General features: G+C 71.0%; 77 protein-coding genes and 1 riboswitch. Of the genes, 47 read left to right on the top strand and 30 right to left on the bottom strand.

Going from position 1 to position 109,602, the window contains the following annotated elements:
• The first annotated feature begins 156 nt into the window (after positions 1-156).
• Positions 157-1,014, top strand: coding sequence for a potassium-transporting ATPase subunit C (locus AB0J58_RS16260; protein ID WP_364215907.1), 858 nt, complete (start codon positions 157-159; stop codon positions 1,012-1,014).
• Positions 1,015-1,063: 49 nt separating this feature from the next.
• Positions 1,064-3,628 carry a sensor histidine kinase KdpD gene (locus tag AB0J58_RS16265; RefSeq protein ID WP_364215910.1) on the top strand — a complete coding sequence of 855 codons (2,565 nt, stop codon included), beginning with the start codon at positions 1,064-1,066 and terminating at the stop codon, positions 3,626-3,628.
• A 75-nt stretch (positions 3,629-3,703) separates the two neighbouring features.
• Here AB0J58_RS16265 and AB0J58_RS16270 read toward each other — a convergent pair whose 3' ends face one another.
• Together AB0J58_RS16270 and AB0J58_RS16275 are read right to left on the bottom strand one after the other, a co-directional pair.
• Positions 3,704-5,050, bottom strand: a complete 1,347-nt coding sequence (locus tag AB0J58_RS16270) for a cation:proton antiporter (RefSeq protein ID WP_364215913.1) — start codon at positions 5,048-5,050, stop codon at positions 3,704-3,706.
• 251 nt (positions 5,051-5,301) lie between these two features.
• Positions 5,302-5,748: a YkvA family protein gene (locus tag AB0J58_RS16275; RefSeq protein WP_364215916.1), complete on the bottom strand. Its 447-nt coding sequence runs from the start codon at positions 5,746-5,748 to the stop codon at positions 5,302-5,304.
• 176 nt (positions 5,749-5,924) lie between these two features.
• Between AB0J58_RS16275 and AB0J58_RS16280 the strand changes: the two genes are divergently transcribed.
• The 3 genes from AB0J58_RS16280 to AB0J58_RS16290 all read left to right on the top strand — a co-directional run bounded on the left by AB0J58_RS16280 (position 5,925) and on the right by AB0J58_RS16290 (position 8,622).
• Positions 5,925-6,353 carry an Rrf2 family transcriptional regulator gene (locus AB0J58_RS16280; protein WP_364215918.1) on the top strand — a complete coding sequence of 143 codons (429 nt, stop codon included), beginning with the start codon at positions 5,925-5,927 and terminating at the stop codon, positions 6,351-6,353.
• A 148-nt stretch (positions 6,354-6,501) separates the two neighbouring features.
• Positions 6,502-7,434, top strand: a complete 933-nt coding sequence (locus AB0J58_RS16285) for a sulfite exporter TauE/SafE family protein (RefSeq protein WP_364215921.1) — start codon at positions 6,502-6,504, stop codon at positions 7,432-7,434.
• Between the two features lie 225 nt (positions 7,435-7,659).
• Positions 7,660-8,622, top strand: a complete 963-nt coding sequence (locus AB0J58_RS16290; protein WP_364215924.1) for an NADPH:quinone oxidoreductase family protein — start codon at positions 7,660-7,662, stop codon at positions 8,620-8,622.
• Positions 8,623-8,953: 331 nt separating this feature from the next.
• Here the strand turns inward: AB0J58_RS16290 and AB0J58_RS16295 are convergent, their stop codons facing one another.
• Positions 8,954-9,928, bottom strand: a complete 975-nt coding sequence (locus AB0J58_RS16295) for a zinc-binding dehydrogenase (protein ID WP_364215927.1) — start codon at positions 9,926-9,928, stop codon at positions 8,954-8,956.
• A gap of 97 nt (positions 9,929-10,025) precedes the next feature.
• Here AB0J58_RS16295 and AB0J58_RS16300 point away from each other — a divergent pair, with 97 nt between their 5' ends.
• Complete coding sequence (locus tag AB0J58_RS16300) at positions 10,026-10,643, top strand: helix-turn-helix domain-containing protein (protein ID WP_364215930.1); 618 nt, start codon at positions 10,026-10,028, stop codon at positions 10,641-10,643.
• A 77-nt stretch (positions 10,644-10,720) separates the two neighbouring features.
• Here the strand turns inward: AB0J58_RS16300 and AB0J58_RS16305 are convergent, their stop codons facing one another.
• Positions 10,721-11,764, bottom strand: coding sequence for a hypothetical protein (locus AB0J58_RS16305; RefSeq protein ID WP_364215933.1), 1,044 nt, complete (start codon positions 11,762-11,764; stop codon positions 10,721-10,723).
• A gap of 425 nt (positions 11,765-12,189) precedes the next feature.
• Positions 12,190-13,476 carry a M23 family metallopeptidase gene (locus tag AB0J58_RS16310; RefSeq protein ID WP_364215936.1) on the bottom strand — a complete coding sequence of 429 codons (1,287 nt, stop codon included), beginning with the start codon at positions 13,474-13,476 and terminating at the stop codon, positions 12,190-12,192.
• Between the two features lie 358 nt (positions 13,477-13,834).
• On the opposite strand from AB0J58_RS16310, the gene AB0J58_RS16315 reads away from it, so the two are divergent.
• Positions 13,835-14,731, top strand: a complete 897-nt coding sequence (locus AB0J58_RS16315; RefSeq protein WP_364215938.1) for a helix-turn-helix transcriptional regulator — start codon at positions 13,835-13,837, stop codon at positions 14,729-14,731.
• Between the two features lie 47 nt (positions 14,732-14,778).
• On the opposite strand, the gene AB0J58_RS16320 is transcribed toward AB0J58_RS16315, so the two are convergent.
• Entirely contained in the window at positions 14,779-16,674 is a 1,896-nt protein-coding gene (locus AB0J58_RS16320; protein ID WP_364215940.1) for an ABC transporter ATP-binding protein, read from the bottom strand.
• Positions 16,671-18,383 (bottom strand): ABC transporter ATP-binding protein, encoded by a 1,713-nt coding sequence (locus tag AB0J58_RS16325; RefSeq protein WP_364215943.1) that lies wholly within the window; start codon positions 18,381-18,383, stop codon positions 16,671-16,673. Before AB0J58_RS16325 ends, AB0J58_RS16320 begins: the two co-directional genes overlap by 4 nt.
• A gap of 626 nt (positions 18,384-19,009) precedes the next feature.
• On the opposite strand from AB0J58_RS16325, the gene AB0J58_RS16330 reads away from it, so the two are divergent.
• The 5 genes from AB0J58_RS16330 to AB0J58_RS16350 all read left to right on the top strand — a co-directional run bounded on the left by AB0J58_RS16330 (position 19,010) and on the right by AB0J58_RS16350 (position 24,438).
• Complete coding sequence (locus AB0J58_RS16330; protein ID WP_364215946.1) at positions 19,010-19,579, top strand: DUF5987 family protein; 570 nt, start codon at positions 19,010-19,012, stop codon at positions 19,577-19,579.
• The gene (locus AB0J58_RS16335) at positions 19,576-21,231 is read left to right on the top strand and encodes a GMC family oxidoreductase (RefSeq protein WP_364215949.1); all 1,656 of its coding nucleotides are present in this window, start codon (positions 19,576-19,578) and stop codon (positions 21,229-21,231) included. Before AB0J58_RS16330 ends, AB0J58_RS16335 begins: the two co-directional genes overlap by 4 nt.
• 255 nt (positions 21,232-21,486) lie before the next feature.
• Positions 21,487-22,299, top strand: coding sequence for a TIGR03084 family metal-binding protein (locus AB0J58_RS16340; protein WP_364215952.1), 813 nt, complete (start codon positions 21,487-21,489; stop codon positions 22,297-22,299).
• A 344-nt stretch (positions 22,300-22,643) separates the two neighbouring features.
• Positions 22,644-23,066, top strand: a complete 423-nt coding sequence (locus AB0J58_RS16345) for an SgcJ/EcaC family oxidoreductase (protein WP_364215955.1) — start codon at positions 22,644-22,646, stop codon at positions 23,064-23,066.
• 247 nt (positions 23,067-23,313) lie between these two features.
• Positions 23,314-24,438, top strand: coding sequence for an acyl-CoA dehydrogenase family protein (locus AB0J58_RS16350; RefSeq protein WP_364215958.1), 1,125 nt, complete (start codon positions 23,314-23,316; stop codon positions 24,436-24,438).
• A gap of 696 nt (positions 24,439-25,134) precedes the next feature.
• Here AB0J58_RS16350 and AB0J58_RS16355 read toward each other — a convergent pair.
• Entirely contained in the window at positions 25,135-25,899 is a 765-nt protein-coding gene (locus AB0J58_RS16355; protein ID WP_364215961.1) for a 4'-phosphopantetheinyl transferase superfamily protein, read from the bottom strand.
• Between the two features lie 969 nt (positions 25,900-26,868).
• On the opposite strand from AB0J58_RS16355, the gene AB0J58_RS16360 reads away from it, so the two are divergent.
• Entirely contained in the window at positions 26,869-27,624 is a 756-nt protein-coding gene (locus tag AB0J58_RS16360; protein WP_364215964.1) for an AraC family transcriptional regulator, read from the top strand.
• A 37-nt stretch (positions 27,625-27,661) separates the two neighbouring features.
• Here AB0J58_RS16360 and AB0J58_RS16365 read toward each other — a convergent pair whose 3' ends face one another.
• The 7 genes from AB0J58_RS16365 to AB0J58_RS16395 form a co-directional block, all read right to left on the bottom strand.
• A complete protein-coding gene (locus AB0J58_RS16365; RefSeq protein ID WP_364215967.1) occupies positions 27,662-29,026 on the bottom strand; it encodes a cytochrome P450 in 1,365 nt (454 codons plus the stop codon).
• A 225-nt stretch (positions 29,027-29,251) separates the two neighbouring features.
• On the bottom strand, positions 29,252-29,680 hold the full coding sequence (locus tag AB0J58_RS16370; RefSeq protein WP_364215969.1) for an acyl-CoA thioesterase: 429 nt from the start codon (positions 29,678-29,680) through the stop codon (positions 29,252-29,254).
• Between the two features lie 6 nt (positions 29,681-29,686).
• Entirely contained in the window at positions 29,687-35,464 is a 5,778-nt protein-coding gene (locus AB0J58_RS16375; protein ID WP_364215972.1) for a type I polyketide synthase, read from the bottom strand.
• Positions 35,461-36,432 carry an enediyne biosynthesis protein gene (locus tag AB0J58_RS16380; protein ID WP_364215974.1) on the bottom strand — a complete coding sequence of 324 codons (972 nt, stop codon included), beginning with the start codon at positions 36,430-36,432 and terminating at the stop codon, positions 35,461-35,463. Before AB0J58_RS16380 ends, AB0J58_RS16375 begins: the two co-directional genes overlap by 4 nt.
• A gap of 1 nt (position 36,433) precedes the next feature.
• Complete coding sequence (locus tag AB0J58_RS16385; protein WP_364215977.1) at positions 36,434-38,407, bottom strand: CRTAC1 family protein; 1,974 nt, start codon at positions 38,405-38,407, stop codon at positions 36,434-36,436.
• Positions 38,404-39,384: a DUF1702 family protein gene (locus tag AB0J58_RS16390; protein ID WP_364215980.1), complete on the bottom strand. Its 981-nt coding sequence runs from the start codon at positions 39,382-39,384 to the stop codon at positions 38,404-38,406. Before AB0J58_RS16390 ends, AB0J58_RS16385 begins: the two co-directional genes overlap by 4 nt.
• A 115-nt stretch (positions 39,385-39,499) precedes the next feature.
• Positions 39,500-40,498 carry a DUF1702 family protein gene (locus AB0J58_RS16395; RefSeq protein WP_364215983.1) on the bottom strand — a complete coding sequence of 333 codons (999 nt, stop codon included), beginning with the start codon at positions 40,496-40,498 and terminating at the stop codon, positions 39,500-39,502.
• Positions 40,499-41,177: 679 nt separating this feature from the next.
• Here AB0J58_RS16395 and AB0J58_RS16400 point away from each other — a divergent pair.
• Positions 41,178-41,711, top strand: a complete 534-nt coding sequence (locus AB0J58_RS16400) for a hypothetical protein (protein WP_364215986.1) — start codon at positions 41,178-41,180, stop codon at positions 41,709-41,711.
• Positions 41,712-41,800: 89 nt separating this feature from the next.
• Complete coding sequence (locus tag AB0J58_RS16405) at positions 41,801-42,181, top strand: hypothetical protein (protein WP_364215989.1); 381 nt, start codon at positions 41,801-41,803, stop codon at positions 42,179-42,181.
• Positions 42,182-42,385: 204 nt separating this feature from the next.
• Here AB0J58_RS16405 and AB0J58_RS16410 read toward each other — a convergent pair whose 3' ends face one another.
• Both AB0J58_RS16410 and AB0J58_RS16415 read right to left on the bottom strand, forming a co-directional pair.
• Positions 42,386-43,096 (bottom strand): alpha/beta hydrolase, encoded by a 711-nt coding sequence (locus AB0J58_RS16410; protein WP_364215992.1) that lies wholly within the window; start codon positions 43,094-43,096, stop codon positions 42,386-42,388.
• Positions 43,097-43,256: 160 nt separating this feature from the next.
• Positions 43,257-43,532 (bottom strand): hypothetical protein, encoded by a 276-nt coding sequence (locus tag AB0J58_RS16415; protein WP_364215995.1) that lies wholly within the window; start codon positions 43,530-43,532, stop codon positions 43,257-43,259.
• 34 nt (positions 43,533-43,566) lie between these two features.
• On the opposite strand from AB0J58_RS16415, the gene AB0J58_RS16420 reads away from it, so the two are divergent.
• A complete protein-coding gene (locus tag AB0J58_RS16420) occupies positions 43,567-44,781 on the top strand; it encodes an MFS transporter (protein ID WP_364215998.1) in 1,215 nt (404 codons plus the stop codon).
• 27 nt (positions 44,782-44,808) lie between these two features.
• Here AB0J58_RS16420 and AB0J58_RS16425 read toward each other — a convergent pair whose 3' ends face one another.
• Positions 44,809-45,768 (bottom strand): endonuclease/exonuclease/phosphatase family protein, encoded by a 960-nt coding sequence (locus AB0J58_RS16425; RefSeq protein WP_364216001.1) that lies wholly within the window; start codon positions 45,766-45,768, stop codon positions 44,809-44,811.
• Between the two features lie 158 nt (positions 45,769-45,926).
• Between AB0J58_RS16425 and AB0J58_RS16430 the strand changes: the two genes are divergently transcribed.
• The 11 genes from AB0J58_RS16430 (at position 45,927) to AB0J58_RS16480 (ending at position 57,165) form a co-directional block, all read left to right on the top strand.
• Entirely contained in the window at positions 45,927-47,177 is a 1,251-nt protein-coding gene (locus tag AB0J58_RS16430) for an ATP-grasp domain-containing protein (protein ID WP_364216004.1), read from the top strand.
• Positions 47,174-47,989, top strand: coding sequence for a DUF364 domain-containing protein (locus AB0J58_RS16435; protein WP_364216007.1), 816 nt, complete (start codon positions 47,174-47,176; stop codon positions 47,987-47,989). Before AB0J58_RS16430 ends, AB0J58_RS16435 begins: the two co-directional genes overlap by 4 nt.
• Positions 47,986-49,041, top strand: a complete 1,056-nt coding sequence (locus tag AB0J58_RS16440) for a PLP-dependent cysteine synthase family protein (protein WP_364216010.1) — start codon at positions 47,986-47,988, stop codon at positions 49,039-49,041. The genes AB0J58_RS16435 and AB0J58_RS16440 overlap by 4 nt, the downstream gene beginning before the upstream one ends.
• Positions 49,038-50,045, top strand: coding sequence for an enolase C-terminal domain-like protein (locus AB0J58_RS16445; protein ID WP_364216013.1), 1,008 nt, complete (start codon positions 49,038-49,040; stop codon positions 50,043-50,045). Before AB0J58_RS16440 ends, AB0J58_RS16445 begins: the two co-directional genes overlap by 4 nt.
• Positions 50,042-51,208 (top strand): MFS transporter, encoded by a 1,167-nt coding sequence (locus AB0J58_RS16450; protein ID WP_364216016.1) that lies wholly within the window; start codon positions 50,042-50,044, stop codon positions 51,206-51,208. The genes AB0J58_RS16445 and AB0J58_RS16450 overlap by 4 nt, the downstream gene beginning before the upstream one ends.
• A gap of 25 nt (positions 51,209-51,233) precedes the next feature.
• Positions 51,234-52,097 (top strand): class I SAM-dependent methyltransferase, encoded by an 864-nt coding sequence (locus AB0J58_RS16455; protein WP_364216019.1) that lies wholly within the window; start codon positions 51,234-51,236, stop codon positions 52,095-52,097.
• Complete coding sequence (locus AB0J58_RS16460) at positions 52,085-53,626, top strand: ABC transporter substrate-binding protein (RefSeq protein ID WP_364216022.1); 1,542 nt, start codon at positions 52,085-52,087, stop codon at positions 53,624-53,626. Before AB0J58_RS16455 ends, AB0J58_RS16460 begins: the two co-directional genes overlap by 13 nt.
• A complete protein-coding gene (locus tag AB0J58_RS16465; RefSeq protein WP_364216025.1) occupies positions 53,623-54,648 on the top strand; it encodes an ABC transporter permease in 1,026 nt (341 codons plus the stop codon). The genes AB0J58_RS16460 and AB0J58_RS16465 overlap by 4 nt, the downstream gene beginning before the upstream one ends.
• Positions 54,645-55,517 (top strand): ABC transporter permease subunit, encoded by an 873-nt coding sequence (locus AB0J58_RS16470; RefSeq protein WP_364216028.1) that lies wholly within the window; start codon positions 54,645-54,647, stop codon positions 55,515-55,517. The genes AB0J58_RS16465 and AB0J58_RS16470 overlap by 4 nt, the downstream gene beginning before the upstream one ends.
• Positions 55,514-56,293 (top strand): ATP-binding cassette domain-containing protein, encoded by a 780-nt coding sequence (locus AB0J58_RS16475; RefSeq protein ID WP_364216031.1) that lies wholly within the window; start codon positions 55,514-55,516, stop codon positions 56,291-56,293. Before AB0J58_RS16470 ends, AB0J58_RS16475 begins: the two co-directional genes overlap by 4 nt.
• A 155-nt stretch (positions 56,294-56,448) precedes the next feature.
• Entirely contained in the window at positions 56,449-57,165 is a 717-nt protein-coding gene (locus tag AB0J58_RS16480) for an ATP-binding cassette domain-containing protein (protein ID WP_364216033.1), read from the top strand.
• A gap of 57 nt (positions 57,166-57,222) precedes the next feature.
• On the opposite strand, the gene AB0J58_RS16485 is transcribed toward AB0J58_RS16480, so the two are convergent.
• Positions 57,223-57,873, bottom strand: coding sequence for a methyltransferase domain-containing protein (locus AB0J58_RS16485; protein ID WP_364216036.1), 651 nt, complete (start codon positions 57,871-57,873; stop codon positions 57,223-57,225).
• 191 nt (positions 57,874-58,064) lie between these two features.
• Between AB0J58_RS16485 and AB0J58_RS16490 the strand changes: the two genes are divergently transcribed.
• From AB0J58_RS16490 to AB0J58_RS16505, 4 genes are all read left to right on the top strand, one after another.
• On the top strand, positions 58,065-58,457 hold the full coding sequence (locus tag AB0J58_RS16490) for a hypothetical protein (RefSeq protein ID WP_364216038.1): 393 nt from the start codon (positions 58,065-58,067) through the stop codon (positions 58,455-58,457).
• Positions 58,458-58,680: 223 nt separating this feature from the next.
• Positions 58,681-61,206, top strand: coding sequence for a carboxylate--amine ligase/circularly permuted type 2 ATP-grasp protein (locus tag AB0J58_RS16495; protein WP_364216041.1), 2,526 nt, complete (start codon positions 58,681-58,683; stop codon positions 61,204-61,206).
• Positions 61,207-61,260: 54 nt separating this feature from the next.
• Positions 61,261-63,048 carry an N-acetylglutaminylglutamine amidotransferase gene (locus AB0J58_RS16500; RefSeq protein ID WP_364216044.1) on the top strand — a complete coding sequence of 596 codons (1,788 nt, stop codon included), beginning with the start codon at positions 61,261-61,263 and terminating at the stop codon, positions 63,046-63,048.
• The gene (locus AB0J58_RS16505) at positions 63,048-65,234 is read left to right on the top strand and encodes a prolyl oligopeptidase family serine peptidase (RefSeq protein ID WP_364216047.1); all 2,187 of its coding nucleotides are present in this window, start codon (positions 63,048-63,050) and stop codon (positions 65,232-65,234) included. Before AB0J58_RS16500 ends, AB0J58_RS16505 begins: the two co-directional genes overlap by 1 nt.
• Positions 65,235-65,299: 65 nt before the next feature.
• On the opposite strand, the gene AB0J58_RS16510 is transcribed toward AB0J58_RS16505, so the two are convergent.
• Together AB0J58_RS16510 and AB0J58_RS16515 are read right to left on the bottom strand one after the other, a co-directional pair.
• Positions 65,300-65,728, bottom strand: coding sequence for a hypothetical protein (locus AB0J58_RS16510; RefSeq protein ID WP_364216050.1), 429 nt, complete (start codon positions 65,726-65,728; stop codon positions 65,300-65,302).
• A 15-nt stretch (positions 65,729-65,743) separates the two neighbouring features.
• Complete coding sequence (locus tag AB0J58_RS16515) at positions 65,744-66,067, bottom strand: hypothetical protein (protein WP_364216053.1); 324 nt, start codon at positions 66,065-66,067, stop codon at positions 65,744-65,746.
• Between the two features lie 149 nt (positions 66,068-66,216).
• Between AB0J58_RS16515 and AB0J58_RS16520 the strand changes: the two genes are divergently transcribed.
• Positions 66,217-66,447, top strand: a complete 231-nt coding sequence (locus AB0J58_RS16520) for a hypothetical protein (protein ID WP_364216056.1) — start codon at positions 66,217-66,219, stop codon at positions 66,445-66,447.
• A gap of 151 nt (positions 66,448-66,598) precedes the next feature.
• On the opposite strand, the gene AB0J58_RS16525 is transcribed toward AB0J58_RS16520, so the two are convergent.
• On the bottom strand, positions 66,599-67,861 hold the full coding sequence (locus AB0J58_RS16525) for an amidohydrolase family protein (protein WP_364216059.1): 1,263 nt from the start codon (positions 67,859-67,861) through the stop codon (positions 66,599-66,601).
• Positions 67,862-67,998: 137 nt separating this feature from the next.
• Between AB0J58_RS16525 and AB0J58_RS16530 the strand changes: the two genes are divergently transcribed.
• The 4 genes from AB0J58_RS16530 (at position 67,999) to AB0J58_RS16545 (ending at position 74,344) form a co-directional block, all read left to right on the top strand.
• A complete protein-coding gene (locus AB0J58_RS16530) occupies positions 67,999-68,592 on the top strand; it encodes a TetR family transcriptional regulator (protein ID WP_364216062.1) in 594 nt (197 codons plus the stop codon).
• Positions 68,593-69,035: 443 nt separating this feature from the next.
• Positions 69,036-70,022: a hypothetical protein gene (locus tag AB0J58_RS16535; RefSeq protein WP_364216065.1), complete on the top strand. Its 987-nt coding sequence runs from the start codon at positions 69,036-69,038 to the stop codon at positions 70,020-70,022.
• Positions 70,023-70,229: 207 nt separating this feature from the next.
• Positions 70,230-70,673, top strand: a complete 444-nt coding sequence (locus AB0J58_RS16540) for a hypothetical protein (protein WP_364216068.1) — start codon at positions 70,230-70,232, stop codon at positions 70,671-70,673.
• Positions 70,674-71,170: 497 nt separating this feature from the next.
• Positions 71,171-74,344 carry a BTAD domain-containing putative transcriptional regulator gene (locus tag AB0J58_RS16545; RefSeq protein ID WP_364216070.1) on the top strand — a complete coding sequence of 1,058 codons (3,174 nt, stop codon included), beginning with the start codon at positions 71,171-71,173 and terminating at the stop codon, positions 74,342-74,344.
• Positions 74,345-74,534: 190 nt separating this feature from the next.
• Here AB0J58_RS16545 and AB0J58_RS16550 read toward each other — a convergent pair whose 3' ends face one another.
• The 6 genes from AB0J58_RS16550 to AB0J58_RS16575 all read right to left on the bottom strand — a co-directional run bounded on the left by AB0J58_RS16550 (position 74,535) and on the right by AB0J58_RS16575 (position 82,598).
• Positions 74,535-75,806, bottom strand: coding sequence for a Zn-dependent hydrolase (locus AB0J58_RS16550; RefSeq protein WP_364216072.1), 1,272 nt, complete (start codon positions 75,804-75,806; stop codon positions 74,535-74,537).
• Positions 75,803-75,979 (bottom strand): MbtH family NRPS accessory protein, encoded by a 177-nt coding sequence (locus tag AB0J58_RS16555; RefSeq protein ID WP_343974500.1) that lies wholly within the window; start codon positions 75,977-75,979, stop codon positions 75,803-75,805. The genes AB0J58_RS16550 and AB0J58_RS16555 overlap by 4 nt, the downstream gene beginning before the upstream one ends.
• 88 nt (positions 75,980-76,067) lie before the next feature.
• Entirely contained in the window at positions 76,068-79,127 is a 3,060-nt protein-coding gene (locus tag AB0J58_RS16560; RefSeq protein WP_364216075.1) for a condensation domain-containing protein, read from the bottom strand.
• A gap of 19 nt (positions 79,128-79,146) precedes the next feature.
• A complete protein-coding gene (locus tag AB0J58_RS16565) occupies positions 79,147-79,755 on the bottom strand; it encodes a TIGR00730 family Rossman fold protein (RefSeq protein WP_364216078.1) in 609 nt (202 codons plus the stop codon).
• 9 nt (positions 79,756-79,764) lie between these two features.
• Positions 79,765-81,105 carry a crotonyl-CoA carboxylase/reductase gene (gene ccrA, locus AB0J58_RS16570; protein WP_364216081.1) on the bottom strand — a complete coding sequence of 447 codons (1,341 nt, stop codon included), beginning with the start codon at positions 81,103-81,105 and terminating at the stop codon, positions 79,765-79,767.
• Positions 81,102-82,598, bottom strand: coding sequence for an amino acid adenylation domain-containing protein (locus AB0J58_RS16575; protein WP_364216084.1), 1,497 nt, complete (start codon positions 82,596-82,598; stop codon positions 81,102-81,104). Before AB0J58_RS16575 ends, ccrA begins: the two co-directional genes overlap by 4 nt.
• A 143-nt stretch (positions 82,599-82,741) precedes the next feature.
• Here AB0J58_RS16575 and AB0J58_RS16580 point away from each other — a divergent pair, with 143 nt between their 5' ends.
• The 9 genes from AB0J58_RS16580 (at position 82,742) to metH (ending at position 105,089) form a co-directional block, all read left to right on the top strand.
• Positions 82,742-87,037, top strand: coding sequence for an SDR family NAD(P)-dependent oxidoreductase (locus AB0J58_RS16580; protein WP_364216087.1), 4,296 nt, complete (start codon positions 82,742-82,744; stop codon positions 87,035-87,037).
• Entirely contained in the window at positions 87,034-88,731 is a 1,698-nt protein-coding gene (locus AB0J58_RS16585) for a fatty acyl-AMP ligase (RefSeq protein WP_364216090.1), read from the top strand. Before AB0J58_RS16580 ends, AB0J58_RS16585 begins: the two co-directional genes overlap by 4 nt.
• Positions 88,728-91,586, top strand: a complete 2,859-nt coding sequence (locus AB0J58_RS16590) for a beta-ketoacyl synthase N-terminal-like domain-containing protein (RefSeq protein WP_364216093.1) — start codon at positions 88,728-88,730, stop codon at positions 91,584-91,586. The genes AB0J58_RS16585 and AB0J58_RS16590 overlap by 4 nt, the downstream gene beginning before the upstream one ends.
• Entirely contained in the window at positions 91,583-92,995 is a 1,413-nt protein-coding gene (locus AB0J58_RS16595) for an amino acid adenylation domain-containing protein (protein WP_364216096.1), read from the top strand. Before AB0J58_RS16590 ends, AB0J58_RS16595 begins: the two co-directional genes overlap by 4 nt.
• Positions 92,996-93,003: 8 nt before the next feature.
• The gene (locus tag AB0J58_RS16600) at positions 93,004-96,129 is read left to right on the top strand and encodes an amino acid adenylation domain-containing protein (RefSeq protein ID WP_364216099.1); all 3,126 of its coding nucleotides are present in this window, start codon (positions 93,004-93,006) and stop codon (positions 96,127-96,129) included.
• 111 nt (positions 96,130-96,240) lie between these two features.
• Complete coding sequence (gene panD, locus AB0J58_RS16605) at positions 96,241-96,669, top strand: aspartate 1-decarboxylase (protein WP_343973513.1); 429 nt, start codon at positions 96,241-96,243, stop codon at positions 96,667-96,669.
• Positions 96,666-96,965, top strand: a complete 300-nt coding sequence (locus AB0J58_RS16610) for a phosphopantetheine-binding protein (RefSeq protein WP_364216103.1) — start codon at positions 96,666-96,668, stop codon at positions 96,963-96,965. Before panD ends, AB0J58_RS16610 begins: the two co-directional genes overlap by 4 nt.
• Entirely contained in the window at positions 96,946-101,250 is a 4,305-nt protein-coding gene (locus AB0J58_RS16615; RefSeq protein ID WP_364216106.1) for an amino acid adenylation domain-containing protein, read from the top strand. Before AB0J58_RS16610 ends, AB0J58_RS16615 begins: the two co-directional genes overlap by 20 nt.
• 59 nt (positions 101,251-101,309) lie before the next feature.
• A riboswitch (S-adenosyl-L-homocysteine riboswitch) is annotated at positions 101,310-101,385 on the top strand.
• 14 nt (positions 101,386-101,399) lie between these two features.
• Positions 101,400-105,089 carry a methionine synthase gene (gene metH / locus AB0J58_RS16620; protein WP_364216109.1) on the top strand — a complete coding sequence of 1,230 codons (3,690 nt, stop codon included), beginning with the start codon at positions 101,400-101,402 and terminating at the stop codon, positions 105,087-105,089.
• 411 nt (positions 105,090-105,500) lie between these two features.
• On the opposite strand, the gene AB0J58_RS16625 is transcribed toward metH, so the two are convergent.
• Positions 105,501-106,241 carry a hypothetical protein gene (locus AB0J58_RS16625; RefSeq protein WP_364216112.1) on the bottom strand — a complete coding sequence of 247 codons (741 nt, stop codon included), beginning with the start codon at positions 106,239-106,241 and terminating at the stop codon, positions 105,501-105,503.
• Between the two features lie 441 nt (positions 106,242-106,682).
• Between AB0J58_RS16625 and fxlM the strand changes: the two genes are divergently transcribed.
• A complete protein-coding gene (gene fxlM, locus AB0J58_RS16630; protein ID WP_364216115.1) occupies positions 106,683-107,915 on the top strand; it encodes a methyltransferase, FxLD system in 1,233 nt (410 codons plus the stop codon).
• Positions 107,916-108,117: 202 nt separating this feature from the next.
• Here fxlM and AB0J58_RS16635 read toward each other — a convergent pair whose 3' ends face one another.
• Positions 108,118-108,549, bottom strand: a complete 432-nt coding sequence (locus tag AB0J58_RS16635; RefSeq protein WP_364216117.1) for a hypothetical protein — start codon at positions 108,547-108,549, stop codon at positions 108,118-108,120.
• Between the two features lie 112 nt (positions 108,550-108,661).
• Here AB0J58_RS16635 and AB0J58_RS16640 point away from each other — a divergent pair.
• Positions 108,662-109,602, top strand: a 941-nt coding sequence (locus AB0J58_RS16640) for an ISL3 family transposase (RefSeq protein WP_364216119.1), incomplete at its 3' end; no start/stop codon positions are given.

Raw genomic sequence — 109,602 nt, forward strand, 5'->3', positions numbered from 1 at the left:
CCGCTCGCCCTGCGGGGGGTGCGCTACCGCCCCTCCAGCGCGTCGAAGCTGCTCAGCCGCAACCTCTACGTCTACGGACTGGGCGGCATCGTCGCGCCCTTCATCGGCATCAAGCTGATAGACCTTCTCATCCACCTCCTTCCGGGAATGTCGTAAATGAAACACATGCCCATCTGGATGCACAGGTATCTCGCCGCGCTCCGCGCGCTGCTCGTCCTGACCCTGCTCACCGGTGCCCTCTACCCGCTGGTGGTCACCGGCATCGCTCGGCTCGCCTTCCATGACGGGGCCAACGGTTCCCTCGTGGAGAAGGACGGACGGGAGGTGGGCAGCGCGCTCGTCGGCCAGAACTTCACGGACGCCGCGGGCAGGCCCGTCGGGAGGTACTTCCAGAGCCGGCCGTCCATGGCCGGCGACGGCTACGACATGCTCTCCACCGCCGCGAGCAACCTGGGACCCGAGGACGTCGTGGACGTCCTGCCCGTTCCGGGTGCCGGGGGCGAGGGCAGGCGGAGCCTGCTCACCCAGGTCTGCGCCCGCTCCAGGGCCGTCGGGGAACTGGAGGGCGTCAGCGGTGCCCGGCCGTACTGCACGCCCGACGGCGTCGGTGCCGTGCTGAAGGTCTTCCCGGCGGCAGGCACCCCGACCAGGGCCGTCAGCGTCAACCAGGCCTGCCCCGCGCCCCCGTTCGTCGCCGAGTACCGTGGTGTCAGGGTCGAGTGCGGTAGACCCGGCGAGAGCTACGCGGCCGGCCGCACCGTTCCGGTCCGCGGTACGACGGTCCGGGCGGTCGTGCCCGCCGACGCGGTCACCGCCAGCGGCTCCGGCCTTGACCCGGACATCTCGGTCCCCTACGCCGAACTCCAGGCGGCCCGCGTGGCCAGGGAGCGCGGAGTACCCGTGGAGAGGGTCAGGCGGCTGATCGCGGAGAACACCACGGGCCGCTTCCTCGGCTTCATGGGCGAACCGGCGGTGAACGTCCTCGCGCTCAATCTGGCGCTCGACGGAGGCTGACCTCCGCCCCGGGGCCAGGGACCGGGGTCTCCACACTCAAGGAGATGTGATGAACGTAAGACGGGGGCGGCTGCGGGTCTACCTCGGAGCCGCCCCGGGGGTCGGCAAGACCTACATGATGCTCTCCGAGGGCCACCGCCGCCTCACCAGAGGCACCGACGTGGTCGTGGGCCTCGTCGAGACCTACGACCGTCCCCGTACCGCGGAACTGCTCGAGGGCCTGGAGGTCGTCCCGCGCAGGAGCATGGACCACCGCGGGTGCACGTTCACCGAACTCGACGTGGACGCCGTCATCGCCAGGAGGCCCAAGGTCGCGCTGATCGACGAGCTGGCCCACACCAACGTCCCAGGCTCGCGCAACACCAAGCGCTGGCAGGACGTCGAGGAGATCCTCGACGCGGGCATCGACGTCATCTCCACGGTCAACATCCAGCACCTGGAGTCGCTCAACGACGTGGTCGAGGAGATCACCGGGGTGGTCCAGCGCGAGACGATGCCCGACGAGGTGGTGCGCCGAGCCGACCAGGTGGAGTTGGTGGACATGGCCCCGGAGGCGCTGCGCCGCCGGATGGCGCACGGCAACGTCTACGCGCCGGAGAAGGTCGACGCGGCGCTGTCGAACTACTTCAGGGTCGGCAACCTGACCGCGCTGCGTGAGCTGGCCCTGCTGTGGGTCGCGGGCAAGGTCGACGAGCAGCTCGACCGCTACCGCGCCGAGCACGGCATCTCCGGCACCTGGGAGGCACGGGAGCGCGTCGTGGTCGCGCTGACCGGCGGCCCGGAAGGCGACACGCTGGTGCGCCGGGCGGCCAGGGTCGCGGCCAGGAGCAAGGGGGCCGACCTGCTGGCCGTGCACGTCACACGCGCCGACGCGCTGGCCGGAGTGGATCCGGCGAGCATGGTCCGCCAGCGCACGCTGGTGGAGGACCTGGGCGGCACCTACCACCAGGTCGTCGGCGACGACATCCCGCGCGCCCTGCTCGACTTCGCGCGCGGCGTCAACGCCACCCAGCTGGTGCTGGGGGCGTCCCGGCGCGGCAGGTTCGCCCAGATCCTCTCCCGGGGGGTCGGGGTGACCACGATCGCGCAGTCGGGGTCCATAGACGTTCACATGGTCACCCACGAGGAGATGAAGAAAGGGCGCGACCGAGCCCCGTCGCGGGCCGCGCTGACCCGCCCCAGGCGGGTGACCGGCTGGGTCCTCGCGATGCTCGGGCTGCCGGTCCTGGCGTTGGGACTGCGCCTGCTCCGCGACGGGGTGAACCTGCCGAGCGACATACTGCTCTTCCTGCTCACGGTGATCGTGGTCGCCCTGGTGGGCGGCATGTGGCCGGCCGTCACCGCGGCCGTGTTCGGCTTCCTGCTGCTCAACTACTTCTTCACGGAGCCGCTCGCCGGCTTCACCGTCGCGGACCCGGAGAATCTGTTCGCGCTGAGCGTCTACGTGCTGGTGGCCGTCATGGTGAGCGCCGTCGTCGACCTCGCCGCCCGCAGGACCAGGGAGGCGGCCCGCGCCCGTGCCGACGCGGAGATCCTCTCCACCCTGGCGGGACACGTGCTCCGCGGCGAGCACGTGCTCGCCTCGCTGCTCGCCCGGCTGAGGGAGACCTTCGGGCTGTCCTCGGTCACCCTGCTGGAACGTACCGGAGAGCCGGTGCCCGAGGACCAGGCCGACCCCGAGGCGTGGCGGATCGTCGCCGCCGCCGGCGTCGACGTGCCCTGCACCTCGCCCGGCGCCGCGGACACCGACGTGGTCATCGACGAGCGGCTCGTCCTCGCCGTACGGGGCAGGCTGCTGGAGGCCTCCGACCGGCGGGTGCTGGAGGCTTTCGCCGCCGAGGCGGCCGTTGCCCTGCGGCAGGACCGGCTGGAGGAGGAGGCGGAGCAGGTCAGGCCGCTGGCCGAGGCCGACAGGATGCGCACCGCGTTGCTCGCCGCGGTCAGCCATGATCTGCGCACCCCGCTCGCCTCGGCGAGGGCGGCCGTGGAGGGACTGCGGGCCACCGACGTCGACTGGTCCCCGGAGGACAGGGCGGAGCTGCTGGCCACCGCCGACGAGTCCCTGGTCAAGCTGGACCGCCTGGTCGCCAACCTGCTCGACATGAGCCGGCTGCAGGCGGGGGTGCTCGGGGTGGCTCTGGAGGCGACCGCGCTGGAGGAGATCGTGCCGCGCGCCATCGACGATCTCGGCGAGCTGTCCCGGCGGATCGAGGGCGACGTCTCCGCCGAGCTGCCCGAGATCGTCGCCGACCAGGTGCTGCTGGAACGCATCCTGGTCAACCTCATGTCGAACGCCGTCCGCTACAGCCCCGGGGACGTGAAGGTCCTCGTCACGGCCAGCAGGCACGGCGACCACGTGGAGATCCGCGTCGTCGACCGCGGTACGGGCATACCGCCCGAGGCCTACGACCGGATCTTCATGCCCTTCCAGCGGCTCGGTGACCGCGACAACCACACCGGTGTCGGCCTGGGCCTCGCGCTCTCCCGGGGGCTCGCCGAGGCGATGGGCGGCACGCTGCTGCCTGAGGAGACGCCCGGGGGCGGTCTCACCATGGTCCTGACACTTCCCGTCTCCCCGGGCCCGCGGGCGCCCCTCGCCGAGGAGGGCCCGTGACCCGCTTCCCGGCCGCCGCGGGCCGATCACCCGACAAGGTCGGGGTGATCGGCCCGCGGCCGGGTCGGCGTACCGCTACAGCGGGTCGGCGCCGTTCGTCTGGGGCTGGTTCGACCAGGCGAGCTGCTCGTTCCTGCGCAACTCCTCCTCGGTGGTCTGCTCCACCCTGGCCATGGCCCAGCGCAGGATCGGCGGTGCCATGAGGGAGGTCACGATCGCCACCAGCACCACGATCGTGTAGACCTCGACGCTGAGGATGCCCAGCCGCAGGCCCACCATGGCCACGACCACCTCGATGACGCCCCGCGCGTTGAGCCCGGCGCCCAGGGCCAGTGCCTCCCATCGGTTGAGCCTGCTGGCGCGTGCTCCGGCGTAGGCTCCGAGGAATTTGCCGACGATCGCCACGACCAGGATGGCGAGCCCGGCGAGCAGCACCATCGGGTCGGCCAGGGACGTCAGGTCCATGCGCAGTCCGGCGGTGGCGAAGAAGATCGGTGCGAAGCCGGAGAGCACCACCGTGCGCAGCGGGGCGAGCCGCGACGGTTCGACGCCGCCCGCGGTGCCGATCAGCATGCCGCAGACGAAGGCGCCGAAGACCGCCTCCAGGCCCATCGCGTGCGTGGCGGCCGAGGCGAGCAGGATCAGCACGGCCGCGGTCGCGACGGACGCGCCGGAGTCCTCGTCCCGGGAGGTGAGCCGGAACGAGTGCCGCACGAGGGGGCGGCCCAGGGTGAGCGCGAAGGCCACGACCGCCAGCAGGCAGGCCAGCGAGACCAGCACGCTCCCCGCGCGCAGGCCGGTGGTGGCCATGGCCGACACGATCGACAGCATGAACCAGCCGAACGCGTCGTCGATCATGCCCGCGGTGAGCGTGAGCTGCCCGATGTTGCGGTGGAGCAGCCCCATGTCCATCAGGGTCTTGGCGATGACCGGGATGGCGCTGACGCACATCGCGACGCCGAGGAAGAGCGCGAAGACCAGCGGCTCGGTTCCGGTGGGGATGAGCGTGGCCGGGAGCAGGAATCCGGCGCCGATGCCGAAGGCGAGCGGCACCAGCAAGCCGCCGATGCTGACTCCGGCCGCCGTCGCGCCCCTGCGCCGGACCATCCCCATGTCCATGTGGATGCCGGTGATGCCGACGAGCAGTAGCACGCCGATCTGCCCGACCGCGTCGAGCAGGTGGAACTGGGCGCTGTCCTGCGGGAACAGCCAGGTGGACAGGCCGGGCGCGACATGGGCGAGGAAGGAGGGCCCCAGGACCACCCCGACGAACAGTTCACCGACGACTGCGGGCATGCCGAGTCGCCCGGCCAGGCGGCCGAAGGTGAGGGCGAGCAGCAGGAGCAGTCCCACCTGCAGCAAGAAGACGAGTAGTTGATGTGCGGCGATCGGCGCCACTGGCGCCGCGAGCGTGACGAGCACGACAGACCCCTCCGGTTTTCGAGGTGCCGCCCCCTCTCCCCAGTCAGGACGACACAGTGCAGAGCTTGGCAAAGCAAAGATCGGCAATCAACTCTTGAAGAGCCGCCCAAAATATGCGGCAGTACCTGTGCCGCGAATTTGTGAGAGGTATCGCCTGACTGATCACGCTTCACCTGCCGGTTCCGGTGAAGGTGTGGTGGGGCTCGGCCGCCTGGGGCGGATCGGAGCCCTCTGAGACGGTCGGGACCGGGTCAGGGGCGGTGTCCCGTCTCCGGGTCCCCGGCATCCGGCTCCGCGGGGATGCGGGCCAGCCGCCGCACGGCTCGCAGGCCCTCGGCGGTGCCCGGCCAGTGCCGGGTGAGAGCCGCCTCGCCCGAGTGCCTGACCACCGAGCGCAGGACGAGGGCGACGACGATCGCGTCGTCGGCGTAGCCGAGGACCGGGACGAAGTCGGGGACCAGGTCGAAGGGCATGGCGAGATAGCCGAGGAGCAGCCACAGCCTGACGCGGACGCCGCGCGGCAGGGAGCCGTCCCTGGCCAGGCGGGGGATGAGCCGGAGCAGGTCGGGGAGCAGCCGCAGCGCCTCGCCGAGCGCGTTGCCGCGAGGACGCGCGACCGCCAGGGCGGTGACGAGAGCCAGCCACAGCAGGACCAGCCCGGTCAGCGCGCCGAGCAGGGTGGCAACCCAGGTGTTCACCGTCGGCTCCTCCGTGTGGGGTGCCCCGCTTTTCCGGCGGGGGAGTGCGGCACCTCGGGGGCGCGGGGGGTGTCCCACAGCCGAGAATAATTCACAGTTAACCTGTAGAGATAGTAGATTAATCGGCACCGACCCACATGAGGCCATCTGGAGACGCACTGTCGGGGGGCTGCCTGATGCACGTCACGGCGCGGAGCGACTACGCCCTGAGAGCGATGCTGGTCATCGCGCTGAGCGATCCCGCCCCCGTCAAGTCGGAGACGATGGCCCAGACGCAGGGGATCCCGGCGAGTTTCCTGCGCGGCATTCTGACCGACCTGCGCCGTGCCGACCTCGTCTTCGCCCAGCGGGGCCACGAGGGCGGCTTCACGCTCACCAGGCCGCCGGTGGACATCTCGGTCGGAGACGTCCTGCGTGCCGTCGGCGGCGAGCTGACCTCGGTGCGGGGTCTGCCGACCGGGGACGTGGCCTACTTCGGAGAGGCGGTGCGACTGCGCACGGTGTGGCTGAACATCGAGACCTCGATAAACGCCATCGTCGACACCGTCAGCCTGGCCGCGCTCCTGTCGCCGGTGGCCGAGAACGGCAGGCGGCGCGGATCCTGACAGCGGATGTCGACCGAACTGACGACCTGTGTGAGACGAAGATGTCCACGACCTGAGACACCTTGCGCGAAACGTGACTTGACGTCGCCGTGAAGTTCAATAACCATGTTTCCTATCAACATAGTAGGGAAAATGGGAAGGAGGCGTCGTGCGTGCGCTCATCCTCTTAGGCCTGGTCGGCTTCGCGGCGCAGCTCGTCGACGGCAGCCTCGGCATGGCCTACGGTGTCACCTCGACGACGCTGCTCCTGGCCATCGGCACCAACCCCGCCGCCGCCTCGGCCACCATCCACCTCGCCGAGATCGGCACGACCCTCGCCTCCGGCGTGTCCCACTGGCGCTTCGACAACATCGACTGGAAGGTCGTCGCCAAGATAGGTCTCCCCGGCGCCGTCGGCGCGTTCGCGGGAGCCACCTTCCTGTCCGGCCTCTCCACCGAGGTCGCCGCCCCGGTCATGTCGATCATCCTGCTCGCGCTGGGTGTCTACGTCCTGGTCCGCTTCACGGCCTTCGGCCTGCCACGCGGCAACCTGGGCAAGCCGTTGCGCAAGCGCTTCCTCGCCCCCCTCGGCCTGGTCGCCGGATTCATCGACGCCACCGGCGGTGGCGGCTGGGGTCCGGTCGGCACCCCGGCGATCCTGGCCAGCGGCCGCCTGGCGCCGCGCAAGGTGATCGGTTCCATCGACGCCAGTGAGTTCCTGGTCGCCATCGCCGCCAGCATCGGTTTCTTCGTCGGCATCGGCTCGGAGAACATCGACTTCTCCTGGGTGGCCGTCCTGCTGCTCGGCGGCGTCATCGCGGCCCCCATCGCGGCCTGGCTGGTCCGCCACATCCCGCCGCGCATCCTGGGTTCCGCCGTCGGTGGTGTCATCGTCCTGACCAACGTGCGGACCCTGCTGCGCAGTGACTGGGTCGGCGCCTCCGGCGGTGTCCAGACGGTCGCCTACATCACCATCGCCGCCATCTGGGCCGCCGCCATCGCCTACTCGCTCCGTGAGTACCGCCGTGACCGCGACAACGAGCTGGCCGAGGCGGAGTTCGAGCGCTCCGGGGAGCAGGAGACCGCCGGTTCCCCCAGCTGAGCCCGGCGGCGCGAATCCGGCCGTGGTTCCGCGCGAAGGTCCCCTCCCACGGTGAGGGGGCCTTCCGCGTTCCGGGCCCGGGTCGGCCACCGCCGGTGCCGGGAGCCGGGCGAAACCCCGGCGTCGAAGGGCTTCGACCACCGCGGCCCCGCCACGGTGACCACCCGGCGGCGCACGGGCCCGCATCCGCTGGCCGAACCGTTTCGGTGTCCGTAGGGTGACCTGATGCGCGCTCTGATGTGTGAGGAATTGGGGTCGGTCGCGGTCGTCGAGACGGACGTCCCGAGGCCTGCCGACGGCCAGATCGTCATCGCCGTCGAGGCCGCCGGCGTGAACTACGTCGACGGGTTGTTCGTCCACGGCCGCTACCAGATCAAGTTGCCGCCGCCGTTCGTACCGGGCGGTGAGGTCGCCGGCACGGTCAGTGCCGTCGGCCCCGGCGTGACCTGGCCGACGGTGGGAACGCGAGTGGTGGCGGTGTGCGGGCTGGGCGGTTTCGCCGAACAGGTCGTCGTCCCGGCCGCCGGCGTGGTGCGCATCCCCGACACCCTGGACGCGGCCCAGGCGGCGACGTTCGCCCAGAGTCACTGCACGGCCATGTTCGCGTTGCGGGACCGGGGCGGACTGAGCGCGGGGGAGACCGTGCTGGTCCTGGGCGCGGGCGGCGGGGTGGGGCTGGCGGCGGTGCGGGTGGCGACCGCGCTTGGCGCGACGGTCCTGGCCGGGGCGTCGAGTGAGGACAAGCGGCGGGCCGCACGCGCCGCGGGCGCCGTCGCCGTGCTCGACACGAGCGCCCAGAGCCTCAAGGACGCGGCCCGCGAGTTCTCCAACGGCGGGGTCGACCTGGTCTACGACCCGGTGGGCGGCGACCTGGCGGATCCGGCCCTGCGGTCGCTGCGGGTGGGCGGCCGTTATCTGGTGATCGGGTTCGCCTCAGGGGCCATCCCGTCGCTGCCGCTCAACCAGGTGCTGCTGCGCAACCGATCGGTCGTCGGAGTCGACTGGGGCGCCTGGTCGATGTCGGACGCCGACGGTCAGCACGCCCTGCTCACCGAACTCCTGGACCTCGTCGCCGCCGGCCTCCTCACCCCGGCCGCCCCGGCGACCGCCCCGCTGGAGGCCGGCGCGCAGGTCATGGACGACCTCCTGCGACGCCGGGTCACCGGAAAGATCGCCCTCATCCCCTGAGTGCGGAAGCCTCGGGGGAGGGGCGGACGGTCATCGGACGGCGAGACCTCTCTCCTCTTCCGCGGCGACGGGCTCGACCAAGATCTTGGCCGGCCTCGGTGACGACAGCTGTCCCGTCAGGGTGGACAGTCGCCGGTCGAGATCACTCCGACGGGTGTCGTCGGGTAGGCGATCGCGAACGGCGAGCGGTTCGCCGATGTCGCGTTGTGAGGGGGCCTGCTCGATCAGCGGGATCGCCACGGCTTCCGTGTCAGGCGTGGGTCGTACAAAAGGTGGGCCGTCTCCGGGCCTGGTGCGCGCCGATGACCGAGCCGGGAGTTCCCCTGGAGACTCAGGGTACGAGGAGGACGCGGCCGAGTTGGGAGCGGCTTTCCATGATCCGGTGCGCTTCGGCCGCTTCGGCGAGCGACAGCCGGGCGTGCAGTCTGGCGCGTAGTCTCCCCTCGACCGCGTGCCGTGTGACCTGCTCCATGTCCTCGTGTGCTCGCTTCGGCGCGGCGGCGCGCCAGGCGAGCAGCGAGAACCCGGTTACCGATCTCATTGTGAAAAGGCTGGTCAGCGGGATATCGGTCGCCTCGCCGCCGGCCGCTCCGTAGACGACGGCTCGGCCGAGCGGTGCCAGAAGGTCGAGGCTGCGCAGCAGGATGTGGCCGCCGACGGAGTCCAGGACGACGTCGACTCCTCCTGGCGCGGCTTCGCGCACTTGTTCGGGCCAGTCCTCCGCGGAGTAGTCGACGGCCGCGTCGGCGCCGAGCGCGCGGGTGAAGTCCAGTTTGGCGGGGGAGCCGGCCGTGGCGATCACGGTGCCGGCACCGGCGATCCTGGCGAGTTGCACGGCCAGATGGCCGATGCCTCCCGCGGCGGCGTGAACGAGCACGGTCTCGCCGGGCGACAGCCGGGCAGCGTGCAACGTGCCCAGCGCCACGGGGGCGCCCATCGGCAGCATGCTCGCGGTGGCGTCGTCGATTTCCTCCGGTACGGGCACGAGCCACTCGGTGTCGGCGAGGACGTGGTCGGCGAAGGCGTCCTCGGCCAGCGCGGCGACCCGCCGGCCGGTGAGGCCGGGGTCGACGCCCGGTCCCACCGCGTCGACCGTGCCGACCACGTCGCCGGTGAGCACGGCGGGCAGGTCGCGCCGGTAGATCCCGCCGGCGTCCGGTCCCCGGCGGAACTTCACATCGACGAAGTTGGCGCCGATCGCCTCGGCGCGGATGCGCACCTGGCCGGGGCCCGGACTGGGGATCTCTGTCTCCTCCATGGTGAGCACCTCGGGGCCGCCATAGGCGTGGTAACGGATTCGGCGCATGCCGTCCTCCCGCATCGGGGGTAAAGTGGACCTGCGGTCAAGTTTGATACGAACGTACTTGACCGACGGTCCAGTTGTCCATGGGAAAGAGGAGCCGATGATCGAGGAGCGTCGCGAACGTGCTGACGCGGCACGCAACCGTCGCGCCATCCTGCGGGCCACCGAGGATCTTCTCGCCCGGCACCGGCCCGAGCAGATCTCCATGGAACAGGTCGCCGCCGCGGCCGGGGTCGGTAAGGGTACGGTGTTCCACCGTTTCGGCAGCCGGATGGGGCTGATGGTCGCGCTGATGCAGGAGCGGGCCTACGCCCTGGAGGAGGCCGTGGCGAGCGGCCCTCCGCCGCTGGGGCCCGGTGCTCCGCCCGAGGAGCGGCTGATGGCCTTCCTGGACGCGATCGTCGACGTCGTCGGCCGCAACAAGGGGCTCCTCGCGGCGCTTGGCCACGCCGCTACGGCGGCCCCCAGGCCGGAGTGGAAGGAGCACGACGAGCACCGGGGCGAAGGCGACCACCCCGTCTACCGGTTCTGGCACGGCCACACCAGCGCGCTGATCGCCGCGCGACGTCCCGACCTGGACGGAGAGCTGCTGGCGCACATCCTGCTGGGCAGCCTTCAGAGCGAACCGGTCCTGCGGCTGCTGGAGCGCGGAGAGGCACCGCGGCTGGCCGCGTCGCTGCGCGTCACGGCCGCCGGGATGCTCGAGGCCCCCGCCTGAGCTGATCTGTGATGGTCGGAAGCACAGGCGTCACGGCGGCGACGTGCGGGTGCCGTCCACGACGAGGCGGGCACTGTTCATTCGTTCCCCGGTACCTCGAAGTGCTCCGACACGCGTTCGGCCCTGAAGGCGCCGCGCTCGGTCACGATCCGGGTCACCAGGTGCGGGGGAGTGGCGTCGAAGGCCGGGTAGTGGCCGGTGACGCCCTCGCCCGCGGTGCGCCTCCCCAGCACGTGCAGGACCTCGTCGCCGTCCCGCCGTTCGATGACGACGTCGCCGATTCCCGGCGCCCGGGGGTCGGGCGCCGGGATCACCACGTAGTACGGGACGTCGAAGGCGCGGGCGGCCAGCGCCACCCCCAGGGTGCCGACCTTGTTCACCACATGGCCGTCCATCGTCACCCGGTCCGCCGCGGTCAGCGCCACGTCGGCGAGCCCGTCGGCCAGCACCGAGGCGACCATCCCGTCGGTGATCAGGGTGGGCCGGTAGCCCATCTCCACCAGCGTCGGCGCGGTTAGCCGCGCTCCCTGCAGGTAGGGCCGGGTCTCGGTGCAGACGAACTCCAGTCGCTTGCCCGCCTGCTGCGCGGCCTCGACCGTCGCGATCAGATAGGTGTCGGCCCAGCAGTGGGTGAGGACGCGGGCGCCGTCCTCCAGCAGCGTCGCCGCGTGCCTGCCCAGGGCCGCGCTGCTCGCCCGGTAGGCCGCGTCGTGCTCGGTCGCGGCCTGGGTCACGGCCTCCACCAGTTCCGCTCCCGACGCCTCGGGAAGCGGCCCGTCCACGGTGGCGGCCAGGACCGCGTGGACGGCATCGCGGATGTGGTTGTTCGTGGGCCGGGTCGCGATCAGCCGGTCGCCCGCCCCGCGCAGCCGGGCCGCCGCCAGGACCGGCGGTTCGTCACGGGCCTCGCGGGCGGCCAGGACCATCCCGGCGGTCGCCGCGAAGGAGGGGCCGGTGCTCTGGGTGACCATCCGCTCGATGGCCACCGCGACGTCCTCGCTGGTGGCGCAGCGCACCCAGCGGTGTTCGAAGGGATAGACGCGGCGGTCGAGGATCTCCACGGCGTCGTCGGTGATCCTGACGGAGTCGGCGAGGACGGGCCGTCTCCCGGTTGTCTTCATGGGGACCTCCAGCGGTGGGGGACCCGATCACGGTACCGGCGCCGCCTGGCGTCACCGCGATCCGGTCGTGCCCCCGCGCCGCTGCCCTCCGCCGTGCTGTTCGAACGGCGGCCCGCCGCTCGGCGGTACGGTGGCCCAGGCCGGCTTCCTGTCGATCTCGCCCGGTCTGGGCGCGCGAGCCTTTTCACCGGCTGGGCGGCCGGCCGGTGGTTTCCCAGGGCCGGCCACCTGGACGCCGCTGTCGAGCGCCGGGTGTCTACTATCCGATCCGCTTCACGACCTTCGGCCTTCCGCGCGGCAACCTGGGCAAGCCACTGCGCAAGCGCTTTCTCGCGCCCTTCGACCTGATCACCGAATCCGGACGCGGCGTCCCTGGCCCGAGATCACCGGCGATGCGAGGTTCCACCGCGGCGTCGGGTGGGGGGTCAGCGGACGATGCCGTGGGTGTCCTTGCCGTCGCCGTTCCAGTCGCCGGTGATGGGCAGGTCGTGGGGGCTGCCGTCGCCGTAGGAGATGGATTGGGTGGTTTCGGTGGGGGTGGTGATGGGGCTGGTGCGGAAGGAGAAGGCGTTGCCCATGCGGACGCCGATGTTGTCTTTGCCGTCGCCGTCCCAGTCGCCGACGAGGGGGTCGGCGTTGGGGTTGCCGTAGGTGATGATGTGTTGGGCGGCGCCGGTGGTGGGGTTGTTGCTGAGGAGGAATCTTCCGGTGGTGGGGTCGTAGGCGCTGGGGGTGTCTTTGCCGTCGCCGTCCCAGTCGCCGATGAGGGGGCGCATGGGGGCGTCGCCGTAGGCGATGGTCTGGGTGGTTTCGGTGGGGGTGGTGATGGGGCTGGTGCGCAGGCAGAAGGTGTAGCCCATGCGGACGCCGATGTTGTCTTTGCCGTCGCCGTCCCAGTCGCCGACGAGGGGGTCGGCGTTGGGGTTGCCGTAGGTGATGATGTGTTGGGCGGCGCCGGTGGTGGGGTTGTTGCTGAGGAGGAATCTTCCGGTGGTGGGGTCGTAGGCGCTGGGGGTGTCTTTGCCGTCGCCGTCCCAGTCGCCGCTGATCGGGATCATCGGGCTGTTGCCGTAGGAGACGACGGGCTGGGTGTGGGCGCCGGAGGTCAGGTTGTCGGACAGGTAGAAGTCCAGAACCCCGAGATTGGGGGTGGCACCGCAGTTGCGGCTCGTGGTCGTGGCCGTGTACGAATTCCCGCCCTCGCTGAGGTGGTACTCGACCCCGTTGAAAGCCGGATAGATCAGCTCGGAGACCGCGCCGCTGCCGTCGCCGTTGGTGTCACGGAACACCTCGTAGTGCAGGTGGAAAGCGCCGCCGGAGTTCGTCCCGCTGTTGCCCAGTTCGCCGATCTGCTGTCCGGCGGTCACCTGCTGGCCTACCGTGACGTTCCTCGTCTTCAGATGCATATAGAAGGTGTAGTAGTTGTCACCATGGTTGATCTTGATCAGGTGACCCGCGCCCGACTCGAAATGTGACGCGGTGACCACGCCCCCGGCCGCGGCCATGATCGGCGTGCCCGACTGGATCTGGCTGTTGCTCCAGGGCGCGCGGTACATGTCGAGGAGTTTGCCCCGCGCGCGGTCGTGAGTGGGACCGGTGGTCAGGTCGACCGCCATCCCGCAGGGGAAGGGGGTCTGGAAGGCCGGGGCCGCGGCGGCGTGCGCCGGCGGGGTCGCCGTGCCGCCGGTGAGCACGATCAGCGCGGCCACCATCGCCATCCTCATCCAGGACGGGCGGGATGTTCTGGGGCATCGCGGATCAGTGGAAACGAGTGGATTCATAGTTATGTGTCCCCCTGACGAGTCGGGCTCCGGCCCGTGGGGCCGGAGCCGATCGAGCCGAGGTGGCGATCTCGGCGTGGTTGCTGATCATCACCGTGACCGGCCCGCCGCCCGGCGGCAACGAATATGGGACAGGACGGGAGAATGGGACATAGGGGCATGCTGGCCAGCGGAATCCCAGGCGTCGTGGGACAGGGGTGGGACGGAGGTGGCGTACGGGACAACGAGTGGTCGTTCCTGTTAGCCTGCGGGCGTCAAACTCGGGGGGATCCGGGCTTGGGGAGCGAAGATGTCGGAACCGTCCGCCGTTGAGGATCTAGCCTCATATCTACGCGAGTTGAAGACCAAGACCGGCCGGAGCTACGACGCGCTCGCCAAGCGGCTCGGTATCAGCAAGTCCGCGCTTCACCGCTACTGCTCGGGAGACGGTGTACCACCGCGCTTCACCGTCCTGGAACAGTTCGCCAAGGAGTGCCGGGCGAACCGGCAGGAGCTCGCCGAGCTGCATCGGCGATGGGTACGCGCCCAGGCGACCGAGGCGGAGTCCAGGGTGGCCAGGCAGGACCAGGAGCGGGGGGAGCCGGAGCGGGAGGAGCCCGACGCGGTGCGGAGCCTGCTGGTCGCCGCGGAGCCGGAGGACCCGCCGCCGGCGATCGGCACGGGTGGGCGCCCGACGATCCTCCGTGGAGGTGGAAGCCGCACGCGGCCCGTACAGGTCGTCCTGACCGTCCTTGCCGTCCTGTCCCTGACCGTGCTCCTGGTGTGGCCCTTCGAGAGCGGCCGGGATGGGGGAGCGAAGGCCGCGGAGCAGGCGTCGGTCGCCTCGGTGACCGTCGGCGCGCACTCCTGCATCATCCGCCGGGGCGTCAGGCATGTCGACGCCAGGCAGGGCGGCCACGTGTGGAGCACGGATTTCGTGTGCGCCAACCGGCCTGAGGCCCCGCTGTACCTCAGCGTGGACACGACCGAGAAGATAGCGATCCTGGACACCCCGAAGAGCTGGTTCGTCTGCTGGGCCTTCGGACGGGTCCAGAGTGACGGCGGGAACATCTGGTACTACACCCGAGGGGACCGCTCGGAGCCGGGAAAGGAAAGCTGGTCGGGGTGGGGCTTCGTCGGGGCCGAGCACGTCGATGCCCCCGTCCACCCGGTGTCAGCCATGCCAGGGTGCGAGTTCGTGCCTTGAAACGGCGGTGTGATGGCCCACACCTGGGCCATCACACCGGTTTCCGGTCAGCGGGGAAGGTCCCGGTGGTCGGAGATGCTGTCGAGCCAGGCGCGGTGCAGGCCGGCGTAGCGGCCCGCCCGCCTGGCGAGCTCGCCCGGTGGGCCGTCCTCGACGATCCTGCCGCCGTCCATCACCAGCACCCGGTCGGCGATCTCGACGGTCGACAGGCGGTGCGCGATGATCAGAGCGGTCCGGTCCGCCAGGATCGTCCGCATCGCCCGCTGCACCAGCCGCTCGCCGGCGACGTCCAGGCTGGACGTCGCCTCGTCGAGGATCAGCACCGCGGGATCGGCCAGGAACGCCCTGGCGAACGCCACCAGTTGCCGCTGCCCGGCCGACAGCCGGCCGCCGTGCTTGCCGACCTGGGTGTCGTACCCCTCGGGAAGCGCCGAGACGAACGCGTCGGCGCCGATCGAACGGGCCGCGGCCACCACGTCGGCCATGCTCGCGCCCGGCCGGCCGAACCTGATGTTGTCCGCCACCGAGCCGCTGAACAGGAAGTTCTCCTGCGTCACCAGGACGATCGCGGCGTGCCGCGACTCCTCACCGAGGTCGCGCAGGTCGATGCCGTCCAGTAGCACCCGCCCCGCCACCGGGTCGTAGAACCTGGCGACCAGCTTGGCCAACGTGGTCTTGCCCGCCCCGGTGGTGCCGACCAGCGCCACGGTCTGCCCGGCGGGGACCAGCAGGTCCAGCCGGGGCAGCACGGGGGTGCCGTCCAGGTAGGAGAACTCCACGTGCTGGAACTCGACCCTGCCGCGTGGGCGTTCCAGCACCACCGGGTCGCCGGGCTCGGCCACCACGGGCCGCTCCTGCAACACGCCGGAGAGCTTCTCCAGCGCCGCCCCCGCGGACTGGAAGGTGTTGTAGAACTGGCTGATCTCCTGCATCGGCTCGTAGAACTGGCGAAGGTAGAGCAGGAATGCCGCCAGCACGCCCACCGTGACCTCGCCCCGGATCGCCAGCATGCCGCCGTAGAGCAGGACCGCCGCGACCGTCACGTTCCCGATCAGCTTGACCCCCGGAGAGAAGATCGCGACCAGGTGCATGCTCCGCAGGTTGGCGTCCCGGTAGTCGGCGTTCAGCTGGGCGAAGATCTCCTGGTTGCGCGGCTCCCTGCGGAAGGCCTGGACCGCGCGCATGCCGGCCATCGACTCCACGAAATGGACGATCACCAGGGCCACGGCCTCCCGGGTCCTGCGGTAGACGATGCTCGACTGCCGCCGGAACCAATTGGTGAACAGCGCCAGGACCGGTAGCGGCAGCAGTGCGACCACGCCGAGGTGGACGTCCAGGACGAGCAGCAGGACCGCCGTGCCGACCAGCGTCAGCACGGCGGTGACGAGATCGTCGAAGCCCGACTGGAGCATCTCGGAGATGGCGTCGATGTCGGAGGTGAGCCGGGAGACGACCCGGCCCGAGGTGTAGTCGTCGTGAAACGACAGCGACAGCCTCTGGAAGTGGCGGAAGACCCGTCGCCGCAGCTCCAGCAGGATGCTCTGGCCGATGCGTCCGGCCATCCTGAGGAATATCTGCCGGGTCACCAGCTGGATGACCGCCGCGGCCAGGATCGCCGAGACGACGGTCACCAGGGCTCCCGGCCCCGCGCCCGCGACCATCGGCGGGATGCCCGCGTCGATGCCCACCTTGACCAGGTAGGGGATGGCGAGCGAGGCGACGTTGCAGGTCACGATGATCGCGACGAGCAGGACGATCTTCCTGCGGTACGGGCGCAGCAGCTCGCCCAGCAGCCGCCTGGACCTGCTGCGCAGCAGGAACGACACTTGTTCCGACAACTCGTCCTGGTTCTCGGCGGCGACCCCGCGCCACTCCCGGGAGCCGTTCCCGGTCTCTGCCGGGATCTTCGCGGAGGTCTCCGCCGGGGGAGTCGTGCCGCTCACAGCCGCGCCTCCTCCGCGTCGGGGTCGGCGGACAGCAGCGCGCGGTATTCGGGCACGCTCGCCATGAGTTCGTGGTGCCGGCCGACGTGCGCGATCGTGCCGTCCAGCAGCAGGGCCACCCGGTCGGCGAGCAGCACCGTGGAGGCCCGGTGGGCGACGACCATGCCGGTCGCCTCGCGCAGCACGTGCCGCAGCGCCTGCTCGACCAGGGCCTCGGTCTCGACGTCCAGGGCCGACAGGGTGTCGTCCAGAACGAGGATCCTGGGACGGCTGAGAACCGCCCTGGCCAGTGCGAGCCGCTGACGCTGGCCACCGGACAGGGACATGCCCTGCTCGCCGATCCTGGTCTCCAGGCCCCAGGGCAGCTCGTACGCGAATCCGGCCTGGGCGATCCGCAGCGCGGCCGCGATCTCCTCTTCGGCCGCGTCGTGCCGCCCCAGCGTGAGGTTCTCCCTGACGCTCATCGAGAACAGCGTCGGCTCCTCGAAGGCGGTGGCGACCAGCGAGCGCAGCTCGGGCAGCGGCAGGTCGCGGACGTCGACGCCGTCGATCGTGATCCGGCCCGTGCTCACGTCGTACAGGCGCGGCACCAGGGAGGTCAGAGTGGTCTTGCCCGACCCCGTCGCGCCCACGACCGCCACCGTCTCCCCCGGGCGCACCTCCAGCCAGACATCGTGGAGCACCGGCTCGGCGGCACCGGGGAAGCGGAACCCCGCGCCCTCGAAACGCAGGTGGCCGCGGGGCCGCTCGATCACGCGGCTGCCCCCGACGATCTCCGGTTCGGTGTCGAGCACCTCCATCACCCGGTCCGCCGCGGTCATCGCCTCCTGGCCCGTGGTCAGAATGAAGCCGAGCGCCGAGATGGGCCAGACCAGTTGCAGCATCAGGGTGGCGAAGGCCACCAGCGTGCCCAGCGTCAGGGTGCCGGAGCCGACCGCCAGGGCGCCGAGCAGCAGCACGAGGGCGAGGGTGATGTTCGGGATCACCTCAAGAAAGGTGAAGAACCTCGCCGACAGGCGGACCTTCTCCATCGAGGTCTCGTAGATCTTCACCGCTCCCTCCTCGAAGATCCCCGAGACGTGCCGGCCACGGCCGAACGCCTTGATCGTCCGGATGCCGGCCGCCGACTCCTCGACGACGGTGGCGAGGTCTCCCTGCTCGTCCTGGACCCGGCGGGAGATGAGGATGTACCTGCGCTCGAAGTGCAGCGAGGTGAGCACGATCGGCACCGCGGAGACGACGACCAGCAGCCCGAGCGGCCAGTACATGCGGAGCAGCAGCCCGGTCACCGTCACGATCTGGACGGTGACCAGGACGAGGAAGAGCAGGCCGAAGCCGAGAAAGCGCCGGATGGCCGACAGGTCGGTCGTCGCCCGGGACAGCAGCTGGCCCGACTGCCAGGAGGCGTGGAACCCCATCGGCAGCCGCTGCAGGTGGCGGTAGAAGTCGTCGCGGATGCCGGTCTCCAGGCCCAGGACCGCGTCGGCCAGCAGCCACCGCCGCAGGAAGACGAGCAGCGCCTCGGTCATGCCCAGGCCCAGGGCGAGCAGCGCGAGGGGGAGCAGCGCCTCGCTGTCACCCCGGGCGACGGGGCCGTCGATGATCTCCTTGCCGATCAGCGGGATGGTGATGCCGATCCCGACCGCGGCGAAGGCCGGCACCCAGACGACGACCAGGCGGGTGGCGTAGGGGCGTAGGTAGGACTTCAACCGCCACAGGGAGCGGGCTCCGCCGCGACGGCGGGGGAGAGGTGGGGATTGTTGGGTTCGGGACTCTGTTCTGGTGGCCTCGGTATCAGGGGGCATGGGCAGGCCGCACACTCCTCACGGTGCTCACACGGGGTGATCGCCGCTCGGGGCATGGCGGACCGGAGTCCCATCCCCTTTCACCCGGTCTCCCGCGCCACCGTTTCCGGTGGCCGCCCCGTCGGATCACCGCCACTCGCACGACACGGGTGACCATTCAGTTTCCGCACCCGAGCACGGCGTCAGCAACTGATCCGACGGTCTCCATGATGTAACCCCCGGGTCAGAGAACCCGGTGACCTCGGCCTTGCCCGGACCTGGTCCACCGCGAACCAGGACTGTGGCCGGGGCGGCCACGGGCGCGAGGCCGGGGACCACGGACGATCGCTGGAAACGTGTTCGAGAGGTGATCGTGAGGCTGTCCCGCGGCGAGGCGGGAACACGGGATGACGTGACAACGATTCTCACCCCTTTTGATCTGACCGATGAGCGGTGGGTGCCGATCGAACCGCATATCAGAAGATGCGGTGTGCCGGCCGGTTCTGGACGATGAGGTGGACCAGAGCCGTTTCAGACGCACGAGGATATGCATGCCGTCGCCCACCCCAGACGAAGAGCAGGCCCGGACGATGACGCTTGAGGCGTTCGCCGACACGATCCTCCCCGGCGAGAAGAGGTCGCCCGACGACCGGGCCGTGGCCGGCGCCACCACCGGCGGTGGCGCCGTGGCGGCCGGAGCCATCAGGCTGCTGGAGTGGGACGCGACCGGGATCACCGCCGGGTTGGACGACTTCGCCCGGGCGATGAACGACCACGCGTGTGCCTACGCGGTCGAGCACGGCCTGGTCGTCGGCGATGAGGTCCCGCCGTTCGTCGCGTTGGACTTCGGTCACCGCACCGCGCTGGTGCAGACCCTGACCGCCCCGGAGCACCCGGAGAAGGAACTCTGGATCAGCCTCGCGTTGTTCAGCTACATGGCCTTCGACTCGGCCGCGCACATGAGCACCTCCGACGCGATCGCCGCAGGGCATCCAGGGCTGATGACACTGGGCTTTGAAAAGCCTGGCGCAGACGGTCTGTGGCGGTTCCCCGAGTACTCCTACGGCAGGAGACTGGCCGATTCGCACCCGGACACGACCCCTTCAGGGAGCCCCGCATGACCAGTACGGAACGCACCGACGTCCTGGTGATCGGCAGCGGTTTCGGCGGCGCGATCACGGCTTACCACCTGGCCGCCGGCGGCGCGAAGGTGGTGGTGCTGGAGCGTGGCCCATGGCTGACCGGTAAGGACTTCGACCACGATTTCAAACTCGGCTCGTCCTACACGCGAGCGTTCGATTTCGTGGTGGGGGACGGGATGAGCGTCCTCGGCGGTAACTGCGTGGGCGGTGGCAGCGTCGTCTACTTCGCCGCGATGCCCCGGGCACCCCGTTTCGTCTTCGAGCGCCACGGCGGCATCGGCCGGCGCATGTGGCCGCAGGCCATCAGCCGCGACCTCCTCGACCCCTGGTACGACCGGGTGGCGGAGGCGATCCCCATCGTCAAGCCGGACTGGAACGACGTCACCTACGCCGGAGGGCTGTGGGCCGCCGCCTGCGACCATGCGGGCCGCACGGCCAATCCCGTCCCGGCCGCCGTCGACATGAGCAGGTGCGTGAACTGCAACTGGATGATGGCCGGCTGCCGTTTCGACGCCAAGCAGTCCCTGTTGCTCAACTACCTGCCCGCGGCCCTGGCCCACGGGGCCGAGATACGCCCCCTGCACGAGGTCCAGTTCATCGCGCGGGCCGACGGAGGCGACTACCGGGTTCACTACAGTGTCATCGACGACGACGACTACCGGGTGGAGACCGGAAGCGGAACGATCGACGCGAAGATCGTCGTCCTCGCGGCCGGCGCCGGTGCCACTCCCGTCATCCTGCAGCGCAGCGAGGTCACGCTCGGCAGGATGCCGCATGCCGTCGGCCGCTACTTCTCCGGTAACGGCGAGCGCCTCAACACCGCCGTGCTGAACGAGGACCGCGTCCGGGAGGTGCTCGGCCTGAGTCGTGGCGACGGCCGGGCCTACGAGGGCAACCAGATCGGTAAAGGGCCGGTGGTGGCGAACTGGGACCATCTGGATGGTTCTTTGCCGGAATACTCGCGTTTCTCCCTGGAGCAGCTTTACTTCCCGCCGGGCCTGGGCACCATCCTGGCCCAGGTGCCCTACGCGGTCGGCCCGAGCTGGTTCGGCGTGGAGAAGAAGGAACTTCTCAAACGCTGGCGCTCGTGGCTGATCATCTTCCAGATGACCGAGGACGACAACGAGGGCGTGTTCGGCCCGCCCCCCGCGCGAGGCAACGCTGACCGGCTCTCGCAGCAGATGCTCGGTATCGGCCGGCTCAAGTACGACCCGACCCCCAACACGCTGCGTGGTTGGGCCGCGGCGGACGCCGAGGTGAAGGACATCCTGGAACGCGACGGACTGGCCACGGTGACACCGTGGACCAACGACGTGGTCGGCGCCTACACCGTGCACCCACTGGCCTCCTGCCGTATCGGCGACGACCCGCACACCTCCGCCCTGGACGACCGGCATGAGCTACGGGGGCATCCCGGCATCTTCGTCACCGACGGCTCGGCGGTACCTGGGGCGCTGACGGTCAATCCGGCGATGACCATCGCCGCGCTCGCCGAACGCGCGGTTCCCGGCATCGTCGAGGCCGCGCGTTCGCGCGGCGTGGACGTCAGGTACGGTGCGCCGGCGCCGGACGGTGCCGGCGCCGGCAGGCGTGGCGTGGCGCCGCTGCTGCCGCCCCTGTCGCGTGCGTGATGATAGGCGAGACACCCACCCGGATGACGCCGGGCCGGTCGTCGGGCTGAAGAGCGGAGGCCAAGGCGTGGCGATCGCCGGACGGGCGCGGGCGAGCCGATCGCGGGAGGTGGCGGCACGTCACTCCGCGAGCCCGCGCGCTCCCCTGCCGAGGCGGAAAGGCACGTCCGAAGAAGACAGGGCGTCTCCGCCCGAGAATGCTTGGTCCACCGGGAGCGATGAAGAACTTCGATCCTTGCATGAGAGGACAGGTGCATGACCGAGTTGGAAGAAGTACTCAGGGACCTGACTTTGGACGGAGGCGAGATCGACGATCTGGTGGCCGGCCTCGAACCACAGCTGTGGAGCCTGCCCACCCCCGCGCCGGGATGGACGATCGCGAACCAGATCGCCCACCTGGCCTTCATCTTCAGGCTGGCGGGTACGGCGGCCTCCGACCCGGATGCCTTCAAGGTCGTGACCGCCGGTGCGGCAGAGGACTTCGACGGGGCCGTGAACGCCGCGCTCGCCGACTACGCCGCCGACCCCCCGGAGGTCCTGCTCGGACGGTGGCGTGCGGAGCGCGAGGCGGTGGTCAAGGCGCTGGCCGCCGTCCCGGCGGGTCAGGTGGTGCCCTGGTTGGTCAATCCGCTGCCGCCGATCGTCCTCGCCTGTGCCGGGATCATGGAGCAGTTCGCCCACGGGCAGGACATCGCCGACACGCTCGGGATGAGGCCGGAACGGACCGATCGAATCAAGCACCTTGTCGTGTTCGCTGTGTTGACCAAGGACTTCGGATACCTGGCGCGTGGCCTGACCCCACCGGACGTCCAGTTCAGGTTCGAGCTCACCGCACCCTCCGGTGAGTTGTGGGAGTACGGGCCGGCGGACGCGGAGCAGAGGATCATCGGCCCCGCCGTCGATTTCTGCCTGCTCGTGACCAGGCGCCGGCACCGCGACGACCTCGCGCTCGTCGCCGTCGGCGCCGAGGCCGATCACTGGCTGGACATCGCCCAGGCGTACCGCGGGCCGGCCGGGGCCGGACGTGTCCAGGGGCAGTTCGCACCCCGCTCCGCGACAAGTCACTGAGTGCGGCGTTCCGGAAACCTCGACCGCTGTCCGGCTCCTGGTCGTCTGTCCTTGACCGTCTCGCCCTCCTGGAGGGTACGGTTCGCGTCGTATCCGACCGGTGCCGCACCTTTGGCCGTGCCGAAGAAGGCGAACCCGGACGAATCCTCGATGTGCCAGGGTTCCGCTCCCTCTGTGCCGGGCCCCATCGAGGGCCGGGGCGGGAGCGCAATCGGGGAGATGCGTCGCGAAGCTTCGAGAATGAAGATGTCAACGTGAGAGTCGGCGATTCAGCCGGTGCCGGGACGCCCGTGGCCGACTCCCGGTGACCTCGTGTCCTCCCAACCGACAAGAAGGGATGCAGCATGCCCTCCAGTAACTCCTCATCGCCCCTTTCCCCCGACGAGGCCGCCGTGCGTGCGGTCCCGCAGCGCATCATGGCCGCGTGGGCGCAGAACGACGCCGACGCCTTCGCCGAGGTCTTCGCCGAGGACGGAACCATGATCCTGCCCGGCGATGTCTTCGTGAAGGGCCGCGAGGGGATCCGCTCGTTCATGGCGGCCGGCTACTCAGGGCCGTACAAGGGAACCCGGGTGTACGGCGAGCCGGTCTCGGCCACGTTCCTCGGTGACGGCGCCGGTGTGCTGATCACACAGGGCGGTGTGCTGGCCCCGGGTGAGACGGAGGTCGCGCCCGAGCGTGCGGTCCGAGCCATGTGGGTGCTGTCCAAGCAGGACGGGGAATGGCTCATCGCCGCTTATCAGAACACTCCCGTCGGCGTTTCTTGAAAGGTGTTCGAGGGGTTGTCGCGGGGGCCGGTTCTCGAAGAACCCTCGCAAACACCGGGCCGCCTTCCGTAACGGCTAGATCGGAACGGGTTTCCCGCTGGACGTGACACCGAACAATGAGATGTCAAGGTCGGGCCGTGAGAATCGGAAACGGTCGCCGGCTCGACCGCTGTTTTCCGGAAAGGATCTGATGGATACCTCCGCGGCACCGTCAAGAAAAGAACTCGTCTCCCGCGCGTCGAATTTAGTGCCCCTTCTTCAGAAGAACGCCCTCTGGGGGGAGGAGAACAGGCGTCTGCCCGAAGACTCGATCGAGGCGCTGACCGACGCCGGTATCCTGAGGATGAGGGTGCCCGCTCGCCACGGTGGCTACGAGTCCGATATGGGCACTGTGGCCGAGGTGATCTCCGAGCTCGGGCGGGGTGACGGCTCGACGGCGTGGACGGTCGCGGTCTGGGCGATCAACAGCTGGATAGCCGGCCTGTTCCCGGACGAGGCACAAGAGGAGATCTTCGCCACCTCCGACGTCCGGGTGAGCGGGATCCTGAGCCCGACCGCCATCGCCGTCCCCGCTGAGGGCGGCGTCGTCCTCAACGGGAAGTGGTCGTTCAACACGGGATCCTTGCACAGTCACTGGAACGCGAACGCGGCGCTCCTGGCCCTTCCAGAAGGTGGATACGAGCCGATCGTGACAGCCATCCCGCTGCCCGACCTGGAGGTCGTCGACGACTGGCACACGGCGGGCCTCCGCGGCTCGGGCAGTGTCACCACCGTCGCGAAGGACGTGTTCATTCCTCAGCGGCGTGTCCTGCCGATGGCACCGGCGTTCCAGGGACAACACTCCTCCAGGCTGAACGCGAGTTCCCCGATCTACCAGGCGCCGTTCACGCCGAACGCCTCCGCGATGGCCGGTGCGGTCGCACTCGGTCTGGCCAAGGCCGCCAAGGACGCCTTCTTCGAGCGTCTGCCGGGACGGAAGATCACCTACACCGGCTACGAGAACCAGAGCGAGGCACCGCTCACCCATCTTCAGGTCGCGGAAGCGATGATGAAGATCGACGAAGCGGAGTTCCACGCCTATCGCACGGTGAACATGCTGGACACCAGAAGCTCCACCGGCGAGCTGTGGACGCTGGAGGAGCGCGCTCGAGTCCGTCTCGACCTAGGAGCCGTGTGCCTGCGCGCGAAGGAGGCGGTGGACATCCTCAATACGGCGAGCGGTGGATCGTCGATTTACCACACCGTGCCGATCCAGCGGATCGAACGCGATATCCAGGCCATCAACCTGCACGCCATCATGCACCCGAACACCAATTTCGAGCTGTATGGGCGAGTTCTCTGCGGTTTGGAACCCAACACCCACTACATCTAGTGCAGTGACCGCCCATGTTCACCGGGGCCCGACGTGAGGGCCTCGGCGACCTCGGCTCGGACCACCTGGGAAACCGGTGAGGATTCCTGGGCGGCGCCCTGACGGGGCACCTGTTCGCCGTGGGCCGGGTCGCCGGTGGAGGCGCCGGAACCCGGTTCTGCCGGAAACGTGAGCCGAGGGGCGAGCAGGTGACCATCGTGACGAAGCCGGCGCGTCGATGTACGTGGGGTGTCCGAACGCCTCGCCCTTCGGACACCGATGAGGGCCGGTGACCGGATCCCACGGCCACAGACCGCAGACGTGGTATCTCCAGCGGTCGGTCGTCGGGTGGAGGGCCGGCGAGTAGACGCTCTCGGGGAGGCAGGGAACGGCGGGTGCGCCGCCGCGCGAGTCGCGTCACCGTCGGCGGTGGCCGGCGCCTGGCCGCCGGAGGGGAAGGCCTACCGTGCGGATCGGGCCCGGCCGGATGGGTGAGGTCGCCGAACGACTCGGGCGACGCCTCCAGGCCGAGCGTGGTCGATCCGCCAAGCAGGCATTTGCCGCCCCGCGCGTCGGTGATCTTCTGGCCGTTCCCGGACCCCGTCGAGATCTCTCCCCTCGGGTGTCGCTCACCTGCCCTGGGCTTGGCCCTGTCGCGTCTGGAGAGAGCGCGGGACGGGAGGGCTAGGGGCCGGGCACTGGAGACCGGCCTGTAGGTCACTGTGACGGCCCTGGCCGTGCGCCGGTGGGACAGGCGGTGATCTCTGCGATGGTGATCGTCTCGGTAGTGATGATCGCGACGGCGGCGTGGTAGCCGGGGACGGGCTTGAGCAGGTGGAGCCGGACGTCGCCTGGCGGAGTATCCCTCAAGGGCCAGCTGACCAGAGTGGGGTTGGTGTGGGGGTGGCTGATATGGACCTGATCGGGAGCAATGCTCAGACCATGGCCGGTCGCCTTGAGCGCGGCTTCCTTGCAGACCCACAAGCGGATGAAGGCGGCGTTCCGGGTGTGGGCGGGAAGGTCCGCCAGGGCCGCCCGCTCGGCGGAGGACAGGGCACGGCGGGCCAGTTCCTCCGGGGGAGTGGTGGGAACGGCTTCCACGTCGACCCCGACAGGGCCGGCGGTGCTCAGGGCGACGGCGACGCGGTCGCCGGCGTGGGAGACCGATACGTGTAGACCGGTATGGGGGACCTGGGGTTTACCGTGAGGCTCGTTACATCGAGGGCATGGGCGGATGACAGGCACGGCAGCCGGGCTGACACCCAGGTAGGTGGCGGCGGCGGTGCGCAACAACCAGCCGCCGGTGATGAAACGGTGCCTGTCCCCTTCGCGGCGGTAGCGTGCGGCTCGATCCTGTTCGGCGGGGCTCAGGACGCGGGCAATGGTGTTGATGGGGTGGTCGCGTGGGTCGGCCCACCAGACGTGACATTCGCCGGCCTGGAGGAGTGCCGCGTCCGGGGACCGCTGGAAGGGGGCGGTCATGACGAGCCTTCCTGAACGGGGTGGTCAAGGGCGAGGGCCGGGTGGGATGTGGCGAACGGTCGAGCCGATCGCGCCGGCCGCCGCCTCCGCGACGATCGAGACCTAATCGGCCGCACAATGTAGGAGCATCCCCTTTTCGGGGGATCCGATATCCATCTTGCGGATGATGACCAATGGGTGAGCACACGGTGACCATGTCGTCAGGTGCGATGTGGCCCCGTCCCCCCGGGGGGGCGTGTTCGGGTGAAGCGGAAACGCCTTCCGGGACTGCCGACAATAGCATCGGTGAACGCCTTTCGGTCCGCGCCTTGTGGCACAATCTCAGACGTTTCGACTTTCGACTGGGATATCAACTCGACCCGAGGGAAATTTTCATGACAAGAACCGACCTGATGAATTCCGGACCTCATTGGTCAGGGTATGCTCTCCACCTGCCTGACTCGTTATCGTATATTGCGATCTCCGCACGAACCGGCGGCCCGGCTCGCCTTGGGCGCCCGTGTGCCACTCGGTTGCGAAGTTCATGTGACACCGGAGGACGCCCTTGCTGAGTATCTCGGCCGCCACGACCAAACCGGGCTCCTGCCATGCCTTCCGGCTTCGAGGCGGTACGGAGATCCGCGATGGGATGTGCGTTCGCCGACATCAGGTACCACTTCTTCGGTGATCTGTCGGTATTGCCCGTCGCGTTGCCCGGACCCGATCGTCGACTGCGGGTGGCGGTGTTCCACTCGGAGCCGTTCAGCGTACCTGGACTGAGTATTTGAATTCATGGCCGTCAGTACCTGAGAACATCATCAGCGATACCGTTCGGGGAGTGGAAGGCTCGAGGTGGTTCATCGAGTATCCAGGTGAAGCCTCAGCGTCAAGGTGTCGCATTGCGATCCGTACAGCGACCAGCCGGCAGCCCGGACGAGTGGGAATTATTCTTCATCGATTCCTAAAAACCATCTTAGCTCGGCAGGAATAATGGAAAAAGAGATCGAGCAGGCCGTTCTGCGGGTCGTCCGGAGCATGTACGAGAACTTCAGTGAACAACTCACCATCGACGACCTGGCCAGAACGGCGATGTTCAGCAAGTTCCACTTCTCCCGTGTCTTCCAACGGGTCACCGGGCTTTCCCCTGGGCGGTTCCTGTCCGCGGTACGCCTCCAGGAGGCCAAGCGGCTCCTCTCCTCGACCTCGCTGACCGTCACGGACATCAGCCACCGCGTCGGATACTCCAGTGTGGGCACCTTCAGTTCCCGGTTCACCAGCAGTGTCGGGATCCCGCCGAGCGGCTACCGCCAGAGCGACGGCGTCGTACCCGCGCCTTTCTGTGGTGACGGTTCGGACCTGTCCGCCCCTGGGACGACGACCGTCCGCGGCACCGTCTTCTCTCCCCTGGGGGAACAACCCGTCTTCGTCGGGTTGTTCCCCGGCCGGATCCTCGAAGGACAGCCGATAAGTCACGTGGTGCTGCGCAGGCCCGGCCCCTACACGCTGTCGAACGTCCCCGCGGGCAACTGGCACCTGATGGGGCAGTCCATCATCGCCGACCGGGCGGACGCCGTCGACCACCCGCCGGGCGGAGACGAGACGCTCTACATCGGGTACGGCGGCCCCGTCGTCGCCTCCTCCGACAACGACACGCGATTCGTCGATCTCCAGCTGAGGCCCATGCATCCCTTCGACCCCCCGGTACTTCTGATGCTGCGGGACGTGCTCCTGGTGGCCGCCACCTGACCATCCGCCGAACCAGGCGGCTCGGCCACCGTCCGGCTCACAGTTCGTGTACGGTCATCGGCAGTCCACCGCGCACCCGCAGGGACAGCATGGCCTCCGGGACCACGTCATACCCGGACACACCGGCCAGGTGAAGATCACGGGTGACCATGGCGATCACGAATATGGCCTCCATCAGTCCGAGGTGGTTGCCGATGCAGAACCGGGGACCGGCGCCGAACGGGATATAGGCGTATCGCGGCCGGTTCCCCTGGCAGTCGGGATCGAACCGGTCGGGAGCGAACCGTCCGGGGTCATTCCAGAAGTCCGAATGCCGGTGCAGCGTGTACGGGCTGATCATGACATCGGCGCCGGCGGGTACATGGTAGCCGCCGATCTCGTCGTCCTGCCGGGCCCGCCGCGGCAGGGCCCACACCGGTGGATAAAGGCGCATGACCTCATGCACGACCATCGTGGTGTACCTCAGCCGGTGAAGATCATCGGCGTTCGGCGGCCGGTCCCCAAGCACTTCCACGGCCTCCGCCCGCAATCGGGCCCGCACCTCCGGGTGCCGGTCAAGGAGATAGAAGGCCCACGACAACGTGCTCGCCGTCGTCTCATGCCCGGCGAGCAGCAGTGTCACCAGCTCGTCGCGCATGCGCCGCCGGCCGACGCGAGCGTCGGCCTCCTGGTGGGTTGAGGCGATCAGACGGGATATGACGTCGTCTCCGTCGGTGGGACGCGCCAAGCGGTCGGCCACGAGGTGGTCGACGACCCGGTACAACTCCTTGCGGGCCCCGCGAAAACGCCACTGCTTGGGGAGCGGCGCCCACGTCGGCACCATGCTCAGCGACACCATGTCGAACATGGCCTGGTCCTGGACGGCCGTAAAGGAGCGCCCGATCGAGTCGAAGGCGTCCAGCTCGGTGTCAAGCAGGGTCCGGCCGAGCACTCCGAGGGTGAGCCCGGTCATCTCCTGGACCACGTCGATCGACTTTCCGCCCGAGTGCGCGCGCAACCGGTTCACCAGCTTCGCGGCCTCATCCGCGACGACCTCGGCCTGCTGGGCGATCCGCCGGCTCTGGAACATCGGCTGGATGATCTTTCGCTGCTCGCGCCACAGTTCGCCCTCGCTGGTCAGCAGACCGTCGCCGATGGCCCGCCGTGCTTCGGTGAGGCCGATTCCCTTGCGGTAGTTGGCGCTGTTGTCGGCCAGTACGTGCCTGGCGTGGTCGGGGTGGTTGAAGAGGTAGAGGGTCTTGGGGCCGATGGCCAGCCGGACCGCGTCGCCGTACTTCGACGCGGCCGAGGTGAGCAACGCGAGCCGATCCGTCACCAGCTTCCTGAACAGGCCCGCCGTCGCCGTGCGCGGGGGCCCCGGCGGCACCAGATGCCCTGCCTGCGACAGGGGGGATTCCGTCATTCTGCCGTCTCTTTCCAGGTGAAGGCCAGTCGGTGAAATGTGCGCCGGTCGCCCTGCCGGTCGGTGGAGGACGACTTTCCGATGAAGATCGTGTTATCTGGATGCGTCGCGCCCCATCCCCGGAACGGGTGACGGTGCCATCGGGCGGCGCACCGGTGATCGTGCCGGCGGTCCAGCCGACTGGACGTTCACAGCGACCTCCTGACTCACCGTCTGGATCCGCGCCTACGAGGCGTACGGCTCAAGCGCCCTGAGCAGCGATTCGGGAACCCTGGCCGGGACCGTGCGGGTGTTGGGCCCGCGCATGCAGGCCACTCGCTGCCGGCCACGGGCGACGAGCGTCTCCGCCCCGCCGGCGTCGAGCCGGACGTAGTCGAAGCTGAACTCGACCTGGGTCTGCGCGAGATCGACCAGACGCATCCTGATCGACAACTCGTCGAAGGCTGTGATCTCGGTGAAGAACTCACAGTCGACCTTCAGCGTGAAGAGCTTGAGGTCGTCCCGCAGATCGGCGAGCACCTCAGGTGCCCGTTCCTTCAGGAACATCTCCCGGCAGCGTCCCTGCCAGCGAAGATAATTGACGTAGTAGACGTTGCCGACGATGTTCGTCTCTTCGAAGCCGACCGTGTGGGTGTATTCGAAGTACTTGCTCATGACCTATCACCGTCCTTCGGTGAGAACTGCCAGCACGATCGGATCCGGGACGTCCCACACCGTCGTGGCGAATGTCGCGACCCACAGACCGTCCGAGGAGAAGACCACCCACGGACCTCGCCCTGCCGGGGCCAGGGGAACGTTCGGTGCCAAGCCGGCGCTCCGCAGCGACTCGACAGCGGACAACACACGTGCCGCCGCGGTGCCGAACCTCTCCCCCGTCCGAGCGACGACCTGCCGAACGAGTGGCGCGTGCGAGCCGAGCGACTCGTCCCACTCGGCCACCGGCCGCTCGGTCGCCTGAGCGATGGCTCCGCCCACCGTGGACGCCGCCGCGAGACCCATCGTCAGCCCCGCACCGTGAGCCGCCACGACCATCCGGCCACCGTCGATCTTCAAGCGCCCGCCCGGTCCGTGCTGCGGCCTCTCCCGGTGACCGAGTGCTCGTCCCACCGCCACCACCGCCCGGGCCGGACGCTCCTCGCCGTCTTCCACGCCGTCCCGGTGGTGCGGCTCCACGGCAACCGAAACCTGGACGCCGATCAGATCCTGGAGCGTCCGTTCCAGGTAGGGCCCGAGCAGCGGGATCCGCCAGGGGCCGCGGCCGTCCTTTTTGCGGACCGCCTGCAGGCGCAGGCCCTCCCACCGTTCCACGACCTGACCGGAGGGGTCACGCACGGCGATGTCGTAGAGGTAGGTGTCGCCGTCGCGCTCTCGCTCGGCGGCGCTGTAACGTAACTCGCCCGCCGCGGCCAACGCGGCACCACCGGAGTAGATGCGCTCGATCCCGGTGGGCAGCAACGTGGCGTCGGGCACGCATACCTGATTACCGTGCATGAGGGCGTCCCGCATGCCGGGGTCGCCGAGGAGCAGGTCGGCGGGGAGGAATCTGGCGAACCAGTCCACCTCCTCCAGTACCGTCACGTCAGCGTCGACATGGCGGGCCGAGGCCCGGTGGTAGCGGCGCAGTCGCTGGAAGCGCCGCCCCTGAAACAGCACGTCCCCGTACATCTCATCGGCCGGATCCAGGGGCACCGGCGGCAGCCCTCCGCCGACCTGGACGGGGGGTCCATCCGGAACACCCTCGTCGGTGAACCTCAGCCGAGCCCGGAAGTGCTCCACCTCGAAGCCGGTCTCCGCGCTACGGATGGCCGCCTCCACGGTGTCGTCGTCGGTGACGACGGCGGCGATCCGGATCGTGCCGCTGCCGTTCGGCGGTACGGTGATCGGCCGCACGAACCCGGCATCCTCGATCACCGGTACGCCACCTCGGCCGATGGCCGCCGACGCCACCTGCGCCATGGCCTCCATGCCGAACACAGCGGGGAAGAGCAGGTTGCCGTCGAGGAGGTGGTCGGCGAGGTACAGGTCGGTTCCGGCGTTCAGCTCGACCTCGCTGACGAACTCGACCCCGTGGTAACGGATCAGCGGCTTGCCGACGAACCGCAGCAGTGGCAGCGCCGGCAGGTCGTAGCGGACGGTGCCTATGCCCTCGGTGCGCCCGCTGATCACGACGATGGCGGGCACGTCGGGGTCGGAGACCAACCGCCGCATGATCTGCACGCCCTGCTCCGGAGAGATCGGCGTGATGCCCCTGTGGGCCAGGCCGTCCACGACCGACAGCCGTTCTCCCATGCCGACATCGGACCAGACCGACCACTCCATGCAGACGGTGCGGCATCGCGGGTGCCGCTCGGCCACCTCGCGGGTGAGGTCGGCCAGCCATTCGTTGGCGGTGGCGTAGTGAGCCTCGCCGTGCAGTCCGGCCCGGCCGATGATGCTGCCGAAGGACACCAGCATACGCAGCCTGCCGGGTTCGACGGCGGCCAGCACGTTGCGCAGGCCGTCTACCTTGGTGGCGAACGTACGCCGGAACGCGGCCATGTCGAGGCCGGTCAGACCCGCGGGCTCGTTACGGCCGGCTCCGTGGAGCACCGCTGTGACGGGCCCCAGGAGCGTCCCTGCCTCGGCGACGGCGCGCCGTACCTGGTCGATGTCGGTAACGTCGGCCCGGGTGTAGTGCACGGTCACCCCGGCGTCCGCCATCCGCCGCAGATTGCCGGCCAGTTCCTGGTCGTCGGCCGGGTCGGAGCGGCCCAGCACGGCCAGCTTCGCGCCGCTGTCGACGGCGACGGCCAACGCGCACTCGGCGGTGATGCCCTTGCCGCCGCCGGTGACCAGCAGGACATCGGTCCCGCCCAAGGGCTGCCGGGGGACGGCGGCGCGTACCGGCAGCGCTCTCATCGTCGGTACCCGCCGTACGCCGTCCGCGTCGTAGTACACCTCGGAGTAGTCCACGGTCGCCGCGACCTCGGCCGCCGCCCAGCCGACCGCCTCCGGTTTCGGAGGTACATGCACGATGGTGGTACGGAGGTGCGGGGCCTCCAACCGGAGCGTCTTGGCCAGGCCGGCCGCGCCTCGACCGTGTTGGACCAGGACGAACCGGCTGCCCGCCGGAGCGCCGACGGCCATCTTCGCACCCCGGAGCGCCTGCTCCAGATGTTCCACCGTGCAGTCCCGAGGCAGGCAGACCAGCACACCGGCACCGACCTTCTCCCGTTCGAGAGCCCGGCGCAGTGGCTCGGCGAGAGGGGTCTCCTCCGCCGCGTACACCTGCCACCGCCCGCTCTCCTGAGGCGTGGTCCGCGCGGGAAGCGGCGACTCGTCGAGATCGACGATGAACGGCCTGGCCCAGGGGGCGGCTCCCGCCGCCGGTGACACAGCCGTGGCACCGGCGGAGTCCGGGGCGGTCCCGGCGACCGCGTCGAGCGCCTCGGCCAGCTCGCGCAGGCTCGCGCCGGCCAGGTTCATCGGCGCCTGGGCCGCGGGAACGCCCAGTCGCTGGGCGGCGTGGTCGATGATGTGCATCACCGTGACCGAGCTCAGGTGCAACTCGTCCAGCAGCCTGCTGTCCTCGTGCACCATGTCGAGCGGCAGCTCGGCACGCTCGGCCGCCAGACGGCGCAGCAGATCGATGCTCGACTCCGCGGTTCGCCCCTCCGATCGCACCGGGACGTCCCCGGGTGCTTTCTCCGCAACCCGTCGTGCGGTTCCGCGGATCGCGACCTCCGGTGCCTGCTCGGCGGGGCTGGCGAAAAACGTGAACTCGGCCCCGACCTTCAGCGGCCGGACCAGCCGACCGTGAAAGAGCTCCTCGTGGAGGACGGGGACACCGAGGACGTAAGCGGCGCCCACCACCCGGAGCAAGCTGGTCAGTGACTCGTCGTCGGTGTCCAGCGCCACCGCGGGCACGTCCGTCACATCGGCGGCCAGCCCACTGAGCACCCGGCCAGGGCCGACCTCGATGAGCAGGTCGACCTCCTTGGCCGCGCGCTCCACCGCCTGCGCGAACAACACGGAGTCGGTGATCTGCCTGCGAAGCAGGGCCCGGAGGTCGGTGTTCGATGCCAGCACCTCACCGGTGACCGTGGATACGACCCGCCCGAGGAGAGGACCGAAGTCCTCTTCGGTGAGCCGCGCGCCGAAGGCCTCGGCCGCCGGCGCCACAAGCGGCGAGTGAAAGGCATGGGAGACCGGCAGGCGGGTCCACCGCACGCCCGCCTCCGCGGCTCTGCGCTCGACGGCCTCGACCGCCTCGAACGGGCCGGCGACAACGGTCTGAGCCGGCCCGTTGTACCCTGCGATCACCACGGGCAGGTCGCACACCAGCTCGATCACCACGTCAGATGTCGCACCAACGCCGGTCATGGCGCCAATCTCGCTGTGCTCGGTCATGGTCTGGCCGCGCAGGAACGCCAGGCGCAGCAGGGTCTCCTCGTCGAACGCGCCAGCCCACCGGAGGGCCGAGAGCTCGCCCAGGCTGTGCCCCACCGCGACGTCGGCCTCCACCCCGAGAGTGGACAGCGTGCGCAGGCCGGCCAAGGAACCGATCACGATGCGCGGCTGCGCGACCGCGGTGGCCGCCATGTCGCCGGTCGCGGGCAACGCGGCCCTGACATAGATCTCCTCGGCCTCGGTGAAGCGCCGGCGCAGCGCGCCGCCGCCGGTCCCGTGGCCCGACCCCTGGCCGGGGAAGAGGTAGCCGACACGGCCGGTCCCGGCCGCGCGGCTGAGGAACGCCCGTCCGCTCGCGGCAAGCAGCCGGGGCTCGCCCGCGTCGTAGGAGTCCAGCACCTTCCTCAGCTGCCGTTCCGCGTCGTCGGGTGAGGAGACGACCACCGCGGCCCGGTACGGCGAGTCCCGCAGCTCTCGCTGGAGCGTCGCCGCCAAGTCGGCGAGCTGGGCGTAGGACACTCGCGGCACGAAGTCGGCCAGCTCCGCGAGCCGGCCGCGCAGCGCCTGCGGTGAAGCCGCGTCGACGAGAAGCAACTCGGCGTCCTGGAGCGATGAGGCCAGCGCCCTGGTGCGGGCGGAAAGCGCGGTGCGCCGCCGCGGTGCCGCGTTCTCCAGCACGATGTGGGTGTTGATACCGCCGAATCCCATGGCCGTGACGCCCGCGCGCACCGGGGTGTCGGCGGGCCAGGCCTCGGCTTTGCGCAGGACGCGCAGCGACACCGGTTCCTCGGCCAGCACCGGATGGGGGTCGACACAGCCGATGGTGGGCGGCAGGACCTGCTCGTGCACCGCCATCGTGGCCTTGATCAGGCCGGCCACCCCTGCCGCGGCCTTGGTGTGTCCGATCATCGCCTTGATCGAGCTGATCGCCGCGGGCGTGGCGGGGGAACCGGCTGCGGCTCTGGCGCTCGCCAGTGCTTTGAGCTCGGTCGCGTCGCCGAGCGCTGTGCCGGTGCCGTGGCCCTCGAACAGCTCCACGGTCTCGATGGCGAAACCCGCCCGGTCATAGGCGCGGCGCAGTGCCAGCTGGTAGCCGGCGATCTCGGGCCGGGTCATGCCTCCCCTGCCGTCGGAGGAGATGCCCCAGCCGACGACGGTGGCGTAGATCCGCCGTCCGGCGTCGCGGGCATCCGCCTCGCGCATCAGCACGACGACGCCGCAGCCCTCACCGGGCCAGAAGCCGTTGGACCCGCGATCGTAGAGCCGGAACTCGCTTTTGGCCAGGGCGCCGGTTTTGGCGAATCCCACGATCTCGAACGGGTCGATGGACAGGTCGACTCCACCGGCGATCGCGACATCGACCTCACCGTCCGCCAGTGCCTTCGCCGCCGTCGTCACCGAGAGCAGCGATGAGGAACACGCCCCGTCGACCGTGTAGCCGCCGCCGTTGAGATCGAAGTGGTTACAGATACGACCGGCGATCGTGTTGGACAGGCCACCGGCGAGAGTGTCCTCGTCGATGGGTGGGAACGGGCTCTTGTAGGCGGTCTCGAGGTTGTCGAGAAACCTGGTCAGCCGGTCGTCGTCCCAGCCCTCCTCGTTGAGCGCGGCGCCGACCGTGCGGCGCACATACGGCCAGCGCAGGCGCAGGATGTTGGCCCTGGTGAACTCGCCGGTGAGGGTGTTGCCCACGATCACCGCGGTGCGTTCGCGGGGAAGGCCCTCGGCCTGGGGAAAGCCCGCGTCGGACAATGCCCGCCCTGCCATGTCGAGGGCGAGCCAGTGCGTGAGGTCGGTTGAGCGATAGGTGCTTCCAGCGATCTTGTGAGCGACCCTGTCGAACTCGTACCCGTCGATGACGGCGGCGTTACGCGCGTAGAAACGGTCGGGAGCGGCCGGGTCGGCGTCCCAGTAGTCCTCCAGGCGCATACGCACGTCGGGCAGCCGACGGAAGGCGCGGCGACCGGCGAGGGCGTTCTCCCACAGTTCCCGTGGAGAGGACGCGTCGGGGTAGCGGCATGCCATGCCGACGATCGCGATCCTGGTCATACCTTGGCGACCTCTCCCGGCGGGGCGGTGAGTGCGGGGGGCGCCTCGGTCCGGGCCTGGGCCGTCTCCTGCTCGCGGGCCCTGTCGACGACGTACAGGGCCCACAGGAACCCGCCGCGGATCAGGCAGGCGGCGGCGGTGGAGAAGAACAGCCCATACGGGATGTTCATTCCGGTGAGCAGGCCGTATATGGCGGCCGTACCGCCGCCGAAGGCGACCTGTGCGAGGGGCCTGGACGGGGTCGTCCCCGGATCGGTGATCATGTAGTTGGTGAAGAGGACGAAGACGATGCCGGTCATCATCGACAGGTTGCCGGGGATCGAGGTGTCGTCGATGATCAAACCTCGGATGATCCCCTGCAGAGCGAACCCGCCCACCCAGGCGCCGATCAGCCACATGCGGTTGGTGAGCTTGGAGTTGAGCATGGTGCCCAAGATGATGATGACGACGGGGATGATCCAGTCGATGGGGTTGGCGACGTTCTCACTGAAGTGGTATGGCGGCGCGATGCTGGCCCACGGGAAAACGATCAGGATCACCGTGATACCGAAGTTGGACGGGTTCATGAAGTGCCGCAGGCGGCCACGGACCGGCGCTCTGAGCACCCACTTCGCGCCGATCGCAACGATGACGCCGAACATCATGATCAGGATCTGGTCATTGACGTAGATCAGCATGTTCAAGGCGATGCTGGTGATATGTGCGGGATAGAGGAACTCCACCAGCCCACGGAAGCCGTTGCCGAGGAATCTCGGCGCGCGCCCCTCGGTCCGGGCCGCGATGGCCTCCAGGGCGATCTCCACAGAGTAACCGGTGGCCAGGGCCACGAACGGCCACGCGTAAGCCTGCTCGAATCCCCACCAGGCGTATCCGAGGATGTTCAAGATCGTGATCGAGATCGCGAACCTGCGGAGAGCCTTGATGATCTTCGGGTCGCGATGGGGAGGGGTGTTCGTCTTCTCGGCCATGTCACTTCTCCTTCGCCTGCGAGCCGAGCTTGAGCGAATGCCGGCCCGGGGTGAGCTGGAGATCCTGCTCACGCACCTGGCCGGTCCGGTCGCGCCATGTCAGATGCACCTTCAGCGGCTCGGTCACGTTCTGTCCGAGGCCGATATGCACCATGTGGCTGCGTTTGCCGGAGTGGCCGCTGCCACCGTCGACATGGCCGATGAACGTACGGCCGTGTTGGGTGGTCACCTTCACCTGCGCGCCGACCACGGGCGACCCGGGAGCCGTGAGCGTGCCGGCCACCGCGCTGTTCGCGTCCGTCGCACTCTCATGGGTCAGCCGGAGCCCGAGGAAGTCGCCGGGAGCCGGGCTCTGGTTCTGGTAGAACACCGGTGGGCCGAACTGTCGCGCGACCGCGAAGTCGACCAGCCCGTCCCCGTTCGAGTCACCCGTGGCGATGCCACGGGTGGGAATCGGTACCGCCAGGCCGAGTTCTTCGGCCACGTTGGCGTACTGACCGTCCGCGCCCTTGGCGAAGAAGGCGAGAGTCTGGTTTCCGGAGAGATCCGAGCCCTCCCGGACGACCGGCCATGACGTGGGGTGGCGCAGGACACCGTCGTTGGCGGCCGCCAGTTCCTGCAACTGTGCCCAGCGGTTCACCCAGCCCTTGACGAACCCCGTGGCCTGAGTGATCGCCGGCTCGCCGCTGTTGTTGAAATCCTGGATCTTGACGTCCCAGCCCCAGCCCGACCAGGCGGTGCGCACCTGGGCGCTCCGGTCCTCCCACGGGGCCACGCCCTCGCGCAGCCTCGCGCGCAGATCGGCCTGGTCCTTGGCCGTGGAGACGAACTGGAAGTTGCTCTCCTGGATGCCGTACGACGTGGTGATGTTGCTGACGAAGAAGTCGTAGATGCCGTCCTGGTTGAGGTCCGCGGTGTCCGAACCCATCCCCTTGAACGAGTCATGTCCCAGCGTCTTGGACTTGGGGATCCATGGCGTGCGCTCGCCTTCGACCAGCGAGAACCTGATGTTCCCCGGTGTGGACGTGTTGTGCAGCAGCCGGTCGGGGCCGAAGTCGTTGTTCAGGAACAGCTCGGGGAGCTGGTCGCCGTCCAGATCGAGGGAGGTCGCCCCGAGTTCCCAGCCCCGCGAGATGTCCTCCGGCAGAACGTCGTCCAGTCTCTGGAAGGCAGGCGTGCCTTCCGCCGTTCCGGTCCAGCGGAAGAAGTAGTCCCGGCCGCCGTTGAAGGCCCGGGACATGGAGTCGTTCATCTCCACTTCTCCGCCGCTCGCGGTGTCGTCCAGGATCTTCGAGCCGTCGGCGAAGTAGTTTCCGATGAAGACATCGAGGTGGGAGTCACCGTCGAAGTCGGCGACGGTGGCCACGTTGGTGTTCCAGATGGGGCCGGTGTACCCGCCGCCGCCGGAGCCTTGCACCAGCTCGGCGGGCTGGAACGCGTCGGCGGAGAGCGCCGACGCGCCGGCCCGCTGTAGATAGAGGATCGGCGAGCGGCCCCAGTAGTAGACCAGCAGGTCCTGGCGGCCGTCCTCGTTGAGGTCGGCGGGGACGCAGCCCATGGGCGCCATGGCCTTGTTCATGGGCAGGGCCCCGGGGGTCAACGCGAACGGCCCGTACCGGTCGGACCGCTCACCCGGTGTAGGTGTGACCACCACCTGGTCTATCCGGGTGTCGACGATGCAGAGATCGTTGTCGAAGCCGTCCCCGTCCAGGTCGTTCATCGCGACCGCGGCGCCGACGGAGGAGATCCAGGCGCTGATCTTCTCGTAGCCCTTGTTCACTTTGCGGATCGTCTGCTGGGGGAATCCGCCGGGCATCGCGACGCTCAACGGGGTGAACGCGTACTTGCTCGCCAGGGCCGCTCTGTTGTCCGCGGACGCGAAGCGCGGATTACCCGCCACGAACATGGTCGCCATCAGCCCGAGGGCGACGATTCCAGGTAGTTGCCGATACAGCCATTTGGCCTTCGTCGTCACGGGGTGACACCTCCAAGGGATGCGAACTGATCTGCAAGGCGCCGCCGCCATACCTCGTAGGCCGGTAGTCCACCCCGCACCGTCCCGTTGGGACGGGTGTCAAGGCTGATCCACGCGGCGTGTTCCGGCGTCGTGCCACAGAGGACCTGCGTCGCGACCTCGTTCTGCGGCGTCAGCAGGCCCGCTCTGACCCGGGCCTCGGCGGCGAAGGCGCTTCCCTGCGCCAGGTGAGAGCGATAGGTTCCCGCGCGGTCGCACAACCTCCGCAGCTCCTCCGCGGAGGCGCCGCCCGCATACGTGGCGGCGAGCCCGACACCGCTCCATAGGTCGGGGTTACGCCGCTCGGGGAACTTGTCGATCATCGAGGCGACCCGATCGGCGTCGGTCCCGCCGATGAACCACATCGCCCGTCCGATGCCCTGGTCGATGGCCCGGTCGGCGTAGGACCGGGGGTCCCTGGCAGGCCATGGGAAACCGGGATCCTGATACTGCTCGTCGATGTATCGCCGGGTGTGGAAATAGGCCTGGTGGAAGCCGAAGCCGTCGTGTACGAGCCACAGCAGCAGCGGGTCGAGGCCGGTGCTCTTGGGCCAGCGGAACCGAGGCAGTCGCGCCATCGCCCAGCCGATACCGATGTAGACCATGTACACGTGGTCCCGCCCCCGTCCGGCGAGGAGGTCGTCGACCTTGCTCCCGCTCCCGAACGGCAACCCGTCGAGGACGGCACAACCCATCCCCGCGCCCTCGTAGGCGAATCCGCGGAACCGCCGGGGGATCTCCTCCAGGCGCCCCTCCGCCTCGGTGACGGAACGCGCCTCCATGACGTGCGCATAGCCTTGGAGGAACGTTCCGCCGATCGTCTCCAGCAGTTCCCGGGACTCGGGACTCTTCACGTGGAAACCACGGGTCTCCATCTTCGTCTCCGAGACGCCGGGCGTCAGAATATGACGCCTCAGCGACCGTAGAGCCTTTTTCAATTTCCTTTCCTCCCAAACCCTTCCACGAGTTCGATGATCAACCGAATCCAACTCCGGAGCTAATTGAAGAATGCTCGCCCGGCGCCCTCGGCTCACGTTTTCAACGGGGGCGGCATCAAGCGGAAACAGGGTCGCCGGAGGCCGGGAAACGCGCCCGCACCCTTTGCCTCCACAGCTCGTATTGCGGGAGGGGGCCGGAGTCATGAGGGCTCACCTCGGTGTCGTCGGCGAGAGCGACGGCGTCCTGGAGAGACAGGCCCGCCAGGACGCTCACCGCCGTCTCGGTATGCGTCGGGGCGAAACCCGCGTAACTGCGGGCCTTGGCCGCGAAGACCGCGCCCTGAGCCAGTTCCGGCCGGTGTGCGCCGGCCTCCCGGTGCAACGTGGAGAGCGCCTCGGCCCCGCAGCCCCCGGCGAACGTCGCGGCCAGCCCTACGCCGCTCCACAGGTCGGCCTGCCGGTGGCTCGCGAAACGCCGCACGGAGGCGGCGACATTCGGCACCTGGCCGCCGTGGACGAACCACAGCGCCCGGCCGACGCCCTGGTCCACCGCGCGTGTGAAGTAGCCGGGCGAGCCTTCCCACGGATACGGCGAGGGAACGTACTGCCCATCCACCCAGCGCCCGGTGTCGAAGTAGGCACGGTCGAAGCCGTAGCCGTCGACCGCCAGCCAGCTCATCGTCGGGTAGTACGCCGACCCGGTCAGGTCGGGCATGACCTTCTTCCACAGTGGCCTGGGCAGCCGTGCCATGGCGAAACCGATGCCGATGTAGGTGAGGAAGACATGCGGCTGTCCTGGGCCGAGCAGCAGGTCCCGGACACGATGACCACGACCGCCGCCCATGGCGTCGAGGATGGTGAAGGCCATCGCCGCACCTTCGTAGGCGAATCCCCGCAGTTCGGGTTCCACCATGCTCAAGCGTTGCTCGACCTCCCATCGACCTCGGGCGTCGATTCCCCATTCGAACCCGCAGACGACTGCCTGGGGAATGGCCTCCAGTCGCCGCGTAGCGTCCGTCTGTGTCACAGGGAAACCTCGCCCGGCGAAAGTCACATCAGCTAGGGGCGGAGCCAGCAGAAGCCTGCGCAAGGAGCCAGATAAAGTCGACATCATGCCTTCTGAATTCGCCTTCGGATCCGATCGGATAATGGTCGTACGTGAATTCCCCTATGGCGTCTTCGGGGCTGCGTTTCGCTGTCGGCGTTTTCTGGCCGGACACGTTCGTGATCGGGATTCAAGGGGGAGGTCATCAGAATCGCCTGGCCGGCGAAACCGGTCGGCTGGACGGTCGTGAGCGGGAAGCCGACGAGACCGCCGAGCAGGACGAGCACCCCGTGCCCGCGCCGGAGATGCCCGTTGACGAACACGAAGGTGGCTCACCACCGGGTATCCCCTAGGACCTGGGTGGTGACGCTGTCCCGTGCCATGTACCTCTCCTCGGAGATGGGGATCTCGTGTGGTGGCGTCTCGTCACCTGAACCGTGCGGCACACCACGCTCCACCCAGGGTGAGGCTCCGGCCGAAGCGGCGCTTTTCTCAAAATGCGCTATCGGTGTGTCGGGCCGCACGGCCAGGCATGGCGCGGAAGGACCTGTCCGCGGGAAGAGCCGACCAGATGAGAGCGCGCTCGACCGGCCTCCCGCTCGGTGGAGTCAGCACGTCCAGAGGTGCCGGATCCCATCCGGGCACTGACACTTGGGCGGACACGATGCCATCGCGTGAGGCATGTCGTCCTGCCCCTACGACGAAGAGGTCACACATGGCCAACCGGACAACTCCGAGGCAGAATGCCATGATCCAGCCGTCGGCGCTCAACGGCCGGCATCACCGGACGGCACTGGGCGCCTTCCTCGTGATCGTGCTGGCCCACTGGGCGGAGCACCTCGTCCAGGCGGTCCAGATCTATTTCCTCGACTGGCCCCTGCCCGAAGCCCGCGGCGTGCTCGGAGTGCCCTTCCCATGGCTGGTGCAGTCGGAATGGATGCACTACGGCTACGCGCTGATAATGCTCGCCGGGTTCCTGCTGCTTCGCAAAGGCTTCACCGGGCGCTCCCGCACCTGGTGGAACGTCACCCTGGGTATTCAGGCCTGGCACCACCTGGAGCACTTCCTGCTACTGGCACAGGCACTGACCGGTGGCAACCTGCTGGGCAAGCCGGTGCCCACCAGCATCATCCAGCTTCTGGTCCCCAGGGTGGAGCTTCACCTGTTCTACAACGCCGTCGTGTTCGCACCCATGGTGGTGGCCATGCTCCTGCACCGGCGTCCCCGTGAATCCGAACGTGCCCGGATGCACTGCGGCTGCGCACTCGCTCCCGCGCGGTGACGACGGCGGGCCGACCGGCCGGGCACGGGCGCTCCCCGATCTTTACTACGGCGCTGACCCTCATAGGGGCTTTCCTCCTGTACATCGCCGTGCCGAACATCGGTCCGGTCATGCGTGCGGCCCGCGCGGACGGGACTCCCGGTGTGTTCACCGCGGAGCGTCTCTACTGCGTCCAGCATCCCGGGCACGAGAGTTGCGGCTGGATCGGGAGGTTCCGGTCCGACGACGGTGCGCTGCGTCGGACCGGTGTGACGCTCCACGGCAGCGGTCGCGACTCGCACCACATCGGCAGGGAGACCCGGGCCGTCGACGTCGGGCGGATGAACCGGGTCTACGGCCCGGAGGGCTCGTCGGAATGGGTGTTCACGGTGTTGATTCTCGTCGCTGGGACGGTGATCCTGGCCTATCCGCACGCCCGCTCGTTGCGCCGGTCGATTGCGGGGCCACCGGCTCCAGAGTCGATGGCCTGATCGGCGTTTTGCGACGCGGAAGACGGGAGGGGGCGGTCGGGCCTTCTCGTTCGTCCCCGGAGGTTTTCCGTCTCCCGCCCCGCCTGCACTCACCGGGCCCGGTGAGTGCAGGCGCATCTCGGTGCCCCGCTCCTGGCCGGGCCGGTCGGAGAAGGAACCGGCGGTCATCTCCGACGCCGGCGTGTTCCGCACCGTGTACGGGCGTCAGCGGATCCGGCCGAGGAGTGCGGCCAGTTCGTCCGGCGCGGTGAACATGGGCCAGTGGCCGGTGTCGATGGTATGGAAAGCCCAGGTCGGGGCGGTCCGTAGGACAGCGACATCAGGCGTCAGCTGATCGTCGACATGGTCCTTGGCACAGACCACGTAGGTGGCGCGCTGCTCGGCGAGGGGGCGCTGGAGAACGGCCGGCTCGGTGATCGTGCGGCCGGGATGGCCGACACAGTGGTCGGCCAGCCACTGCGCCTGGTACGAGGTGAGGTCGGTGTCCTCGGAGAGGAGGTCGGCGTCAGGGGCGGGCCAGTAACCGTGGTTGTCGGCGATGAGGGCGTTCTCACCAGACTGCTGATCAGGGGGGAACGCCTGGAGCATCGACCGGCCATGGCGGGGGAGGACCGCCTCGACGTAGACCGTGTGAGCGACGCGGCCGGAGGCGCGGTCGGCGACCTGGCCGGCGACGATGCCGGAGTAGCTGTGGCTGACCAGGACGACGTCGCGCAGATCCGCGTTGACGAGCACGGCCAGAACATGGTCGACATGGCTGCTCAGGCCGATGTGGGAGGCGTCGCCGCAGAGACCGTCCAGGCCTGGCAGGGTCAGCGGGTGAGCCTGGTGGCCCAGGGCGCGCAGGCGGGTGGCGACTGGTTCCCAGGCCCATGCACCCATCCAGGGGCCGGGGAGCAAGACGAAGGTGGTCATGGGATCTCTCCTTTCTCGGTGGACAGGACGCGAGGCAGGTGGTGCGGTGCCAGGGGCCACGATCGGAGCGGATGGCGAGTCGGCCGTTACCTGATCGCGGATCTCCTGAGCTTGATCTAACTTGAAGATCAGACCTTAGCCGGGCAGGCGGCGGCGAACCTCAGCCGGTGATCGGGGGATGAGGCTGCGAGTGTGAGGAGTGGTCGATGGTGAGCCGTTCGAGCTCCTGGGCGGAGATCATCCTGACACCGGTGATCTCGTTCGGGCGCTCGGCCGCCGCGGCGATCAGCTCTTCGGACCAAGGGCGGCCGATCCAGAGAAGAGAAGGCGGTGACGGGCGGGGGTGTAGGGTCGGCGGCATGACCTGGCGACATTGATCCTGAACCAGAGGCCGGTCCGGCGCGAGCTGCCGCGGACCCCCGGAGATGCCGAGCATCCCGAGTCCGTACAGTCCCCGCGAGAAGGACCCCATGACCGCTTCTTCTCTTCGCGTGCCCGGCGGGCGCGCGAAGCACCTGGCCGCGACGCTCTACGCCTACACCTTTCTTGATGAGTTCGTCCTGCTCTATCCGTTCTATACGTTGCTCTTCGTCGACACGGGCCTGTCGACCGCTGAGATCTCCTCGCTCCTGGTGGTCTGGTCACTGACCTCCGTGGTGATGGAGGTCCCGTCAGGAGTGTGGGCCGACACCGTCTCGCGGCGCGGGTTGCTCGCCCTCGCGCCGCTGGTGGCCGCCTTCGGCTTCGGTCTGTGGGTCGCCGCCCCCTCCTACTGGGTGTTCGCCGCGGGCTTCGTCCTGTGGGGCGCCTCGGGAGCGCTGCAGTCGGGCGCGCTGGAGGCGCTGGTCTACACCGAGCTCGACCGGCTGGGCGCCGCCGGCCGCTATGCCGCGATCATGGGCCGGGCCCGCGCGATCGGCACGGGCGCCGTCATGGCGTCCATGGCAGTCGCCGCCCCGGTGTTCGCCTTCGGCGGCTACCGGCTGGTCGGCGCCGGCAGTGTGCTGGCCTGCCTGCTCGCCGCGGCGGTCGCGCTGACCTTTCCCGAACATCGCGCACCCGGGCGGCGGGGGGAGACCTCGCCGGGTGGCTACGCCGCCACCCTGCGTGCCGGGCTGCGGGAGGCGCGCGCCGACCGGACGACGCGCCGGGCACTGCTGCTGGTGCCGGCGGTGACGGCACTGTGGGGATCGCTGGAGGAGTACGTTCCGCTGCTCGCGGCCGGCGCCGGGGTCGCCACGCAGGCCGTGCCACTCGTGGTGCTCCTGGTCTCCGCGGGGGTCGCGGTCGGCGGCGTGCTCGCGGCGGCCGGGCGGAGCTTCACCGGCGGGGAGTTCGCGGCCCTTCTCGCGTTCGGAGCGCTGGCGCTCGGCGCGGGTGCGGCCAGCGGGGTCGCGGCGGGGTTCGTCGCGGTCGCGGCGGCCTTCTGCGCCTTCCAGATGGCGGGGGTGCTGGCCGACGCGCGGCTGCAGGAGAGCATCACCGGCCCGGCCCGTGCCACCGTGACCTCGCTGGCCGGGCTGGGCACCGAGGTGGGCGCCATCCTCGTCTACGGCGGCTACGCCGCGGCCTCGGCGCTGACCGATCACGCCACGATCTTCACGGCCGCCGCGGTGCCGTACGCCCTTCTCGCCCTGGTGCTGTTCCTCGGCGGGTCCCGCTCGGCGGTCCGTGAACCCGGGTGAGCCGGGCCGGGCCCATCGCGGCCCGGCTCAGCGGCCCGTGAACCGGGGCAGGCCGAGTTCGGCGAAGACCGGGCGGTGGTCGCTGTCCGGCAGGGGGTGGACACCGAAGCTGTTGACCGCCATGCGCGAGTCGGCGAGCACATGGTCGATCGTCACGCCGGGCATGGGCTCCCAGCCCTGCTGCGGCCAGGTGGGGACCAGGCCGTGCCCGGTGACGTCGGCCGCGTCGCGGTAGCCGCTGCCGAGCAGGTCGCGTACCAGCCCGTGGTCGAGGGTGGCGTTGAAGTCGCCGGCCAGTACCCGCAGCTGCCCGCCCGCCCTGGGCAGCGCCCGCAGCCCCTCGTCCCAGCACCAGACCTTGTAGTCGTACCTGGGCGCGCAGGGGTGGACCGAGACGACCTCGATCTCGTGGCCGCTCGGATGCCTGATCACCCCCCGTGCCTGCCGGAACCTGCCCAGTGCGATCAGGGGTCTCTCGGTGATGGGATGCCTGGAGTAGATGCCGGAGCCGTGCACCCCGCCGACCGCGCGATCCACCACATGGGGCATGCGCTCGCGCAGGCCGGTCGCCTCCAGGCGCTCGCGCGCGGCGGGAGTGAGCTCCTGGAGGGCCAGCACGTCCGGATCGAGGGAGCGCACGAGATCCATCAGGGCGTCGGTGTCTCCCGCGCCGACGGCCAGGTTCGCGGCGAGCACCCGGAGCCGCCCGTCCGAGGCGGGCTGGTCGCCGTCGGCGAAGTGGCGGGGGAGTACGGCCGTCGCCAGCACCGCGCCGGTGACCAGGGCGAGGGCCGCGGCCGCCCAGCGGCGCAGCCCCAGGGCCAGGAGCAGCGGGATCACCGAGGCCACCGCCGCGTACGGGGTGAAGGCCACCAGGGGGACCCACTGCCAGACCGGGGTCCAGCCGCTCGTCCTGAGCGCCGCCCACACCGCGAACGGCAGCACCATCGGCCACACCAGCAGGCCCGCCCATCTCGATCTGATCATGAAGCCGGAGCGTAACGGTCTTCTGTGCAGATTCGGTGGAGATCGGAGGTTTTGTTCGCGCAGATGCGAGAGGCCGGCGGGCACCCCCCCATGAGGTTGCAAAGAAAATGAAAGTCATTATCATTCTCTTTTGTCCGGCCTATGGCTAAGGAGGCGTTTTGGGGCATCTGCTGATGGTCGAGAGCTGGGTGGGGGCGATGAGCTCCCTCCTTCCCCGAGCGATCCGGGAGGCGGGCCACCGGTTCACCTTCCTCACTCGTGATCTGCACCACTACCTGCGCGTTCCGTCCGGGGCCTGCGCGCACCCCCTGCTCGCCGCCGACAACGTGGTCACCGCCGAGACCAACGACGTCCCCGCGCTCCTGAGGCGCGTCGAGCGGCTTCACGAGGTCTTCGGCTTCGACGGTGTGATCTCCTCGTGCGACTACTACCTCGCGACGGCCGCGCGCCTCGCCTCCCATCTGGGACTGCCCGGGGCCGGGCCGGAGGCGGTGGAGCGGGCCTACCGCAAGGACCTCACCAGGCAGGCACTGAGAGAGGCCGGACTGCCGGGGCCCGCCTTCGCCGTCACGAGCGGATGGCCGGAGACGGCCGCGCGCGCCGGAGAGATCGGCTACCCCCTGGTGATCAAACCGGTCGACCTGTGCGCCGGGATGTACGTGCGCAGGGTGGACGACCGTGAGCAGCTCCGCGAGGCATACCTGGCGCTGGAGGGCTTCCCCGTCAACGCGCGCCGGCAGCGGCGGCTGCCCGTCGTCCTGCTGGAGGAGGTACTGACCGGGCCCGAGATCAGCGTCGAGTCGATCACCTTCGAGGGTGAGACCTCCATCATCGGGATCACCGACAAGAGTCTCGCCGGCGAGCCATGGTTCGTGGAGAGCGGCCATATGTTCCCCGCCGCGCTCGACCCCGGCACGGCGCGGTCCGCGCGGGAGGCGGCACTCTCGGCCTTGGCGGCGGTCGGTCTAGACCACGGCGTGGCCCACACGGAGCTGAAACTGACCCCGGACGGCCCACGAGTCGTCGAGATCAACCCCCGGCCCGCGGGAAACCAGATCACTGAGCTGGTCCGGCGGGTGACGGGCGTCGACATACCGATGGCCTATGCCCAGCTCGCGCTGGGAGAGCGGCCCCGGCCGGCCCCCGCCGACACCGGGGTGCGCAGCGCGGCCATCGCCTTCCTGCTTTCCCGGCAGCCGGGGACGCTCTCCGCGATCCACGGCACCGGGCGGCTCGCCGAGGCCGGCGACGTCGTCGAATGGCAGATCAAGGCACCGGGATTCCCGACGGGTGAGCCGACGAGCAACAACGGCTACCTCGGGCACGTGATGGTCGCCGACACCGCGGGCCTGGGCGCCCGCTCCCGGGCCGAACGTCTCGTGGCCGGCCTGACCGTGGAGTACGCGTGAAACCGGCGACCGCGAGCGACCTGGACGCCCTGGTGGCGGACGTGCTGGCGGGCCGGGTGGGCTCCGACCCCGCGCGGCAGCGGATCAGTGTCGGGTTCGTGACCAGGCAGGGGGCCCGCCACGCGACCCGGGGCCACGGCTACCGCAACCACGTGATCAGCCTCCGGCTGGGCGGGGCGGTGGGGTCCTGTGCGGTGGAGCCGGACGGGATACCCGACGACGCGGTGTACGACTGCCTGGGCCGAGACGTGGCCACGCTGCTGTCGCACCCGCTGGCCGCGGTGCGCACGGCCGCCCTGGACGCCTATCTGATGCACGAACGACCCCACGACCCCGCCGACGCGGTGACCGTTCCCGCTGGCTCATCCCTGGACAAGTCCCTGGCCAGGGCGGCCGCGGTCGTGGACCTCCTCCCGGTACGGCCCGGAGGACGTGTGCTGGTGGTCGGCGTGGTCAACTCCCTCCTGCAGCGCCTGCGGGAACGCGGCATCCGTTACGTGCCGTGCGACCTGCGAGGTGGCGAGACCGAGTGGGGCGAACCGCACGTGACCGACGCCGAGGCCGCCCTCGACGACTGCGACGCGGTGCTGGCCTCGGGCATGACGCTGGGCAACGGAACCTTCGAGCCGCTGCTGCGCCACGCGCGCGGCACCGGCAAGCCCCTGGTGCTCTTCGCCCAGACCGGCAGCGCCGTGCTTCGGCGGTTCGTCGGCGCCGGGGTCACCGCCGTCTCCGCGGAGCCGTACCCGTTCTTCTGGCTGGACGGCGGCCCGACCACCGTCTACCGCTACCGGGCGGAGGAGGCGCGATGACCTCCGCACCGGAGCTGCTCGCCCTGCTGGGCAACACCCCCGTCACTCGGATCAGGACCCCGCTGCCCCACCCGCATCCCGGATTCTGGGCCAAGCTCGAAGGGCTCGGCGCCGGTGGCATGAAGGCCAGGGCCGCGGTGTCCATGCTCCTCGGGGCACGGGCCAGGAACGAGCTCAGGCCGGGGGCGCCGGTGGTGGAGTCCACCAGCGGGACCCTCGGCATCGGGCTGGCCTTCGCCGGTCAGGCCCTCGGGCATCCGGTGGTGCTCGTCGTCGACGCCGAGCTGGAACCGAGCATGCGCGCCCTGCTGGGGGCGTATGGCGCACGCCTGGAGACGGTCGACCGGCCGCACCCCGTGGGAGGGTGGCAGCGGGCCCGGCTGGACCGGCTCGGGCAGGTCGTGGACCGGCTGCCCGGGGCGTACTGGCCGGACCAGTACCACAACCCCGACAACCGTGCCGGATACGCCTCCCTGGCGCGCGAGCTGGTCGGCCAGCTGGGCGCGGCCGACGTGCTCGTGTGCAGCGTCGGCACCGGCGGGCACAGCGCGGGCGTGATCTCCGAGCTCCGCCGTCACTGGCCGTGGGTACGGCTCGTCGGTGTCGACACGGTCGGCTCGACGATCTTCGGGCAGCCGGCGCGTCCCCGCCTCATGCGCGGGCTCGGCAGCAGCATCCACCCGCGCAATGTCGCCTACGAGGAGTTCGACGAGGTGCACTGGGTCGGACCCGCCGAGGCCGCCGACGCCTGCCACCGGCTCGCCAGGCACACCTTCGTCACCGGAGGCTGGAGCACCGGGGCGGTCGCGCTCGTCGCGGCCTGGACCGCGCGGGTGGAGGCGGGAGCCCGCGTGGTGACCGTGTTCCCCGACGGGCCGCACCGCTACCTCGACTCGATCTTCAATGACGACTACCTCCGCGCCCGGAGGCTCGCCGGGCGACCGGCGACCCGCCCCCTGGAGATCAGCCACCCGGGTGCCGTCGAGGTGACGGGCTGGGCGCGCTGCCGCCGGGTCGTCGACCCGCTGCGCGCCATGGAGGTCCCGGTATGAGGCTCGACTGGGAGGTCGTCCCGCTGCGGCTGCGCGAGCCCTTCCGGATCTCCCGCTCGACGATGTCCGCGCGCGACACCGTCAGGATCGCGCTCCATCACGACGGGGTGACCGGGTACGGCGAGATCGTGACCAGCGTCCACCTGGGCCTGGATGTGCCGCGCGTCACGGCCGCGCTGGACGGGCTGGGCACCTGGCCGGACCCGGAGGCACTTCTCGCGGAGCTGCCGGGCCTGCCGTGCCCGCCGGGAGTGCTGGCCGGTCTCGACGCCGCCGTGCTGGACCTGATAGGCGGGCGCGACGGGCTGCCCGTCCACCGGCTCGCCGGGTCTCCCTCCTGGCAGCCGGTGCCCACGGCGTACACGATCGGGATCTGCGGCACGGAGCGGGCGGCCGAGACCGCCCGTCGCCTGCACGCACGCGGATTCACCGTGCTGAAGATCAAGGCCGGGTCGCCCGACCTGGACGACGACGTCGCGCGGGTCGCCGCGGTCAGGGCCGCCGCTCCCGGCGCGCGCCTGCTGCTCGACCCGAACGGCGCCTGGAGCGCCGAGCGGGCCGTCGGGCTGCTGGAGCGGATGCCTTACCTGGACGCGGTCGAACAGCCCATCCCGCCCGGCCGTCCCGACCTGCTGGCCTGGATCGGCGCGAGGTCCCCGATACCGGTGATCGCCGATGAGGACGCCGGGGGAGTGACCGAGGTCGAGCGGCTGGCCGGAGCCGTCCAGGGGGTCAACATCAAGACGGCCAGGTGCGGCGGCGTGCTGGCCGCGCTCGGCGCCATCGCCGCGGCACGGCGCGGTGGTATGGACGTCATGCTGGGCTGCCTGGTCTCCAGTTCGCTCGGCATCGCCCCGGCCGCGCACCTGGCCGGGCAGGCCCGCTGGGTCGACCTCGACGGACACCTGCTGCTGGCCCGCGACCCCTGGACCGGCCTCGGTGGCGAGGACGGCGTGTTGCGGCTCTCCGGCCGCCCCGGTCTCGGCGTCAGGCCGGCGGCATGAGGGCGTTCCGATCCTTCCCGCTGTCGGTGCGCCTCCTGCTGGTCAACCAGATGGGGGTCAACACCGGGTTCTACCTGCTTGTCCCCTATCTCGCCGGCTATCTCGGCGGAGACCTGGGGCTGTCGGCCACGGTCGTGGGAGTGGTGCTCGGCGTGCGCAACCTCAGCCAGCAGGGGCTGTTCCTGATCGGCGGGACCGCCTCCGACAGGCTCGGCGCGCGAACCGTCATCATCGCGGGGTGCGCCCTGCGCGCCGCGGGCTTCGGCCTCTTCGCGATCGACGGCTCGCTGCCCGTGCTGCTCGGTGCCTCCGTCCTGTCGGGGCTGGCCGGAGCGCTGTTCAACCCGGCCGTACGCTCCTACCTGGCCACCGAGGCGGGTGACCGCCGCGCGGAGGCGTTCTCCCTGTTCAACGTGTTCGCCAGCACCGGGGCACTGCTCGGCCCGCTGCTGGGCGGCGCGCTGCTGCTGGTCGACTTCCGGGTGGCGGCCGTCGTCGCCGCACTGATCTTCGCCGGGCTGACGGTGGCGCAGGCGCTGACGCTGCCGCCCCGGAGCGTCCCGGCCGCCGGGGGGTCGGTGCTCGCAGACTGGCGGGAGTGCCTGGCCAACCGCCGGTTCGTCGCCTTCACGCTGGCGCTGAGCGGGATGTTCGCGCTGCAGAACCAGCTCTACCTCATTCTGCCGATGCGCGCGGCGGAGGTCACCGGTTCCGCCGCCTCCGTGGCGGCGCTCTTCCTCGTGTCCACTGTCGCCACCCTGCTGCTGCAGGTGCGCGTCACCCGATGGCTGCAGGACCGCCTCAGCCGTGGCACGGCCATCGCGCTCGGCCTGGCGACGATGGGCGCGGCCTTCCTGGCCCCGCTGCTGCCCGGCCTGGTCCCGGTGCTGCTCGCCGCGCTCGGGCTGGCCATGGGAGTGATGATCGCGCAGCCGTTCGTGCTCGAGCTGATCCCCGCCTTCGGCGGGGAGGGCGTCACCGGAACCTACTTCGGAATGTTCTACCTCGCCTCCGGCCTGGTCGCCGCGGTGGGCAACGTCGCCGTCGGCTGGGCGGGCGACACGGCCGGCTGGCTCGCCTGGCCCCTCTGCGCGGTGATCGGTCTGGGCGCCGCGCTCGCGGTCCGCCATGTCGGCGTACCGGAAAGGACGGCATCGGGATGAACATCCCCGCATCGGAGGAGGCGGTGTGGTCGTGAACCTCCTGACCGACAATCCCGAGCTGTACGAGCTGCGCTTCCCCGACCCCGACCACCTCGCCGCCCGTTTCGCCGACGACGTCGCACGCCGCTTCGGCGGCGGGAGCCGGCTCCTCGACATCGGCTGCGGCACCGGCCGCGATGCCGGTCACCTGGCCCGCAACGGCTACACCGTCACCGGCCTGGACCTCTCGGAACCGATGCTGGCCCACGCGCGCGGCCGGCACCCGGGCGTGGAGTTCGTCAACGCCGACATGAGGTCGTTCGACCTCGGCCGCCGGTTCGACGTGATCACCTGCCTGGACAGCGCGCTGCTCTACTGCCAGGAGAACGCCGACCTGACGGCCTTCCTGTCCCGCTGCCGGGGGCACCTGGTGCCGGGCGGGCTGCTCGTCGCCGAGATGCGCAACGGCGCCTTCTTCCTCGGCGACACCGGGCTGCTGGAGGGCACCGTCACCACGTCGGTGCTCTGGAAGGGCGTGGCCTACACCTCACACACCCGCCTGTGGATCGACCACGCCGCCCAGCTGCTCCGCCGCCACCGCACCTGGGAGTGGCCGGGACGTGCCGGGCCCCTGCACCAGCGCTCGGCCTGGCGACTGCTCTTTCCCCGGGAGCTGGAGTACTTCCTCGACGTCGCCGGATTCGAGGTGCTGGCCCTGTTCGACGGGCCCGGGCCGCGTACCCGGCCCTCCTGGACTCCCGGGGCGCCGCTGTGGCCCGGACTGTCCGGCGACCGACTCCACCTCGTGGCCCGGCTGCGGGATCCGGCGGGCCGTCCCGAGGTCCGTCCCGCAGATCACCCGACCGATCGTTCAGCCGATGAAAGGACCCCCTTCCGATGCACTCCCTGAACCGCCGCGGTTTCCTCGGCACCGCCGCCGGGTTGTCCGCCGCCCTGCTCGCCGGATGCGGCACCGGCCCCGCGCCGGGGACCGCCGCGACGGGCGGGCCCCGGAAGGGGGGCCGGCTGCGCGCCGCGTTCGCCGGGGGAGGGGCCCAGGAGACCCTGGACCCGCACCTGTCCAACCTGTTCGTCGAGGCCTCCCGGTCCAAGGCGCTGTTCGACAAGCTCGCCGACTACGGCCCCGACCTGTCCGTCCTGCCTCGCCTCGCCGAGAGCTGGGAACCCTCCGCGGACCTCACCAGGTGGCGGGTCACCCTGCGCGAGGCGACCTTCCATGACGGCAGGCCCGTCCGCGCCGACGACGTCCTGTACAGCTACGCGAGGATCGCCGACCCCGCCCGCGCCTTCCGGGCCAAGACCACCCTGGCGGTGATCGACCTGGCTGCGAGCAGGGCCGTCGGCGAGCGCGCCGTCGAGTTCGCGCTCAGGCGGCCGTTCGCCGAGTTCCCCAACATCCTGGCGGCCTTCGGTGTCTTCGTCGTCCCCGAGGGCGTCGAGGACTTCACCAGGCCGGTCGGATCCGGCCCGTTCTGCTTCGGCTCCTTCGAGCCTGGCTGCTCTCTGCTGCTGCGGCGCAACGCCGACTACTGGGAGGGCGCGCCCCACCTCGACGAACTGCAGTACCTGATCGCCAACGAGGAGCCGGCCCGCGTCAACGCCCTGCTCGGCGGGCAGGCCGACTACGCCCACGACATCACCGCGACCACCGCGCGGACCTACCGGGGCAACGACCGGCTGGCCGTCACGCGGCTCACCAACAGCGGTATGCAGGCCTTCGCCATGAAACTGGACCGCCCACCCTTCGACGACCGGAACCTGCGCGAGGCCGTGTTCCTGCTGGCCGACCGGGAGCAACTGGTGGAGACCGTGCTGGCAGGGGCCGGGCAGGTCGGCAACGACCTGTTCGGCAGGGGCTACCAGTACTACGCCGAGGAGATCCCCCAGCGCGCCCACGACCTGGAGAAGGCGAAGTGGCTGGTGGACAAGGCCGGTGCCAGGGGACTCAAGGTGCGGCTCGACACCTCCGCGGCGGCCGGCGGTTTCGTGGAGTCCGCAAGCGTCTTCGCCGACCAGATGCGCCAGGCCGGGTTCGATGTCGAGGTCGCCGTGGGTGACAAGGACACCTACTGGAAGGACGTCCTCGACAGGGGCAGCCTTTGCTGCTTCCGCTCCGGCGCGATGCCCATCGAATCCCACTTCGCGCAGCGCCTGCTCACCCCGTCCACCACCAACATCACCAAGTGGAGACGCCCGGAGTTCGACGCGCTCTACGCCAAGGCCGTCTCGCTCGCCGACGAGAGGGCCCGCCGCGACGTCTACGCGGAGATGCAGCGCATGCAGCACGCCGAGGGCGGCTACCTCGTCTGGGGCTTCGCCGACTGGCTCGTCGCGACCAGACCGGGAGTGGGCGGCGTCGTCGACGCTCCGGCCAACACCCTCGACTGGGCCCGCTTCGACAAGGTCTGGCTGGCTTGACGGGCAATCGGATCCCACGCGCCGCGCCCGGTCGCCGCGCGGCGCCCCGCCTCTCCGCCGGAGCACACCGGACGAGCCTGCCCAGGTACGCCGCCCGTCGCCTGGCGCTCGGCTTCGCGCAGGTGGTGGCGGTCACGGCACTGGTGTTCGCCCTCACCGAGGCGCTGCCGGGGGACGCCGCCGTGGTGCTGGCCGGTGACGCGCCGGACCCGGCGCGGATCGAGCGGATCCGCGAGGAACTGGGGCTCGACCGGCCCGCACCTGCGCGCTACGCCGACTGGCTGCTCGGCCTGCTCCATGGTGACCTCGGGGCGTCGCTGACGGCGGGGCGTCCGGTCACCGGGTTCCTCGCCGACGCCGCCGGGCCGACCGTTCAGCTCGCCGCCGTCACCCTGCTGCTCCTGGTGCCGCTGGCCGTGGCCGCCGGCGTCGTCGCCGCGCTCCGCGAGGGCCGGTTGCTCGACCGGACCCTGACCGCGGCGGGTGTCGCCCTGTACTCGGTGCCGGAGTTCGCCCTCGCCGTGGTGCTGGTCGCGCTGTTCGCACTGCGGCTCGGCTGGTTTCCGCCCACCGCGGTGGGGGTCGGCACGAATCTGTTCGCGCAGCCGGCCGTGCTGGTGCTGCCACTGCTGGCGCTGCTCGCCCGGCCGATCTGCTCGATCAGCAGGCTGGTCAGGGCCGGGATGGTCGACGCCCTGGGCTCGGAGTACGTCCGTCACGCTCGCAGGCTCGGTCTCTCCGGCCGGCGGGTGACGTTGGCGCACGCCCTGCCCAACGCGGTGGCACCGGCCGCGCAGCAGCTCGCCAGGACCACGGACTGGCTGCTCGGCGGCGTGATCACCGTCGAGGCCGTCTTCGTCATCCCCGGCCTCGGCACCTCGCTGATGAGCGCGGTCTCCGCGCGCGACATCCCGGTGATCCAGGGGCTCGCCCTGGTCTTCGCGGTCACCACCGTGGTCGTGAACCTCCTCGCCGACGTCGTCGCGTTCCGTCTCGCCCCGCGCGCGGGAGGCACGGCATGAGACCTGTGCCGAGGTGGGCGCTGGGCGGGACGCTGCTGGGCGTGCCGCTGGTGATCGCTCTCGCAGGCCCCTGGTTCGCGGGCGAGCCGAGCCCTCGCGGCGTCTCGTTCGGCTCCGGATCCCTCCTGGGGACGGACTTCGTCGGACGCGACGTGTGGGAGCAGGTGCTCGTCGGCGGCAGGACGGTCGTGCTGGTGGCCCTGACCGCCACCATCCTGGCCTTCCTCGTCGGCACGCCGCTTGGCGTGCTGGCCGCGATGACCCGGCGCCGGTGGCTCGACGAGTTGCTGATGCGGCCCCTGGACCTGTTGCTGGCGATTCCCTCGCTGCTGCTGCTCATCCTGCTCGCCGCCGCCGCCCCGCCGGGACCGCCGGCCCTGACGGTCATCGTCGCCGTGATCAGCCTGCCGGAGGTGGCCAGGATCTCCCGCGCGGCGGCCCTGGAGATCGCCGCCAGGCCCGCCATGGAGGCGATGTGGCTCCAGGGCGAGGGCTGGTGGCGCCGGGCGATCGGGTACGTGGGCCGGTCGATGCTCCGCACCCTCCTGGCCGACCTGGGCGTCCGCGCCGTCGGCGCGCTCTATCTCGTCGCGACGGCGAGTTTCCTGGGCGTCGGCGTTCCCCCGGACGCGGGTGACTGGGCGGTGATGGTGGACCGCAACCGCGCCGGCATGTTCCTCCAGCCTTGGGCGGTGGTCGTTCCCGCCCTGCTCCTGGTCGGCCTGTCCGTCGGGCTCAACCTGCTCTTCGACGGGGTGCGGGGACACCGAGGGGAGGCCGGCGTGAGAGCCATCCCTGCCTCGTTCGCACACCCCGATTTTTTACACCAATCGAGGCGTGCTCGCACTCAGAAAGGTAGGGCGGCGTGATCCGCGTCGTGGGACTGCGCGCCGAGGCCGGCGGTGGCAGGCTGGTCGACGACGTCTCCTTCGGGTTGGCCGCCGGGCGGGTGCTCGCGCTGGTCGGAGCCTCGGGCAGCGGCAAGACGACGATCGGCAGGGCGCTGCTCGGCGAGCACGCGCCCGGCGTGGTGCTGTCCGGAACGGTCGAGGTGGCCGGGACGGCGGGCTACCTGCCGCAGCATCCCGCGTCCGCGCTCAACCCGGTCCGCCGCGTCGGCGCGGTGTTGCGCGAGATCGCCCGGCGGCACGCGCCGCCGGAGACCACGTACGGGCGGGCAGGGATCTCACACCGGGGGGTCCCGCGGCGCGCATCCGGAAGGGGGGAGGCGGAGCGGATCTCGTCCGTGCTGCGCCGTGCCGGACTGCCCGCGGGGGAGGACCTGCTGCGCCGCTACCCCCACCAGCTCTCCGGGGGCCAGCAGCAACGCCTGGTACTGGCCCAGACGCTCCTGACGGCTCCGTCGGTGATCGTGGCGGACGAGCCCACCACCGGTCAGGACGCCGTCACCAGGCGGGAGATCGTCGACGAGCTGGAGGGCCTCGTGGGGCGGGGCATCGCCGTGGTCCTGCTCAGCCACGACCTGGAGCTGGTGCGCACGCTCGCCGATCACGTCGTCGTGCTGCGCGGAGGCCGGGTGATGGAGAGTGGTGCGGCAGGGGAGGTGCTCACCCGGCCCCGGCACGACTACACCCGGTCTCTGCTCGCCGCCCGGCTCCCGGCGAGCCCGCCCCAGCCCCGGTGACCTCGCCGCCCGCCCGGGTGGGCCCGCTCGCCGGCCGGACTGACAGGCGCCGCGGGAGGAGTCCGTCCAACACCGGGGCGAGCCCCGTCTGCTGTGAGGTCCCGTCCGGGCCGGTCCGGCTCGCCGTGAAGGACCTGGCGGCGGGACACCGCTCGGTGCCGGTGCTTCATGGCGTGTCGCTGGAGGTGGCGGCCGGGCGGTGTGTGGCCCTGGTCGGGCGTTCGGGAAGCGGGAAGAGCACCTTCGCGCGCTGCGTCGCGGGGCTGCACGAGCCCACACGCGGAACCGTGCTGCTCGACGGGCGGGCGCTGGCCCGGTCGCCGTCACGGCGGCGCCGTGCGGACCTGGCCCGCGTGCAGTACGTCTTCCAGGACGCGCACGCCTCCTTCGACCCGAACCGGACGGTGCTCGACCAGGTGAGTCGTACCGCCGTACGGCTGCGCGGCATGGGGCGCGGCGAGGCGGCGGACGCGGCCCTGGAGATGCTCGGACGGGTCGGGCTCGGCCCGCTTCCGGCGGCCCGCAGGCCCACCGGGCTGTCCGGCGGCGAACTCCAGCGCGCGGCGCTCGCCCGCGGACTGCTGGCCTCCCCCGACGTGCTCGTCTGCGACGAGATCACCTCCGGCCTGGACACGATCACCCAGGCGGGCGTTCTCGACCTGCTCGGCGAGCTCCGCCGCGCGTTCGGTCTGACCCTCATACTGATCAGCCATGACATGGGTGTCGTCGCCCGGCTGGCGGACCAGGTCGCGGTCCTCTCGCGGGGAAGGATCGTGGAGGAGGGCACCGCGGCACGCGTCCTGGGCCGCCCCCGGCACCCGCTGACCCGTGACCTGCTCGACGCGCAGGTCCTCCAGCGGGACCAGGGATGAGCCTGCGCCGGCCGGTGGGCGTCGCGCCGCCGGGGTCACTCCGGGGCGCGGCGGCGGTCAGCCCCCGCCCGGCTCGCCGGAGACGTCTTCCGCCGGACGCCCACCGGCCCGGGCCCCGGTGTACACCAGGGCGGGTGGCACGTTGCGCCAGATCGGGCCCAGGGTGCCGACGGTGGCGAAGGCGCCCTCCATGAGGCCGCGGAAGTGCCGGAAGCGCTGCAGCGGCAGCACGGTCAGCGTCGTGACGGTGCTGAAGGTGCCGCCGGGGACGAGCGAGGCCGAGATCTCCTCCAGGACGCGCCTCTGCCGCGCCTCCTCGAACAGGGTCCAGGGAAGGGAGGAGACGATCGCGTCGGCGTGGGACAGGCCGGCCTGCCTCAGCAGCTTGCCCAGGTCCCCCGCGTCGGCGGCGATCACCTCAAGCCAGGGTCTGCTGCGTCGCAGATGGCTCACCATGCCCTCGTTGACCTCCACGGCGAGCTGTCGCCCTCCGGGTGGCAGCCGGTCGCGGATCGCGTCGCTGATCACCCCGCCGCCGGCGCCGAGTTCGACGACCACGGCTCCGGGAGTGGCCGGGACCACCGACGCGGCCAGGCGGGCGACGGCCTTCGAACTGGGTGCGATCGCGCCCAGTTGCTGGGGGTTACGCATGATCGCACGGAGGAAGGTGAGCGTGTCCCCGCCGGCGGGACGAGTTTGAGAGAGCACCGACAGCTCATTCCCCCAGCTGAGGGGGTTATGCCAGTTTAACGGGCTTTGATGATCGAACTTCCGCGGTACCGGGGATGGACGGCCCGGAAGCCGTCCGCGAGGCTTCCGCCACCGACCCGCCTCTGCCCGGTGGTGGCGTGGCGAGGTACCGTCGTCTTATCGGATCCCGGTCGGTGAGGGGAGCCGCCATGCCAGACGATTCCGATCATGTGCTCGATTCCATCGACGGGGCCGTCGACGAATGGCTCGCCATGAGTGACGACTCGATGCGCTGGACGCCGCCGGAGAAGGCTCACTCCAAGTCCCAGCTGGGCCTGCCGGTGCCGCCGCTGCCGCAGGTGCTGGAAGATCTTCTCCAGGAGGTCGGCAGCCGCCTCGGCCCGCCCGCCCAGGCAGTGGTCGACGCGTTCCGCCCGCTGGGGGAGGGGGTGGTCGAGGCCGTCTCCACATTCCTCGACAGGCCGCCCGTGCGGCACCTCCTCGATCCGTCCGGCACGCCGGATGATCCGGAGACGCTCGGAGACCGTGCCTTTCCCGACACCTTCGGCCCGTCGCCCGAGGATCCGCCCGAGATTCGGTGAGACTCCTCGGCCTTGGCCGAGGGAGGCTCGCCAGGCGTCTCCGACTCACCGCCGACGACCGGGCGGGTGGGACCTGCCGGTCGCGGGGGAGGGCCCCGTCCGATCACGGAGAGTGAGTTTACGGTTCCGATTCTCTCCGGAACGGCCCGTGAAGTGCGGAACTGCTTTTTTCGGGCAAAGGACAAAAAATTCCGGTGAGTCGGCGTACTTCAGGAGTGATGAAATGGCGGGTCTGGCGGGGCCGATCGCGGTCGGCGTCGAAGAGGAGTTCCACGTCGTCGATGTCGACACCCGGCACCTCGTCCCACGGGCCGGTGTCCTGTTGGAGCAGTTACCGGCGGAGCGGTTCACCCATGAGCTGCAGCGTTCGGTGGTGGAGGCCAACAGCAGGCCCTTCGTGCATCTGGAGGACCTCGGGCACGACCTGACCGCGCTGCGCCGCACGGTGATCCAGGCGGCGGACGGTCTCGGGCTCGGGATCGTGGCGGCGGGGAGCGTGCCGCTGGTGGACCTGGCGGCGCTGAAGATCTCCCCGGATCCCCGCTACGAGCAGATGCTCGCCGACTACCAGCTGCTCACCCGCGAACAGCTGATCTGCGGCACGCAGTTCCACGCCGAGGTCGAGGACCGTGACCTGGCAGTGGCCGTCGCCCACCGCCTGGCCCCCTGGCTGCCCCCGCTGCTCGCCCTGAGCTCCAGCTCGCCGTACTGGCTGGGAGCCGACACCGGGTACGCCAGCTACCGTCCGCTGCTCTGGCAGCGCTGGCCCACCGCGGGGCCCGTGGCCAGGTTCGAGTCGGCCACCGAGTACGACAAGGTGGTGCGGGAGCTGGTGAGCTCCGGTGTGATCACCGACCCCGGCATGATCTATTTCGACATCCGGCCCTCGGCCCACCTGCCCACCGTCGAGCTGAGAGTGTGCGACGCCTGCCCCCGGGTGGGCGACATCGTGCTGATCGCCGGCCTGTTCCGGGCGCTGGTGGCCAGGGAGCTGGACGCGGTGCAGCACGGCCCCGAGCGCTCGGTCCGGCTGGAGATGGTCCGCGCCGCGACGTGGCGGGCGGCGCGCTCAGGGCTGGAGGGCGAGCTCGTCGACCCGGTCGAGGGCACCCCGGGCCCGGCCGCCGAGGTGATCTGGAGGATGATGGACGGCCTGCGGCCACAGCTGGAGGAGTCCGGCGACCTCGAGCTCGTCACCTCCCTGGTCCGGGAGTCGCTGGCGCGGGGAAGCTCCTCGGCCCGCCAGCGCGAGGCGTTCGCCCGCGACGGTCGGCTGGCCGACGTGGTCGACCTCGTCATCGCCGAGACTCGGTCCGAGGACTGGGAGACCGCCTTCGGCGGGCCGACACCGAGGATGCACACCAGTCTCCTCGACGGCTACGACACCCCCGGCGACGAGGCGATCATCGAGGGCACGGTACGCGAGTCCTACCAGCCGGTGCTGCGGGCCCTGGACCGGCTGGGCGCCCGCGGCCTGCGTGGCAGGGAGCGGCTCCGCGACGACTACCAGCGTCGCAACGGCATGACCTTCCACGTGGAGGGCGGCAGCGAGAGCCGGATCTTCCCGTTCGACCTGATCCCAAGGCTGGTCCCGCCCGGCGAGTGGGCCGAGATCCAGCGGGCGCTGCCGCAGCGGGTGCGGGCGCTGGAGGCGTTCCTGCGCGACGTGTACGGTGAGCGCGAGATCATCGGGGACGGCGTGCTCCCCGCCTGGGTGGTCGACGAGTCCCCCGGTTACCGCGAGCACGGGCGGAGGGTGCCGCCGGGTACCGTGCGCTGCGCCGTGGCCGGGCTGGATCTGGTCCGCGACCACGTCGGCCGCTGGGCGGTGCTGGAGGACAATCTGCGGGTGCCCTCCGGCCTCGGGTACGCGGTGACCAACAGGCACCTGATGGCCGAGCTGCTGCCGGAACTCGTCCCCGGCGAGGGAATCGCCGATCCGCGGCAGAGCCTGCGGACACTGCGGGAGGCACTGCTCGCGGCGGGCACGGCCGACTCGCCGGCCATCGCCGTGGTCTCGGCGGGACCGGACGACTCCGCCTACTACGAGCACCGGATGCTCGCCGAGGAGATGGGGGCGATCCTGGTGGTCCCGGCCGACCTGGAGATCAGGAACGGTCATCTGGAGGCCGCGGGGCGCAGGATCGACGTGCTCTACCGCCGGGTCGACGAGAACGAGCTGCTCGAAGGCCCCCTGGGGCCGGAGATCATGGACGCCGTCGAACGCTCCACGCTCGTCCTGGCCAACGCGCCGGGCAACGGCGTCGCCGACGACAAGTGCCTGTACCGATACGTGCCCCGCCTCATCGAGTACTACCTGGGCGAGGAGCCGCTCATCGACAACATCACCACCTACCTGTGCCGCGACGCCGCGGACCGCGAGCAGGTGCTCGACCGGCTGGCCGAGCTGGTCGTCAAGCCGGTGGACGGATTCGGCGGCCAGGGCGTGGTCGTCGGTCCCGAGGCGTCCGCCGAGGAGCTCGGCAGGATCAGGGAGAAGATCCTCGCCGCGCCCCAGGGATGGGTCGCCCAGGAGACGGTCCAGCTGTCGACGCACCCGACCTTCGACGGGGAGCGGCTGAGCCCGCGCGTGGTCGACCTGCGGGCCTTCGTCTGCCTCGGGGAGACGGCGACGGTGCCGCCGGCGGCGCTGACCCGCGTCGCACCGGCCGGCAGCCTGATCGTCAACTCCTCCCAGGGCGGCGGTTCCAAGGACACCTGGCTGCCGGGAGGGGGCGCCGATGTGTGATCTCAGGGCCGAATCCGGCCGGCTTCGGGACGAGCGGGTCATCGGGGGGTGCCGATGTGCGGTCTGAGCGGTGAGATCCGGTTCGACGGCTGTCCCGCGGACGTCGCCGCGGTGGCCCGGATGAGCGAGGTGATGAGCGACCGGGGCCCCGACGGGTCGGGCCTGTGGTCGCTGGGACCCGTCGCGCTGGGCCATCGGCGCCTGAAGATCATCGACCTGTCGGACCGGGGCGCCCAGCCGATGACGGACAGCGACCTCGGCCTGACCGCGGTCTTCAACGGGTGCCTGTACAACTACCGTGAGCTGCGCGAGGAGCTGGAGGGCCGGGGCTACCGTTTCTTCTCCAGCTCCGACACCGAGGTGCTGGTGAAGGCCTTCCACCGCTGGGGGGCCGACTGCGTCGACCACTTCAAGGGCATGTTCGCCTTCGCGGTCGCCGAGCGGGACACCGGCCGGCTGACCCTCGGCCGTGACCGCCTCGGGGTGAAGCCCCTGTACCTCTCCCAGGACGCCGATCGCCTCCGGTTCGCCTCCACGCTGCCCGCGTTGCTCGCCGGAACAGGAGTGGACACCGGCATCGACCGGGTGGCACTGCACCACTACATGACCTTCCACTCGGTGGTGCCGGTCGAGCGCACCATCCTGACCGGTGTGCGGAAACTCCCCCCGGCCACCGTGCGCACCGTCGAGCCCGACGGCACCGTCACCGACCGCCGCTACTGGCAGCCGCCCTACACCCGCTCGGCCCTGCCCGACCGCGCCGGACCGTCCCCCTCCGAGTGGCGCGAGGCGGTGCTCGACCGGCTGCGCGTGGCCGTGCGCAGGCGCATGGTCGCGGACGTGCCGGTGGGCGTGCTGCTCTCCGGCGGCCTGGACTCCAGCCTGATCGTCGCGCTGCTGGCCGAAGAGGGGCAGGCGGGCCTGTCGACCTTCAGCATCGGGTTCTCCGCGGCGGGCGGGGAGCGGGGCGACGAGTTCGCCTACTCCGACCTGGTCGCCGACGAGTTCGGCACCGACCACCACCGCATCCCCGTCGACGACACCCGACTGCTGCCCGCCCTGGAGCACGCGGTGCGGGCGATGAGCGAGCCGATGGTCAGCCACGACTGCGTCGCCTTCCACCTGCTGTCGCAGGAGGTCTCCAGGCACGTCAAGGTGGTCCAGTCCGGCCAGGGCGCCGACGAGGTGTTCGCCGGCTACAGCTGGTACCCGCCACTGGCCGGCGTGTCGCGCGAGGACGCGGCCGTCACGTACGCCGGGGAGTTCTTCGACCGCCCGCACGGGACGCTGGCCGGGATCCTGTCGCCCGAGTACATGCCGGAGCGGGACGTCAGCGGCGAGTTCGTCCGGCGCCACCTCGCGGCGCCCGGTGCCGACACCGCCCTCGACGCGGTGCTGCGCCTGGACACGGAGGTCATGCTCGTCGACGACCCGGTGAAGCGGGTGGACAACATGACCATGGCCTTCGGGCTGGAGGCCAGGACTCCGTTCCTCGACCACGAGCTGGTCGAGCTGGCGGCGGCCTGCCCTCCCGACCTCAAGATCGCCTCCGGCGGCAAGGGCGTCCTGAAGGACGCCGCGCGCGGGCTGCTGCCCGCCGAGATCATCGACCGGCCCAAGGGCTACTTCCCGGTCCCCGCCATCAGGCACATCCACGGTCCGTTCCTGGAACTCGTCAGGGACGCGCTGACCGGGCAGGCCGCGCGGTCACGCGGCCTGTTCGACCAGCCGTACGTCGACAAGCTGCTCGCGGCGCCGGACGAGCACCGCACCACCCTGGGAGCGAACGCACTGTGGCAGCTCGGACTGCTGGAGCTGTGGTTGCAGGCACAGGGAGTCTGATGGCCGACATGCCAGGAAGCGGTGCCCGCCCCTCGGCGGGCACCGGCCTGACCGCCTGGAGCTGCCGGGCGCCCGCGCTGGCGCCCGACCTGAGCGCCGTCGCGTTCATCGCCGACAGGGACGGCTCTCCGCGCGTCTGGGTCCAGCTTCTGGGCGGCGATCTGGAGGCGTTGCTTTCGGGAGGAGAGGCTGAGACGTCGCCGGCCGGGGAGTCGGCCGTGGGAGAGGCGGAGGCGTGGTCTCTCGACACCGGTCCTGAGCCCGCCGCCGACGTGATCTGGTCTCCCGACGCCCGGCGGCTGGCCGTCCTCGTAGTGCCGGGCGGCGGGGAGCACACCCAGGTCTGGACGGTCAGGCCCGACGGGAGCGACCTGCGCCCGCTGGCCGCGCCGGAGGGGGGATCGGCGTCGTTCGTGCGCTGGACCGGGCAGGGGGAGATCCTTCTCGTCGCCGAGGTCTCCGCGTCCGGCCGTACGGACGCGGTGCTCATCGACGCGAGCTCCGGCAGCCGGGAGGTCATCGCGGGCGGCGCGCTGATGCACCCGGCGGCGATCAGCCGTGACCACCGCCGGATGCTGCTGCGGCGCGGCCCGCGCGGCGTGCGCCGGATGTACGCGGCCGACCTTCCCGCCTTCCCCGGTGATCCCACCGGCCTTCCCGCCGCCCATCCCGGCGACCTCACCTCGGGCATGTCCGGTCCCGACGGCTCCGCGGGTCCCGGGGCCCTCGCGTCCGCTCTGTCCGCTCCGGGGGGTCTCGCCCCCGGTGCTGTGGAGACCGGGGACCTCGTCGCGGGACTTCCCGAGGACCTCACTCCCGGCCTGTGCTCCGGTCCGTCCGCCGCCCCTCCGGCCGGGCTCCGCTCCGACCTTCCCGAAGGCCATCTTGAGGACTTCCCGCCCGGCCTGCCCTCCGGCCTGCCCGACGAGGCCGCGGGCGATCTTCCAGGACCCGGGGAACGGCCGCTGCTGGCGGGGCTGAACGGCTCCACCGACTACGGCATCCTCTCTCCGGACGGGACGGTCGCCTACCTGCTGTCCGACGTCGGCCGCGACCGGGCCGCGCTGCTCGCGGTGGGTGAGGACGGCGCGGAGGTCGTGCTGGCCGAGCGGGTGGACGCCGAACTCGACCAGTTCGCGCTGAGTGCCAACGGCCACCGCGCCGTCCTGGCGTGGAACGACAGCGGCCGGTCGGAACTGGAGGTGATCGAGCTGGACACCGGTGCGGTGCGCCCGCTCCCGCCGCTGCCCGCCGAGGTGGTCTCCTCGATCAGGGTCTCCCTGGACGGCAGCCTGGCCGTCCTGGCGGTCGAGGGGCCCGGCGCCCCCTCCCACGTGGTGCTCTGCGATCTGGAGAACGGCGGCTACCGGCGGATCGCGGGGGACTCCCCGGTCGCCGGGGCGGCCGAGGCGGAGTTGATGCGCTTCCAGGCGCGCGACGGCATGGAGCTGACCGGCTGGCTCTACCGGGTCCCCGGGGCCCGGGGCCCGATGCCCTTCGTCGTCTACCTGCACGGCGGCCCGGAGAGCCAGGAACGGCCCACCTTCAACCCGCTGTTCCAGAACCTGCTGGCCGCCGGTATCGGGGTGCTCGCGGCGAACGTCCGCGGCTCGTCCGGGTTCGGCAGGGCCTTCCGCAACGCCGACAACCACGGGCTCCGCTTCGACGCGATCGACGACGTCGCCGACTGCGCCGTCGAACTGGCGCGCTCGGGTGTCGCCGAGGAGGCCAGGATCGCCTGCATGGGACGCTCCTACGGCGGCTACCTGACGCTGGCCGCCCTCGTCACCCACCCCCACCTCTTCCGTGCCGGGGTCGACGTCTGCGGCATGGCCGACTTCGAGACCTTCTACGACCGAACCGAGCCGTGGATCGCCGCGGCGGCCGTCAGCGAGTACGGCCACCCGGTCGCCGACCGTGACCTGCTGCGGGTGCTGTCGCCCCTGCACTCCTTCGACCGGCTGGCCGCACCGTTGCTGGTCGTGCACGGCGCCCGCGACACCAACGTCCCGGTGTACGAGGCCGAGCAGGTGCTGCGGGAGGCGCGGGCCCGTGGCATCCCCTGTGAGCTGCTGCTGTTCGAGGACGAGGGGCACGAGATCCGGCAGCTCGCCAACCGGGTGACCTTCGTCAAGAACGTCGTCGAATGGCTCAGGTGGCACCTGACCGCTCCCGACCTGGCATGACGCTTTCCCACCGGGACAGGCTCGGTGACGGTTTCGCTATTCCAGTGGGAAAGGGACGGTTTCCGTCACGAGCGATCGGATGGTTGAGCGATTTCGATGGGTTGGCCGGTTTCCTTGTCGACCACTGTCCGCCCTGTCAGTGGCGCCCGCAGATGCAAATTCACGTCGAACGGGTATCCGATGTCTGTCGTTGTTGTTCGCCCCCAGGACACGAGAGGGGCGCAGGTGTTGAGCACCTGGATCCCGATGGCCACCTGGGAGGCGGACTCACGCACCTCCATGTCCGTCACCTGCTCGCAGAAGGTGCCATCGGCCTTCGGTTCGCCGAACATGAGCTTCGCGGTCAGTGTCCGCCCGTCGGGCGACGGCGTCACGTAGCCGATCCACTGCCAGTGGGGCTTACGGACATGTGCGGTCGGCAGCAGTACCGCGAATATCAGTAGGAGCACTAGCGGAAGTACGACACCGGGTTTCTTGAAGATGGCGATGGGCATGGGATATCTCATGCGCTAGCTGAAGTTCCACTTCGCGATTTTCTCGCCGAATGCATTGTTAACGTCAAATATATCAGTGAAGTACGAGACGCAGTCAGTTGACCTTTCTGTCCCGTCCGGATTTGCATCGGAACCGCTGTGAATGCCCTTCGCGGTCACGGCTCCATCCGATCGTACGGTGTATATCGGTGCGCCGGAGTCGCCCCCTATCGAGCAGACGCCCTTCTTCGTACCGCGATGGACCCAGCGGACCGTGCCGGCGAAGTTGCCTTCCTGGTCATTCATGTCGACCTTCCAGCCAAGGTCGGAGACCTTCCAGTTGCAGATCTGGCCCAGCATTCCACCGCCGGTGAAATACTGATCCCCTACTTGCGCGCGATGGCTCCAACTGTCCGCCGCCGGTCGTTTTGAGGTCGTGAAAGGATCGCCAGACCCTCCTCGACGTTCTCGAATCGTTTCCCTCGGAGGACAGGAAGCAGCGTACGGTCGTGCTCGGCGATCTCGCCGCAGTCGAGGCCGCCGACAACAACCCCGACGCCGCGTGCGACTACGCCGACCAGGCCTTGGACCAGCTGGCCGTCACCTGGTACGCCACCGGCATGGAACGCGTCCGCGACGCGCGCCGGAAACTCCAGCCATGGGCCGAGCGAGAGTGTGTCCAGCGTCTGGACGACCGGCTTTACGGGTGGAAGACCACCCTCATCGCGCTGCGGCGTTGAGTGCGGAGATCCGACCGGAAAGCTCGGACAGCGAATCGATCCGCATCGTCGGAACACGGTCCGCGTCGGGATCGTCCTGCTGGATGACCCCCCACGGACCTCGGCGGATCAACGCCGTCCGAAGGCCCATTGAAGGGGGCGTGCGGGTGCTTCATCCGGCCGGGTGGGGGGCCGGTCGTGGGGTGGTCAGGCGGGTGCCGCGGCGCCAGACGGCGCGGGTGTTGAGGGTGTCGGCGATGGTGACGGTGGGGTCGCCGTCGACCAGGAGCAGGTCGGCGCGGAGCCCCGGCGCGATGCGGCCGCGGTCGTCGAGACCGAACCGGCGCGCGGTGGTGGCGGTGGCCGAGCGCAACGCCTCGGTGGGGGTGAGACCGGCCTGGACGAGGTAGCGCAGTTCGTGGTGGACGCTGGCTCCGTGCGCGAGACCGCCCAGGAACGGCACCGGTATCGACGCGTCGGTGCCGGTGAGAATGTCCACTCCCGCGTCGTGCAGGGCCTTGACCGAGGCCAGGACGTCGTCGATCTCGCCCTGGGGGTAGCGGTCGAAGCTGGAGCGCAACGTCTCCAGCCACGCCTGGTCCAGGCGGGAGGACACGCGCGGGTCGGCGGCGAACTCGGCGCCGGTGATGCCCATCATGGAGGCGTTCAGCACCACGCAGGGGACGACGAACATCCCCGCCTGTGCGATGAGGTCGATGATCTCGCCGGTGTGCGGCCGGTCCATGAACAGGTGTGCCAGACCGTCGATGCCCGCTTCGATCGCCATCCTGGTCGCGTCCACGGTGAGCGCGTGCGCGACGGTCAGCATGCCGTGCCGGTGCGCCTCGGCGACCCCGGCGTTCAGCGTGGCCTGGTCGAGCATGGGCAGGCCGGGGTGGCCTTCGACGGAACCATCGTCGATCATGAACTTGATGTAGTCCGAGCCGCCCGCGACCAGCCGGGGGATGAAGGCGACGGCCTCCTCGGGGGTGGTCGAGAACGGCATCGGCGGCGGCTCGCCCCCGGGCTTCCGGCCTCCGGCGTTCTCGCTGTGCTCGCGGGGGTTGAAATCCTTGGGGATCAGCTCGCTGGGGTGCCCGCCGGGCGGGGTGATGCCCATACCCGACGAGCGGACGTCGGCCATCGCGTCGTTGCCGGTGATGTGCGCCCGGTTGTTCCCGGTGTTGGTGCCCTGCATCTCCAGCTCGGTCGTCACCCCGAACCGCAACGCCAGTGCCAGTGCCTGCTCGCCGGTGTGCACGTGAGCGTCGATCAGGCCCGGTAGCAGCGTGGCGCCGCGCGCGTCGACCGTGTCGGCCCCCGCGGGGGCCTGTTCCCCGACCGAGCTGATGATCCCTCCGTCGATCACGACGGTCGGCTCGCCCAGCACCCGTTCCCCGTCGAAGACACGCGCGTTGACGATCGCTGTAGCCATGATGTCCTCCTGTTCGCATCAGTCATCACGGAACGCAGTCACGTGATCACCTTATGGTGATCCGCCAGCCGCTGTCGCGACTATATCCAGAATGACTCTAAATTTGAAATCAGTTCATATTTTGTATCGTTCTGGAGTTGGGTAGCCTGGGCGGCGTGCAGACCATGGGGCGCCGCGAGCGCAGAAAGGCCCAGACCCGGCAGGCGTTGAGCGACGCCGCGATCGGGTTGTTCCTGCGGCACGGCTATGACAGCGTGACGATCGCCCAGATCGCCGAAGAGGCCGACACCGCCATCGCCACCGTCTTCGCGTACTTCCCCGACGGGAAGGAGAGTCTGATCTTCGACGACGGGAGCGAACGCCGTGACGGCATCGTCGCCGCGGTCCGCGACCGGCCCGAAGGGCGGCCCATCCTGCGGGCGCTGCGTGAGTTCCTGTCCGCCCGCGGCCCCTTCGCCGCCGCCCCCTCCCCGCAGCTCAGGCGCCGTACCGAACTGGTCATGAACACCCCCGCGCTCCGTGGCTACCAGCGCAGACTCTGGAACCGCAGTCAGGATGCCCTGGCCGAGGTCATCGCGGCGGAGTCGGGGCGCGATCCCGGCGACATGACCGTCCGCGCGCTGGCCCGCTATGTCCTGGAGGTCCCCGACCTCGCCGCCGATGAGCCCGACCCTCGGCGTGCCCTCGACGCCGTCTTCGACCTGCTGGAAACAGGCTGGACCGGCCCCTGAGCCACCGCTCGGGGCGGGATGGGCGATAGGGCACCGGGGATTTTAGGAATCTACATTGTAAAGGGCGTGGGTTGTCGTAAAGCAGGGGCTTATCCCTGTCGGTCTCGGAGAGAGAAAAAGGCGATACCGGTCGGACACGTACCCGCTCGGAGGCTTTCCTGGAGTGGGGCGTCACCTCGAACCTCGATCGTGCGGGGGAGGGATCGCGGTCGCCGGAGCGTGGGCGGTTCTCGTCTTTACCGGCGAGGCCGGTCTTTCACCGCTTTCTTTATCTTTGCGGCCTGCTGCTGATAACAGATCGGTAAGACCGTACTGTCATGGGCCGCATACAGTGTGTGATTTTTGCCAGGCTGGGGGAGGTCGGACGCGATACGGGAGGCGAGATGTACGGTGAGCGTGATCGGACTCACGGCCACGGCCTCAACGCCAGACCGCGAGGGCGCATGCCGTACAGCGACTCGTGGCTCCGCCCGCCGGATTCGCCGTGCTCCGCCGGGCCCGCGACCCTCCCTGAGCCCGATGGGCCGCCGGCACCCAACAGGGCCGCGCGGCACAGGAAGGACGAGGAGACGGGTGACGACACCGTCTGGCCATCGGCCCGCCGCTCCTGGACATACCTCGACAGCAGGCCGTTCTCCATGCCGCCGCCGCCCAGCCCCTGGCTGCGGCCGTGGTCGAGGCTCTCGCGCGACCAGCTCCTGGGGCCGGCGCTGGTCGCCGGGTTCCTCGTCGCCGCAGGGGTCGGTGTCTGGTCGTCCGGCTGGTCCCCGTGGGCGGGGACGCCCACCGCGAGCACGGTACCCGCGTCCCCCGCGGGGCGTCTCGTCGCGGATCGCGACACGGTGTTCACGTCACCGCGAGCCCCGGTGGCCGGGGCGGGGGGCTTCGCGGGAGAGCGGAAGACCTTGGAGGGCAGGGAGAGGGTGGCAGGGCGGCGGAAGACGCCGCGCCACGATCTGGAGCGGCCCCTTTTCGGCCCTGCCGGAAGGCCCGGGAACGAGTGGGTCAAGCGGGTGGAGCGGCGCGGCGAGAGCCGGGAGGGCCGAGGTTCGACGTGGACCGGTGCCGGGCCGGGCGAGGCCGGGAGCGCCACGCCGGTGACCGAAGGCGTCGGACGGGAGGCGGGCGGTGCCACCGGAAGTGCCGCCGGCGGCCGAGGGAACGCCGGAGGCGTCGCATCGGGGCGGTCGCGCTCCGGAGCGCGCAAGGCCCGGTCGCAGCCCCGTGCGGCCAGGACGGGTGCCCCGGAGGCCAGGACGCCTTCGCCCTCGGCGTCCAGGAGCGGGCCGCCGGATCCGAGCGCCGGGGGCGGGAGTGCAGCCGGTATCAGCGCCGCCTACGCCTGCCGCCATCTGCCCTCCGGTGACTGGCGCTACGCCTACTGCGTGCAGGTCTGGAACGACTACAAGAGCAGGAACGGCCTGCCCTGATCTCCCGTCGTCTCGCCTCGGTGGCGGCCCGGTTCGTGATCGGGGTGAGCGGGGCGGCGGATTGTGGCCGATGTCCCGGCTGGGGGTGCGGGAGCGCGCGGGGCGCACGATCTTGGTGTGAACTTGAGGTATCCCGATGATTACTCATGGTCATTGCGGCGCATGAGGTCACCTGCAGATCAACCCTCAGCACCAATGGGAGTACCCATGCACATCCGCATCGCCGCGACGGGGCTCGTCGCCGTCGGCCTGCTCGCCACCCTGGCCACCGCCGGTATCGCCACCGCCGCCACCGATGGCGCGACCGTTCCCGCGCCGACCGCGTGTGCCCAGGAGCATCTCGCGCTGCTGGACGCCGAGGACGCCATCGCGGGCGTCGATGCCGTTCCGGAGGTCAAGGCCGCCCACGAGGCCTTGGTGAAGGTCGGCGCCGCCGCGGACGTGGGCAAGCTCTCGCAGAAGACGCCCTCGCAACCGCTCGGGGCGGGGGCGTCAGAGGCGGATCCCGCGGCCAAGAAGGCGTTGGAGGCGTACAACGCCGCCGGGGCCAAGTATCTGCAGGCGCGTGACGCGGCGCTTTCGAAGGTCGCGCCCCTGCACCAGAGCTCCAGGGACGCGCTCAAGAAGTGCCTTCAGGCCGGCTTGGCCTGAGGGTTCGGCCTGAGCCTGATCGGCTGACACATATCGGAGTCCCTCAAGCCGCGACCGGGGTGGGGGACTCCGGTGGAAGGTGAGACGAACCGCCGGCTGTCCTCGTGATCGCTTCGCATCAGAGGGCGGGGTTTCGGGGAGGCGCCCTGGTCTGTCGCGCCTCTTCGCGTTCTTCCGGTTCCGTCGCCTGTGAGTGCGCTCACCGGCGGCTTCCGGCTCGCGCCGGAGCGTCCCCGTTTCCGGGGTTCCCGTTTCGCCGGTGCGCGCCCGCCGCGCACGCCGGGTCTGGCCCCTCGTGGTTCCGGCTGCGTCGTTCGGTGTGAATACGGATGTCCGGCCGCGGTAATCTCCAACAATCCCGCAAGTGGTGCCGTGTTGGGCCGCGCCCGCAAAATAAGACTGGACATCTCATGATAAATACTGCTGAAATGGTGTTTTTCGTGAATAGGTAATTCACCCTACGCAAGGGGCAGTCGGACACTCCCTGATGGTGGCGCATGGACACTGCTCTGTCGTTTCGCGTTCTCGGTCCACTTGAAGTCCTGGTAGGTGAGCAACGGGTCTCGATCGGAGGGTCACGCCAGCGAATTATTCTCGCCACCCTCATCCTGCGCGCGGGGCGGGTCGCCCCCGTCGACCTGCTCGCCGGGGCGATATGGGGTGAGCACCCACCGCCCACCGCCCGCAGCCAGGTGGTCATCTGTGTCTCCGGGCTCCGCCGGGCCTTCCTGGAGGCGGGCGCCCCGGCGAACCTGCTCGGCACCTCCTCGCCCGGATACATCCTGCAGGCCGACCCCTCCCAGGTCGACGTCCTGCTCGCCGAGCGCCTCGCCGCCAAGGCGAGGGCCGCGGAGAGCGCCGGCGACCTCTCCGGCGCCGCCCGGCTGTTTGCCGAGGCGTGCGGTCTGTGGCGCGGCCCGGTCCTGGCGGGCATCGAGAGCGCGTTCGTCGAGTCCGAGGCGCGACGGCTGGACGACCGCCAGCTGACACTGACCGAGGAGCGCGTCCAGCTGGAGCTCGCCCTCGGCCGGCACCGGGAGCTGATCGACGACCTCGCCGTCTTCGTCGACGCCAACCCCCTGCGCGAGCGGCTGCGCGCCCAGCTGATGCTGGCCAGATACCGGTGCGGGCGCCGGGCGGAGGCGCTCGACACCTACCGGATCGGGCGGATGCAGCTCGTCGAGGAGCTCGGCATCGAGCCGGGCACCGAGTTGCAGGCCCTGCACGACGCCATCCTGCGCGACGCCCCCGAGCTGACCCCGGCACCCGTCCGGGTGAGCGTGCCCGCCTCCGAGGCCGCCGCCGGACCGGAGCCCGTGCCCGCGGAGCCCGTCGCGGCGGCCCCGGTCGAGCACGGGGTGGTGCCCGCGCAGCTGCCCGCGGACGCGCCCTACTTCGTCGGCAGGACCACCGAGATCGCCGAGTTGGACGCGCTGCTGGACAAACGGATCGGCCAGGGGCTGCTCACCATCGCGCTCATCACCGGGGTGGGCGGGGTCGGCAAGTCGGGACTCGCCGTGCACTGGGCGCACCGGGTCGCCTCCAGATTCCCCGACGGCCAGCTCTTCGTGAACCTGCGCGGCTACGACCTCAACGCACAGCCGTTGACCCCCGGCGCGGTCATGGACCGCTTCCTGCGGGCCTTCGGCATCGCCGGCGAACGCATCCCCGAGGACCTGGACGAGCGCGCCGGCCTGCTGCGCACCGTCATCGGCAGGCGCCAGGTGCTGCTGCTGCTGGACAACGCCCGGGTCATCGACCAGGTCAGGCCGCTGCTGCCCGGCTCCGGCACCTGCTGTGTGATCGTGACCAGCAGGGACCCACTGGGCGACCTGGCCGCCAGGGAGGGCGCCAGCGTGATCCATCTGGAGGTACTGGGCGCGGCGGACTCCGCCGCGCTGCTCGCCGGGGTCGCCGACTCCGTGGTCATGGACGAGGACCCCAAGGCCGCCGCGCTGCTCGGCGAGCTGTGTGACGGGCTGCCGCTGGCACTGCGGATCGTGGGCGCCCGTCTCACCACCCGCTCGTACTGGACCCCGGCCCGCCTGGCCAAGCGTCTCGCCGACGAGCGGCGCCGGTTGGACGAGCTGAGCTACGGCCAGCTGACCGTACGGGCCAGTTTCGCCCTCAGCTACCGCGACCTGAACCCCGAGGCGGCGCTGATGTTCCGCAGGCTGGGGCTGCTCGAGGCGCCCGACTTCGCCTCCTGGGCGGGCGCGGCGCTGCTCGACATCGACGGCCTCGACGCCGAGGACCTGATCGACCAGCTGGTGGACGCCCAGCTCGTCGAGGTGCTCGGCCCCGACGGCGCCGACCAGATCCGCTACCGGTTCCACGACCTGGTGCGGCTGTACGCCAGGGAGCGGGCCGATGAGGAGGAGCCGCCCGAGGACCGGCTCGCCGCCGTCACCCGCGCCCTGAGCTGCTGGCTCGTACTGGCCGAGGAGGCACACCAGCGAGAGTACGGCGGGGCCTTCACCCAGCTGCACGGCACGGTGCCCCGGTGGCGGCCGGCCGAGGCGGACGAGCTCCTGGAGCGGCCACTCGACTGGCTGGACGCCGAACGCGGCGCTCTGGTCGCCGCCATCTCACAGGCCGCCCACATCGGCGCGTCCGAGCTGTGCTGGGACCTCGCCGTCACCGCCACCACCCTGTTCGAGGCCCGGAGCCACTTCGACGACTGGCGCACCACCCACGAGACGGCGCTCGCCGCCGCTCGTCGGGCCGGTGATCTGCGCGGTGAGGCGGCCGTTCTCTGCTCGACGGGAAGCATGCATCTCTTCCAGCAGATGCCGGAGCGGGCGGGCGAGTGCCTGTGGGCGGCGCGTGAGCTGTTCGAACGGCTTGAGGACTCGTACGGGATGGCGCTGGCGCTGCGCAACATCTCGCTGCTGGACCGGCTCGCGGGCCGTTTCGACACGGCGCTCGACGGGTTCCTCACCGCGAAGAGGATCTTCGTCGCGGTCGGGGACCGCTTCGCCGAGGCCCACGTGCTCGGTGGCATCGCCCAGGTCCACGTCGACCAGGGGAGAGTGGAGCTCGCCGAACCCCTGTTGAGACAGGCCCTGGAGGTCTTCCGGCAGCTGGGCAGCGAGCGGGGTCAGGCGCAGATACTCAACAGGCTGGGGGAGACACTGCTGCGCCAGGAGCGGCTGGGGGAGGCGGAGGCGACCTCCCGGGCCGCGCTCGCCCTGGTCAGGGAGCGGCAGGACGACATCGGGCAGGCGTACATCCTGTGTGGGCTGGGGGAGATACAGGTCCGCCAGAACCGGCTGGAGGCCGCCGTGGAGAGTCTCGACGAGGCACTGGCCATCGCCCAGGGGGTGCGTGAGCGCTTCGTGGAGGCGCGGATCCACCTGGCCTTCGGCCAGTTGCACGCCCGGCGCGGCCGGTTCGACGAGGCGGTGGCCTATCTGCTCGAGACCTTCGAGATATCCACCGAGCTGGATACCCGGCTGTGGCAGTTCAGGGCACTGTCCGCGCTGGGGGAGGTGTTCGTCCTCAAAGGTGACGAGGCCGCCGCCTCCGATGCGCTGAATCGCGCCCTGGATTGTTGTACCGATACCGATTCCGAGGATTACCGGCTAATCAGGGCGCGACTGGCTACTTTATCGGGAATTTCCGCTGAATCATCAGGTCCATGTGCTGTCGCCAGTGATGTGAGCGACTGACGAGGCTGCGGTGATCGTACCCTGAACGACGGCCACCGGCAGGGTGAGGAGTGCGGCAGTGGCGGTGACCTTCGCGACCCAGGTAATCCACCGAGACATTTTCAACCTCATTCATCCGTGGTGTTTTCTTTCCTTCTTCCGTTCTGCGACAAACGTAGAATGAGGCGCGATCGAGTCGATATCACATCGGCTACCGCTTGATATCCGGGGTCGCGTCGCGCATCAGCACCGCCGTGAGCAGCACGTCCGCTCCCCACGCCAGGTGTTCGGGGGCGGTGTACTCCCCGGGGGCGTGGCTCACCCCGTCTCTGCTCGGCACGAATATCATCCCGACGGGCGCGATCCGCGCCACGATCTGGGCGTCGTGGCCGGCGCCGCTGGGCAGGCGGTGGTAGGGCAGGCCCTGCTCGGCCGAGGCGCGGGCGATGAGCTCCCGCAGGTCCGCGTCGCAGTCGACCGGAGAGGTGCGCGCACCGGGGACGACCGTGACGCGGGTGCCGGTCGTGCCGGCCACTTCCGCGGCGGCCTCGGCCAGCCGCGCCAGTGCCGCCTCCAGCGCCCCGGCCGAGGTGTCGCGGAACTCCACCCCCAGCCGGACCCTGCCGGGGACGACGTTCCACATGCCGGGCTCGACGGCGCATGTCCCGGTGGTGGCGCGCAGCACCAGCCGCTCGTCGGCGGCGATGGCCCGCACGGCCAGCACCAGCCGGGCGGCGCCGTCCAGCGCGTCCGCCCGGTGCTCCATGGGCGTGGTGCCCGCGTGCCCGGCCACGCCGTCGACCGTGACCGAGACGTTCACCCGCCCGGTGATCGTCTCCACCACCCCGATCGGTACGCCCAGGCGTTCCAGCACCGCTCCCTGCTCGATGTGCAGCTCCAGGTAGGCGGCGATGTCGCGGGGTGACCAGGCGGCCTCGGCCAGCCGCTCGGCGTCGCCCCCGACCGCGGCCAGCAGGTCGGCGACCGGGATGCCGCGATCGTCCAGGGCGCGTGCCGCGCCGGGCGGCAGTACCCCGGCGAAGCCGTGCGAGCCCAGCATGCCCATCGTCCCGTGGGCGCCCTCCTCGTCGCAGAAGGCCACCACCGCGAGCGGGTGGTTCAGCCGCACGCCCTCCTCGTGCAGGGTCCTGGCCACCTCGACGCCGGCCAGCACCCCGTAGGCCCCGTCGTAGGCGCCACCGTCCGGCACCGTGTCGATGTGCGAGCCCAGGACCAGCGCGGGCGCTCCCGGCACGGCGCCGGGGCGGTGGCCGATCAGGTTGCCGGCCGCGTCGATCCGTACGGCCAGGGCGGCCTCCTCCATGAGCCGCGCGACGTAGGCGCGGCCCTCCACATCCCCGGGGGTGAACGCCAGCCGTGTCACTCCGCCGCCGGGCACCGCGCCGATGGCGCCGAGCCCGGCCACCTGCTCCACCAGACGCCCGGCGTTGACACGGGGCCGGGTCCCCTGCAGGACGGTCATGGCGTACGCAGGGATCTGGGGCGCATGTCCGTCCAGACCCGCTCGATGTGCGCCAGGCAGTCGTCCCGGCCGCCGAGGACTCCGGTGGCGGTCCACCCGGCGGGCAGGGCCCGGTCGTGCGGCCAGATGGAGTACTGCTCCTCGTGGTTGACCACCACTACGTAGGTGCTCACGTCAGAACCTCCAGGTCACCGATCGTGGTCGAGTCGTCCCGCGCGGCGTGCGTCCGAAAGGTGCGCGCCGCCCGCGCGCTACGCCGTGTCATCTCGCAAGGGGAAGGCAGGGGCCGGACACCAGGGCGGTGATCGACCGCTCCAGTTCGCCGGCCATCGCGGCGACCGTCTCCGGAAGGAACAGCGCCGTGTCGTACTCCAGGACCGCTCGCGCGTGGCCGCCCAGGTCGGTGACCTCCAGGGCCAGGTCGAACTGCGAGGTGCCCAGCGGCATGACCAGCCGGTCGGCCGTCACCCCGGGCAGCCGGTCGTCGGCCGACTCCAGCAGGCGCCGGTCGTGCAGGGTGAACAGCACGTCGAACGGGGTCCTGCGGTCCCTGCCCAGCTCCGCGGTCAGCTTCGACAGCGGCAGTTCCTGGTGCTCGTAGGCGCCCAGCAGGCTCTGCCGGACCCGGCCGACGACCTCGGTGAAGGTGTGCGCCCCGGCCAGCGGGGTGCGGACCGCCACCGTGTTGACGAAGTGCCCGATCAGGTCGGCGACCTCGCTCCTGGAGCGGCCGGACACCACCGAGCCGACCGTCACGTCCTGCACGCCGGTGCGGCGGGCCAGCCAGACCTTGAAGGCGGCCAGGTAGACCATGTGCGGTGTGGTGTCGGTGGCGCGGCACAGCCCGCGTACGTCGACGGGCAGTTCGAAGGTGTGCTGGGCGCCCTGGAACAGCGGCCGTCTGGGGCGGGGCAGGTCGGTGCGGAGCGCGGTGCGCGGTGCGCCCGCCAGTCGCCCTCGCCAGTAGTCCAGCAGACCGGACAGCCGCTCACCGGTCAGCGACTCGCGTTCCCAGACGGCGAAGTCGACGTAATGGGTGCCGGGCGGCGCCGGTTCGGCCGAGCCCTCGACCCGGTTGCGGTACAGGGCGCACAGCTCCCGCCAGAAGATCGCGGTCGACCAGCCGTCGAAGACGATGTGGTGCGCCAGGACGAGCAGCACGTGCTCGGTGGGGGAGATCCGGTACAGCACGGGCCGCAGCAGCGGGCCGGTGGCGAGGTCGAACGGCCTGCGGTACTCGTCCAGGATGAGCCCGGCGGCGTCGGCCGTCTCCACCACCGGCAGCGGCACCGGAGCCGGGTCCGCCACCCGCTGTACCGGCCCCTGCCTGGTCATCGTGAACGTGGTGCGCAGCGACTCGTGCCGGGCGACCACCCGCCCGATCGCCCACTCCAGCGCCTCGACGTCCAGGGGGCCACGGAGCCGGAACGCGTGCGGCGCGCTGTAGGCGAGGCTCGCCGGGGCCAGCTGGTTCAGCACCCACAGGCTCTCCTGGGCGTAGGAGAGCGGGTAGCCGGCGCCGGGGGTCCTGGGCAGCGGGCGGGGCCCGGTCCCGGCGGGACCGGCCAGCCAGGCGGCCAGCTGGGCGGCCGTCAGGTGGTGGAAGACGTCGGAGATCGACACCTGCACGCCCAGCCGGTCCTGGATCCGCATCGCCACCTGGACCGCGGCCAGCGAGTGGCCGCCCAGGCCGAAGAAGTCGTCGTCCGGGCCGATCTCGCCGGGTTCCAGATCGAGCACCTCACTCCAGACGGCGGTGACGACGTCCAGCAACTCGGCCGGGGCGCCCGCGTGCGGGGCCGGGCCGTGCGGGACAGGCGGGGGACCCGCCGTCGCGGCGGCCGGCTCCTCGCTCCCCGCCCCGGCACCGGGGCGGGGCTCCCACGGGAAGGCCGTCACCGGACGGCCGGGGTCGCCGGCCGCGAAGTCCAGCACCCGCAGGTAGCCCTCGGCGAGCCAGGCGATCGTGTCCGCGTCGAACAGGTCGGTGTTGTAGCGCAGCAGGCCGGAGATCTCGCCGTCCGCGGCGACCAGCTCCAGCTCCACGTCGAAGCGGACGGTCCGCTGGTCGAGGGGGTACGTCGACAGGGCCAGCTCGCCCAACCGCAGCAGCATGCCCCGCTCGCCCGCCGAGGGGGCGCCCAGCGGCGACGCCGCCTCACCGGACGCGCTGCGGACGATCTCCCCTCGGTGCGAGGCGCGCAGCGTGAACGCCACGTCGAACAGCGGGGAGCGGCTGGGGTCGCGGTGCGCGCCCAGCCGTTCCACCAGCAGCGGGAACGGGTAGTCCTGGTTGTCCAGGGCGTCGAGCACCGCCCGCCGGGTGCGGTCGAGCACCTGCGAGAACCCGGGGTTCCCCGACAGGTCGGCGCGGAGCACGACCGGGTTGACGAAGTAGCCGGCGACGTCGGAGAACTCCGGGCGGCTGCGCCCGGAGGTCCAGGTGCCGAGCAGGAAGTCCCGCCGGCCACAGGCCCGGCCCAGCAGCACCTGGAAGGCGGCCAGCAGCGTCGTGTACAGGGTGGCCCCGCCGCTCACGGCCAGCTCCCCGACCGCCGCCGACCGCTCGGCGCCCAGCCGGAAGGCGTGCGAGGCGCCCCGGAAGGTCTGGTCGGCAGGGCGCGGCCGGTCGGCGGGCAGTGCGAGCACCGGCGGCGGGTCGGCCAGCAGACGCGTCCAGTAGGCCGCCATCCGGGCACCCTCCGGCCGGGCCAGCATCGCCGCCTGCCAGGCCACGAAGTCGGCGTAGGTCGCGGCGGGTGGCGGGCAGGCGGGTTCGGAGCCGCCACGCAGCGCCGTGTACGCCTGCCCCAGCTCCTCCAGCAGCGTGAACAGCGACCAGCCGTCGATCGCGATGTGATGGGTGACCCAGAGCAGCACCGGCGCCGCCGCCGGGCGCCGTACCAGCACGACCCGCAGCACCGGGCCGCGCTCCAGGTCGAACGGGCGGGCCGCCTCGGCGCCGAGCAGGGCCGCGAGGTCCTCCTCAGGCGCGAGGGCGACGAGGCGGAAGTCCAGCTCCCCCTCCGGGGCGACCCGCTGCACCGGCGTGCCCTTGACGTGCCCGTAGGTGGTGCGGAAGATCGGGTGCCGCGCCACCAGCCAGGCGAACGCGCCGCGCAGCGCCTCCGGGTCCGCCTCGCCGTGCACCGTCCAGGCGAACGGCATGTTGTAGGCGACGCTGGCCTCCCTGCGCATCCGGTCCATGAACCACAGGGACTGCTGGCCGTAGGAGAGCGGAAAGGGTGCGGCGCCCGATTTCATCAGCTTGGCGAGCAGGGCGCGCTTGTCGGCCTGGGACAGCGGCGCTCGGGTCTCCATCGAAGTCCTCCAGTGGGGGTCAGGTCGCCGGGACGGTCAGCCGCTCGACGAGGGAGACGGCCTCCTCGGGGGAGGCGACGGAGTGGAACGTCGGCTGCCCGGCCCGGGAGATCAGCTCGAACCGCCGCAGGGTCTCGACCAGGCTGATGAAGCCGTCCCAGACGCCCTCGGCGTTCACGATGACCAGCGGCTTCTCGGACATGCCCAGGTAGGTGGCGGAGATCACCTCAAGGATCTCGTCCAGCGTCCCGTAGCCTCCGGGCAAAGCGATGAAGGCGTCCGCGCCACGCAGCATGTGCTCCTTGCGCCGGTGCAGGCTGTCGGTCAGGTGCGTCTCCTGTGCCGGCGCGGCGATCGCCCGCTCCCGCTCGTACAGGAACCGGGGGATGATCCCCCGGATGGTCGCACCGGTCTCCGAGGCGGCCCACGCCACCTCGCCCATCAGGCCGGAGCCGCCACCGCCGTAGATCAGGCGGTGGCCCCGCTGCCCGATGAGCCTGCCGGTCGCCCTGGCCATGTCGACGATGACCTGTGAGTTGCTCCGTCCCGCGCCGCAGAAGACGCAGATCTCCAGTGGTTTGCCGCCCCCGCGCACACCCGCGCCGGGTTGGAGGATCGTCGAGGTCATCGCTGTCTCCTAGGAGGACCGGTAGCGTGTGATCGCCGGCAGGTGCCGTTCGCGGAGTTCGTGGTCGCGCACGCCGAGCCCCTCGGCGGGGGCGAGGCAGAGCACGCCGATCTTGCCCTGGTGGGTGTTGCGGCGGACGTCGTGCACGGCCTCGGCGCTCTGCTCCAGGGCGTAGGTACGCGACAGGGTCGGGTGGACGCGCCCCTGGGCGACGAGCCGGTTGGCCTGCCAGGCCTCGTGGTAGTTGGCGAAGTGCGTGCCGACGACGCGCTTGAGGCTCATCCACAGGTACCGGTTGTCGAAGGAGTGCATGAACCCGGTGGTGGAGGCGCAGGTCACGACCGTCCCGCCGCGCCGGCAGACGTAGACGCTCGCGCCGAAGGTCTCCCTGCCGGGGTGCTCGAACACGATGTCGGGGTCGTCGCCGCCGGTCAGCTCGCGGATGCGGCTGCCGAAGCGCCGCCATTCGGCGACGTCGGGGGTGTGCTCGTCGAGCCAGAAGGAGAACCCCTCCGCGGACCGGTCGATGATCAGGGAGGCGCCCGCCCTCCTGGCCAGCTCCGCCTTCTCGGGGGAGGAGACGACGCAGACCGGGGTGGCGCCGCCGTTCAGCGCGTACTGGGTGGCGTAGGAGCCGAGCCCGCCGGAGGCGCCCCAGATCAGCACGGTGTCGCCCTGCTTCATGGCCGCGCCGTTGCGCGAGACCAACTGCCGGTAGGCGGTGGAGTTGACCAGCCCGGAGCAGGCGGCCTCCTCCCAGGTCAGGTGGGCGGGCATCGGCATCAGCTGGTTGGCCTTGACCAGCGCCAGCTCCGCCAGGCCACCGAAGTTGGTCTCGAATCCCCAGATCCGCTGCTGCGGGTCGAGCATGGTGTCGTCGTGCCCCTCGGGGTCCTCCAGCTCCACCGACAGGCAGTGTGCGACGACGCGGTCACCGGGCTTCCATTTGGTGACGCCGGGGCCCACCCGCAGTACCACGCCGCTGACGTCCGAGCCGAGCACGTGGTAGGGGAGGTCATGGCGGCGGGCCAGTTCGCTGCGGCGGCCGTAGCGGCGCAGGAACCCGAAGGTGGGCACCGGTTCGAAGATCGCCGACCAGACGGTGTTGTAGTTGACCGAGCTGGCCATCACCGCCAGCAGTGCCTCGCCGGGACCGACCTCGGGGGTGGCGACCTCCTCGACGTGCAGCGACTTGCGCGGGTCCTTGTCCTCGCTGCGCATCCCGGCGAACATGTCGACCTCGTCGGCGTGCACGGTGACGCCCCAGTAGGACTCCGGTACGGCCAGCGCCTCGAAGTGGCCGGGGTCGCTCTCGCCGGACAGGATCGCGTCTCGGATCGCGGTGGTCATCGCGCTGCCTCCAGGGCGAGTCGGTCGAGCTTGCCGTTGGGGTTCAGGGGGAGGACGGGAACGGTGCGGAACCGGGCGGGGACCATGTGCGCGGGCAGCCGCTCGCCGCACAGGGCGCGCAGTTCGCGGGGGGAGAGCGGGGTGCCGACCAGGTAGGCGACGATCAGCGGCTCGCCGCCGGGCGGGGTCCGCACGATCACGGCCGCGTCGCTCACGCCGGGCGTGCGCCGCAGCACGGCCTCGATCTCGCCCAGCTCGACGCGGAAGCCGCGGATCTTGACCTGGGAGTCGATGCGGCCCAGATACTCGAAGGACCCCGACTCCAGTTGCCGTACCAGGTCGCCGGTGCGGTACCAGCGCCGCCGGCCGTCGCCCAGGTCGGCCAGGGGGAACTTCTCGGCGTTGAGCGCCGGGCGGCCGACGTAGCCGGTGGCCAGGGCGGTGCCGCCCACCCACAGCTCGCCCTCGGCGCCGGTGGGCACCGCGCGGCCGTCCGCGCCGACGACGGCGGTGCGGACGTGGCGTAGCGCCCGGCCGATGTTCGTGGGCCCCGAGGTGTCCTGCACCATCGCGCGGTCCACGACCGTGCAGGTGGAGAAGACCGTCGTCTCGGTGGGGCCGTAGATGTTGACGATCTGTTCCCGCCCGCCGGTCAGGTCCATCCAGGCGCGGATGGTGTCGCGGTCGATGGCCTCGCCGCCGAAGATCAGGTAGCGCAGCGCGAGCGGCCGGGGGCTCTGCTCCATGGCCCAGGCCAGGTACTTGAACATGCTGGGCACCTGGCAGAGTACGGTCACCCGCTCGGCGTCCAGTGTGGTCAGCAGCAGCCGTGGGTCGCGCCCGGCGGCGACCGGGACGGCGACCACGCGCCCGCCGTGCAGCAGCGCCCCCCACATCTCCCAGATGGAGAAGTCGAAGCAGTGGCTGTGAAACCAGCTCCACACGTCGCCGGATCCGAAGGAGAACCGCTCGCGGGCGGAGCGGAACAGTTCCAGCACCGCGCCCTCCGGGGTGGCGACGCCCTTGGGGGTCCCGGTCGAGCCGGAGGTGTAGATGATGTGGGTGGGGATCTCACCGGAACGCTCGACGGGCGGCAGCACGTCTCCGATCGCCCCGGTGACCTCGACCCTCGGTATCGCGGCGAACGGCCACGGCCCGTCCGGGTCGGCGCAGATGGCGCGCAGTTCGCTGTCGCCGGCCATGAACCGCACCCGCTCGGCGGGGTAGTCGGGGTCCAGGGGGACGTAGGTGCAGCCGTGGCTTATCACCGCCACGATGGCGGCGACGACCCGCCAGGAGCGCCGCATGAAGATGCCGACCCGGTCGCCGGGGACCAGCCCCAGCTCGTCGAGCGAGCGGCGGATCTCGGAGGCGGCGCCCGCCAGTTCCGCGTAGCTCACGGATCGGTGTTCGTCGGTGACGGCGAGCGCGTCGGGCCGCCGCCGCACGTGCTCGTAGAAGGCCGAGGCCAGGGAGCCGAATTCTTCGTCCACAGATCAGGACGATCTCCAATAGCACAACATATGGGTATTCGTCGGCGGGCTAGGCTTCTCCCGGAGACCCGGCCGGGAGGCTAGGTACCGTCCGCGTCCCGCGACGGAAGACGCCGGAGCCGCGCCTGGCGATGCTTCTCGGCATGAACGGTGTCGTTTTCGTCTTTCCCGGCCAGGGTGCCCAGTGGCGTGGCATGGGAAGTGCCCTGCTGGAGCAGGAACCGGTCTTCGCCGCGGCGATCCGGGAGTGCGAGCTCGCGCTCGAACCGTACACGGACCGATCGGTCACCGACGTGCTGGCGGGCAGGGCCGACGCCGACCGGATCGACGTGGTCCAGCCCGCGCTCTTCGCCCTCCAGATCGGGCTGGCCAGGCTCTGGGCGGCCAACGGCGTGGTACCCGCCGCGGTGGTCGGCCACAGCCTGGGCGAGATCGCCGCCGCCCACGTGGCGGGCGCCCTGACCCTGGCGGAGGCGGCCAGGGCCGTCGGCGTCCGCAGCCGGCTCTACCGCAGGCTCAGCGGGACGGGCGCCATGGCGCTGGTCGGCCTCGGCTGGGAGGAGACCGCCGCCCTGGTCGCCGAGCGGAACGGCCATCGCGGGGCCGCACCCGAGTTCCCCGGTGCCGGCCGGATCTGCCTGGCCGCGGCCAACGCGCCCGGCTCGACGGTGGTGGCGGGCGACCACGACGCGGTCCACGCGCTCGTCGAGCAGCTCCGCTGGGAGGACGTCTTCTGCCGCCTGGTCGGCGCCGACGTCGCCGGTCACAGCCACCACGTCGACCCCCTGCTGCCGGAGTTGCGCGAGGAACTGGCCGCACTGGTGCCGAACCGCGCGGGGATCCCGCTCTGGTCGACCGTCACCGGCCGCCCCGGCGCGGTGCTCGACGCCGACTACTGGTGCCGCAACCTGCGCGAGCCCGTGCTGTTCTGGCCGGTGATCCGGCAACTCCTGGACGCGGGCTACGACACGTTCGTCGAGCTCAGCCCGCACCCCACCCTGCTGTCCGGGCTGCGCGACGTCGACGCCCGGCTGCTGGCGTCCGTGCACAAGGAGGACGGCGCCGTCTTCGCGGGCTCGCTCGCCCGCTTGCGCGAGGTGAAGCTCACCGCGGACGGCCCCCTGGGTGACCACCGGGTCGAGGGCCGGCCGGTCTTCCCCGGCGCCGGATACCTGGCGGCCGCCCTGGAGCACTCCGACGCGCTGGCCGGGGTGGAGTTCCACGCCCCGCTGCTCCTGGACACGCCACGCCGCCTGGCCACCCGGCTCGACGGCGACGCGATCGACCTCACCGTCGAGGGGCGGACCCACGCCTCGGCCTCCCGCGCGACCCCGCAGGCCGTGGCGCACCTGGAGCTGTCGCCGCTCAGGTCCAGGTACGTCGCCCGGATCGGAGCCGAGGAGCTGTATTCCGGCTTCACCGCCAGGGGCATGCGGTACGGTCCGGCCTTCCAGCGGATCGAGGAGGTCTTCACCGCCCCCGGAGAGTCCCTCGCCCGCCTGCGCGCCTCGCGGGCCCACGACGGCGAACCCGCCTCCGGCCCCTGGCCGTACCGCCTCGACGTGGCGCTGCTGGACGCCTGCCTGCAGGCGGCGGCGCCCGTTCTCGCCGAAGGCGACGACCTCTACCTGCCCCGGGCGGTGGCCCGGGTGTCGGTGCTCGGCGAGGTCGGCGCGGCCCGCTGGGCGCACGCCAGGGCCGTGTCCGCGACGGGCACCGGCGACGACCCGGGTGACGGGGCGGAGGTGACGCTCGACATCGACGCCTGCGACGAGGACGGCCGGGTGGTACTGGCGCTGCGCGGGGTGCGGCTGCACCGGATCGCGCGCGGCGCCGGGGCCGGCGGCTGGACGTACAGCACGCGCTGGGTGCCGGTGCAGACGGGCGCGGACGAGCCGTTCGGCGGCGTGGTCCACCGGGTCGAACCGGGACGGCCCGCCGAGGAGGCACTGCGGTCGCTGCTGGAACTGACCAGGGAGCTGATCGCCCGGCCGGAGCCGGAGCGGCTGTGGGTGGTGACCAGGAACGCCCAGCCGGTCGAGCCGGGCGACCCGGTGGACCCCGACGCCGCCGCCGTGTGGGGGATGGCGCGCACGATCAGGCACGAACACCCCGAGCTGCGCTGCACCCTGATCGACCTGGACGCCGAGCCGGGACCGTCCTGGACCCCGGCCGAGCTGGGCGCCGGCGCCGATGTCGGTGCCGGGCGCCCCGCCTGGAGGCTCGCGGGTGAGAACGAGGTCGCGTTGCGAGGTGGCAGGCCGTTCGCGCCACGCCTCACCCCGCGACCGGCCGGGCCGCGCGGCCCGCACCGGCTCGTCCAGCGAGCCCGGCAGGACCTGGCCACCCTCTGCCTGGCCGAGGACGCTCCCCGGGAACCGGGGGCGGGAGAGGTACGGATCCGGGTACACGCCGCCGGGCTCAACTTCAACGACGTGCTGCGCGGCATCGGCATGCTGGGCGAGCAGCCGGAGCCACTCGGCTACGGCCTGGAGTGCGCGGGCGAGGTGACCGACGTCGGCGACGGCGTCACGGGCCTGGCCGTGGGCAGCCGGGTGGTGGCCCTGGTCGCCGAGATCGGCGCGATGGCCTCGCACGTCACCGTGGACGCCCGGCTGGCCGTGCCCATCCCCGGCGATCTGGACTTCACCGCGGCGGCGACGCTCCCCGCGGCGTACGTCACCGTGCTCTACGGCATGGAGCGGCTGGCCCGGCTGGAGGCGGGGGAGCGGGTACTGATCCACGCCGCGGCCGGGGGTGTCGGCCAGGCGGCGGTGCGGCTGGCCAGGCGGGCGGGCGCGGAGGTCCTCGCCACCGCGGGCTCGCCCGGCAAGCGGGCCTGGCTCAGGCAACAGGGCGTCCGGCACGTCTTCGACTCGCGCTCGCTGGACTTCGCCGACCAGATCCTGGAGGTCACCGGCGGCGCCGGGGTCGACATGGTGGTCAACTGCCTGGCCGGACCGGCCGTCGACGAGGGGCTGCGGATCCTGGCGCCCTTCGGCCGGTTCGTCGAACTCGGCAAGCGCGACATCGCGGAGAACCGGCCGCTGCCGCTCGCCCCCTTCGCCAAGAGCCTGTCCTTTCACGCGGTGGAGGCGTTCTCGCTGGCCGGACGGCGCCCGGCGCTGGCCGGCGCGATGCTGCGCGAGGTGGTGGACGCGGTCGCGGCGGGCGATCTCGGCCCGCTGCCGGTGACGGCCTTCCCGGCGGCGGAGGCCGAGGCGGCGTTCCGGCACATGGCCTCGGCCAGGCACATCGGCAAGGTGGTGCTCACCTTCGACCGGCCCCGGCTGCGCGCCGACGGCACCTACCTGGTCACCGGTGGTCTGAGCGGTCTCGGCCTGGCCGCGGCCGAGGGGCTGGTACGGCAGGGAGCCAGGCATCTCGCCCTGTTGGGCAGGAGCGAGCCCGGACCGGCCGCACGGGAGCGGATCGCAGCACTCCGCGAGGAGGGCGTGCGGGTCGTGGTGCTGGCCGCCGACGTCGCCGACGCGGACGCGCTGGAGAAGGCGCTCGACGGGCTCCGCGCCCAGGGGCCGCCCATTCGCGGAGTCCTGCACGCCGCCGGGGTGCTGCGCGACCGCACCGTCGCCGTCGTCGACCTCGACGAGGTGGCCGAGGTGCTGCGCCCCAAGGTGGCCGGCACCCGCAACCTGCACCGGCTGACCTGCGGTGACCCGGTGGAGCTGTTCGTGCTGTTCTCCTCGGCGGCCGGGCTGCTCGGCTCCGGCGGCCAGGCCGGCTACGCGGCGGCCAACGCCTTCCTGGACGGGTTCGCGCACTGGCGGAGGAGCCGGGGCCTGCCCGCCACCAGCGTCGACTGGGGCGTCTGGTCACAGATCGGGCTCGCCGCCCGACCGGACCGGGCGGGCAGGCTGGCCGACCGGGGCATGGGTTCCATCGACACCGCGTCGGGCCTGCGGATCCTCGCCGAACTGCTCGCCGAGCAGCCGGCCCAGGTGGCGGTCGTCCCGCTGGACGCGCCCACCTGGTTCGCGAACAACCCCGGACACGAGCGCTGGTCGATCTTCGCCGGGCTGGCGGCCGGGCACACCGGGACCGGCAGGCTGAGCATCACGACCCCCCAGGAGCTGGAGCGGGCGCTCGTCGAGTGGGTGGCGGGGGTGCTGCGCACCTCACCGGCCGCGATCGACCCGAAGGCGTCGCTGACCCGGCTGGGACTGGACTCGCTGATGGCCGTCGAACTGCGCAACCTCCTGGAGGCCCGGCTCGGGGTGCGGCTGCCGGCCCCGGCCTTCCTCGACGGTCCCACCGTCACCGAGCTGGCCGGGCGGGTGAGCGCCCATCTGGACGACCGGCCGGCTGGCGAGACCGACACCCGTGACCCGATGGCGGCGCGGCTGGACGCCCTGTCCGACGCCCAGGTGGACGCCCTGCTGGACGAGCTTCTCAACGACCACATCGGAGGTGTGGCATGACATTTCATGATTCGGTGCTTGCGTCGCTGTTGAGCACCGCCGACGAGCACGGCGAGCGCCCGGCGCTGACCTTCCTGGGCAGGGGCGAGAGCACCCGGTGGACCTTCGCCGAGCTGGCCCTGCGCGCCCGCCAGGTCGCCACCCGCCTCACCGAGGCCGGCGCGTACGGCGAGCGGGTGCTCCTGGTCTGCCCCTCCTCCGCCGAGTACGCGCCCGTCTTCTACGGCTGCATGCTGGCCGGGGCCCTGCCCGTGCCCGTCTACCTGCCCTCCCTCGCGCACTTCAGGTCCGCCTGGTCGAAGATCGCCTCCATCGCCCGCGACTCCGGCGCCGCCTATGCGATCGCCCCCGAACCGCTCCCCGGCGCGGACGCGCCGGCCACCCTGCCCGGCTTCCGCGGCTGGCTGCACTTCGCCGACCTGCTCCGCGGCGACGCCGCCGACCACTGGGCGCTTCCCACCCCAGAAGACCTGGCGTTCCTGCAGTACACCTCGGGCTCCACCGGCAACCCCAAGGGCGTCATGGTCACCCACGGTGGCCTGATGCACAACGCCCGCGTGGTGGCCGCCGCCGTCGGGGCCGGCCACGAGACGACCACGGTCTCCTGGCTGCCGCTCTACCACGACATGGGGATCATCGGATCGCTGCTGTCGCCGCTGCTGTGGGGCGCGCACGTGGTGAAGATGTCACCGCAGGCGTTCGCCGCGCAGCCGTTCGCCTGGCTGCGAGCCATCTCCGACCACGGCGGGCAGCTTTCCTACGCGCCCAACTTCGCCTACGAGTTGTGCGTCCGCAAGGTCACCGACGCCGAGCTCGCCACCCTGGACCTGAGCCGCTGGCGAGTGGCGCTCAACGGTGCCGAGCCGCTCAGGCGAGACACCCTGCGGCGCTTCGCCGAGCGGTTCGCTCCCGCCGGGCTCGACGCCGCGAGCCTGTACGCCGCGTACGGCATGGCCGAGGCCACCCTGGTCGTCTCCGCCGGACCGCTGTCGGCCGCCGACCTCGGCGTGCGGGTGGGGGAGCGCCACTACGTACGTTGCGGCACCCCGCTGGACGAGATGGTCGTCGAGATCGCCGACCCTGTCACCGGGCTGGCATGTGAGGCGGGCGAGGTCGGCGAGGTGTGGGTGTCGGGGCCCTCGGTGGCGGCCGGCTACTGGCAGCGCCCCGACGCCACCGCCGAGACCTTCCACGCCCGGCTGCCCGGACGCGAGGAGAACTTCCTGCGCACCGGGGACCTCGGGGTGCTGGACGGCGACGACGTGGTGATCGTCGGCCGGCACAAGGACCTGATCGTGATCAACGGGGTCAACCACTATCCCCAGGACGTCGAGTACACCGTCGAGCGGGTCAGCCCCGCCGTGCGGGGCGGCTGCGGCGCCGCCTTCGCCACCGAGCCCACCGGCGACGTGCCGCAGGCCGAGGCCGCGGTGGTGGTCGCCGAGGTCACCGCCTCGACCGCGGGGGACCTCGACGAGCTGATCACCGAGATCCGCCTCGCGGTGGCCAGGGAGCACGACGTGCTGCTCGACGGGGTGTTCCTGGTCGAGCCGCGCAGCGTCCCCAAGACCACCAGCGGCAAGATCCGGCGCCGCGAGTGCCGCGCCATGCTGGCGGAAGGTCGCTTCACCGTGCTGGCCGGATGGACCTCGCCCGCCCTCGCGGACGCCGACCCGGTGGCGGCCGGGCGATGAGCGTCCTGGACCTGCTGACCTCCCTGGTCGCCGAACGCGCCGGCCTGGCCGACGTCGACGCCGACCGGTTGTTCATCGACTACGGCATCGGCTCGGCCGACGCGGTCGCCCTCGCCGCCGAACTGGAGGCCCGGCTGGGCATCCCGCTGCCGAACACGGTCTTCTACGACCACCCCACCCCGCGCGCCCTGGCCGAACACCTGGCGGGAGCCGTGGGACGGCCGGACCGCGGGACCCCCGGCCACGACACCTCCCGCGCCCCGGGCGGGCATGAGGTCGTCGAACCGGTGGCGATCGTCGGCATCGGCTGCCGCCTGCCGGGAGCCGACGGCCCCGAACGGCTCTGGCGGCTGCTGGCGGACGGCGTCGACGCGGTCGGCACGGTGCCGGGCGAGCGGGCCGCGCACCACCCGGGCTGGCGCGAGCCGGGGGTGGGCGAGGGCGGGTTCCTGCCGGACGTGGAGGGCTTCGACCCGGCGTTCTTCACGGTCAACGCCCGCGAGGCGGAGGCGATGGACCCGCAGCAGCGGCTGCTGCTGGAGGTCGCGCACGAGTCCCTGCAGGACGCCGGGCTCCGCCTCGCCGATCTGGCCGGGAGCCAGACGGGCGTGTTCGCGGGCATCAGCAGCGGGGACTTCCTGGTCCACAGCTTCAGCCCGGGGCTCGCCGAGACCGAACCCGGCCTCTACACCCCGACCGGCGTGGCGCACAGCGTGGCCGCCAACCGCATCTCCTACGTCTTCGACCTGCACGGCCCCTCGATGGCCGTCGACACCGCCTGCTCGTCGTCGCTGGTCGCCGTACACCAGGCGGTGACCGCACTGCGGACGGGCCAGTGCGACGCCGCCCTCGCCGGCGGGGTCAACGCCATCCTCTCGCCGGACATCGGCCTGTGCTTCCGCACGGCGGGAGTGCTGGCCCCCGACGGCCGGTGCAAGTCCTTCGGCGCCGGGGCCGACGGCATGGGCCGCTCCGAGGGGGCCGTCATGGTGACGCTCCGGCGCCTGGGCGACGCGCTCGCCGCCGGAGACCGGATCTACGCCCTCATCCTCGGCGGCGCGGTCAACAGCGACGGGCGCACCAACGGCCTGATGTCGCCGAGCGCCCCCGCGCAGGTACGGCTGCTGCGCGCGGCGTGCCGCGCCGCGGGAGTCGACCCCGGTGACGTCGGCTACGTCGAGGCGCACGGCTCGGGCACCCGGCTGGGCGACCTGATGGAGCTGCGCGCCCTGTCGGAGGTGCTGGGCGCGGCGCCGCGCCGTGCCGCGCTGCGGGTCGGCTCGGTCAAGAGCAACCTGGGGCACCTGGAGGCGGCGGCCGGCGCGGCCGGCCTGGCCAAGGCGGCCCTCGCGCTCTTCCACGGCGCACTGCCGGCCAGCCTGCACGCCACCGACCTCGCCGAGGACTTCGACTGGTCCGGCGGCGGCCTGCGGGTGCAGCGGAGCCTGGAGTCCTGGACCGGCCGCCTGGCCGGCGTCAGCTCCTTCGGCTTCGGCGGCACCAACGCCCATCTGATCCTCCAGGCGCCCCCGACCCCCTCCGCGGCCGTGGCGGGTGGCGAGTCCCGGAACCGCAAGGGCCCCGCCGAGGCGTGGCCGTATCCGCAGAAGTACGCCGCGACGGCGCCGCCTCCGGACAGGATGGCCGGGACACTTCCAGTGCGGGAGCCGGCCGCGGCACCGACGGCCTTCCCGGCCGGTCAGGGGCATCGTCACTACCTGCCGCTGTCGGCGCACACGCACGCCGGGCTGCGGGAGCTGGTCGTGCGCTGGCGGGCCGCGCTGGACGATCCGGAGCTGGACCTGGCGGCGGCCTGCCACACGGCAGGGGAACGGCGCGACCACCACGCCTACCGGGTCGGGGTGACCGGCGCCGACGCCGCCGAGCTGAGCCGGGAGCTCGACAGGGCACTGACCGACCTGACCGCCGCGACACCCGGCGGCGCGGCACCCGGCGGCCTGGCCCTGGTCTTCGCCGACGAGCCGGGCGCCGGGACGGCCGCCGCGCACGCCGACCTCGCCGCCGAGCTGCGCCGGGCGGGCGTCCGTCCCGACCTGGTGATCGGCCACGGCGCGGGGGAGGTCGCCGCCGCCCGCTACCGCGGCGTGCTGTCGCCCACCGCCTCGGACACCGTCGCCGGGCACCGCGCCAGGCTGCTGGCCGGGCCGGCGCCGGTGCACGCCCTGCGGGTGCGGCTGGCGCGCAGGCTGGCGGAGGCGCTGTGCGCGCGGATCGGTCCCGCGCTCGCGGTGGCCACCGTGGAGGACGCGCAGACCTGCGTCATCGTCGGCCCCCGGGCCGCGCTGGCCACCCTGGCCGCCACCCTCACCGCGGGAGACGTGCTCTGCGGCGACCTGGGACCCGCCACCGCCGACCACAGCGGGCTGGCCGCACCACTGGCCGCCGAGCTGGAGGCCGCCCTGGAGGGGCTGCCCGTCAACGCCGGCGAGACGGTGGCGCTGTCGACGCTCACCGGCGGGCCGGTCGACGGCCGCGCGCAGGGCGCCCGGCACTGGGCGCGGCACCTGGCCGCCCCGAGCCTGCTCGGCGACGCGCTCGCCGTCGCGCTGGACCGCGGGGTGAGCACCTTCGTGGAGATCGGTGTCGCCGAACTCGGTCCCCGGCTGCGCGGTGCCCCGGGGGGCAGGCAGGCCCGCGCGGTGCGCTGCGCCGGCGCCGGCGACCTGCCCGGCGTGCTGATCCGCCTCTACGAGCTCGGCCACGACCTCGACTGGGCCGCGCTCAACCCGCCGGGGGCCGTGGCGTCCATCCCGCTGCTGCCCTGGTCCCGCGACTGGTCCGCGCCGCCCGCGCCCGGTCACATCGGCACCGTCCCTCAGGAGATGGTCGCGTGAACACCGTCCTGCACGAGGTGGCCCGGCAGGTGAGACGCGCGCCCGGCGCGGTCGCCGCCCTCGACCCGGCCTCCGAGCTCAGCTACGGGCAGCTGGCCGCCCGCGCCAACGCGGTGGCCGACGTGCTGCGGGAGAGAGGAACGCGCCCCGGTGACGTGGTCGGTGTCGCGCTGCCCCGCTCGGCCGACTACGTGGCGGTGATCCTGGGCATCTGGCAGGCCGGCGCGGTCTTCCTGCCGCTGGATCCGGCCCTGCCGCCCGAGCGGCTGCGCTTCCAGCAGCGCCAGGCGGGCATGAGCCTGCTCCTCGACTCCGTACCGCACACCGAGGGCGCCGAGGACGCCGAGGACGCTGCCGGGTTGCGGACCGGCGACGCGGACCCCGAGCGGTGCGCGTACGTGATGTTCACCTCCGGCTCCACCGGGCGGCCCAAGGCGGTGCTGGTCTCGCACGCCTCGCTGCACAACTGCGTGCGCGCCGTCGCCGAACTGCTCGACCCCGGCCCCGCCGACCGGTACGCCGCCAACCAGACCTTCTCCTTCGATATCGCGCTGCTGGAGATGTTCGTCCCGCTCAGTCACGGCGGTGCGACCCTGGTGACCTCCGAGGCGCTGCAGGCCGCCCCGGAACGGCTGGTGGGCTGGCTGGAGAGGCACCGTGTCACCGTCGTGCACGCCACCCCCACCGCCTGGCACTTCCTGCTGCCGTACCTGACGCCGGGGCGTGCGGAGCTGCAGGCCGTCTGCGGCGGCGAGGTGCTGACCGCCCGGCTGGCCGCCGAGCTGGCCGGGCGCGCCGGACGCGTCTGGAACTTCTACGGTCCCACCGAGGTCACCGTGTGGTGCACCGCCGGGCTCGTCACCGCCGGAGAGCCGGACCCGCTGCCGGTGGGCAGGCCGCTGGCCGGCTACCGCGTCGTCCTGCTCGACGACGCCGGTGAGCGGGTACCGGACGGCGAGCAGGGTGAGATCCACGTCGGCGGGCTCGGCGTGGCCCTCGGCTATGGCGGTGCCCCCGAGCTGACCGCAGAACGGTTCGTCGACCATCCCGAGCACGGCAGGCTCTACCGGACCGGCGACCTGGGCCGACTGCGCCCCGACGGCCGGCTCTGGTTCACCGGGCGTCGTGACCGGCAGGTCCAGCTGCGCGGCTACCGGATCGAGCTGGGTGAGATCGAGTGCGTGGCCCAGGAGCACCCGCTGGTCGAGCTGGCCGCCGCGCACGTCGTGGACGAGGGCCTGCTGCTGTTCGCCCAGGGAGACGTCACCCCCCGGGCGTTGCGCAAGCATCTGGCCGCCCACCTGCCCGCCTACATGATCCCGTCCAGGATCGAGGTGCGCGGCGCCTTCCCGCTGACCCCCACCAAGAAGATCGACCGCGTCGCCCTGCTGGCGTCGGCGAACCGTTAGGAGAAGTCGTGGCCGGATTGCACGAGCTGGTCGAAGCCCAGGTGGAGCGGACCCCGCGCGCCGTGGCCGTCATCGATGCCGACGGCCACACCCTGACCTACCGCGAGCTGGACCGGCGCGCCAACCAGCTCGCCCACCACCTGCGCGAGCTGGGAGTGGTCGCCGACACCCCCGTGGCGGTGTGCGTGCACCGGGGACTGGACCTGGTCATCGCGCTGTGCGGCATCCTCAAGGCGGGCGGGGCCTACCTGCCGATCGACCCCGACGCGCCGCCCGCCCGGGGGCGGCTCATGGTCGCCGAGGGCGCGGCGCCGGTGTCGGTGGGCGAGCAGGCACTCGCCCACCTGCTGCCCGGCGACCTGACCCGCGTCGTGCTGCTCGACCGCGACAGCGCGCTGATCGACCGCCACCCGACGACCCCGGTCGGCTCCGGGGTACGCCAGGAGAACCTGGTCTCCCTCTACTACACCTCCGGCTCGACGGGCACCCCCAAGGGGGTCGCCAGCACGCACGGGGGCTGGGTCAACCGGATGCGGTGGATGCAGGCCGAGCACCGCCTCGAACCGGGCGAGGCCGTACTGCACAAGACCACGCTCAGCTTCGACGACTCGGCGGTGGAGGTGTTCTGGCCGCTGTCGACCGGCGGGGTGGTGGCGATCCTGCCGCCGGGCGAGCACCGCGACCCGGTGGCGTTGCTGGAGGCCACCTCGCGCTTCGGCGCCGCCGTCGTGCAGTTCGTGCCCAGCATGCTCGCGCTGTTCCTGGCGGCGCACCGCCGCGCCGGGCTGCCGCCGCTGCCGCACCTGCGCCACGTGATCTCCAGCGGGGAGGCGCTGACCGCACCCCTGGCGCTCGCCTTCCACGAGCAGATCGGCGTGTACGGCTGCGGGCTGCACAACCAGTGGGGCGCCACCGAGGTGTCGATCGACTCCACCCTGTACACCTACGACCCGCACGACCCGCACGCGGGCCCGGTCGTCTCCATCGGTACGCCCTTCACCGGCAACACCGTGCACGTGCTGGACGAGGCGGGAGACCTCGTACCCGACGGCGAGGTCGGCGAGCTGTTCATCGGCGGCATCGGCCTGGCGCGCGGCTACCACCGCAGGCCCGCGCTGACCGCCGAGCGCTTCGTCCCCGACCCGTACGGCCCGCCGGGCTCGCGGCTGTACCGCACCGGCGACCTGGGGCGCCGCCGCCCCGACGGCGCCCTGGACTTCCTCGGCCGCACCGACCACCAGGTCAAGATCCGCGGGGTACGGGTCGAGCTGGGCGAGATCGAGGCCACCCTGGACGCCCACCCCGGGGTCGAGCGTTCCGCCGTCACGGTCGCCGGGGAGCGCCTGCTCGGCTACGTGGTGGCCTCCGGCGCCGCCCCCGACCCGGCGGAGCTGCGGGCCTACCTGATCGACCGGCTCCCGCCCTACCTCATCCCCGCGCAGCTCGCGGTGATCGACCGGATGCCGCTGACCAGCAGCGGGAAGGTGGACCGGGCCGCACTGCCGGAGATCGCCGCGCCCGCCGAGCGGGCCGAGGGCAGGCCCCCGGTCACCGCCGTGCAGCAGGCGCTGGCCACCATCTGGGCCGACGTCCTGGACCTGGACACGGTCTGCCTGGACGACAACTTCTTCGAGCTGGGCGGCAACTCCCTGCTCGCCACCCAGGTCATGTTCCGCATCCAGGACGACCTGCGCATCGACTTCCCGCTCTACCTGCTCTTCTCCGCCGAGTCGCTGGAGGAGCTCGCCGAGGAGGTGGCCGAGACCCGCGCCGAGCAGCTCCCGCCGCTGCCGAGGGTGTCCCGCGAGGGCACACTGCCGCTCTCCTACGGCCAGGAACGCCTCTGGTTCCTGCACCGGCTGGCGCCCGGCTCGACCGCGTACAACGTGCCGACCGCCTGCCGCCTGCGCGGCCACCTCGACGTGGCGGCGTTCCGCCAGGCGTTCGACGAACTGGTCGCCCGGCACGAGATCCTGCGGACCCGGTACGTGGAGAGCCCCGAAGGCATCCCCGAGGTGCGCATCGACGCCCGCGGATCCCGGCTGAGGTTCGGCGTCGCGCCCGGCGAGACCCGTATCGCCCGCGAGAGCGCCGCCTCCGACGCCCTGCAGGCCGACTGGGAGACCCCCTTCGACCTCGCCGCCGCCGCGCCGGTGCGGGCCAGGCTGACCAGGTTGGACGACTACGAGCACGTGTTCTCCCTGGTCGTCCACCACGTCGCCTACGACGCCGCCTCCGAGCAGGTGCTCTGGCAGGAACTGGCCACCCTGTACGAGGCCGCGCTGGCCGGGCGGCCCGCCGTGCTCCCCGAGCCGGCCGTGCAGTACGTGGACTACGCCACCTGGCAGCGTGCGCACGCCGCGGGGGGCGAGCAGCTCGACTACTGGCGTGCCCAGCTGGCCGGGATCACCCCGGCCGAGCTGCCCATCGACCGGCCGCGCCCGCCCGTGCAGACCTACGCGGGCGCCAGGGTCTCCTTCATGATCGAAGAACGGGTCACCGAGGAGCTGCGCCGGCTCGGCCGCGAGGCGGGCACGACGCTCTTCGCCGCCCTGCTCGGAGCCTTCCAGGCGACGCTCTTCCAGGCGTCCGGCGGCGCCGACGTCGCGGTGGGCTCCCCGGTACCCGGCCGTACCCGCCCGGAGACCGAGCAGATGATCGGTTTCTTCGTCAACACGCTGGTGCTGCGCACCCCCTGCGGCGGCGACCCGACCTTCGCCGAACTGCTCGGCCGCGTCCGTGAGGTGGTCCACGGCGCCTACGCCCACCAGGACGTTCCGCTGGAGCGGCTGGTCCAGGCGCTGCGCCCGCCGCGCGCCCCGGGACGTTCCCCCTTCTTCGACGTCATCTTCAACGGCGTCCCGCTCAGCGCGCTCACCGGCGCCGAGGGCGTACGCCTGCCACAGCTGACGGTGACCCCCATCGACCTGGCGACCCGCACCACGGTCGCCGACCTCGTCTGCTCGGTCGCGGAGACCCCGGACTCGATCATCGGCGAGGTCGCCTACAACACCGGTCTGTTCGACGGATCCACCGTCGAGAGCCTGGTGGATGCATGGCTGCATCTGCTGGGAGCGGCTGTGCGTGACCCGCACGCGCCGCTCTCGGCACTGTCACCGGTTCCCCATGCGTGACGTCCTCCGACGGGCCGCACCCGCACACCACACGAAAAAAAGAAAAGTGCTTCCTCCTCACCCTGAGGGGCGAGGCATCCGCACTGAATATCCGGTGAACGGAAGTCCGAGATGCTGCGCACGATGTTCAAATCCAAGATCCACCGAGCGACGGTCACCCACGCCGACCTGCACTACGTCGGCTCGGTGACGATCGACGAGGAGCTGATGGAGGCCGCCGACCTGTTGGACGGCGAGCAGGTGGCGATCGTCGACATCACCAACGGCGCCCGCCTGGAGACGTACGTCATCACGGGGGAGCGCGGCAGCGGGGTGATCGGCATCAACGGAGCCGCCGCGCACCTGGTCGCCCCGGGGGACATGGTGATCCTGATCTCCTACGGCCAGTACTCGGGGGCGGAGTTGCGAGGTTACCGGCCCCGGGTCGTCCACGTGGACGGGTCCAACCGGATCGTCCACATCGACCACGACCCCGCCCGCCCGGTGCCGGGGGCCGAAGACCAGTTCGCACCCGCGGGTGCGGCCAGGAGGCCACGATGAACACGCACACCCCCGTCCACCAGGCGCTGGCCGACGACTGGGCGCTGCTGCTCGGCCTGGACGCCGTCGGTTCCGACGACGACTTCTTCGAGGCCGGAGGCCACTCGCTGGTCGCCATCCAGCTCGTCGCCAGGATCCGGGCGCGGCACGGCGTCGAGGTGCCGGTCGCCGAGGTGTTCACCCACCCGACGGTGGGCGAGCTGGCGCAGGTCGTCCTCGGCCTGCTGGAGGACGGAGTGTCACCGCACTCACCGCACTCGCCGCTGGAGGTGGAAGGTGCCGGTCGTAGCGCCTGAGACGTCCCCACCCGGGCAGTCCTCGTCCGGAGCGTCCTCGTCCGGAGCGTCCTCGTCCGGGGCGTCCCCCGCCGGGACGCCGACGCCCGAGTCCACGCTCCCCGGGACGCCGACGCCCGAGTCCACGCTCCCCGGGACGTCCCGGCCGTTCGGGGGAGGGCTCTCGTACGCCCAGGAACGGATGTGGCTCGGCCACCAGCTGGACCCCGCCGGGACGGAGTACAACGTCTGCCTGGCGCTGCGCCTGCGCGGCCCGCTGGACGTCCCGGCACTCGCTGGGGCGCTCGGCGACCTCGTCGCCCGCCACCAGGCGCTGCGCACCGTCTACCCGAACGTCGAAGGACGGCCGGTGGCCTCGGTGCTGCCACCGGCGCCGGTCGAGCTGCCGGTACACCCCGTGGCCTCGGAGGAGGAGGTTCGCGGGACGGCCGCCGCCGAGGCGCGGCGGCCGTTCGACCTGGCCGCCGGGCCGGTGCTGCGGGCCCGGCTCGCCCGGCTGGCCGCCGCCGACCACGTCCTGGTGCTCACCGTGCACCACATCGCCTTCGACGAGTGGTCCATGGGCGTCTTCTTCAGCGAGCTCGACGCCCTCTACCGGGCCCGCCTCGCCGGTCTGCCCGACCCGCTGCCCCCGCTGCCGGCCGGGTACGACGAGGTGGTGGCGGCCGAGCGGGCCGTGGATCTGGCACCCGCCCTGGCGCACTGGCGCGGCGCCCTGGCCGGTCTGCCCACGCTCGACCTGCCCACCGACCGCGTCCCCGCCACGAAGTCCTCCACGGACTCCTCCACGGACTCCTCCGCGGAGGGGGCGACGCTGACCTTCGTCGTGCCGGCCGCCACCGCCGCCGCGCTCGGCGCCGTCGCCCGGCGCTGCCGGGCCACCCCATACATGGCCGGGCTCGCCGCGTTCGCCGCGCTGTTGTCGCGCCACTGCGGACAGGACGACATCGCGCTCGGCAGCACCGTAGCCAACCGTGCCGTGCCGCACTCCGAGCACCTCGTCGGTGCCTTCTTCAACACCGTGGTGATGCGCGCCGACCTGTCGGGCGACCCGAGCTTCACCGAGCTGCTGCGCCGCGTCCGCGCCTACTGCCTGAACACCCTCACCCACCAGCACCTGCCGTACCCGATGCTCGCCCAGGGCCGCGCCCCGCTGTTCCGCGTCCTGTACGAGCTGCACGCCGGCCTGCCTGGGGCCACCAGGCTCGGCGACCTGGCCGTGCAGCCGTTCGAGTTCCCCGACACCGCCGCCAAGTACGACCTCGCCCTGTCCCTGATGCCGGAAGACGACCACCTGCTGGGCCACCTGACCTACCGCGCCGACCTGTTCGAGACCGGCACCGCCCGGCGGCTCGCCGACTCCTTCGTCCACCTGCTCGCCCAGATCGCCGCCGCACCCGACGCGCCGCTCGACACGCTGGAGATCCTCCCGCCCGCCCAGCGCGAGGCGCTGCTCGCGGCCTGCCGGGGACCGGAACCACTGGGCTCGCCGGACCTCTGCGCGCACGAGCTGTTCGAGCGGCAGGTCCGGCGCACCCCGCAGGCCGTCGCGCTGACCTTCGGTGAGATCCGGCTGAGCTACCGGGAACTGAACGCCAGGGCCAACCGGATCGCGCACTGGCTGCGCGGCAGGGGCATGGGCCCGGAGAACGTCGTCGCCGTCCGCCTGCCACGCTCCGACTGGCTCGTCGCCGCCTTCCTCGGCATCTGGAAGGCCGGGGCCGCCTACCTGCCGCTCGACCCCGGTCTACCCGCCGCCCGGCTGGAGTACATGGTGGCCGACTCCGGCGCCCGGCTGGTGCTGGACGACGCGGCCGCCCTGGAGGCAGAGACCGCCGGGTATCCCTCCGCCGACCCGGACCCGGCCGCCGCGCCCGGCAACCTGGCCTATCTCATCTACACCTCGGGCTCGACCGGGCGGCCCAAGGGCGTCATGGTCGGTCACCGGGGCCTGGTGAACTTCCTGCACTGGTGCGTGTCGGCCTACGCCGTCGGCGGGGTGGGCGGGGCTCCGCTGTTCTCCTCGGTCGCCTACGACATGGTCGTGCCCAACATCTACACCCCGCTGGTGGTGGGCCAGAGCCTGCACGTCGCCGCCGAGGACACCGCCCTGGACGAGCTGGGCGCCGCGCTGTCGGCCCGGCCGTACGGGTTCGTCAAGCTCACCCCCGGACACCTGGAGGTGCTGGCCGGGCAGCTCTCCGCCGAGCAGGCCGCGGGTCTGGCCGGGGTCCTGGTGGTGGGCGCCGATGCCTTCCCCAGCCGGGCGCTGGCGTTCTGGCAGGCACTGGACCCGGCGCCGGTGCTGCTCAACGAGTACGGCCCGACCGAGGCGTCCGTCGCCAACTGCGTGCACACCGTGACCGGCCCGATCGGCGGCGAGCTGGTCCCGATCGGCAGACCCATTCCCGGCACCGCCATGTACGTGCTGGACGAGGCCATGCGCCCGCTCCCGATGGGGGTGCCCGGCGAGCTCTACATTGGCGGCGAGTGCGTGGTGCGCGGCTACCACGGCAGGCCCGCGCTGACCGCCGAACGCTTCCTGCCCGCCCCCTTCGGCCCGCCGGGCTCGCGGCTCTACCGCACCGGGGACCTGGGCAGGCTCCGCGCCGACGGGGAGTTCGAGTTCCTCGGCAGGCTCGACGACCAGGTGAAGATAAGGGGATTCCGTGTCGAGCTGGGAGAGGTCGAGGCCGCCCTGGACGAACTGCCGGGCGTCGAGCAGTCGGTCGTCGTCGCCTCCCCCGTACCCGACCCCCGAACCGAACCCGGAACCGCCCCGGTACCCGAACCCCGGCCAGGATCCGGAACCGCGCCCGTCCCCGGGCCCCGGCCCGGACCTGGAACCGTACCCGTTCCCGAACCCCGGCCCGGCTCCGGAGGAGGGCGAAGGCTCGTCGCCTACGTCGTCGGCACCGCGACGGCGGCCGAGATGCGCGCGGGTCTGGCCAGGAGCCTGCCCGAGTACATGGTGCCCTCGGTCTTCGTGCCGCTGCCCGCGATCCCGCTCAACCGCAACGGCAAGGTGGACCGATCCGCGCTGCCGGAGGTGAACGCCGCGTGGGACACGGGACAGGAGCCCGCCCCGCGCCGGGCGCGCACCGCCGTCGAGGGGCAGATCGCCGACCTGATCGCCGGGCTGCTCGGGATCGGCTCCGACGACGTCGGCGCGGACGAGGACCTGTTCGCCAGGGGGATCGACTCCCTGGGCGCGGTACGGCTGATGGCGAGCGTGGAGCAGCGGCTGGGCGTGAAGGTCAAGCTCCGCAGGTTCCTGGCCAACGCCACGGTCAGCGGCCTCGCCACCCTGGTGTCCGCGGCCGTCCCCGGCTCCGACCGTGGCTTCGGGCACGCCTCCGGAGGGTCTTCGGGGCACGGCGCGGACCGTGGCTCCGCGCACGGCCCCGCCTCCGACCCCTCCGGTCCCGGTCACGGTCAGGAGAACGGCTCCGGTCCTGCCCGGGAGCCCGGCCACGGCGCCGAGCCGGGAAGTGACGCTGCTCCGGCCGCCTCGCTCCCCGTGATCACCCCGTTGGCCGTCTCCGCACCCGCCGGAGCCCCGCTGTACTGCTTCCATCCGCTCGGCGGCTCCGCGCGCTGCTACGCGGGACTGGCGGCCAGGCTCGCCGCGTACCGGCCGGTCTACGCGCTGCAGGCGCTGGAGTCGGGGGTGAAGGCCGGTTCGCTGCCGGACATGGCCGCCAGGTACGCCCGGGAGCTGGCCGGTTCGGGTCTGGACCTGGCGCGCCCGTACACGCTCGCCGGCTGGTCGGCGGGCGGTGTGCTGGCCTTCGAGACGGCCAGGCGGCTACAGGAACTCGGCCACCAGGTCGACCGGGTGGTGCTGATCGACTCGGTGCTGCCCGAGGTGTTCGTGACCGACCTGCTGGGCGAGCTGGCCGAACTGGAGGCGCTGATCGACCGGCTGGCCCCGCTGGGCGCCGCCGAGGCCCGGCAGGCCCTGCTCGACTCCAAGGTGGGCTTCTTCGCCGGGCTCGGCATGACGCCCTCCCAGGTGGCCGCCTACCACGAGGCGTACGGGCCGGAGCTGCTGCGGCTCTGGCGCGACAGCCTGCGCGGCCTGGCCGGCTACCGGGCCGGCTGGCTCCACGGGCGCGTCACCCTCCTGACCAGCGAGCTGCACCCGCCCAGGCTGCGGGCCGTCCAGGAGGCCGGGTGGCGCCAGACCGTCTCCGACCTGACCGTCCACGAGATCCCCGGAGAGCACCACGAACTTCTCCGCGCCCCGCATGTCGACCTGATCAGCCGTTTTCTCATCGGCTGAGGGCGCCGGCGGAGGATCGGCCTTGGCGTCCTCATTTGTTTTTGGGTACGCTCGATCTTCAGGTCGAGAGGCGCTGCAACGGGCTCAGGCCCGCCACGCTCGACCGCGATCTGCTACCAAGGGCGCCTCCCACAACGGGAGGTGGTCCGATGAACGATTCTTCGAGGCACAGCGACGAGCACGGGAACGGCGTGCCGGGAGCGGACGACCGGGTACGGGCACTGCGGGAGCTGCTGGAGCGGCGGATCGCGGTGCTCGACGGGGCCTGGGGCACGATGCTGCAGGGCGCCTCGCTCACTCCGGCCGACTATCGCGACGAGCGGTTCGCAGAGCACCCGCGTGACCTGACCGGCGACCCGGACCTGCTGAACCTGACCCGTCCCGACGTCATCCTGGACATCCACCGGCAGTACCTCGCGGCGGGCGCGGACATCACCACCACGAACACCTTCACCGCGACGGGCATCGGCCAGGCCGACTACGGGCTGGAGCCGTGGGTGCGGGAGATGAACCTGCGGGGCGCCCAGCTGGCACGTCAGGCCGCGGACGAGGCGGGCGGGCGTTTCGTGGCCGGCTCGATCGGCCCGCTGAACGTGACGCTCTCGCTCTCCCCGCGCGTCGAGGACCCGGCCTACCGGGCGGTGACGTTCGACGAGGTCCGCGCCGCCTACGCCGAGCAGATCCAGGCGCTGGCCGACGGCGGGGTCGACCTGCTGCTGATCGAGACGATCTTCGACACGCTCAACGCGAAGGCCGCGATCGCCGCCGCGCGCGAGGTCGCCCCGCACCTGCCGCTGTGGATCTCGGTGACGATCGTCGACCTGAGCGGGCGCACGCTGTCGGGGCAGACCGTCGAGGCGTTCTGGAGCGCGATCCGGCACGCCGAACCGCTCGTGGTCGGCGTGAACTGCGCGCTGGGCGCCAAGGAGGCGCGCCCGCACGTCGCCGAGCTGTCGCGCCTGGCGGACACCTACGTGGCCTGCCATCCCAATGCCGGCCTGCCCAACGCGTTCGGCGGCTACGACGAGACCCCGGAGGAGACGGCGGCGCTGCTCGACGAGTTCGCCAGGGCGGGCATGGTCAACGTCGTCGGCGGGTGCTGTGGGACCTCGCCAGGGCACATCGAGCGGATCGCGGCCGCCGTGTCCGGCCTCCCGCCCCGCCAGATCCCGGCGCCGGCGGCCCGCACCCGGTTCAGCGGCCTGGAGCCCTTCGAGATCGGCTCGGACACCGGATTCGTCATGATCGGGGAGCGCACCAACGTCACCGGCTCGGCGCGTTTCCGGCGCCTGATCGAGGCGGACGACCACCAGGGCGCCGTCGACGTCGCCCTGGAACAGGTGCGCGGCGGGGCCAACCTGCTCGACGTCAACATGGACGCCGACCTGCTCGACAGCGAGCGGGCGATGACCACCTTCCTGAACCTGATCGCGACCGAGCCGGAGGTCGCCCGTATCCCGGTCATGATCGACAGCTCGCGGTGGAGCGTGCTGGAGGCCGGGCTCAAGTGCGTGCAGGGCAAGGGCGTCGTCAACTCGATCAGCCTCAAGGAGGGCGAGGAGGCGTTCCTGGAGCAGGCGCGGACCATCCGGGGCTACGGGGCCGGCGTGGTGGTCATGGCCTTCGACGAGCATGGACAGGCCGACACCGTCGAGCGCAAGGTGTCGATCTGCGCCCGCGCCTACGACCTGCTGACGCGGAAGGCCGGGTTCGCCGCCGAGGACATCGTGTTCGACCCCAACGTGCTCGCGGTCGCCACCGGCATCGCCGAGCACAACGGATACGCGAAGGCGTTCATCGAGGCCCTGCCGCTGATCAAGCAGCACTGCCCGGGGGCGCGGACCAGTGGCGGCATCTCCAACCTGTCGTTCTCCTTCCGAGGCAACGACGTCGTACGCGAGGCGATGCACTCGGCGTTCCTCTTCCACGCCGTGCGCGCCGGCCTCGACATGGGCATCGTCAACGCCGGACAGCTCGCGGTCTACCAGGACATCCCCGCCGACCTGCTCGAACTCGTCGAGGACGTGATCTTCGACCGGCGTGAGGACGCCACCGACCGGCTCGTCGCCTTCGCCGAGACGGTGAGCGGGTCCGGCACCCGCCGCGTCGTGGACCTGTCCTGGCGCGAGGCCCCGGTGGAGGAGCGCCTGTCGTACGCCCTCGTGCACGGCATCGTCGACTTCATCGACGCCGACACCGAGGAGGCGAGGCAGCAGCGGGAGCGCCCCCTGGAGGTGATCGAGGGGCCGCTCATGGACGGAATGAAGATCGTGGGCGACCTGTTCGGCGCGGGCAAGATGTTCCTGCCGCAGGTGGTCAAGAGCGCCCGGGTGATGAAGCGCTCGGTCGCCTACCTTGAGCCCTTCATGGAGGCGGAGAAGGAGCAGGCGCGGCTGGAAGGGCGCCTCGACAGCAGCCGAGGTCAGGGGAAGGTGGTGCTCGCCACCGTCAAGGGCGACGTCCACGACATCGGCAAGAACATCGTCGGCGTCGTGCTCGGCTGCAACAACTACGAGGTCGTCGACCTCGGGGTGATGGTCCCCGCCTCGGTCATCCTGGACACCGCGGTCGCCGAGGGGGCCGACGTCGTCGGGCTCTCCGGGTTGATCACACCGTCGCTGGACGAGATGGTCACCGTCGCCGAGGAGATGCGACGCCGCGGGCTGAAGCTGCCCCTGCTGGTCGGCGGCGCCACGACCTCGCGCCAGCACACCGCGGTCCGCATCGCCCCCGCCTACGACCACAGCACGGTCCACGTGCTCGACGCCTCCCGCGTCGTCGGCGTGGTCTCCGACCTGCTGGACGCCGAGCGGGCCGAGGAACTGGACGCGAGCAACCGCGCCGACCAGGAACGCCTGCGCGAACAGTACGCGAACAAGCAGCGCACCCCCCTGCTGAGCGTCGAACAAGCACGCGCCAACCCCGAGAAGGTCTCCTTCGAGGACCTGCCCGTCCCCGACTTCACCGGCATCCGCGTCGTGGAGCCGGAACTGGCCGTGCTGCGGGAGATGATCGACTGGCAGTTCCTCTTCCTCGCCTGGGAACTGAAGGGCAAGTATCCGGCGATCCTCGACCAGCCGGTGGCCCGCGAACTCTTCGACGACGCCAACACCATGCTCGACCAGATCATCGCCGAGGGCAGCTTCCAGGCCAAGGGCGCCTACGGCTACTGGCCCGCCCACTCCGAGGGCGACGACATCGTGATCGACGCTGTGATCGACGGCGATACGGCGGGTACGCGCGGCCTCCGCCTGCCGATGCTGCGCCAGCAGACGGTCAAGCCCGAGGGCCGGCCCAACCGGTGCCTGGCGGACTACCTGGCTCCGGCGGGGGACCACCTCGGCGGGTTCGCGGTGGCGATCCACGGCGCGGAAACCCTCGCGAACGCCTACCAGGCCCAGAACGACGACTACCGGGCGATCATGGTGAAGGCCCTCGCCGACCGGCTGGCCGAGGCGTTCGCCGAGTACATCCACCTGGAGGCGCGGCGGGCCTGGTTCGAGCCGGACGCCGATCCCCGCCTCGAGGACCTGCACGCCGAGCGCTTCCGCGGCATCCGCCCCGCGCTCGGCTACCCGGCGAGCCCGGACCACAGCGAGAAGCGGGAGCTGTTCGACCTGCTGGACGCCGACCGGCTCGGCATGGGCCTGACCGAGTCGTTCGCGATGACCCCGGCCGCGAGCGTAAGCGGATTGATCTTCGCCCACCCCTCGTCGCGGTACTTCACCGTGGGGCGGCTCGGCCGGGACCAGGTCGAGGACTACGCCGGGCGGCGCGGCCTGGACCTCGCCGAGGTCGAGCGCTGGCTGCGGCCCAACCTCGCCTACGACCCCGAGTAAGCCGAACCGGCTCCCCCGCGTCGCGCGTGGGCGATGCGGGGGAGCCGGTCTTCTCCGGCCAGCTGGTCAACGAGTCCGTCTGGGATGTCGTGATCTCCTCGTTCCTGATCGGCCGCTTCGACTGCCGGCCTCGTTGTCGTTTGTGCCGTCGGTGCTGGACGAGCCCGGGAGGCGTGGGCGACGGCCCTGCAGACCAGACCGGCCCATTGGCCGGCTCGGCTGCTCTGGTCGCGAGCTACCGGCTCAGGCGCAAGGTGACCATGCGCCGTTCAACCGCGAGTGCATCGCGCCGACGCTGGCGGCCCTTGCCCCGGCGATGGGTCTACGACCGGCCTACCGCAGTAATTGACGTTCACCGGAAATCATGTTCGATCCTGTCCGAGCATCTTCAGGGCAGGGGGTCTTCTCGTCCTACTGGTGCTCGTGGTTCGGGGGCGTGTGCGCGGGTGGTGGCGACGGTGAGGTGGCTGTCGGCTGGGTTTTCTGGGGGGCATCCCATGACTCGGGGGGCGGGCCGAGGATCTTCCTCGCCGCCTTGATCACGAACCGCCCGAACAGGTGGTTCCCGCCTGCACCGATGCCGACCCCAATGAACAGAGGGACCTGCTTGCCGAGGACGAGCATGCCCTGCTTCACACCGTACTTGGTCACGAATCGCGGGCCGAGGATCTTGTTAGCCGCGTTGATCGTCGACATTGGAATCGACTGCACAATCTTCTTCCCCCAATAGGGCGCTGTGCGACCGATCAACGGGTCCAAGGCGGTAGTCGCGGCGGTGTTCCCCACGAGGACCGAAGTCACCAGAAACCTGCGTCGCTCGACGTCTTCGACATCCAAACCGTGGATCTCGGCGACTGACAGCGTGTACAGGACCGAGGACTCCAAGAACGTGAGCAGGTCGGCGAAAGCGACGGGAATCTGAGCCCATCCATTCGGGACAATCGCCGCCGCGCCTGCGCCTGCGCCTGTGGTCGTGACAGCACCGAGATAGACCTTGTTGAGATAAGAGATGAGCTCTGCGGGAGACTTGCCAGGATGGACACGACGGAGACGCGCGACGTTCTCGGCTGCCAACGAGTACTGAGCCTCCAGCGCCTTGCTGAGGCCTGCTTTCACAACGGCCTGGGGATCGAACTTCTTCTCTCCTGCCACGAGTCGAGTTTGGCAGAGGGCTCCTCCCTGGTCTTCTGATTGCTCAAGCTCCCGACGAGCGGAGGTGAAAGATCTGCGATGCGAGCCCCGTCGCAGCGGGGCGAGCGTAGCTGACGACAGCCTGAACAGAGAGGTGTCGGCATAGGCGAGAGCAGCCGCGACAAAGCCGGGGCGCTCCAGCACTGCCAGATGGGTCGGGTCCGGCGGGCGAGACGCAGAGGTGTACGCGAGGAACCGGCGTTTACGTCCTGTAACGAGTCACTGGCTCGAACCTGGCGGATCTGGGCCTGTCGATCTAAAACTGACGGACATCGTTGACACGCCCCGACTCAGCCGAGAGGCGCAGCTACCCCGATAACTCCTGCGCTTCCTGAAGCGAACACGCAGGCATGGGACCGCCACCGCGCGGAAACTGTCGCGCGCAGGGACTACAGTCGGCCGGTGACCGCCGACACCCTGCCTTCCGCCACCCCTGATCTGCTGCGCGCCGACATGGTCGCAACGCTCAAGGAACGAGGCTCGATCCGCTCCCCGCAGGTCGAAGCGGCCTTCGCTGCGGTACCGCGTGAGAGGTTCGCGCCCGAGGCGCCGCTGGAGGCCGCCTACTCAGCCCAGGACGTGGTCGTCACCAAACGCGGCCCGAACGGCAGGGCGACGAGTTCGATCAGCGCGCCCTGGCTCCAGGCCGAGATGCTCGAAACCGCACAGCTCACCCCCGGCGCGAAAGTTCTCGAGGTTGGCAGCGGCGGTTACAACGCGGCACTCATCGCCGAGATCGTGGGCACGGACGGGCTGGTGGTCACAGTGGACATCGACCCGTTCGTCACCGGGCGAGCGGCCCGGTTCCTCGCTGAGACCGGCTACCCGCACGTGCAGGTCGTGCTGGGTGATGCCGAGCATGCCGCCGCCGAGCACGCTCCTGAGGGCGGCTTTGACGTCATCATCGTCACTGTCGGGGTCTGGGACATCCCGTGGGGGCCTCTGCTTGCCCCGGCCGGCCGGATGGTGGTGCCGCTGCGGTTCTCCACGGTCAGCCGGTCCTTCACCTTCGTCCGGAACGGTGACCACTTCGTCGGCTTGAACCCCACGGTGTGCGGATTCGTCGCGGCTCAGGGAGTCGGGGCGCTCCCGGATCAAGAGGCGATCCTAGCCGACGGTGCGGTGAGGCTGACGCTCGAAGAGGGCCCCGCCCTTGACATCGCCGCGCTCGACCAAGCCCTGACCGGCGCCCGTAGCGAGCTGTGGACCGGCGTCAGGGTCGGCCGGGGTGAGCCGTTCGACTCGATGCATCTGTGGATCGCGACCACCGATGATCGGTTCGGCATGATCTGGCAGGACCCGGACCGCGACTGCGGCATGGTCAAGGTGGCGATGCGCTGGTATTGCCCCGTGCTCATCACCGCCGACAGTTTCGCCTACCTCACGATCCGCGAACTGCCCCGGGCAGAGGAGGCGGCGGAGCCCCGGTGGGAGTTCGGCGTCTGCGGGTACGGGCCCGCCGGCGCCGAACTCGCCCACTATCTCCATGATCACGTTCGGGTGTGGGACCGCGACTGGCGAACCCACTCCGCTCCGACGTTCACCCTCTACCCCGCCGATGCTCTCCCGCCTGCCCCGGCGGTTGGCCGGATTTTCCGCAAGCGGCACACCCAACTGGTCATGACCTGGCAGTAGCCGCTGAGCAGACGCACTGGTCTTCTTGAAGGTTGAGACTTTTCTCGATACTTGGCATCTTTTCAGGGAAGGTGGCCCATGATCATTTGCTGGGTTTCAGTGGAATTGGGCCGAGCCGCGGTAGCTGGAACCTGGCCATGGTTCTTGGAACCAGCTGATGCGTGCTCCTGGGGAAGGCATTGACCTGGGCCGAGCTTGGTGTTCAGGTTCGGGTTTTGAGGGTTGGGCGGGTCCAGAGGGTGAGGTCGCTGCTGGTGGCGATTGCGAGAGCACGTCCGGAGGGGGAGAAGCCGGCGGCGCGGAAGGTGGAGTAGTTGGAGTGGAAGATGTGCCACCATCCCTGTCCTGGTGGGTCTTTGTAGATGTTTCCGCCTGCTGAGAGCAGGATGCGGTCGTTGGGCCATTCGGGGCTGACGATGTCCAGGGCCCAGCCGTCGGGTGTGGTGTGGTGGAGTCCGCCGCCGAAGAGGCCGGCGATGTGGATCTGGGTGCCGGCAATCGGCCCGAGGCCGGGGCAGGTCAAGTCGGCAGAGGTGTCAGGTGTGCTGGTGTCCGGGTCGGGATCACGGTCTCGGGCAATCTTCGTGCCGGTGATCGCGTCGAAGAGTCCATGGCCGTCTTGGGAGACGACCATGACGATTCTGGGGGGTGTGTCTAGTTAACGGCTCTGTCCCGTAATCGGTGGTAGCCATGCGTCACCGGTGCCAGGCTGGGGTGTGCTGGAGATCGACGCTCTTGCGGGTGTGGTGTTTTCGGGGTTGTCTGCCCTGGTCATCGAGGGTGTGGTGGACGAGGGCAATCTGATTCGGGTGGTGGCGCGGACTCGGGACGATCCCGTGCTGTGTCCGGTGTGCGCGACGCCGACCGGCCGGGTGCATGGGTTCTGCGGCCGGATGGTCGCGGACCTTCCCGTGGACGGCCGGCGGGTGGTGGTGTCGGTGCGGGTGCGGCGGATGGCCTGCCCGGTGTGGAGTTGCTCGCGGCGGACGTTCCGGGAGCAGGTGCCCGGGCTGCTGGAGCGCTACCAGCGCCGGACGAACCGACTCGCCGATCAGTTGGGCGCGGTGGTGAGAGAGCTCGCGGGCAGGGCGAGTGCCCGGTTGTCTCGGGCTTTGGGCGTGCAGGTGGCGCGGTCGACCGCGTTGCGGCTGCTCAGGCGGCTGCCGCTGCCTGCGGTCGGAGTGCCGCGGGTGCTGGGCGTCGATGACTTCGCGTTGAGACGCCGCCACCGGTACGCCACGATCCTCATTGACGCCGAGACGGGGACGCGGATCGACGTGCTGCCAGGTCGCGGCGCCGAGGTGCTGGAGGTGTGGCTGCGTGCTCATCCCGGCGTGGAGATCGTCTGCCGGGACGGTTCCCTCACCTATGGTGAGGCCGTCCGCCGGGCACTGCCCGACGCGGTGCAGGTCAGCGACAGGTGGCACCTGTGGCGGAACGTGTGCGACAAGACCCTGACCGAGGTCCGCTCCCATACCTCCTGCTGGGCGGCGGTCAACCCGCCCCGTCCCGGGGGCGTCCGCGAGCGGACCACCCGCGAGCGCCGGCATCAGGTTCACGACCTCCTCGGCAAGGGTGTTGGCCTGCTGGAATGCGCCCGCCGACTCGACGTGTCCCTGAACACCGTCAAACGCTACGCCCGCAGGAGCGAGCCCGAGGAAGTCCGCCGTGCTCCGCGCTACCGACA

The organism is Streptosporangium sp. NPDC049644 (assembly GCF_040675205.1).
GTDB lineage: Bacteria > Actinomycetota > Actinomycetes > Streptosporangiales > Streptosporangiaceae > Streptosporangium > Streptosporangium fukuiense.

What these genes read in the sequence shown, in the direction of transcription:
- AB0J58_RS16260 (WP_364215907.1), top strand. Translation starts at nt 157, where the DNA reads ATGAAACACATGCCCATCTGGATGCACAGGTATCTCGCCGCGCTCCGC.
- AB0J58_RS16265 (WP_364215910.1), top strand. Translation starts at nt 1,064, where the DNA reads ATGAACGTAAGACGGGGGCGGCTGCGGGTCTACCTCGGAGCCGCCCCG.
- AB0J58_RS16280 (WP_364215918.1), top strand. Translation starts at nt 5,925, where the DNA reads ATGCACGTCACGGCGCGGAGCGACTACGCCCTGAGAGCGATGCTGGTC.
- AB0J58_RS16290 (WP_364215924.1), top strand. Translation starts at nt 7,660, where the DNA reads ATGCGCGCTCTGATGTGTGAGGAATTGGGGTCGGTCGCGGTCGTCGAG.
- AB0J58_RS16295 (WP_364215927.1), bottom strand. Translation starts at nt 9,928, where the DNA reads ATGCGCCGAATCCGTTACCACGCCTATGGCGGCCCCGAGGTGCTCACC.
- AB0J58_RS16300 (WP_364215930.1), top strand. Translation starts at nt 10,026, where the DNA reads ATGATCGAGGAGCGTCGCGAACGTGCTGACGCGGCACGCAACCGTCGC.
- AB0J58_RS16305 (WP_364215933.1), bottom strand. Translation starts at nt 11,764, where the DNA reads ATGAAGACAACCGGGAGACGGCCCGTCCTCGCCGACTCCGTCAGGATC.
- AB0J58_RS16310 (WP_364215936.1), bottom strand. Translation starts at nt 13,476, where the DNA reads ATGGTGGCCGCGCTGATCGTGCTCACCGGCGGCACGGCGACCCCGCCG.
- AB0J58_RS16315 (WP_364215938.1), top strand. Translation starts at nt 13,835, where the DNA reads ATGTCGGAACCGTCCGCCGTTGAGGATCTAGCCTCATATCTACGCGAG.
- AB0J58_RS16330 (WP_364215946.1), top strand. Translation starts at nt 19,010, where the DNA reads ATGCCGTCGCCCACCCCAGACGAAGAGCAGGCCCGGACGATGACGCTT.
- AB0J58_RS16335 (WP_364215949.1), top strand. Translation starts at nt 19,576, where the DNA reads ATGACCAGTACGGAACGCACCGACGTCCTGGTGATCGGCAGCGGTTTC.
- AB0J58_RS16340 (WP_364215952.1), top strand. Translation starts at nt 21,487, where the DNA reads ATGACCGAGTTGGAAGAAGTACTCAGGGACCTGACTTTGGACGGAGGC.
- AB0J58_RS16345 (WP_364215955.1), top strand. Translation starts at nt 22,644, where the DNA reads ATGCCCTCCAGTAACTCCTCATCGCCCCTTTCCCCCGACGAGGCCGCC.
- AB0J58_RS16355 (WP_364215961.1), bottom strand. Translation starts at nt 25,899, where the DNA reads ATGACCGCCCCCTTCCAGCGGTCCCCGGACGCGGCACTCCTCCAGGCC.
- AB0J58_RS16360 (WP_364215964.1), top strand. Translation starts at nt 26,869, where the DNA reads ATGGAAAAAGAGATCGAGCAGGCCGTTCTGCGGGTCGTCCGGAGCATG.
- AB0J58_RS16365 (WP_364215967.1), bottom strand. Translation starts at nt 29,026, where the DNA reads ATGACGGAATCCCCCCTGTCGCAGGCAGGGCATCTGGTGCCGCCGGGG.
- AB0J58_RS16370 (WP_364215969.1), bottom strand. Translation starts at nt 29,680, where the DNA reads ATGAGCAAGTACTTCGAATACACCCACACGGTCGGCTTCGAAGAGACG.
- AB0J58_RS16375 (WP_364215972.1), bottom strand. Translation starts at nt 35,464, where the DNA reads ATGACCAGGATCGCGATCGTCGGCATGGCATGCCGCTACCCCGACGCG.
- AB0J58_RS16380 (WP_364215974.1), bottom strand. Translation starts at nt 36,432, where the DNA reads ATGGCCGAGAAGACGAACACCCCTCCCCATCGCGACCCGAAGATCATC.
- AB0J58_RS16395 (WP_364215983.1), bottom strand. Translation starts at nt 40,498, where the DNA reads ATGATGTCGACTTTATCTGGCTCCTTGCGCAGGCTTCTGCTGGCTCCG.
- AB0J58_RS16400 (WP_364215986.1), top strand. Translation starts at nt 41,178, where the DNA reads ATGATCCAGCCGTCGGCGCTCAACGGCCGGCATCACCGGACGGCACTG.
- AB0J58_RS16410 (WP_364215992.1), bottom strand. Translation starts at nt 43,096, where the DNA reads ATGACCACCTTCGTCTTGCTCCCCGGCCCCTGGATGGGTGCATGGGCC.
- AB0J58_RS16415 (WP_364215995.1), bottom strand. Translation starts at nt 43,532, where the DNA reads ATGCTCGGCATCTCCGGGGGTCCGCGGCAGCTCGCGCCGGACCGGCCT.
- AB0J58_RS16420 (WP_364215998.1), top strand. Translation starts at nt 43,567, where the DNA reads ATGACCGCTTCTTCTCTTCGCGTGCCCGGCGGGCGCGCGAAGCACCTG.
- AB0J58_RS16425 (WP_364216001.1), bottom strand. Translation starts at nt 45,768, where the DNA reads ATGATCAGATCGAGATGGGCGGGCCTGCTGGTGTGGCCGATGGTGCTG.
- AB0J58_RS16440 (WP_364216010.1), top strand. Translation starts at nt 47,986, where the DNA reads ATGACCTCCGCACCGGAGCTGCTCGCCCTGCTGGGCAACACCCCCGTC.
- AB0J58_RS16445 (WP_364216013.1), top strand. Translation starts at nt 49,038, where the DNA reads ATGAGGCTCGACTGGGAGGTCGTCCCGCTGCGGCTGCGCGAGCCCTTC.
- AB0J58_RS16450 (WP_364216016.1), top strand. Translation starts at nt 50,042, where the DNA reads ATGAGGGCGTTCCGATCCTTCCCGCTGTCGGTGCGCCTCCTGCTGGTC.
- AB0J58_RS16460 (WP_364216022.1), top strand. Translation starts at nt 52,085, where the DNA reads ATGCACTCCCTGAACCGCCGCGGTTTCCTCGGCACCGCCGCCGGGTTG.
- AB0J58_RS16470 (WP_364216028.1), top strand. Translation starts at nt 54,645, where the DNA reads ATGAGACCTGTGCCGAGGTGGGCGCTGGGCGGGACGCTGCTGGGCGTG.
- AB0J58_RS16490 (WP_364216038.1), top strand. Translation starts at nt 58,065, where the DNA reads ATGCCAGACGATTCCGATCATGTGCTCGATTCCATCGACGGGGCCGTC.
- AB0J58_RS16495 (WP_364216041.1), top strand. Translation starts at nt 58,681, where the DNA reads ATGGCGGGTCTGGCGGGGCCGATCGCGGTCGGCGTCGAAGAGGAGTTC.
- AB0J58_RS16500 (WP_364216044.1), top strand. Translation starts at nt 61,261, where the DNA reads ATGTGCGGTCTGAGCGGTGAGATCCGGTTCGACGGCTGTCCCGCGGAC.
- AB0J58_RS16505 (WP_364216047.1), top strand. Translation starts at nt 63,048, where the DNA reads ATGGCCGACATGCCAGGAAGCGGTGCCCGCCCCTCGGCGGGCACCGGC.
- AB0J58_RS16510 (WP_364216050.1), bottom strand. Translation starts at nt 65,728, where the DNA reads ATGCCCATCGCCATCTTCAAGAAACCCGGTGTCGTACTTCCGCTAGTG.
- AB0J58_RS16515 (WP_364216053.1), bottom strand. Translation starts at nt 66,067, where the DNA reads ATGCTGGGCCAGATCTGCAACTGGAAGGTCTCCGACCTTGGCTGGAAG.
- AB0J58_RS16525 (WP_364216059.1), bottom strand. Translation starts at nt 67,861, where the DNA reads ATGGCTACAGCGATCGTCAACGCGCGTGTCTTCGACGGGGAACGGGTG.
- AB0J58_RS16535 (WP_364216065.1), top strand. Translation starts at nt 69,036, where the DNA reads ATGCCGTACAGCGACTCGTGGCTCCGCCCGCCGGATTCGCCGTGCTCC.
- AB0J58_RS16540 (WP_364216068.1), top strand. Translation starts at nt 70,230, where the DNA reads ATGCACATCCGCATCGCCGCGACGGGGCTCGTCGCCGTCGGCCTGCTC.
- AB0J58_RS16545 (WP_364216070.1), top strand. Translation starts at nt 71,171, where the DNA reads ATGGACACTGCTCTGTCGTTTCGCGTTCTCGGTCCACTTGAAGTCCTG.
- AB0J58_RS16550 (WP_364216072.1), bottom strand. Translation starts at nt 75,806, where the DNA reads ATGACCGTCCTGCAGGGGACCCGGCCCCGTGTCAACGCCGGGCGTCTG.
- AB0J58_RS16560 (WP_364216075.1), bottom strand. Translation starts at nt 79,127, where the DNA reads ATGGAGACCCGAGCGCCGCTGTCCCAGGCCGACAAGCGCGCCCTGCTC.
- AB0J58_RS16565 (WP_364216078.1), bottom strand. Translation starts at nt 79,755, where the DNA reads ATGACCTCGACGATCCTCCAACCCGGCGCGGGTGTGCGCGGGGGCGGC.
- ccrA (WP_364216081.1), bottom strand. Translation starts at nt 81,105, where the DNA reads ATGACCACCGCGATCCGAGACGCGATCCTGTCCGGCGAGAGCGACCCC.
- AB0J58_RS16580 (WP_364216087.1), top strand. Translation starts at nt 82,742, where the DNA reads ATGAACGGTGTCGTTTTCGTCTTTCCCGGCCAGGGTGCCCAGTGGCGT.
- AB0J58_RS16585 (WP_364216090.1), top strand. Translation starts at nt 87,034, where the DNA reads ATGACATTTCATGATTCGGTGCTTGCGTCGCTGTTGAGCACCGCCGAC.
- AB0J58_RS16590 (WP_364216093.1), top strand. Translation starts at nt 88,728, where the DNA reads ATGAGCGTCCTGGACCTGCTGACCTCCCTGGTCGCCGAACGCGCCGGC.
- panD (WP_343973513.1), top strand. Translation starts at nt 96,241, where the DNA reads ATGCTGCGCACGATGTTCAAATCCAAGATCCACCGAGCGACGGTCACC.
- AB0J58_RS16610 (WP_364216103.1), top strand. Translation starts at nt 96,666, where the DNA reads ATGAACACGCACACCCCCGTCCACCAGGCGCTGGCCGACGACTGGGCG.
- metH (WP_364216109.1), top strand. Translation starts at nt 101,400, where the DNA reads ATGAACGATTCTTCGAGGCACAGCGACGAGCACGGGAACGGCGTGCCG.
- AB0J58_RS16635 (WP_364216117.1), bottom strand. Translation starts at nt 108,549, where the DNA reads ATGGTCGTCTCCCAAGACGGCCATGGACTCTTCGACGCGATCACCGGC.